The 87,864-nt window shown below is 39.7% G+C and carries 76 protein-coding genes, 2 tRNA genes, 3 rRNA genes and 2 pseudogenes (1 of these 83 cut by a window edge); 32 read left to right on the forward strand and 51 right to left on the reverse strand.

Annotated features, from left to right (window positions below; translation table 11 throughout):
* Positions 1 to 358 carry the 5' end (the start) of a CoA-acylating methylmalonate-semialdehyde dehydrogenase gene (locus tag MKL36_RS18465; RefSeq protein ID WP_147506175.1) on the reverse strand. Its footprint begins 1,160 nt before the window's first position, so 358 of the gene's 1,518 nt are visible here — the first part of the coding sequence; its start codon is at positions 356 to 358; its stop codon lies beyond the left edge, outside the window.
* A gap of 165 nt (positions 359 to 523) precedes the next feature.
* Here MKL36_RS18465 and MKL36_RS18470 point away from each other — a divergent pair, with 165 nt between their 5' ends.
* Positions 524 to 1,405, forward strand: a complete 882-nt coding sequence (locus tag MKL36_RS18470) for a LysR family transcriptional regulator (protein WP_000861801.1) — start codon at positions 524 to 526, stop codon at positions 1,403 to 1,405.
* A 57-nt stretch (positions 1,406 to 1,462) separates the two neighbouring features.
* Here the strand turns inward: MKL36_RS18470 and MKL36_RS18475 are convergent, their stop codons facing one another.
* From MKL36_RS18475 to MKL36_RS18490, 4 genes are all read right to left on the reverse strand, one after another.
* Positions 1,463 to 2,893 (reverse strand): amino acid permease, encoded by a 1,431-nt coding sequence (locus MKL36_RS18475; protein ID WP_004740960.1) that lies wholly within the window; start codon positions 2,891 to 2,893, stop codon positions 1,463 to 1,465.
* Between the two features lie 162 nt (positions 2,894 to 3,055).
* Positions 3,056 to 3,415, reverse strand: a complete 360-nt coding sequence (locus MKL36_RS18480; RefSeq protein WP_000071347.1) for a RidA family protein — start codon at positions 3,413 to 3,415, stop codon at positions 3,056 to 3,058.
* Between the two features lie 10 nt (positions 3,416 to 3,425).
* Positions 3,426 to 4,529 (reverse strand): alanine racemase, encoded by a 1,104-nt coding sequence (gene alr / locus MKL36_RS18485; protein WP_004740962.1) that lies wholly within the window; start codon positions 4,527 to 4,529, stop codon positions 3,426 to 3,428.
* Positions 4,530 to 4,549: 20 nt separating this feature from the next.
* A complete protein-coding gene (locus MKL36_RS18490) occupies positions 4,550 to 5,815 on the reverse strand; it encodes a D-amino acid dehydrogenase (protein ID WP_001263981.1) in 1,266 nt (421 codons plus the stop codon).
* Between the two features lie 136 nt (positions 5,816 to 5,951).
* On the opposite strand from MKL36_RS18490, the gene MKL36_RS18495 reads away from it, so the two are divergent.
* Positions 5,952 to 6,419 (forward strand): Lrp/AsnC ligand binding domain-containing protein, encoded by a 468-nt coding sequence (locus MKL36_RS18495; RefSeq protein ID WP_032067842.1) that lies wholly within the window; start codon positions 5,952 to 5,954, stop codon positions 6,417 to 6,419.
* 40 nt (positions 6,420 to 6,459) lie between these two features.
* Here MKL36_RS18495 and MKL36_RS18500 read toward each other — a convergent pair whose 3' ends face one another.
* Positions 6,460 to 7,605, reverse strand: coding sequence for a DUF1624 domain-containing protein (locus tag MKL36_RS18500; RefSeq protein WP_032067844.1), 1,146 nt, complete (start codon positions 7,603 to 7,605; stop codon positions 6,460 to 6,462).
* A 75-nt stretch (positions 7,606 to 7,680) separates the two neighbouring features.
* Between MKL36_RS18500 and MKL36_RS18505 the strand changes: the two genes are divergently transcribed.
* Positions 7,681 to 9,780, forward strand: coding sequence for a TonB-dependent receptor (locus tag MKL36_RS18505; protein ID WP_215903929.1), 2,100 nt, complete (start codon positions 7,681 to 7,683; stop codon positions 9,778 to 9,780).
* A 44-nt stretch (positions 9,781 to 9,824) separates the two neighbouring features.
* Here MKL36_RS18505 and MKL36_RS18510 read toward each other — a convergent pair whose 3' ends face one another.
* The 4 genes and pseudogenes from MKL36_RS18510 to MKL36_RS18525 form a co-directional block, all read right to left on the reverse strand.
* Positions 9,825 to 10,205, reverse strand: coding sequence for a nuclear transport factor 2 family protein (locus MKL36_RS18510; RefSeq protein ID WP_000059268.1), 381 nt, complete (start codon positions 10,203 to 10,205; stop codon positions 9,825 to 9,827).
* A 28-nt stretch (positions 10,206 to 10,233) separates the two neighbouring features.
* Entirely contained in the window at positions 10,234 to 10,608 is a 375-nt protein-coding gene (locus tag MKL36_RS18515; RefSeq protein WP_001078193.1) for a ribonuclease E inhibitor RraB, read from the reverse strand.
* A 110-nt stretch (positions 10,609 to 10,718) separates the two neighbouring features.
* The gene (locus tag MKL36_RS18520) at positions 10,719 to 11,384 is read right to left on the reverse strand and encodes an RluA family pseudouridine synthase (RefSeq protein WP_002123285.1); all 666 of its coding nucleotides are present in this window, start codon (positions 11,382 to 11,384) and stop codon (positions 10,719 to 10,721) included.
* Between the two features lie 110 nt (positions 11,385 to 11,494).
* A pseudogene (locus MKL36_RS18525) lies at positions 11,495 to 12,195 on the reverse strand (DUF1003 domain-containing protein).
* Positions 12,196 to 12,996: 801 nt separating this feature from the next.
* Here MKL36_RS18525 and MKL36_RS18530 point away from each other — a divergent pair.
* Positions 12,997 to 13,692 (forward strand): SDR family NAD(P)-dependent oxidoreductase, encoded by a 696-nt coding sequence (locus MKL36_RS18530; protein WP_002123302.1) that lies wholly within the window; start codon positions 12,997 to 12,999, stop codon positions 13,690 to 13,692.
* A 121-nt stretch (positions 13,693 to 13,813) separates the two neighbouring features.
* Here MKL36_RS18530 and MKL36_RS18535 read toward each other — a convergent pair whose 3' ends face one another.
* The 7 genes from MKL36_RS18535 to MKL36_RS18565 all read right to left on the reverse strand — a co-directional run bounded on the left by MKL36_RS18535 (position 13,814) and on the right by MKL36_RS18565 (position 21,440).
* Positions 13,814 to 14,389, reverse strand: coding sequence for a DUF4126 domain-containing protein (locus tag MKL36_RS18535; protein ID WP_002123319.1), 576 nt, complete (start codon positions 14,387 to 14,389; stop codon positions 13,814 to 13,816).
* Positions 14,390 to 14,512: 123 nt separating this feature from the next.
* Positions 14,513 to 14,647 (reverse strand): zinc ribbon-containing protein, encoded by a 135-nt coding sequence (locus MKL36_RS18540; RefSeq protein WP_001983336.1) that lies wholly within the window; start codon positions 14,645 to 14,647, stop codon positions 14,513 to 14,515.
* Between the two features lie 327 nt (positions 14,648 to 14,974).
* Positions 14,975 to 15,694 carry a hypothetical protein gene (locus MKL36_RS18545; RefSeq protein ID WP_002123357.1) on the reverse strand — a complete coding sequence of 240 codons (720 nt, stop codon included), beginning with the start codon at positions 15,692 to 15,694 and terminating at the stop codon, positions 14,975 to 14,977.
* Between the two features lie 125 nt (positions 15,695 to 15,819).
* Complete coding sequence (gene acnD, locus MKL36_RS18550; protein WP_147506176.1) at positions 15,820 to 18,426, reverse strand: Fe/S-dependent 2-methylisocitrate dehydratase AcnD; 2,607 nt, start codon at positions 18,424 to 18,426, stop codon at positions 15,820 to 15,822.
* Positions 18,426 to 19,583, reverse strand: coding sequence for a bifunctional 2-methylcitrate synthase/citrate synthase (gene prpC / locus MKL36_RS18555; protein WP_000097515.1), 1,158 nt, complete (start codon positions 19,581 to 19,583; stop codon positions 18,426 to 18,428). Before prpC ends, acnD begins: the two co-directional genes overlap by 1 nt.
* Positions 19,584 to 19,852: 269 nt before the next feature.
* Entirely contained in the window at positions 19,853 to 20,737 is an 885-nt protein-coding gene (prpB, locus tag MKL36_RS18560; RefSeq protein ID WP_001118924.1) for a methylisocitrate lyase, read from the reverse strand.
* Entirely contained in the window at positions 20,730 to 21,440 is a 711-nt protein-coding gene (locus MKL36_RS18565; RefSeq protein ID WP_001153625.1) for a GntR family transcriptional regulator, read from the reverse strand. Before MKL36_RS18565 ends, prpB begins: the two co-directional genes overlap by 8 nt.
* A gap of 45 nt (positions 21,441 to 21,485) precedes the next feature.
* On the opposite strand from MKL36_RS18565, the pseudogene MKL36_RS18570 reads away from it, so the two are divergent.
* Positions 21,486 to 21,620 (forward strand): annotated as a pseudogene (locus MKL36_RS18570) (hypothetical protein).
* 335 nt (positions 21,621 to 21,955) lie between these two features.
* Entirely contained in the window at positions 21,956 to 23,170 is a 1,215-nt protein-coding gene (locus tag MKL36_RS18575) for an amino acid aminotransferase (RefSeq protein WP_000486246.1), read from the forward strand.
* A gap of 48 nt (positions 23,171 to 23,218) precedes the next feature.
* Here the strand turns inward: MKL36_RS18575 and dld are convergent, their stop codons facing one another.
* From dld to lldP, 4 genes are all read right to left on the reverse strand, one after another.
* Entirely contained in the window at positions 23,219 to 24,925 is a 1,707-nt protein-coding gene (gene dld / locus MKL36_RS18580; protein WP_039249201.1) for a D-lactate dehydrogenase, read from the reverse strand.
* Positions 24,926 to 25,216: 291 nt separating this feature from the next.
* Positions 25,217 to 26,368, reverse strand: a complete 1,152-nt coding sequence (gene lldD / locus MKL36_RS18585) for an FMN-dependent L-lactate dehydrogenase LldD (protein ID WP_000587282.1) — start codon at positions 26,366 to 26,368, stop codon at positions 25,217 to 25,219.
* A complete protein-coding gene (gene lldR / locus MKL36_RS18590) occupies positions 26,365 to 27,117 on the reverse strand; it encodes a transcriptional regulator LldR (protein WP_038343236.1) in 753 nt (250 codons plus the stop codon). The genes lldD and lldR overlap by 4 nt, the downstream gene beginning before the upstream one ends.
* Before the next feature lie 19 nt (positions 27,118 to 27,136).
* Positions 27,137 to 28,804: an L-lactate permease gene (gene lldP / locus MKL36_RS18595; RefSeq protein ID WP_011857993.1), complete on the reverse strand. Its 1,668-nt coding sequence runs from the start codon at positions 28,802 to 28,804 to the stop codon at positions 27,137 to 27,139.
* Between the two features lie 367 nt (positions 28,805 to 29,171).
* Between lldP and MKL36_RS18600 the strand changes: the two genes are divergently transcribed.
* Positions 29,172 to 30,542: a phosphomannomutase/phosphoglucomutase gene (locus tag MKL36_RS18600; RefSeq protein WP_000209952.1), complete on the forward strand. Its 1,371-nt coding sequence runs from the start codon at positions 29,172 to 29,174 to the stop codon at positions 30,540 to 30,542.
* Between the two features lie 26 nt (positions 30,543 to 30,568).
* Here the strand turns inward: MKL36_RS18600 and MKL36_RS18605 are convergent, their stop codons facing one another.
* From MKL36_RS18605 to tviB, 13 genes are all read right to left on the reverse strand, one after another.
* Complete coding sequence (locus MKL36_RS18605; protein WP_147506180.1) at positions 30,569 to 32,230, reverse strand: LTA synthase family protein; 1,662 nt, start codon at positions 32,228 to 32,230, stop codon at positions 30,569 to 30,571.
* A 316-nt stretch (positions 32,231 to 32,546) separates the two neighbouring features.
* Positions 32,547 to 33,566, reverse strand: coding sequence for a UDP-glucose 4-epimerase GalE (gene galE / locus MKL36_RS18610; protein ID WP_147506177.1), 1,020 nt, complete (start codon positions 33,564 to 33,566; stop codon positions 32,547 to 32,549).
* The gene (gene pgi, locus MKL36_RS18615) at positions 33,559 to 35,229 is read right to left on the reverse strand and encodes a glucose-6-phosphate isomerase (protein WP_083040543.1); all 1,671 of its coding nucleotides are present in this window, start codon (positions 35,227 to 35,229) and stop codon (positions 33,559 to 33,561) included. Before pgi ends, galE begins: the two co-directional genes overlap by 8 nt.
* Positions 35,226 to 36,488: a nucleotide sugar dehydrogenase gene (locus MKL36_RS18620; RefSeq protein ID WP_000686131.1), complete on the reverse strand. Its 1,263-nt coding sequence runs from the start codon at positions 36,486 to 36,488 to the stop codon at positions 35,226 to 35,228. Before MKL36_RS18620 ends, pgi begins: the two co-directional genes overlap by 4 nt.
* A 115-nt stretch (positions 36,489 to 36,603) precedes the next feature.
* Positions 36,604 to 37,479 carry a UTP--glucose-1-phosphate uridylyltransferase GalU gene (gene galU, locus MKL36_RS18625; protein ID WP_083040540.1) on the reverse strand — a complete coding sequence of 292 codons (876 nt, stop codon included), beginning with the start codon at positions 37,477 to 37,479 and terminating at the stop codon, positions 36,604 to 36,606.
* Between the two features lie 24 nt (positions 37,480 to 37,503).
* The gene (locus MKL36_RS18630) at positions 37,504 to 38,124 is read right to left on the reverse strand and encodes a sugar transferase (protein ID WP_004735659.1); all 621 of its coding nucleotides are present in this window, start codon (positions 38,122 to 38,124) and stop codon (positions 37,504 to 37,506) included.
* Between the two features lie 4 nt (positions 38,125 to 38,128).
* Entirely contained in the window at positions 38,129 to 38,965 is an 837-nt protein-coding gene (locus MKL36_RS18635) for a glycosyltransferase (protein WP_097355171.1), read from the reverse strand.
* A 5-nt stretch (positions 38,966 to 38,970) separates the two neighbouring features.
* A complete protein-coding gene (locus MKL36_RS18640) occupies positions 38,971 to 40,005 on the reverse strand; it encodes a glycosyltransferase family 4 protein (RefSeq protein ID WP_097355170.1) in 1,035 nt (344 codons plus the stop codon).
* 5 nt (positions 40,006 to 40,010) lie between these two features.
* The gene (locus tag MKL36_RS18645) at positions 40,011 to 40,952 is read right to left on the reverse strand and encodes a glycosyltransferase family 2 protein (protein ID WP_071212457.1); all 942 of its coding nucleotides are present in this window, start codon (positions 40,950 to 40,952) and stop codon (positions 40,011 to 40,013) included.
* Between the two features lie 4 nt (positions 40,953 to 40,956).
* Positions 40,957 to 42,339, reverse strand: coding sequence for an O-antigen polysaccharide polymerase Wzy (wzy, locus tag MKL36_RS18650; protein WP_071212458.1), 1,383 nt, complete (start codon positions 42,337 to 42,339; stop codon positions 40,957 to 40,959).
* Positions 42,340 to 42,345: 6 nt separating this feature from the next.
* On the reverse strand, positions 42,346 to 43,293 hold the full coding sequence (locus MKL36_RS18655; protein ID WP_071212459.1) for a glycosyltransferase family 2 protein: 948 nt from the start codon (positions 43,291 to 43,293) through the stop codon (positions 42,346 to 42,348).
* Positions 43,293 to 44,582, reverse strand: coding sequence for an oligosaccharide flippase family protein (locus tag MKL36_RS18660; protein ID WP_147506178.1), 1,290 nt, complete (start codon positions 44,580 to 44,582; stop codon positions 43,293 to 43,295). Before MKL36_RS18660 ends, MKL36_RS18655 begins: the two co-directional genes overlap by 1 nt.
* 2 nt (positions 44,583 to 44,584) lie before the next feature.
* Positions 44,585 to 45,862, reverse strand: coding sequence for a Vi polysaccharide biosynthesis UDP-N-acetylglucosamine C-6 dehydrogenase TviB (gene tviB, locus MKL36_RS18665; protein WP_046889914.1), 1,278 nt, complete (start codon positions 45,860 to 45,862; stop codon positions 44,585 to 44,587).
* A gap of 162 nt (positions 45,863 to 46,024) precedes the next feature.
* On the opposite strand from tviB, the gene MKL36_RS18670 reads away from it, so the two are divergent.
* From MKL36_RS18670 to MKL36_RS18690, 5 genes are all read left to right on the forward strand, one after another.
* Entirely contained in the window at positions 46,025 to 47,167 is a 1,143-nt protein-coding gene (locus MKL36_RS18670) for a polysaccharide biosynthesis/export family protein (RefSeq protein ID WP_001190673.1), read from the forward strand.
* A 1-nt stretch (position 47,168) separates the two neighbouring features.
* Entirely contained in the window at positions 47,169 to 47,597 is a 429-nt protein-coding gene (locus MKL36_RS18675) for a low molecular weight protein-tyrosine-phosphatase (protein ID WP_002050525.1), read from the forward strand.
* A 21-nt stretch (positions 47,598 to 47,618) separates the two neighbouring features.
* Complete coding sequence (locus MKL36_RS18680; RefSeq protein WP_004735643.1) at positions 47,619 to 49,814, forward strand: polysaccharide biosynthesis tyrosine autokinase; 2,196 nt, start codon at positions 47,619 to 47,621, stop codon at positions 49,812 to 49,814.
* Positions 49,815 to 50,007: 193 nt separating this feature from the next.
* The gene (locus MKL36_RS18685) at positions 50,008 to 50,730 is read left to right on the forward strand and encodes an FKBP-type peptidyl-prolyl cis-trans isomerase (protein ID WP_000030410.1); all 723 of its coding nucleotides are present in this window, start codon (positions 50,008 to 50,010) and stop codon (positions 50,728 to 50,730) included.
* Between the two features lie 49 nt (positions 50,731 to 50,779).
* Positions 50,780 to 51,475 carry an FKBP-type peptidyl-prolyl cis-trans isomerase gene (locus tag MKL36_RS18690; RefSeq protein WP_000724220.1) on the forward strand — a complete coding sequence of 232 codons (696 nt, stop codon included), beginning with the start codon at positions 50,780 to 50,782 and terminating at the stop codon, positions 51,473 to 51,475.
* Between the two features lie 45 nt (positions 51,476 to 51,520).
* Here the strand turns inward: MKL36_RS18690 and murJ are convergent, their stop codons facing one another.
* Complete coding sequence (gene murJ, locus MKL36_RS18695; protein WP_169538965.1) at positions 51,521 to 53,071, reverse strand: murein biosynthesis integral membrane protein MurJ; 1,551 nt, start codon at positions 53,069 to 53,071, stop codon at positions 51,521 to 51,523.
* A 72-nt stretch (positions 53,072 to 53,143) separates the two neighbouring features.
* A complete protein-coding gene (gene ampD, locus MKL36_RS18700; RefSeq protein WP_000810005.1) occupies positions 53,144 to 53,713 on the reverse strand; it encodes a 1,6-anhydro-N-acetylmuramyl-L-alanine amidase AmpD in 570 nt (189 codons plus the stop codon).
* 171 nt (positions 53,714 to 53,884) lie between these two features.
* On the opposite strand from ampD, the gene nadC reads away from it, so the two are divergent.
* Positions 53,885 to 54,730 carry a carboxylating nicotinate-nucleotide diphosphorylase gene (nadC, locus tag MKL36_RS18705; protein WP_000026927.1) on the forward strand — a complete coding sequence of 282 codons (846 nt, stop codon included), beginning with the start codon at positions 53,885 to 53,887 and terminating at the stop codon, positions 54,728 to 54,730.
* Here the strand turns inward: nadC and MKL36_RS18710 are convergent.
* From MKL36_RS18710 to MKL36_RS18735, 6 genes are all read right to left on the reverse strand, one after another.
* Positions 54,727 to 54,894, reverse strand: a complete 168-nt coding sequence (locus tag MKL36_RS18710) for an ABZJ_00068 family colistin stress protein (protein ID WP_000938939.1) — start codon at positions 54,892 to 54,894, stop codon at positions 54,727 to 54,729. The genes nadC and MKL36_RS18710 overlap by 4 nt on opposite strands.
* Before the next feature lie 403 nt (positions 54,895 to 55,297).
* Complete coding sequence (locus tag MKL36_RS18715; protein WP_001081736.1) at positions 55,298 to 57,466, reverse strand: phosphocholine-specific phospholipase C; 2,169 nt, start codon at positions 57,464 to 57,466, stop codon at positions 55,298 to 55,300.
* Between the two features lie 20 nt (positions 57,467 to 57,486).
* Entirely contained in the window at positions 57,487 to 57,621 is a 135-nt protein-coding gene (locus tag MKL36_RS18720) for a hypothetical protein (RefSeq protein WP_255787789.1), read from the reverse strand.
* Between the two features lie 133 nt (positions 57,622 to 57,754).
* Positions 57,755 to 58,471 (reverse strand): ribonuclease PH, encoded by a 717-nt coding sequence (rph, locus tag MKL36_RS18725; RefSeq protein WP_001217232.1) that lies wholly within the window; start codon positions 58,469 to 58,471, stop codon positions 57,755 to 57,757.
* 158 nt (positions 58,472 to 58,629) lie between these two features.
* Positions 58,630 to 59,772: a fatty acid desaturase family protein gene (locus MKL36_RS18730; RefSeq protein WP_147506181.1), complete on the reverse strand. Its 1,143-nt coding sequence runs from the start codon at positions 59,770 to 59,772 to the stop codon at positions 58,630 to 58,632.
* Between the two features lie 30 nt (positions 59,773 to 59,802).
* Complete coding sequence (locus MKL36_RS18735; protein WP_002123339.1) at positions 59,803 to 60,828, reverse strand: ferredoxin reductase; 1,026 nt, start codon at positions 60,826 to 60,828, stop codon at positions 59,803 to 59,805.
* A gap of 173 nt (positions 60,829 to 61,001) precedes the next feature.
* On the opposite strand from MKL36_RS18735, the gene MKL36_RS18740 reads away from it, so the two are divergent.
* Both MKL36_RS18740 and MKL36_RS18745 read left to right on the forward strand, forming a co-directional pair.
* Complete coding sequence (locus MKL36_RS18740) at positions 61,002 to 61,640, forward strand: TetR family transcriptional regulator (RefSeq protein WP_000027529.1); 639 nt, start codon at positions 61,002 to 61,004, stop codon at positions 61,638 to 61,640.
* Between the two features lie 136 nt (positions 61,641 to 61,776).
* Positions 61,777 to 62,424 carry a TetR/AcrR family transcriptional regulator gene (locus MKL36_RS18745; RefSeq protein WP_001047027.1) on the forward strand — a complete coding sequence of 216 codons (648 nt, stop codon included), beginning with the start codon at positions 61,777 to 61,779 and terminating at the stop codon, positions 62,422 to 62,424.
* 89 nt (positions 62,425 to 62,513) lie between these two features.
* Here the strand turns inward: MKL36_RS18745 and MKL36_RS18750 are convergent, their stop codons facing one another.
* Positions 62,514 to 63,131: a thiol:disulfide interchange protein DsbA/DsbL gene (locus MKL36_RS18750; RefSeq protein WP_002120747.1), complete on the reverse strand. Its 618-nt coding sequence runs from the start codon at positions 63,129 to 63,131 to the stop codon at positions 62,514 to 62,516.
* A 179-nt stretch (positions 63,132 to 63,310) separates the two neighbouring features.
* On the opposite strand from MKL36_RS18750, the gene ubiG reads away from it, so the two are divergent.
* From ubiG to MKL36_RS18810, 12 genes are all read left to right on the forward strand, one after another.
* Complete coding sequence (gene ubiG / locus MKL36_RS18755; RefSeq protein WP_000080759.1) at positions 63,311 to 64,024, forward strand: bifunctional 2-polyprenyl-6-hydroxyphenol methylase/3-demethylubiquinol 3-O-methyltransferase UbiG; 714 nt, start codon at positions 63,311 to 63,313, stop codon at positions 64,022 to 64,024.
* A complete protein-coding gene (locus MKL36_RS18760; protein WP_000973871.1) occupies positions 64,021 to 64,722 on the forward strand; it encodes an HAD family hydrolase in 702 nt (233 codons plus the stop codon). Before ubiG ends, MKL36_RS18760 begins: the two co-directional genes overlap by 4 nt.
* A gap of 65 nt (positions 64,723 to 64,787) precedes the next feature.
* Positions 64,788 to 65,534 (forward strand): YciK family oxidoreductase, encoded by a 747-nt coding sequence (locus MKL36_RS18765; protein WP_000877608.1) that lies wholly within the window; start codon positions 64,788 to 64,790, stop codon positions 65,532 to 65,534.
* Positions 65,535 to 65,751: 217 nt separating this feature from the next.
* Positions 65,752 to 66,162 (forward strand): RcnB family protein, encoded by a 411-nt coding sequence (locus MKL36_RS18770; protein ID WP_000732887.1) that lies wholly within the window; start codon positions 65,752 to 65,754, stop codon positions 66,160 to 66,162.
* Positions 66,163 to 66,384: 222 nt separating this feature from the next.
* Entirely contained in the window at positions 66,385 to 66,705 is a 321-nt protein-coding gene (locus tag MKL36_RS18775) for an RcnB family protein (RefSeq protein WP_071217740.1), read from the forward strand.
* Positions 66,706 to 66,825: 120 nt separating this feature from the next.
* Positions 66,826 to 68,181 (forward strand): amino-acid N-acetyltransferase, encoded by a 1,356-nt coding sequence (gene argA / locus MKL36_RS18780; RefSeq protein ID WP_086374040.1) that lies wholly within the window; start codon positions 66,826 to 66,828, stop codon positions 68,179 to 68,181.
* Positions 68,182 to 68,514: 333 nt separating this feature from the next.
* Positions 68,515 to 69,483 (forward strand): sulfonate ABC transporter substrate-binding protein, encoded by a 969-nt coding sequence (locus MKL36_RS18785; RefSeq protein WP_001173275.1) that lies wholly within the window; start codon positions 68,515 to 68,517, stop codon positions 69,481 to 69,483.
* 71 nt (positions 69,484 to 69,554) lie between these two features.
* Positions 69,555 to 70,538, forward strand: a complete 984-nt coding sequence (locus tag MKL36_RS18790; RefSeq protein ID WP_001164677.1) for a sulfonate ABC transporter substrate-binding protein — start codon at positions 69,555 to 69,557, stop codon at positions 70,536 to 70,538.
* A gap of 26 nt (positions 70,539 to 70,564) precedes the next feature.
* Entirely contained in the window at positions 70,565 to 71,740 is a 1,176-nt protein-coding gene (gene ssuD / locus MKL36_RS18795) for an FMNH2-dependent alkanesulfonate monooxygenase (protein WP_000689552.1), read from the forward strand.
* The gene (ssuC, locus tag MKL36_RS18800; protein WP_000031022.1) at positions 71,737 to 72,534 is read left to right on the forward strand and encodes an aliphatic sulfonate ABC transporter permease SsuC; all 798 of its coding nucleotides are present in this window, start codon (positions 71,737 to 71,739) and stop codon (positions 72,532 to 72,534) included. Before ssuD ends, ssuC begins: the two co-directional genes overlap by 4 nt.
* A gap of 13 nt (positions 72,535 to 72,547) precedes the next feature.
* Complete coding sequence (locus MKL36_RS18805; RefSeq protein ID WP_000183283.1) at positions 72,548 to 73,348, forward strand: ABC transporter ATP-binding protein; 801 nt, start codon at positions 72,548 to 72,550, stop codon at positions 73,346 to 73,348.
* Positions 73,349 to 73,608: 260 nt separating this feature from the next.
* The gene (locus MKL36_RS18810; RefSeq protein WP_001186827.1) at positions 73,609 to 74,229 is read left to right on the forward strand and encodes a TetR/AcrR family transcriptional regulator; all 621 of its coding nucleotides are present in this window, start codon (positions 73,609 to 73,611) and stop codon (positions 74,227 to 74,229) included.
* A 34-nt stretch (positions 74,230 to 74,263) separates the two neighbouring features.
* Here the strand turns inward: MKL36_RS18810 and MKL36_RS18815 are convergent, their stop codons facing one another.
* Positions 74,264 to 74,830 carry a 5'-methylthioadenosine/S-adenosylhomocysteine nucleosidase family protein gene (locus MKL36_RS18815; RefSeq protein WP_021510357.1) on the reverse strand — a complete coding sequence of 189 codons (567 nt, stop codon included), beginning with the start codon at positions 74,828 to 74,830 and terminating at the stop codon, positions 74,264 to 74,266.
* 80 nt (positions 74,831 to 74,910) lie between these two features.
* A complete protein-coding gene (locus tag MKL36_RS18820) occupies positions 74,911 to 76,044 on the reverse strand; it encodes a TDT family transporter (RefSeq protein WP_000828368.1) in 1,134 nt (377 codons plus the stop codon).
* Positions 76,045 to 76,252: 208 nt separating this feature from the next.
* Between MKL36_RS18820 and ribF the strand changes: the two genes are divergently transcribed.
* The 5 genes from ribF to MKL36_RS18845 all read left to right on the forward strand — a co-directional run bounded on the left by ribF (position 76,253) and on the right by MKL36_RS18845 (position 81,837).
* Complete coding sequence (gene ribF / locus MKL36_RS18825; RefSeq protein WP_000771825.1) at positions 76,253 to 77,254, forward strand: bifunctional riboflavin kinase/FAD synthetase; 1,002 nt, start codon at positions 76,253 to 76,255, stop codon at positions 77,252 to 77,254.
* Positions 77,255 to 77,315: 61 nt separating this feature from the next.
* Positions 77,316 to 80,153: an isoleucine--tRNA ligase gene (ileS, locus tag MKL36_RS18830; RefSeq protein WP_021510356.1), complete on the forward strand. Its 2,838-nt coding sequence runs from the start codon at positions 77,316 to 77,318 to the stop codon at positions 80,151 to 80,153.
* Positions 80,146 to 80,676 (forward strand): signal peptidase II, encoded by a 531-nt coding sequence (gene lspA / locus MKL36_RS18835; protein ID WP_001133879.1) that lies wholly within the window; start codon positions 80,146 to 80,148, stop codon positions 80,674 to 80,676. The genes ileS and lspA overlap by 8 nt, the downstream gene beginning before the upstream one ends.
* Position 80,677: 1 nt before the next feature.
* Positions 80,678 to 81,160 carry an FKBP-type peptidyl-prolyl cis-trans isomerase gene (locus MKL36_RS18840; protein WP_000136002.1) on the forward strand — a complete coding sequence of 161 codons (483 nt, stop codon included), beginning with the start codon at positions 80,678 to 80,680 and terminating at the stop codon, positions 81,158 to 81,160.
* 134 nt (positions 81,161 to 81,294) lie between these two features.
* Positions 81,295 to 81,837 carry an NADPH-dependent FMN reductase gene (locus MKL36_RS18845; protein ID WP_000964180.1) on the forward strand — a complete coding sequence of 181 codons (543 nt, stop codon included), beginning with the start codon at positions 81,295 to 81,297 and terminating at the stop codon, positions 81,835 to 81,837.
* Positions 81,838 to 81,882: 45 nt separating this feature from the next.
* On the opposite strand, the gene MKL36_RS18850 is transcribed toward MKL36_RS18845, so the two are convergent.
* The 6 genes from MKL36_RS18850 to MKL36_RS18875 form a co-directional block, all read right to left on the reverse strand.
* On the reverse strand, positions 81,883 to 82,233 hold the full coding sequence (locus MKL36_RS18850) for an ankyrin repeat domain-containing protein (RefSeq protein ID WP_000353866.1): 351 nt from the start codon (positions 82,231 to 82,233) through the stop codon (positions 81,883 to 81,885).
* A 121-nt stretch (positions 82,234 to 82,354) separates the two neighbouring features.
* Positions 82,355 to 82,469, reverse strand: a 5S ribosomal RNA gene (rrf, locus tag MKL36_RS18855).
* 184 nt (positions 82,470 to 82,653) lie between these two features.
* Positions 82,654 to 85,546 (reverse strand): 23S ribosomal RNA (locus MKL36_RS18860).
* A 340-nt stretch (positions 85,547 to 85,886) separates the two neighbouring features.
* A tRNA-Ala gene (locus MKL36_RS18865) sits at positions 85,887 to 85,962 on the reverse strand.
* A 55-nt stretch (positions 85,963 to 86,017) separates the two neighbouring features.
* A tRNA-Ile gene (locus MKL36_RS18870) sits at positions 86,018 to 86,094 on the reverse strand.
* 59 nt (positions 86,095 to 86,153) lie between these two features.
* Positions 86,154 to 87,690: ribosomal RNA gene (locus tag MKL36_RS18875) — 16S ribosomal RNA — on the reverse strand.
* The 16S, 23S and 5S rRNA genes sit together here with 2 tRNA genes alongside, the layout of an rRNA operon.
* Positions 87,691 to 87,864 lie beyond the last annotated feature (174 nt).

Below are 87,864 nucleotides of genomic sequence, written 5' to 3' on the forward strand. Positions count from 1 at the left end.
CATGTTCAACCACTTCTAGACCACGTTGAATATCACCTTCGGCATCTGCCAAAGTTTTACCTTGTTCAGCCGTCAATACTTGTGCGATTTCTTTCATGTTGGCACGGATCAAGTCTTGTAACTTGAGCATGATGCGCATACGTGCCTGAATTGGGGTCTGGCGCCACGAAGCAAAAGCATCTTGTGCAGCCTGAATAGCAGCGTCGACTTCTTCAACCGTTGCAAAAGGCACGCGGCCAATCACTTCCTGAGTTGCAGGGTTAACAATGTCTTGCCATTCTTGTGTTTTAGATTCGATAAACTGTCCGTTAATAAGTAATTTAGCGGTGTCCAATTCGATTTTCTGGATTGTGTTCATAACCTCTCCGTAGGTCATATTTTTATTGTGTTCAGTTATTAGAAAATACTTTTCTATGTATTTTCTTTATTCAGGTTTTATTTGAGACTAACAAAGAAATCTTTGACCACCAACGCAAATTCATGCACGATTGTTGTGCAAATATGCACAGGGACAATAACAAAAATGAAAGTGGATTGGGATCATCTACAGTTTTTTCTGGTTTTAGCACGCACTAAAACTCTAACCAATGCTGCACGTATTATCGGTGTCGAGCACAGTACGGTGGCTAGACGGATTCAGGCTCTAGAACTTGCTTTGGGTACCACGCTATTTAAGCGTGAAGCAACGGGCTATGAGTTAACTCTCGAAGGGATGGCACTTGTCCCTCGAGTTGAACAAATGGAACAAGCTTTCTTACAAATTGAAAAACCACATCAACCTTTGCAAGGTCGTGTGCGAATTGGCACACCTGAGGGTTTTGGAACTGCATTTTTAGCCCGCTTACTGGCTGAGTTCTCCATACAGTATCCTCTGCTTACCATCGACCTGATACCCGTACCAAAAATGATTAAGCTCTCGCACCGTGAAGCAGATATTGTGGTGTCGATTGAACGCCCAACCTCAGGGCCTTATATCATTACGCGCTTGTCTGATTACTGTTTAAAAATTTACGGTAGCCAAAACTATCTAGCGCAAAACCCACCAATTCGCCGTCTGGAAGATTTAACCCAGCACCGCTTTGTGAACTATATTGATGATCTGGTGTATAGCCCCGAGCTGTATTGTCTAGAACGCTTACCTTTAAAGCTTAACGCGAACTTTCGCAGTAGCAGCATTTTGGCACAACAAATTGCGGTCAGCGCAGGCGCAGGTCTTGCAATTTTGCCCAAGTTTTTGGCAGATGATAAGCCTGAGCTTGAAGAGGTGTTAGAACAACAAGTTCGTTTTACCCATACCTTCTGGATGCTGACCTTCGTTGATTTACAGCATGAGCCGCGCATTAAACTGGTTTGGGATTACTTGCGTAAACAGGCCGATAAATACCAACATTTACTGGTTGATTAAATAATAAATAAAAAGCCAATCATATGATTGGCTTTCTGGTAAATCGAGACAGGTTAATTAAAAGATTTCTTGACCTAATTTTCTCATACGCGGCTTATAGAACGCATAATAGGTCACACTTAAAACTACTAACCATACTGGGCTAACGTATAACGCTTTTAAGGTATCTGGCTCTAATGCCAAAATCACCAAGGTAAACAAGAAGAATGCAATAACGGCATAAGCCATCAACACACCGCCCGGCATTTTAAAGGTAGATGCTGCATGTAACTCTGGGCGAATTTTACGATAGCGTAAATAACACGCCATGATTAAAATCCACACGCTAATGAATAAAATCACACAGAGCGAACTTGCCAAAGTAAATGCTTCCATTGTGTTTGGAACAAAGTACTGAAGCACCGCTCCGCCCATAATGAAAATACATGAGAAGATTAAGCCATTTGACGGTACAGCACGTTTTGATAAACGTCCCAAGACACTCGGTGCCTGACCATCTTTTGATAAACCAAATAACATACGGCTCGTTGAAAACACGCCACTGTTCATCGAAGACATGACCGAAGACAGCACAACCAAGTTCATGATAATTGCTGAAATCGGAATACCTGCATTTAAGAACAATTCAACAAACGGGCTTTTATCTGCACGGATATGATTCCAAGGCGTCACTGACATCACGACAAAAAGTGCTAGCACATAAAACAGAATAATACGTACCGGAATCGCGTTAATTGCTTTTGGTAAGTTAGTTTGCGGATCTTTCGTTTCAGCCGCTGTGGTACCGATCAACTCAACACCAATAAAGGCAAATACGGCAATCTGGAATCCGGCTAAAAATCCACTTACACCTTTTGGAAACAGACCACCATGCGACCAGACATTACTGATGCTGACAACGTCACCATGAGGAGCTTGGAAATGAGTGAGAATCATATAGCCACCCACACCAATTAAGCCAATAATTGCCAAAATCTTAATGAGTGCGAACCAGAATTCTACTTCACCAAACAACTTGACCGTAAGCAAATTAAGTCCTAACACGAATAGTACACAGCCTGCACTAATCATGGCCTGCTGTATTGGTGAGAAGCTTGCACCATCGGGTAGCCAGAAGCTCAAATAGTTAATAACTGCTGAAAGGTCCGCAATACCGACCAGCACCCAACCTAACCAATAGGTCCAACCCAAATAGTAACCAGCCCAAGGACCAATCAGGTCATGAGCCATATCAACAAAAGATTTGTAATGCAGATTTGCAAGGAGTAGTTCACCCATTGCACGCATTAAGAAAAAGAACATTCCTCCAATAATCATATAAATAAAGAGAATTGAAGGACCTGCGAGGGAGATGGTTTTACCCGAGCCCATAAATAGGCCAGTTCCAATTGCACCGCCAATTGCAATCAGTTGTAAATGACGGTTAGACAGTTTTCGTTGCAGATGATCGGGAGAATTTTCCGTATCTGAATGACGAGCCGTTGTCATATTAAAATTCCTTTTTGAATTCCTTTTTTAAGATCAGCAACCTATGGCGAAAATTGAACCGTATGCCATAGGTCACTGAATCTGTTCACCAAAAAACGACTGGTTAAACCGTATCTATCTTCCTTCTGTTAGATACATCATCGTTTTTGGAGTAAAGCCGAATTACTTTTGTGCTGCCGTCACGGCAATTTCAATTAACCAATCTGGATTGACCAAATCGGCCTGAATTGTGGCACGCGATGGAGCAACACACCCTTTTAACCAGTCAACCCAAATTGCATTTACGGTTGAAAAGTCAGAAAGATTTTTCAAATAGAGCTGCGCAGAGAGCAAGCGAGATTTATCGGTATTGGCTAATGCCAAAAGTTCATCAATTGTTGCAAGAATTTCACGGGTTTGTCCTGCCACGTCTTGCTCGGTATTTTTAGGCACCTGACCTGACAAATAAACCACTTTGTTAAAAACAGTCACGGCGCTCATGACTTCGTTAGTGTTAATCTTTTGTATATCTGAATTAGACATTCGGATTTCCTTATACCTGATTAATAAATTGAACACGGGCGGTAACGGCACACATCAGTTCATAACCCACCGTACCGGATGAAACTGCAACATCGTCAATAGATAGAACGACGCCTGTACTTGACTGACCCCAGAGCACCACTTCACTACCAACTTTGGCACTCTCAATACCCGTTAAATCGACTGCCAACATATCCATACTGACGCGGCCAACTGTACGCGTGCGTACTGAGTCCACTAAAACTGGAGTACCTGTTGGCGAAATACGTTGATAACCATCGGCATAGCCGCAAGCCACAATCCCAATCGTCATGGGTTGCTCTGCGACAAAGTTTGAGCCATAACCTACGCTTTCATTCGGCTCCAAATGCTGAACGGAAATAATTTCACTACGTAAGCTCATGGTCGGCTGCAAGCCCCAATCCGCAATACTATGGGTTGGGTAATCTGGGGAGCTGCCATAAAGCATGATGCCGCTACGGACATAATCTGATTTGAGCTGGTCTTGATAACGCAGAATTGCCGCACTATTACTTACCGATCTTTCACCCGGTAAATCCTTCACAATTTCTTCAAAGGCAGTAATTTGATAATCAATACCTTGCTGACCGAAACGATCACCATCTGCATCCGAAAAATGCATCATGTGGGTAATCTTGGCGACATTTGCCAAATTATTTAAACGTTCCCAAGCCTGCACATAATGCTGTGGTTTAAAACCAAGACGGTTCATACCACTGTTCATTTTCAAAAAAACATCAAATTGAGCCGGATAAGGATGCTGTTCTACCCACTCAATTTGCGCTTCACTATGAATGGTGAAACTGAGTTGATATTGCACACAATCAAATAAATCTTGAGGAGAAAAAATCCCTTCGAGCAACAAAATCGGACCCGTCCAACCTAGAGCACGAATTCGTTTTGCTTCATCAAGATCAAGTAAGGCAAAGCCATCTGCTGCTTTAAATGCTTCATAAACACGTTCAATTCCATGTCCATAAGCATTGGCTTTTACAACGGCAAAGACCTTACTGTTTGGCATAGCCTTGCGCACCACCGCCAAGTTATTTTGTAAGGCTTGACGGTGGATCACTGCGGTAATAGGACGAGGCATGATTACTTTCCTAACGTCCGTTAAGCCGCATGTGCGTGTGAATAACGCTGAATTGAAAGGCCATCGGTACTGATATCCGTCTTATGATTCAATACGATGTCACTGATTAATTTTCCTGAACCGCACGCCATGGTCCAACCTAAAGTGCCATGACCTGTATTCAAGAACAGATTTTTAAAGCGAGTCGCACCAATAATTGGAGTACTGTCTGGTGTCATTGGACGTAAACCTGTCCAAAAAGATGCTTGTTCCATATCACCACCCGGGAACAAGTCTTGAGTCACCATTTGCAAGGTTGCACGGCGGTCTTCGTTTAGACCTAAATTGAAACCACTTAGCTCAGCCATACCACCTACGCGAATACGTTGGTCAAAACGAGTAATCGCGATTTTGTAAGTTTCATCCAACACGGTAGATTGTGGAGCAAAAGCAGGATCGACAATAGGAATCGTCAACGAGTAACCTTTTACAGGATATACAGGTAACTGTAGATCAAGCGGTTTCAAGAAATCACGTGAATAGCTACCAAACGCTAGAACATAACGATCTGCAGTTAAAACCTTGCCATTTACCTGTACGCCTTTAATTTGATCGCCTTCGACAATCAATTTTTCTACGTTCTGATTAAACTGGAAATTAACGCCTAGCTCTTTAGCAATTTGAGCTAAAGCATTGGTAAATAAATAGCAGTCGCCTGTTTCATCATTTGGTAAGTGTAAACCACCCACAAGTTTATCTTGTGCATTGGCCAACGCTGGTTCTACACGACCAAGTTCGTTGCCATTTAATAATTCGTAACTTACGCCGCACTCTTCAAGCACGCTAATGTCGCGTTGAACCGCTTCCATTTGTGCTTCTTTACGGAATAACTGCAACGTACCTTTAGCGCGGTTTTCGTAGTGAATACCCGTGTCTTTTCTAAGTTCACGTAAGCAGTCACGGCTATATTCAGCCACACGCATCATACGTTCTTTGTTCACAGCATAACTTTGCGGATTACAGTTTTTCAGCATTTGCGCCATCCACTGTAATTGCCACATGCTGCCATCTAAATTAATCGCAAGCGGTGCATGGTGTTGGAACATCCATTTCACAGCTTTAAAAGGAATTCCTGGTGCTGCCCAAGGGGTCGAATACCCAGGCGAAATTTGACCTGCATTACCAAAACTTGTTTCTTCAGCAGGACCTGACTGGCGATCGAGAACAGTAACCTCGGCCCCTTGTCGAGCCAGATAATAGGCACTTGCCACTCCAATAACGCCGCTACCTAGTACAATTACGCGCATTTCCATTCCCTCACGCACACCAGTTTATTTCACTAGTATATTTCTGCTTCAATAGTTTATTTCACTGTTTTTCAGGCTATAATCTAGGTAAATTTATGTTTTTCTCGCGAGAATTTTAAAAAAAGAGGAAATATCTATGCGCCCCTTAGATCGTATAGATCGCATGATTCTGGATATTTTGCAGCGTGAAGGACGAATTGCGATTAGTGAATTAGCATCAAGAGTCAATCTCTCTACCACCCCCTGTTCAGAGCGTGTAAAGCGCTTTGAGCGCGATGGCATTATCATGGGTTATTACGCACGCCTAAACCCAGCCTACGTTGACCGTAACCTGCTTGTCTTTTTAGAAATTAAGTTATCTGCCAAATCTGGCGATGTATTTGATCAGGTGGCTAGAGACTTAGTTGAGATTCCTGAAGTACTCGAATGTCACCTTATTTCTGGCGAATTTGACTACCTTGTAAAAGCCCGTTTAAAAGAAATGAGCGCATACCGCCGCTTATTGGGAGATCTATTAAAGAAACTTCCCGCTTCAGCATCGTCACACAGTTATGTGGTCATGGAAGAAGTGAAAGAAACTCTGTATTTAGATGTAAGCAAGTAAAGCGAGCATTACTGAACTCGCTTTACTCACCTTTTGGAAATTAGAAATATTTTAAAATCGAAATATGCTTGTTTTGATGCTTAAACTTCGAGAACCACTTAACCGCTGGATAGAGTGCAAAAGACAGTACAATCGTAATTAGCCACAACATCCATACATGGTTGACCGACAAATAGTTTCCGTAGTTAGCCCCCCACACCCATAGTGCCAACACAAACATCAGTTTCAACACATATAAGTGCAATAAATAAAAGAACATAGGTACCGAACCAAACACGACCAATGGTTTTAGAAATGAATATTGCTGCATATGTTCAAAAGCAACGAGCACAAGCAAGCCAATTCCAACATTTAGCAAAATAAATAATAAAGACGGTGGATACTTGGTGAGGTTAAAAAAGCTCATGAGACTCAGTTGTAATGACTCAAAATGTTGCCACGGCTGGTCACCATAGACATTGATAAAACGCAGTAAAACAAATAACCCGATACTTACTAAACCAAGGCTGAGTAAAGTGCGGCTTCTTTGCTTTGCTGTATATTTTGAACTAAAGAACTGACCTAAAACGTAGCCTAATAAAATCACCCCAATCCAAGGTAAAACCGGATAACTTGTACGAAGCTTGATGCCTGCAATCTCAATCCAACCACGTTCGTGTAAAACGAACCATATATTCTGTAGGATGCCTTGTGAGAAGTGCACAGAATCTAATAAGTTGTGCCCAAAAATAATCACCAACGCTACACCTGCAAGAACAGGCAAAGGCAAACTTACACAACAAGCTAGCACCACCATGCTAATACCAATCGCCCAAATCACCTGTAAGTAAATGACTTCGGGTGGAAAAGTCGCTGTCCATGCAAAATTCACGAGGGTAAGCTCTAACACAATTAAAAATAAGCCACGTTTCAATAGAAAGGCACGTGTTTGCTGTAAGTCCTGTTTTTTTGATTGAAATAAAAATGCAGAAATACCGGTTAAAAGTACAAAAACCGGAGCACAAATATGGGCCAATAATCGACTGCCAAATAAAGCTGGTTCTGTTACTGTTACGTCCATTGGGTCGGTAACCTGTTTATGTAAATAGAAAGTTTCTCTTACATGGTCGAGCAACATAATGATGATCACCAAACCACGCAATGCATCAATCGACTGTAAACGTTCAATATTCTTTTCTAAAGACATAGCAGTAATCAACAAAATAATGTAACGTTATACTATTACATTTAATTCCTTTTGTCTTTTTATGGCTGATTATTTATGCGACACAAATTAGGATTGTTGTCTTCGTTAGGTCTATCATTTATATCGACACTCACTTGGGGAGAGGAAACGTCAACGGTACTTGAAACCATACGTGTTCAGGCCGAAAGTACTCGAGAAGATGTGAGCCAAAATAGCTCGGCAACTAAATTTACTCACGATGTTTTAGATGTCCCTTTTAACCGTGCTTATCTTTCTAAACAAATAATGGAACAGCAAGACGTGCAACGGATTGATGACGCATTAACTTTAGTCAGTGGGGTTTTTCATCAAAATAGCTTTGGTGGTGGTTTTTGGGATAACTACTCATTTCGTGGCTTTAGTACCGACCCTAATTTAGGTGCGGCTATGATCCGTAACGGTTTGAGTGTTAACCGAGGAATTAATGCTCCAAAAGATGTAGTAAATATTGAATCTTTAGAATTTTTAAAAGGACCAATCGCGGCGCTATATGGTCGCGGCGAAACAGGAGGTTTACTGAACCTCAACAGTAAAAAACCACAGTGGGAAAGCGAAAGTGAACTTAACCTACGTGCCAATACCCAAGAACAATATCGCATAAGTCTGGAGCATACTGCCCCTATTAACGATGAACTGGCCTATCGTTTAGCAGTGGCTCACGAAGATAATCAAAGCTTCCGTGATCATGTCAGCAGTGAACACTGGTTCTTTTCACCGCAGCTCACATGGAAAATTTCAGACCAAACGCAACTCGACTTTGATAGTGAATTTACAGAACATAAAGGAACCTTTGACCGCGGTGTCAGCACAGTCAATCACCAGTTTGTGATGGACCCGAAAACCTTTACAGGTGAGCCTGACGATGGTGATCTGAAAATAAAAGATTACTTTTACCAATTACGTCTGAGTCACGAGTTTAACCCTGACTGGAAACTAAATAGTGCGGTCAGTTATAAAGATGCACAAATGGTCGGCTTTGCAACCGAACCTCGTCGTATGCAAGCCGATGGCCGTACTTTAGAGCGCCAACGCCGCTATCGTGATTATACAAGTGAAGATGTGCTGGCTCAGACTGAGTTACTTGGCAAGATTGATACCTCATGGGCTCGTCATGAAATTTTACTTTCAACCGAGCTTGGTCAACTCGACTACAAACAAAACCAGCTTCGTCGCAACCATGATTCAAACTCATCTACTACAGTAAACACAATTGATATTTTCCAACCTGAATATGGCAAATATTTACCGAATCTCACTCCGTTTACCGACACCAAAGAGCGCCAGCGTTACTTCGCGCTTAATGTACAAGATCAGATCTTTTTCAATGACCAGTGGAGTGTGCTATTTGGTAACCGTTTTGATCAAGTCGAACAAGACTTTAAAAATCACCTGACTCAAACTGAAAGCAACCAGACACTTCACCAGAATAGTCCACGTTTCGGAGTAAATTTTAAAGCCTCTGAGCAATGGGCGTTTTATAGCAACTATGGCCGCTCATTTGCCATGAATAGTAGTATGAACCGAAATGGACAGACCTTCGCTCCTGAAAAAGGCGAAAGCTATGAAGTCGGTACCAAATATAAAATAAACGACCAAAGTGTGCTGAGCCTCGCTTTGTTTGAAATGAAAAAACGAAATGTACTCACAACTGACCCAATCGACAGTAACTTTCAAACCGCCGCAGGCGAAGTGAGTAGTAAAGGAGTTGAATTTGACTTAAATAGCCAGATCAATGACCGCTGGTTCGTTAATGCCAACTATAGTTATACCGATGCTCAAATTGAAAAAGACCAAGACTTGGCAAAAGGCGCTCGTCTAAGCAATGTTCCAAAACACCAAGGCTCCGTAAGCACCAATTATGAGTTTCTACAAGACGGTGCAAGAAAAGCGGGTGTAGGTGCCAACCTTACCTATGTCGGTGAGCGCAGCGGACATAATCTTGATAATGGCTTTAACTTACCGAGTTATACGCTGGTCAATTTAAATGGCTACTATGCACCATCTGAACGTTTACGCTATCAGCTGAATGTAAATAACCTATTTGATAAGACCTACTATGTCTCAAGCTATAGCGATTTATGGGTTCAACCGGGTGAACCATTGAACACCTCAATTTCGGCACAGTGGAAGTTTTAATTTATCTATAAAATAAAAAAGCCCGAATAGTTTCGGGCTTTTCACTAAAACATACCATTTTCATTAACGAGTGGATCGGGCTGTATTTGCCCAATATCCCAAAACTCCGCAATTTTTCCATTTTCAAAACGGCATATATGAACCACAGCTAAAATTGTTAGCTTGTCATTCATTTGCATTTCCAGTTTCGAATGTACTGCAACTAAAGCACCATCCTCAATGACATGCTGAACTTCAAGAACTTTGTTTGGAGTTTCAATTGCACTTTCACGCATCCCTTCCTTCAAAGAAGTCTTATCACCAGCATAATAAGGATTGTGATGCTTAAAGTTTGGGGCGGTGTAATTGCCGTAGGCTTCATCGACCTCGCCAGCGGCAGCAAGCTCTAAAAAACGTACCGCAATTTCTTTTTGAGATAAGCTCATTGTAGAACCTCCCGGCTATATTTAGGCTTTACTGTAAAATGTCATCTTCTTCTTCGTCGAAGACATAAGCCATGCAGCCCCACCCATCATATTCGCCGTTAAATTGCTCAGCGATTGTCGAAAACCACTGCTCCAGATCAACAATATCTGAATACTCTGGTTCCATCGTAACAAAGATGGTAATGATCCATTCATTCGGTTCAACGGAATCATCTTGGAAAAGAGAAATTTTTTGCTCTTGATAGAGTAAATGCATCGCGCATTGCTCTGCATTTTGTTGATCTTGAAATGCAATTGAAAATTCAATTTCATGAAGCTCGGTTAAATCATCCCCGTCTTCAACCATTTGCCAAAGTACATTGCCGTTATCATCATCTGGAAATTGTTCGTAATCGCGGTTCATTAGATTGTCCTTGTTGTTGCTCTATTTGTATTATTCGGCATTAAGAATAACCGACTTTTATTGCAGTTTGGATATGTATTCAGTTGCGAATTGCATCAAATTTTAATTTTTTAAAAAGGCACTTGTGACTCAATCACCACATCTGTTCCCTTCAAAGGATGTTGAAAAGCAAGATATGCAGCGTGTAAAGCCATACGATTCAAATGAAATCGTTTAGGTTCAGGATGATATAACTTGTCCCCCATAATCGGATGCCCAATATGCATCATATGTACACGTAACTGGTGCGAACGCCCTGTCACAGGTTCCAGCAACACACGACTTTGATCTGTTGTTTCATCATAAACCAATGGTTGAAACAACGTTTTAGCATGTTTGCCTAATTCAAAATGTACCATTTGTCTTGGGCGATTTTCCCAGTCAGTAATGAGTGGAGCTTCAACACTGCCCTCTTGTTTTACTTGGCCTTGTACCAAAGCAATATAATGTTTTTTGACTGTTCTAGCCTGAAACATTTTACTTACCGCAACTTCTGCATCGCGATGCTTGGCAAACATAAGTAAACCTGAGGTTGCCATATCTAAACGGTGCGTAACCTTTGCTAAAGGGAACTTTTCTAGCACCCTTAAATACGCACTGTCATGATGTTCAGGTAACCGGCCCATGACCGACAACAAACCCGCAGGTTTATCAACCACAATTAAATCGTCATCTTCAAATAAAATTGAAAGCGGATCTTGTGGTGGAACGTAAACAAAGTTGTCGTTTAAAGGCATAGTCGTGAAACAGCAAGGGAGCATGGCGGCAAATCATAAAGAAATTTCAGACCTACCGCAAAATAATCTATAGCGCCCTACTTATGTTCCACGTGAAACTCAGAAAATCTTTATCGTTTTTTATTCATTTCAGCTAAAAGATCGAGCTGAATTTCTTGAATATGTGCAAGTCTTTCCCACTGATGCGATAAAAGATGGTCCATTTTTTCATGCAAATGGCGAATCTCAAGCTCGGCTTTTAAATTAATTTGATAGTCATGTTGCGAGCGTAAACGGTCTTTTGCTTCTTGACGGTTTTGACTCATCATAATAATAGGTGCTTGAATTGCAGCTAAACATGACAACACTAAATTCAGCAAAATAAAAGGATAAGGGTCGACGGGACGGACCACCATCACAACCGTATTTAAAACAATCCACCCCGTTAAAAATAAAGCAAAACAAATAAGAAAAGCCCAGCTACCACCAAATGATGCGATTTTATCTGCCAGTTTTTCTCCAAACGTCCAGTTTTGATCAAAACTGACTCTGTATTTCGGCTAATTAATTCATGCCGTTGCATATTGCCAATTACTTCATTTTCTAGGTTAGATAACTCACCCTTTTCCGAACGTAATAGCGACTGCACATATTTAATTCGATAATCTGCCAGATCGGCCCGACAAATAAAGCTTGAGTAACTCCAATCTGGATGGTCTTTTAAAATTTCATCACTAATCACGTTACGGATGACTTCACCAGATACTAAATCTTTTAAAGGAAAGCTCTTTCCACATACGGCGCATTGGCGACACTGATTTTTATTCTCCATATTATCCAGCTCGCAATTGATCATAAGATTAGTATATAAACGATTTTGGTTGATCACATCGTAAATAAAAATAGCGCTCTAACCTAAAATCTGTAAAGTCGCTGAAACTATTTTTCGGTGGGCAGAAATCACAGGCTTCATATAATGAGATTTAAATGTCAGGAGTAGCGCAGAAAGATTAGGCTTATTCATAAATTATATTCTTGTAAAATATCATTTTTATTATTGAGAATTTTTTAGGGTGTCAAGGGAAAACATCTATGGTTTACTTCAACAATCATAACTTTGTAAGTTATAACCTTGTGCCTATAAACTTTTGATCTATAGCGTCCTAAGCCGAATCGAGACCTTTTGGGTGAGTACACACTAACGTTATACATTTCGGTGCATGCTACTCTTTTCGATCCCTATCACACCCTTGAGATATAGTTTAGCCAGCAGCCTGCGGGATTGTTTTTCTAAGAAAAGCGAATTTTTATTATTTTTGGGAATTTTTACGCCATTATGCAAATTTAAAAGAATATATTCCCATTTACCTATAATTAATTAAATTTAAATTCCACTTTATTTGTATTTTTCGGTTTATTTTACCAGTAAAAAAATTTGTAGACCAAATTGGGAACTCTTTCATCAGTCTATGTTTAGCCGAATAAATCATGTAAAGCCGACTTCTTAATCCCGCTTTTAAGTATTTTTATTCTTTGCGTACTATTCTTAGAGATAACTTTTGCGCTTGAATACATTATAAAAACATATTATAAATTATTTCTAACCAAATGATTGGTTTTTTGGAACTTTATAATGAACAACAATATTATAATTTTTGGTTATGGAACAGGTATTTCCAAAGCCGTAGCACATAAGTTTGGTAAAGAAGGCTATAAAATCGGGTTAGTGGCACGAAACGCCCAAAAACTTGAAAAGGCTATTCTAGAACTTAAGGCACAAGGTATTGAAGCTTACGCTTTTGCATGTGATTTAGCTGTTCTTGAAGATATACCAAATCTTATTAAACGTATTAAAGATCAATTAGGAGAGATTAAAAATATTCATTGGAATGCTTTCCATGATATTGAAGGCAATATTTTAGAAACCCCTCCACTAGAACTTACCAAAAGTTTTCATATTCGCGTGTCGAGCTATATTGCGACGGTACAGGCTTGTCTAGGTGATTTAGAGAAAAACCACGGTAGCATTTTATCGACAAACGGAATTTTTGCTTTCGATGCAGTGGGCATCGACTTGGTTGCCAAAGAGTATTCATTGTTAGCAACTACTGCTGCCGCTCAATACAAAACCACCAACTTGCTTGCCCATAGTCTTGCTGACTCAAATATTTATGTGAGCCAAGTGATTGTAAATGGTTTCGTAGATGGCAGACCTGAAGCCAAAGATAAAACCTACACGGTACACCCAGAAACAGTTGCGGAGCAGTTCTGGTACTTACACCAGAACTCATACAGGAACAGGATGTTCCGGAACATAAAACAACAATAATACGTTCAAGCACCAGGAGCGTGAGATACGACAGGAGTCATATCTAATCACCAAATACAAGAAAGCCCGACAGGATGTCGGGCTTTTTTTATGGTCATTTAAAAATGATATTTACACTCACCTATAGCGGGGTATGTGCCTGTTCTTGCTTTTTAAGGCGAATCCAACGCACCACCCAAATAACCGCAATCAGTACCACTATTGCAACAAGCGCAGGCACCAACATAGCTGAAACTGAAAGTAAGATTGCTCCAATCCACTCCCCTGTTGCAACGATAAAATTACCCAAGCCACCCGTGGTTGCAGTTGAAACACCACGTGCAGCAACGGTACTCATTTGCACCACACCTGCCGTACCACCACCAACAATAATGGCTGCTGCCCAACTGGCAAACTGAGACATTTCTCCACTACTGACCGCCATTGTCGCTAACGTACCCGCGATCATCGCCGCAGGGGTTGCGACTGTGTCTAAGGCATTATCGACCCACGGGATATAGTAAGCTGCGACTTCACACACCGTTGCCACACCTAAAGCCAAACACACCGATGGCAGAGCTAACCACTCAAAGCCTTTTGATGGCTCAAACCAGCCCATCATGGTGGCAATGCTCAGAACCAATAGCGGTACAAACACGCGAAAACCGCAGGCAGCGCTCAGGCCCACACCAATACATAAACCCAATATCGTTTCCATAACGGTTTCCTTCTTTATGCCCATCACGGGTCTTGTTATGTAAGTCTTATTTTTAAATTAACAAAAAGCCCCATCTGGTGACAGGGCTTTTTGTTAAATGCAAACGCAAATATTATTTCATTCTTAACGTTTAAATTGCGTGCAGTAGCATTTTGTGCAAGGTGGTAAAGGGTCGGTATTAATTTCTAAAAACACTCTATGTCCGCACTGAGCACAGAAATAGAAGCCTGTTCCAGGTTTTTCGCCAGCTGTTACCATGATTACATTCCTATAATCGTATATATATTAAACAGGAATATAACCCAGTTAGAGTGAATGTCAATTGTCCATTTCGCCCGATGATGATGGCATAAATGCAAAAAATGTTATTTGTACGATTTATCTTACACAGATTTAGGGATTTAGCGGATTGGCTACCCTCTGCTTTTTTTCTAATATGAACTCATACAGGAACAGGATGTTCCGGAACATAAAACAACAATAATAGGTTCATGCATCAGGATCGTGAGATACGACAGGAGTCATATCTAGCAACCAAATACGAAAAAGCCCGACAGGATGTCGGGCTTTTTTTTATGTAATAACTTATGTATTCGCTGAATCTATAAGACCAATTTTCTTTAGCATCATTTTACCAAGTGGTGTGACAAATCTATAAGAAACCTCAGGTACTCCCTGATGATTAAATTTCGGTAAACCAGTATTCTTATCAATTCGATAATTTGATCGAATAAGTCCTAATCTCTCTAAATGTGATTTATAGCTCTCCTGAATATCCTTTTTCTCTAATATATTTTCATCTGCACCTATATAAGTTGCTATTGGTTCTATAACATTTTGATGTTGTTGACGAAATTCTTCATCACCATCAAAGGTGGGATGTAAAAAAAAGCGCAGCCAAATCACTTCTTGATCGTTAAGCTCACCTAATAATTTTAAAATATACTTACTATCTGCATAATTTTTTTCTTCATCTGATATACCATTTGCTACTACGTTTGCAATATATTCTCTTCTTTCGTTAGAGAGTGATCTCGATGCCTGAACAAATCCCTCTTCAATCAGATCTATAGCCAATTCATTCTGTTTAGCAATTTCTAATAAATCAGAATTAATTTTCTGAACCTTTGTATCCAATATTTTTATATATTTTACTAATCTATCCATTCGTTGATCAGGAATAATAGCTCCTACAACCTCTGAAAGGATCGAACCAAATCCTGGTATCAAACCTGCAATAGCCTTATAAGTTGCAACTCTATGATCTAAAAAACTTGCATTTAAATTATTATCTTTTTCTGTCATGTTCATCCCTCAATATACCCACTTCTAATTATTTATGCCTTTTAAGGTTTACTAGTTCCCATAAAAAACCCCATCATCAAGATAAGGCTTTTTAGAATAAATTTCAATCAATTACAGACTAAATGTTAAGCCACCTGACCTTCTAAAAAGTCTTGTGCAAAACGCTGTAATACACCACCCGCTTCATATACAGAAACTTCTTCTTCTGTATCTAAACGGCAAGTCACAGGTACTTCAAGAATCTCTTCTTTACCATCCGCTGTGGCACGTTCAATCACTAAAGTTAAAGTCGAACGCGGCGCAATATTACCAATCACGCTATAAAGCTCTATACCATCTAGCTTCAAAGTTTTGCGGTTTACACCCGGTTTAAACTCAAGTGGTAACACGCCCATACCCACCAAGTTAGTACGGTGAATACGCTCAAAACCTTCTGCCACAATCGCTTCAACACCTGCAAGGCGCACACCTTTTGCAGCCCAGTCACGGCTTGAACCCTGACCGTAGTCAGCACCAGCAATAATAATTAACGGTTGCTTACGGTTCATGTAGGTTTCAATTGCTTCCCACATGCGCATCACTTCGCCTTCTGGCTCTACACGCGCTTTTGAACCTTGCTTAATGGTACCGTCTGAACGGCGAACCATTTCGTTATAGAGTTTCGGGTTTGCAAATGTTGCACGTTGTGCAGTCAAGTGGTCACCACGGTGCGTTGCGTATGAGTTGAAGTCTTCTTCTGGTACGCCCATTTTGTGAAGGTATTCACCCGCAGCCGAGTCCATCAAAATCGCGTTTGAAGGCGACAAGTGGTCGGTAGTGATGTTATCGCCCAAAATCGCAAGCGGACGCATGTTCGCCAAAGTACGTGGTGCAGCCAACGCCCCTTCCCAATATGGTGGACGGCGGATGTAAGTACTTTGCGGACGCCAGTCGTAAAGTGGGCTTTTCGCTTGCTCCACTTCGCCCAAGTCAAACATTGGAATGTAGACTTTGCGGAACTGTTCAGGCTTCACGGCTTGCTTAACTAACGCATCAATTTCAGCATCAGATGGCCAGATGTCTTTGAGGTAAATCGGGTTACCTTCTTTGTCATAACCTAACGCATCTTTTTCGATGTCAAAACGGATCGTACCTGCAATTGCATAGGCCACAACAAGCGGTGGAGATGCTAAGAACGCTTGTTTTGCATATGGATGGATACGGCCATCAAAGTTACGGTTACCAGAGAGTACCGCGGTTGCGTACAAGTCACGGTCAATAATTTCTTGCTGGATAGCAGGATCTAACGCACCAGACATACCGTTACACGTCGTACAAGCGTAAGCCACAATACCAAAACCAAGTTTCTCTAAGTCTTTTAGAACACCTGCTTCTTCAAGGTAAAGTGCAGCCGCTTTTGAACCCGGTGCAAATGATGATTTCACCCAAGGTTTACGAACCAAACCAAGTTCATTTGCCTTACGTGCCAGCAAACCTGCCGCCACGGTGTTACGTGGGTTAGAGGTATTAGTACATGAAGTAATTGCAGCAATAATGATTGCGCCATCTGGCATTAAGCCATCAGAACGGTTTTCAACAACTCCCGCAATACCTTTTTCTTTTAAGTCCGCAGTTGAAACACGTGCATGTGGATTTGATGGACCAGCAATGTTACGTGTGACTGTTGACAGATCAAAACGTAGTACACGTGGGTACTCTGCTTTGGTCATTTCAGATGCCCAAAGGCCAATTTCTTTTGCGTACTGTTCAACCAATGCCACTTGAGCATCTTCACGGCCTGTTAGGCGTAAGTAGTCGATTGTGTTTTGGTCGATGTAGAACATCGCAGCCGTAGCGCCATATTCTGGTGTCATGTTCGAAATGGTTGCACGGTCGCCCACAGACATACTGTCAGCACCTTCACCAAAGAACTCAAGGTAAGCACCAACCACACGCTCTTTACGCAAGAATTCAGTTAGAGCAAGTACGATATCTGTTGCAGTAATGCCTGCCTGACGCTGACCAACCAACTCAACACCAATAATATCTGGCAGACGCATCCAAGATGCACGGCCCAACATTACGTTTTCAGCTTCTAAGCCACCTACACCCACAGAAATTACGCCCAAAGCGTCTGTATGTGGTGTGTGTGAGTCTGTACCGACACATGTGTCTGGGAATGCTACGCCATCACGCGCCTGAATCACCGGAGACATTTTCTCTAGGTTAATCTGGTGCATAATACCGTTCCCCGCAGGGATCACATCGACATTTTTAAATGCAGTTTTGGTCCACTCAATAAAGTGGAAACGGTCTTCGTTACGGCGGTCTTCAACAGCACGGTTTTTTGCAAAAGCGTCTGGGTCAGCACCACCATATTCCACTGCTAAAGAGTGGTCAACAATGAGCTGTGTTGGTACAACTGGGTTAACCTTAGATGGGTCGCCGCCCTTCTCAGCAATCGCATCACGCAAACCTGCAAGGTCAACCAATGCAGTTTGTCCCAAAATGTCATGACACACCACGCGTGCAGGATACCAAGGAAAGTCCAAGTCCTGACGGCGTTCAATCAACTGCATTAAATAAGCAGTTAAGTTCTCGGCATCGGCACGGCGTACCAATTGCTCTGCGAGTACTTTAGAGGTGTAAGGCAGTTTTTCGTATGCGCCTGGCTGAATATCTTCAACGGCTTGAGACACATCGTAGTATTCAAGCTGGGTACCTGCCAGCGGTTTACGGTATTTTGTGTTCATTAACCACGCTCCGCCAATGGTTTAAATTCGAGGTTTTCAGGGCCTGTGTAGTTCGCGCTTGGACGAATGATTTTGCCGTCTTGACGTTGTTCAATCACGTGTGCTGACCAACCTGCTGTACGTGCAATCACGAATAACGGTGTAAACATGGCAGTTGGTACACCCATTAAGTGATAGCTCACCGCACTGAACCAGTCGAGGTTCGGGAACATGTTTTTCACTTCTTTCATCACTGCTTCTAAACGCTCAGCGATGAGGTACATTTTGGTGTTCTCTTGTGCTTGCGCTAAGTCATGCGCCACTTTCTTGATCACTTCGTTACGTGGGTCAGAAACTGTATATACAGGGTGACCAAATCCGATTACGACTTCTTTATTTTCAACACGTTTACGGATGTCAGCTTCTGCTTCGTCTGGATTGTCGTAACGTTGTTGAATCACGAATGCAACTTCGTTTGCACCACCGTGCTTAGGTCCGCGAAGTGCACCAATACCGCCTGTAATTGCCGAGTACATGTCAGAACCTGTACCTGCAACCACGCGTGAGGTAAATGTAGATGCGTTGAACTCATGCTCAGCATACAAAATAAGTGATGTATGCATCGCTTGAATCCACTCTTCACATGGTTTTTCGCCATGAAGTAAGTGCAAGAAATGCGCTGCAATTGAGTCGTCATCTGTTTCAACTTCAATGCGACGACCGTTGTTGCTGAAGTGGTACCAATAAAGCAGCATTGAACCTAAGCTTGCCATTAATTTGTCAGCAATGTCTTTTGCGCCAGCTTCGTTGTGATCTTCATGTTCTGGAGTTAAACAACCTAGTACTGATACGCCTGTACGCATCACGTCCATTGGGTGTGCAGACGGTGGTAATTGCTCAAGTGCAGTTTTAAGTGCTGCCGGTAAGCCACGAAGCGCTTTTAATTTTGCTTTATATGCTTTGAGTTCAGCTTTGTTTGGTAATTTGCCATGTACGAGCAAGTGAGCAACTTCTTCAAACTCGCTACCTGCCGCAAGGTCAAGAATGTCATAGCCACGATAGTGCAAGTCGTTACCGCTACGTCCTACGGTACAAAGTGCTGTGTTGCCTGCAACTTGTCCGCTAAGTGCAACTGATTTTTTTGGTTTGAAGCCTGTTGTTGTTTCATTTGAGCTCATAAGATTGTCCTTTCCTATCTATCTGAATTTATTTATTAAGCACGACGGAGTCGTACCATTTTCACTTCTTATTTCAGGATTAACCTTCGGTTCGACCTACTTTTCTTTCGGGAAAAGTAGGCAAAACCATTGTCATCTGCAAAACTCGTCCACAACCATCGAATATCCTATCTATCGCAGAACCATTTTTAAAAAATGTAGTCCTGTCTCAAACAGTTGCAGATGACGCCTCCGAGTATCAGATTCCAATTAATCAACTTTTTAATTTATTACTTCTTTTTAGCAAATGCGTTGTCTAAGTAGTCTTCAAACGCGTAGTAGTTAATGCGTTCATATAACTCTTTACGCGTTTGCATAATATCAACCACGTTCTTTTGTGTACCTTCTTTACGTAAGGTTTCATACACAGTTTCGGCTGCCTTGTTCATGGCACGGAAAGCAGAAAGCGGATAAAGCGCAAGGCTTACATCGGCAGATGCTAACTCTTCAGTAGTAAACAATGGTGTAGAACCAAACTCGGTAATGTTTGCCAAAATTGGTACGCCTGTCTTTTGAGCAAATTGCTTGTACATATCAAGCTCGGTAATTGCTTCAGGGAACAACATATCTGCACCTGCCTCAATGTAGGCACCCGCACGGTCAATTGCAGCTTGTAAGCCTTCAACCGCTAACGCATCGGTACGCGCCATAATCACGAAGCTGTCATCACCACGCGCATCGACCGCAGCTTTAATACGGTCAACCATTTCTTCTTGAGTCACAATGGCTTTATTCGGACGGTGACCACAACGTTTTGCACCCACTTGGTCTTCAATATGCATTGCCGCAGCACCAAACTTGATCAGTGATTTTGTAGTACGTGCAATGTTAAATGCAGAAGCACCAAAGCCTGTGTCCGCATCGACCAATAATGGAAGATCACATACATCGGTAATACGGCGTACGTCTGTCAACACATCATCAAGGTTACTGATTCCCAAATCAGGTAAGCCTAAAGAACCAGCTGCTACACCACCACCTGATAAGTAAATCGCTTTATAACCTGCACGTTTTGCCAAAAGTGCATGATTGGCATTGATGGTTCCAACCACTTGTAATGGCTTTTCTTGGGCTACGGCATCGCGAAATAGCTGACCTGCGGATTGTTTAGCCATTGTTATGTTCTCCTTGTGCTTGTAGCAGTGTTTGCTCAATAATTTTGTAAGAAGCATTGATATGTCGATGCATGAGCAGCTCGGCAAGTTCACCATCGCCTTCTGCAATTGCATCTAAAATACGGATATGTTCGTCCCAAGCTTTGCTCGGTCGATCGGGTGTGTTTGAAAACTGAATTCGGTACATACGGATGAGGTGATAAAGCTCATCACATAGCATTTTTTCTAGGGTTTTATTGCCACTACTTTTGATAATGCAATAGTGAAAATCGTCCTGCCCTTCTTGCAAGTAATATCCTTTACCTGCTTTAAAGTTTTCATCTTCAGCATGCATACGCAAAACATCACGTAGCGCCAAAATTTGCTTTTTATCAATATGCTGTGCAGCAAGTTTGCAAGCCAACCCCTCTAAAGAAGCTCGAATTTGGTAAAGCTCTTTGAACTGTTGCAGTGAGAGCGAAACCACGCGCGCTCCCACATGTGCAGTACGCTCAACCAAACGTTGACCTTCAAGGCGATGAATTGCTTCACGCAACGGCCCACGGCTAATACCATAAGTACGTGCCAGTTCAGGCTCGGAAATTTTGCTACCTGCCGGAATTTGACCCAAAACAATCGCCGTCTGTATTTGCTTAAATACATGCTCGGTCAGTGTTCTTCCCTGACTTTGTAATGGCTCTGGTGCGAAGGTCAAATCTTGCATATTGTCGACAATTTTTAATCAATTATGAGTTTTATAGCGGTATGAATGAAAAAAATCAAGGTGATTGTTGACACTTTTCAGAACGCATCAGGTCAATTTTTATAGCCTGACCGCTTATATCACCTTATATTTAAACAATTAAACCACTTGACAATTAATATATATAAAACAGTTACTTAATATTAATTTGCTTATAGATTTATGGCACTTTTTTAGTTGCTTTTCGGCCTCTAATCTTTTGTTTCAAACTTTAGTCTACAACCAATGTATTACAGCAAGATTGTAGACAATCTGCTTGAATGAAAGCATGAGTTAGAAATTAGTTTCTATTTACCGTAATTTCTTTTAAATCTTTTTATCATTTTCATCCAGAAAATATCGATATTAGTGAAATTATCAGGTGCTTCACGGTAGCTTTATTGATACATTATTGAGCATCGACATAGTTGTAGCGTATTTTTCGAGACAGAAAAAACCTAGCACTATGCATATTGTTGAATGAAAGGACTTTTTTGATGTTTCAACATATCCCCCCATACGCAGGCGATCCAATTCTCTCTTTAATGGAACAGTTCAATGCTGATACTCGTTCTGAAAAAGTAAACTTGAGTATTGGTCTTTATTATAACGAAGACAGCATTGTTCCTCAGTTAGAGACCATTATCGAGGCACAAAAGCGTATTGAGCCTAAGAACGGTAAAACCAAACTTTATTTGCCAATGGAAGGCTTCAAACCTTACCGTGAAGCAATTCAAGCACTTTTATTTGGTGCAAACAGCCCAGCAGTTAAAGCTGGCCGTGCTGTAACCATCCAAACACTTGGTGGTTCAGGTGCATTGAAAGTTGGTGCGGATTTCTTAAAAACTTATTTCCCAAATTCAGACGTTTGGGTGAGCCAACCAACTTGGGATAACCACGTTGCGATTTTCAATGGCGCTGGCATTAAGACTCATTTCTACCCATATTTCGATGCAGAAACGCGTGGTGTAGATTTTGACGGTATGCTTTCTACACTTAAAACTTTGCCTGAGCAAAGCATTGTGTTGTTGCACCCATGCTGCCATAACCCAACGGGTGCTGATTTAAACCCAGCGCAATGGGACCAAGTAATTGCAGTATTAAAAGACCGTAACCTTATTCCATTCCTAGACATCGCTTACCAAGGTTTTGGTGACGGTATGGAAGAAGATGCGTATGCAATCCGTGCTTTAGACCAAGCGGGTCTAAACTTCATTGTGAGCAACTCGTTCTCTAAAATCTTCTCTTTATATGGCGAGCGTGTTGGCGGCTTAACTTTCGTATGTGACGATGCAGAAGCTGCTCAGTGCACATTCGGTCAGTTAAAAGCGACTGTACGCCGTATTTACTCTAGCCCTCCTACAACAGGTGCTTGGTTAGTTGATGAAGTGTTAAATGACGCTGAACTTAACCAACAATGGCAAGGTGAAGTGAAAGAGATGCGTGAGCGTATTATCAAAATGCGTAGCATCTTGAAAGATGAGCTCACTAAAGCGTTACCAGACCGTGACTTTAGCTACCTTGTAAACCAAAAAGGTATGTTCAGCTACACAGGTTTAACTGCTGAGCAAGTAGATATCTTGCGTGAAGAATATGCAATCTACTTAGTACGTAGTGGCCGTATTTGTGTAGCAGGTTTAAACATGAACAATGTTTACACTGTTGCTAAAGCGATGGCTGAAGTGCTTGCTAAATCAGTAGAAGCAGCATAAGACATCTATTAAAAAAGGCGCTTCGGCGCCTTTTTTTATGTCTCGATATTACGATTTAGCCTTACCCCAATATTTCAGTTTTGAGGTATGGCCAATACCCACATTAAAACTGTTGGTTGGGTCGAGTTTTTGATAAAAGTTGGCTAAGGCAGGCTTGGCAATATAAAGATGCCCGACATTATGCTCTGCCGGATATTCAGCACGGCGCGCATCGAGTAATTTCCACATTTGATGTTCCATTTCTAAAGGGTCATTGCCCTTTTTAAGAATATAGTCCTGATGGAACACATGACAAAAGAAATGCCCATAATAGAGTTTATGGATGATTTTCTTTTCCATCTCGGCTGGTAGTTGCTCTACCCATTCACGGTCATTACGACGTAGCGCAATATCAAGCGCTACAATATCTTCAACTTCACTACGGTGCGTATCACGATAACGAATTGCCGCCCCTGCAATCGCAAAACGGTGTAAGAACGCCTTTCGACCTTCCTCTTCACTACATACGAAATAGTTACCTGACTGATGCACTGCAAAATATTCTTTTAAAAACTGCTCAGTTTGTGCTTTCGAATTATTTTCAACACGTAGCACTAAATGGTGCTCATAACGATCTCGATATTCGGTCATACGCTTCGGTAAATGACTCGGTAAAAAGAACGTAATCGCCTGTAAAATATGGTCTGTTAAGCCTTTAATTTTAAATCGTTCTAAAAAGCCATCAACTTTATCTTTCATCGCAAAAGCTTTGGGAACATTGGCTGTACCAAACTTTTCAATAAATAAGAATGTGTCTTTTCCGTACTTTTCACCAATCAAGTAAGCATCACGGTGAATATATTCGCCTGCAATCGGTAGACTTGGCAGTGAAGTGAGTAAATAACGGCGAATCGCCGTTAAATCATCAGCATCATTAGTACCAATATAAAAGACATTACTTTCTACTTTTTCATAAGTATCAAGACGTACCGCAAACACACAAACTTTACCTGCCGAACCCGAAGCCTCAAACAAACGTGACGGGTCTGCATTAAAACGAGCAGGCGTATCTTCATCAACTTGCGTCACATCATGCGCATAGCGATGATCCGATGCCTGTTTTTCACTGTCATCTAAAATATCAACGGCTTGATATTGCTGCTTCTCTAAACGCGTCAAAATCTCTTCGGGAGTCGAGCCTAAATTTACGCCTAAATGGTTCACCAATTCTAATTGACCAGCGGCATTCACCTGAGCATATAACGCCAGTTCAGTATACGCAGGACCACGGCGCACCAAAGCACCCCCTGAGTTATTACACACCCCGCCAAGTACCGATGCACCAATACACGATGAACCAATCACCGAATGTGGTTCACGATTATAGCCTTTTAAAATTTGCTCTAAATTATCTAAGGTCGCACCCGGTAAGCAGATCACTTGCTTGCCATCATGGATGACTTGAATACCCTTTAATCGGCGTGTACTCATGACCAAAACAGGACGATCATAGTCATCGCCATACGGAGTTGAACCACCGGTGAGTCCTGTATTTGCTGCCTGCATAATCACAATACAGTCCGCCTCAATTGCAGCCTGCAACACTTGCCATTGCTCTAGCAATGTGCCCGGCACCACCACAGCCAGCACTTTCCCCTCACCAAAACGGCGACCTTGGCGGTACTGACGCGTACTTTGGTCATCGGTCAAAACATAAGAACGCCCTACAATATTTTGTAAGCGTTCGATCACTGCTTGAGGAGAAAATGTTTGCATGATGGTTTCCTTTTGGTCATCCATTTATCAAATTAGACCAACACGACGGGATCTTACCGTTTGTAATTTATAATTTAATTAGCTCATTCTCTAATGTGAATCAGCCCTATATTTACTATCGTGGTGGCGGCATGGATGCCGCCTGTTGAGCAACCGTACAAGGAAGTACGGTTTGCTCAACAAAAGGTTTTTGGTTACTTTTGACCTTTCAAAAGTGACAAATGCCTATACGTAAAACATCAGCAAATCACCAAATTTTGAGGCTGTGCTTATTGCTTTACTTACCATGTCTTAAAGTCCTTGTTTAATCGCCTGTACTAAACAATCCGCATTAATATCCGAAATCGACTTAGCACCCGTGAGCGTCATCGCAACACGCATTTCCTTATCAATTAAATCAAGTAAGTTCGACACACCTTGTCCACCTGCTGCTGCCAAGGCATAAACAAACGCACGGCCAAGTAAAACCGTATCCGCACCAAGCGCCAACATGCGCACCACGTCTAAACCATTACGAATACCTGAGTCAGCCAAAATTGCTAAGTCACCTTTGACTGCATCAGCAATTGCAGGCAATGCACGAGCAGAAGACATCACGCCATCTAACTGACGACCACCGTGATTCGATACCACAATGCCATCTGCACCAAAACGCACAGCATCTTTGGCATCTTCAGGATCTAAAATACCTTTAATCACCATTGGGCCATCCCAAAACTCACGAATCCACTCAAGGTCTTTCCATGAAATGGATGGGTCAAAGTTCGAGCCTAACCAACCAATATAATCTTCAAGCCCAGTCGGCTTACCTAAATATTTAGAGATATTTCCCAAATCGTGCGGACGACCCATTAAGCCCACATTCCATGACCAGTGCGGATGAAACACTGACTGCATATAACGGCGCATCGCAGCATTTGGCCCACTCATACCCGAATGGGCATCACGATAACGTGCACCCGGTACAGGCATATCTACGGTAAACACCAGTGTTGAACAACCTGCCGCTTTTGCACGTTCCAAAGCATTACGCATAAAACCGCGGTCACGTAATACATAAAGCTGGAACCACATCGGACGGTTAATTGCAGGTGCAACTTCCTCAATCGGGCAAACAGAAACCGTTGAAAGCGTAAATGGAATACCTTTTTTATCGGCTGCCATTGCGGCTTGTACTTCACCACGGCGTGCATACATACCTGTTAAACCCACAGGAGCCAAGGCAACTGGCATCGACAGCGTTTCATTAAACAGTTTTGTCTCTAAACTCAACGCGGACATGTCATTCAGCACACGCTGACGCAATGCAATTTCTGACAAATCTTGTACGTTACGCTTTAAGGTATATTCCGCATACGCTCCACCATCAATATAGTGAAATAAAAATGGGGGTAAGCGACGTTGTGCCGCAGCACGATAATCATTGCCAGAAGAAATAATCATTTTGAATCAACTCTATTTAAACGGTTTGCACGTTTCTGGCGAGCTTCATCTTCATCCAGAGAACGCACATGATTAATCACAAATTCAATATGACCGCAGACAGCTTGGCGTGCGGCCTCGGGATCTTTACGATCAATAGCATCTATCACCTGAAAATGCTGCTCGCTGAGCAAGTCACCATTTACGGGGTCGTTATAAACTTTCTTACGCCCTAACAAGACGTTGTATTGCAGCAAATCAAATAAGCTACGCATCATTTGAATCAGCACCACATTGTGGGATGCTTCAGCAATCGCTAAGTGGAATTCAGCATCCGCGACCGCAGCCTGTGCTGAGTCACCCGCATTTTGGTGGCGGCTAATTTCATTAAAATAATGATGAATTTTGGCACGATCTTCGGGGGTCGAACGTAACGCGGCATACCATGCAGTTCCCCCTTCGAGCACCAAACGCGCCTCTTGCACATCAAAACGGTATAACGGATCTTCTTCAATCAGGTTACTGATTGAATTCACAATCAGTTGCTGTGGCCATTGTTCAGGTAATTGCTGAATATAAGTTCCATCGCCACGGCGACTAATCAGTACACCTTGACTATTGAGCTGTTGAATTGCTTCACGCAAAGACGGACGAGAAACCCCTAAGCTAGTTGCAAGCTGCCGCTCGGCAGGCAAACGATCACCTTTTTTCATGTGACGCTCTTCAATTAATGCCTGCAATTTCATGACCACTTGATCGGAGATTCTCATCGCGTTTCCTTCACTGGAGTTATGGAATCATCCACGGAACCAGATAAGCCTGAACCGTAATAATGATGCCAACAAAGACAGTGAATATGATGCTATGTTTTACCGTGAAACGGAACAAGTCAGACTCTTTTCCAACTAAGCCTACTGCGGCACAAGCAATCGCAATCGACTGTGGCGAAATCATCTTACCTGTCACACCACCGCTGGTATTAGCAGCGACCAATAACACTTCCGGAATACCAATTTGCTGAGCGGTGGTTGCCTGTAATGCCGAGAACAAAGCATTTGAAGAAGTGTCTGAACCAGTAAGGAACACACCAAGCCAGCCCAAAAATGGCGAGAAGAAAGTAAACGCATGACCGGTATGCGATAGAGCCAGAGCCAAAGTTGCAGATAAACCTGAATAGTTCGCAATAAAAGCAAACGCCAACACCATACCAATTGAGTAAATCGGTGTTTTCAACTCATTGAGTGTTTCACCGAATGTTGTTACTGCCTCACTTGCTTTCATTTTTAAGAAAATAACCGTGATGATTGCAGCAATAAAAATTGCAGTACCTGTTGCAGAGAACCAGTCAAACTTATAAATCGCTTCGTATGGTTTCATCTCGGACACAATCGGTGGCATTTTCTCGACCAATTTGTGTAAATACGGCACTTCAAGTTTAAAAATCCAGTGTTCAAGAGCACCATCTTTTGCAAATAATGCTTTAAATGGCTTAACGCTCCAGATGGTGACCATTACCGTTAAAATAGCAAATGGAGACCATGCCTTTGCAATTTTCCCAATGCTATAACGTTGAACTGTTGTAGGTTGCTGAGTCAAAGTCTGACCCGCTTCAGGTTCAAAACGGAAAATATGTTTTGGTTTCCAAACACGGAATAACAACGTCAGGCTGACCAATGAAGCAATTGCTGCGGTAATGTCTGGTAACTCAGGGCCAATAAAGTTAGAGGTGAGATACTGAGCAATCGCAAAAGCACCACCACCGACCAATACCGCAGGCCAAGTTTCCTTAACACCACGCCAGCCATCCATAATCGCCATAATCCAGAACAGCACAATAATGGTTAAAAATGGCAACTGACGACCCACCATCTGGCTAATTTCCATAGTGTCTACACCGGAAACCTGCCCCGCCACAATAATTGGAATACCCATTGCACCGAATGCAACTGGTGCTGTATTTACGATCAAACATAAACCAGCAGCGTAAAGTGGCTTAAACCCTAAGCCGACAAGTAGTGCTGCGGTAATTGCGACAGGAGCACCAAAGCCCGCAGCTCCTTCAAGGAAAGTACCAAATGCGAAACCAACGAGTAACATTTGCAAACGTTGGTCTTCGGTGATAGATAGAATGCTTGAGCGGATAACTTCAAACTGGCCTGTTTTTACCGAAATCTTGTATAGAAAAACTGCCCCGATAATGATCCATGAAATCGGCCATAGACCGTAGAAGAAACCGTAAATGATTGATGCAAAGGCCATTTGACCCGGCATTTGATAGAAAAATAGCGCAATCAGTAATGCAATAATAACTGTGCCCGTACCCGCGATACTGCCTTTTAAACGAAAAACAGCCAAGGCCAAAAAGAAGAAAATAATCGGGATTAATGCAACCGCACTAGACAGCCAAATATTATTTAAAGGGTCATAAAGTTGTTGCCACATATTGAGCATTGTCATCTCCTTGAAATGCCGGGGCGAATTTTTGTACCTTAAAATTTCAACATTTAACACAAATTGGTATGACCAATTAAAATTTAAGTGCAAATGTTTTCCTTAAACCACAATGCGCATCATAAACACAGTTATTGGTAAGATCAATGATTAAATAATTATTAAAATTGGTATGACCAATAGAGACAAGAAAAATCAAGCCATTTCTCATCTATAATTTTTTTTATTCGACTAAAGTCGTAAAAAGCTTCCTTATAAACTTAAATATGACCGACAGAAATGAAGTATTTGAATATAAAAACTATAAACGTACCAATTTGATGATCTATGTATAATGTGCACACAACTCAAACCACATGTATTGAATTGAATAATGACTACTTTAACGTGTTTTAAAGCTTATGATATCCGAGGCAAACTCGGCACCGAATTGAATGAAGAAATCGCCTATAAAATTGGCCGCGCTTACGGACAAATCTATAAACCAAAAACTGTGGTTGTAGGTTGTGATATTCGTCTAAGCAGTGAGGCTTTAAAACAAGCGACCATCCGCGGTTTAAATGATGCGGGTGTGAATGTGCTTGATTTAGGCATGACGGGTACTGAAGAAGTGTACTTTGCCGCTTTTCATTTAGACGTACAAGGTGGTATAGAAGTAACTGCGAGTCATAACCCAATGGACTATAACGGTATGAAATTGGTTCGAGAAAATGCTCGTCCAATTAGTGCCGATACTGGTTTAAAAGAAATTCAGGCTTTAGCAGAGACCAATAACTTTGAAGAAGTTAGCCAAAAAGGTACAACCCAAAGCTATAACATTTTGCCTGAGTTCGTTGACCATCTACTGACTTATATTGAACCTGCAAAAATCCGTCCATTAAAGTTAGTGGTAAACGCGGGTAATGGTGCAGCTGGTCATGTGATTGATGCCATTGAAGAAAAATTTAAAGCGCTTAATGTACCGGTTGAATTTATTAAAATTCATCATGAAGCAGATGGTACTTTCCCAAATGGCATCCCTAACCCAATTTTAATTGAAAACCGTGACAGTACCCGAAATGCTGTTCTTGAGCATAAAGCAGATATGGGTATTGCATGGGACGGCGACTTTGACCGCTGTTTCTTGTTCGATGAAAAAGGACAATTCATTGAGGGCTACTATATTGTCGGCCTATTGGCTCAAGCTTTCTTAATCAAACAGTCAGGCGAAAAAATAGTGCATGATCCACGTTTAGTGTGGAACACATTTGATATCGTCGACGAATATAAAGGTGTTGCTGTACAGTCGAAATCGGGGCATGCATTTATTAAAGATGTTATGCGTGAACACAATGCCGTATACGGCGGTGAAATGAGTGCCCATCACTATTTCCGTGATTTTGCTTACTGTGACAGCGGTATGATTCCTTGGTTACTCACCATTGCTCTACTCTCTGAAACAGGACAATCACTTTCAACACTCGTTGAAAATATGATTGCCAAGTTCCCTTGTAGTGGTGAAATCAACTTTAAAGTAGCCGATACGCAAACTACGATTCAAAAGATTTTCGACTTCTATGCCGATCAAAATCCACAAATTGACCGTACCGATGGTGTAAGCCTCGACTTTGGCGCATGGCGTTTTAATGTCCGTGCTTCAAACACCGAGCCTTTACTACGTCTCAACATTGAAAGCCGTGCAGACCGCCAAGCTCAGCCAATGCAACATTATGTAGATGAGTTGACGGGCTTAATTCAGTCTTAATAATTCCTATATAATAGAGATGGAAATTACTTTTCCATCTCTATTTGAGTATTTTGCATAATCTTATAAGTATGATTATGCCCATCTAAAACATCCTTATTTAGATTTTCATAATCTTTTAACAATACTTTTTTATCAAAATTACACGTTGGATTTTCATTAATAAATTTTTGATGAATGGCGCTATAACAACTCGAGACATCATCAACAAATTGATAGTAATCTGACAAAGGCAACCCTGCCAGCTTTAATAATTTTGGAGCAACGAAACTTGCAGCAATATAAGGTTGCTTCAAAGGCTTCTTATCTAATTTATAATTGCTCCATACCACAAACGGTGTCTGGTAATTTTTTAAGCTAGTTCGCTCAGGATCATCTTTAAAAAATCCATAACTCTCATAAACTTCTTGTAGATTCGGCAAATGATCGCCAAAGGCCACTAAAATTGTTGGTCGATCTACTGTCTTTAAATATTCAGCGAGCTCTTTTAGCTTTTGGTTAGCACGTGCAGTTCCAGCAGTATAAGTACTTAATTTTTGCTTTTCGGTGTCAGATAATTCTTTGTTAAATTTATAATTTTGTTTACCAAAACGATCATCGTTATACATTGGATGATTTTCGACAGTAATCGCATAAATAAACTTTGGCTGCTGCTCATTTTCTTTTAAAGTAGACTTAATCGAATCAAAAATAAGATCATCTGTGGCCCAGCCCCCTTGATTAAATATGTTACTCCGATCTTTTTGGGCGATCATATTTTCAAGTGATATAAATTTCTCAAATCCTAACTCTGGATATACCTTATTACGATTATAGTAATAACTATAGTTATTATGCATTGCAACTGTTTGATAACCAATTGATTTTAAATAATAAGGTAAAGCATAAATTGGTTTTTTTAGTTTAGAGACATATAACAATTCATTTGGAAAAAAAGTCGTATTCAGGCTCGTAAGCACTTCAAACTCGACATTGGCTGTACCTCCACCAAATGAAGGCGACAATAAATTAGAAACTTGATTTTGGTGAACAAAAGATAATAAATCTTTAGGTAATCCACTTTCTAAATGATGAGAGTCCCAAAAAGACTCCTCCATAACAATAATAATATTCGGATATTCTTTCTCATTCTTTTCTAAAGGTTGAACAAAGTGATGTTGCTGCAAAATTTGCTGTATGTCTTGCTCAGATACTTTACGACTAGGTAACAATACGCTGGTTACATTATCCAATACTTTAGAAACGTAAAAAGTCACAAACCCATAATCTTGAATTTTTCGGTAATCACCGATCCAGTCATTTCTGGTATTCGGGAATTCCTGCAAGCTAGCACAAATCATAGGTTTATTTTCGGAAAAACAAGCGCCTGTAGGGTTCCTAATAAAATTTAAGTAAATTAAACCACTACTGATTAGTCCAAAGATAATAATATTAGGGACATAAGTATGAAAAGTCGCTTTACTTTCTTTGCGTACAGCAATGAGGAGTATGATAAGAAAGAAAATAATGAGGGTAAAAAAGATAAGTTGTAAGTGCCAAGGGGTGGCCTTCATTGCTTCTGGAAGTAAGAAAATATCTTCTGGACTTAAATTACTAAATAAATATTGTTGCTTCTTTTTATTAATAAAATTTAAAAATATAACAAATAATTGGCTTAAACATAGTGCAGTGTATTTACGTCCAAGTATAATAAAAAATAGCTGAATGACTGCATAGTTAAAAAGAATTGAAAAAATAGCCTTTTCTGAAATCAAATAGGTATAAAACTTATGCCAAGTTAGATTCATATCCCATGCAACATATACACCTACACAGGTAGATAAAAAGGCAATAAAGATAAATAACAGTTGTTGACGTAGAAAAACCATGACTGCAAAAAAAGGCTAACGTAATAGTGGCGAATACTAGCATGAAAGTAGTCACGACAACCGCAGCCTCTTTTAGAAAACACACATTCTATTAACCAACAACTGCTATATATTTGAATTTAGAAAATTTAAATAATTAGCTTTTATAACCCGTCGGATTGTGTTTTTGCCAATTCCAGCTATCCTTAAGCATATCTTCTAAACCGTATTGAGGTTTCCAGTCCAACTCAGCAACTGCACGAGCATTGTCAGCAAAAGAAGTCGCAACATCCCCTGCTCTACGTGGAGCGAACTCAAAAGCAACAGGTACACCATTCACTTGTTCAAAGGTATTTTTTACTTGTAAAACAGATGAACCATTACCTGTACCAATGTTCCATGCACGGCAACCTTGCGCCTGTAAGCGGTTATTTAAAGCGCATAAATGTGCATTCGCCAAGTCAACAACATGGATATAATCTCGCACACCTGTACCATCTATTGTATCGTAATCATTACCATAAATAGATAGTTTCTCACGGCGACCCACAGCAACTTGAGTCACATAAGGCATTAAATTATTTGGAATACCTTGCGGGTCTTCACCAATACGCCCACTCTTATGTGCACCTACTGGGTTAAAATAACGTAGTATGGCAATAGACCATTTAGAGTCAGCTACTGAAAGTTTTTGTAATAATTGCTCAACAATTAGTTTTGTATATCCATAGTTATTACTTGGCATACCTGTTGGCATTTCTTCATTTAAAGGAGAGGTATTTGCTTCATCATATACTGTCGCAGAAGAGCTAAATACAAGTGTATAGACACCTGCCTTTTCCATCGATTTAACCAGTTGAATACTGCCCGCAATATTATTATCAAAATAAATAAGCGGTTTTTCCTGGCTTTCACCTACTGCTTTTAAACCTGCAAAATGAATAACCGCATCAATTGCGTGCTCTTGAAACACTTGGTCAAGCTCACCAGAATTACGAATATCACCCTCTACAAAAGTTAAACTTTTTTGTGTGATCTCTTGAACTCTATTTAAAGATTCTTTTGAGCTATTTGAAAGGTTATCAAATACAATAACTTCATGGCCTGCTTCTAAAAGCTCTACACAAGTGTGTGAACCAATATAACCTGCACCACCTGTAACTAAAATTTTAGCCATCGACTTTTCCTAATAAAATTTTAATCAAACCACGTGTTGAAGCATCAAGTGTTGAAAGATCATTTTGAGCACCATTTAAAATTGGAAGTAACTGATCAGCAATCTGCTTACCTTTTTCAACACCCCATTGATCAAACGGATTAATATTCCAAATTACCGACTGAACAAATACCTTATGTTCATATAAAGCAATTAACATCCCTAAACTATATGGATTTAGTTCTTTTAAAAGTAATGTCGAACTCGGCTGATTACCTTCATATTGTTTATAAATTGGTAAATTCTTTAGTTCAGCTGAATCCAAAGCTTCATTACCAAAAGCCAATAAACGTGATTGCGCCAAACAATTTGATAATGCGAGGTGATGTTGTTCAATCAATGCCTCAGCATTCTCCACATACGTAAAGTGATCTGCATTATAACGTTGGATCGGTGCAATGAAATCACAGCTTACTGCCTGTGTTCCTTGATGAAGTAGCTGATAAAATGCATGTTGGGCATTTGGACCAACCTCACCCCATACAATCGGACAAGTATCTAATTCAACTTTTTGGCCATCACGTTGTACCGACTTACCATTAGACTCCATTTCAAGCTGCTGCAAATAGGCAGCAAAATACTTTAATCTTCCGTCATAAGGTAATACCGCATGGGTTTGAATATTTAAAAAATTATTATTCCAGATACCGAGTAATGCCATGAGAACCGGTATATTTTGCTCAAAGTTTGTATTTTGAAAGTGTTCATCAACAGCATGTGCGCCAGCCAAAAGCTGTTGAAAGCCATCTATACCAATCGTTAGGGCTATAGGGAAACCAATACAAGACCAAAGAGAATAACGTCCACCTACCCAGTCCCAAAGCAACAACTGATTTTCAGGAGCAATCCCCCACTCAGTCATTTTTTCAGCTTTTGTAGATACACCAATGAAGTGACTTTTTACAACGCGATCATGTTTTCCTAACGCTTTTTCAAGCCACTGACGAACTGTCTGTGCATTTGATAAGGTATCAATGGTACCAAATGACTTTGAAGAAATAATAAATAAAGTTGTTTCCGGACGCAATTGATGGAGTAGGTCTGATAACTGGCTACCATCCATAGTCGAAACAAAGTGTACATTAAGTGGTTTGGCAGTTTTTACTTTAAAATCGCATAGTGCATGGGTCACCATTTGAGGCCCTAAATCGGAACCACCTACACCAATATTAACGACATCCTGAATCACTTCACCTGTAGCACCACGGTATTGCCCAGCATGGATTTTTTCAACCAAAGCGTACATACGCTGTAATTGAGTATGAACCTGTATTGTGAGTTCAGGAAATTTAGAATATTCCGATGGTAAACGCAAAGCCCAGTGCATAGCTGCACGCTGCTCAGTACAGTTGACTTTGTCTTGGGAAAATAAGCGCTCAATCCAGTGAGACAATTGTTTCGTCTTTGCTAAAGCAAACAATTGTTCTAAAACACTTTTAGTTATACGGTGTTTACTATAATCAAAAACCAATTGATCGAACTTTACCGAATAGTTTTGAAAGCGGTCTTGCTCGGCTGCAAATAATTCTTTGATATGTAATTTTGAATTCTTCTCAACTAATGAATGAAGCTGTGCTATAGGCGAGACTAACTCTTTAGGAAACTTCTCGATAGATTTACTCATAATCGACCTACTCCTTCATAAGCGAAACCTTTTGCTTTCACATATGCCGGATCATAAATATTACGCCCATCCAAAATAAGAGGATGCTGCATTACTTGTTGTAACTGTTTAAAATCAGGGCTCCAATATTGTTTCCATGCTGTCACTAAGCATAAAGCATGAGCTCCCTGTGCAGCTTCATATTGGTCAGCACATAAAACTAGATCTTCGCGATCTCCATAAGTTGTTGCAATCTCATCTAAGGCTTGCGGGTCATGCAAACGCACTTTTACCCCTTGTGCCCATAATGCAGCTAACAAAATATGAATAGGTGAGTTATGAGTACTAGAGGTGTTTTCCTTAAATGAAGCCCCCCAGATCGCAACAGTTTTACCGCTCAAATCACAGTGATAATAATTCCATAATTTACGGAATAAAATTTCTTTTTGTTGCTCATTAATCGCCCACACTTGCTCTAGCAACTGACTTTTAGCCCCTGTTCCAGATACAGTACTCGAAAGCGTTAAAATATCATGTGAAAAGTTTTCACCACCAAATCCAACACCTGCCGACAAATAGGCTGCACCAATACGTGTATCTGCAGCAATACCATGTTTTACATTAGCAATATCAATACCGAGTTTTTCGGCCACCATCGCCAAATCATTCATGTAGCTAATACGGGTTGCCAACATTCCCGAAATGCTGAGCTTTGTAAATTCAGCATCTAAAATTGGCATAAATAAATATTGATAGCTAAAACGGAAAAAAGGACGTAACAGCTCTTGCATAGTGTCCTGAGCATAACTCGATTCAACACCAACAATTACATGTTTTACGTTCAGCACGCTATTAATCGCATTTCCTTCTTGAATCACATCAGGAAAATAAACCCACTCATCTTTTGGCAAATGTTGTTTTAATTGATTCGTACCATGTAGACCAAAAGTAGAGCCATTGATCATTAAACGTGGATGAACTATCGGGCGCTCACTCAACTTTTCAACTGTTTTTAAAGCAAGCTCGATTTGTGTTGGGCTAAAACAAAATAAATAAACTTCAATATCTAAAGGAATTTCAGAAAAAGGACTTTCTTTTAAAAAACCTGCTTTTCTCTGTTTATTTAAATAATGATTAACTTCTTGATCTTGATAAGAAAGTATAGAAATGTTTTCTTCACAGGTGACACTTGTACACCAATAGATCTGATTGCCATATTCAGCTAATAATGCTGCCATTACACCAGCATGTAAGGTGGTTCCAAATACCGCGATTTTCATTGTACACCTGATTTTAATATTCTATAAAATTCTCTTCCCTCTCCAAGAAGAGAATATATTGCTCTGTTCATATATTTATTCGTTTTTACAAATAGTTAAGCAAAGCTACAAAATTTTATAATTTAAGTTCCTGAATTAACTGTTTAAAATCATTTCCTAACTTAGGGTGTTCAACTCCATAGTGTAGTACAGCTTTTAAATAGCCAATCTTACTACCACAATCAAACGTTTGACCTTGCATACGATAGGCTTCCACTACATCAGTTTGTTGCAGCATCGCAATTGCATCTGTTAACTGAATTTCATTACCCGCACCCTTCGGTGTATTTTCGAGTAATTGCATAATTTTTGCAGGCAAAACATAACGACCAACAACAGATAAATTGGACGGTGCAGAACCCACTGCAGGTTTTTCAATAATGCCCTGCATAGCGATGCTTTCGCCTTCATTTGGACTTTGTGCAACATCAACAATACCGTATTGATCTACTAAGTGATTAGGAACTGCTTCTACCATAATTTGTGCCGCCTGACATTCATTATAACGAGAAATCATACGCGACAAATCATTCTGCCCTGAGCTATCTTTCACCAATACATCTGGTAATAACACAGCAAAATCATCTTGCCCTACTACACTTTTCGCACATAAAACCGCATGCCCTAAACCTAAAGGTTGAGGTTGTCTTACGCTTACCACACTCACATGAGCAGGAACGATTTGGGTAATCTCTGCAAGTAAATCAAATTTTTTCTTTTGCTCTAGAGTAGTCTCCAACTCAAAGTTCCGATCAAAATAGTTTTCAATCGATGCTTTTGAAGAGTGAGTTACCAAAATAATTTGTTCAACTCCAGCTTCCACCGCTTCACGAACGACATATTCAATGGCTGGGCGGTCAACTACCGTAACCATTTCTTTTGGGATTGACTTACTTGCGGGTAAAAAACGTGTACCTAAACCAGCTACTGGTAAAACTGCTTTTTTGATCATAAGAAATATTTCAAGATATAAAATTTACTTTACAGATGAGTCGACATTTTCTTGGACGTCATTACCTTTAAATAAAGATGGTCCTACATGCCCTGGTGCATTAATACCTTCGCGTCTTAACATCACTTTGACTGTTTTAAACATGATTTTAAAATCAACCCAAACACTATGATTGTCTACATACCAAACGTCACATTTAAACCGTTCTTCATAATCCAGTTCATTACGTCCACTGACCTGAGCTAAACCAGTCATTCCAGGACGTACTTCTAAGCGACGTGCTTGTTCTGGTGAATATAATGCAACAAAGTCTTTAAGCATTGGACGAGGACCCACCACACTCATATCACCTTTTAAGACATTAATAAGCTGTGGCATTTCATCTAAGCTAGTAGAACGCAACTTCTGCCCAAATGGAGTAATACGAGCCTCATCTGGCAATGGATTCCCCTGCGCGTCAAAGGCATCCTTCATCGAACGGAACTTAATCATTTTAAATAATTTTCCGTCCTTCCCAGGTCTTTCTTGATAAAAGAATATGGGTGAGCCTAAATTTTTACGGACCTTATAAGCAACTATCAGAAATATTGGCGACAGTACGGTTAGAGCTATTAAAGAAATGACTATGTCTACTAAGCGTTTCATATTTTCATTCACTCATTTTTTTAATATCTTTACGAAGAAAGGTATTATAAATTTTACCTAGCATATTTGCTGGCAACAGTCTAAAGGCAGACCGTATCAGAAACAGCATATTAGCATATACAGGATTTTGTAACTTTAGTTGTTTTTTTAAATCTAGTAACTGTTTTTCACTTTTAATATATTGGAAACCTTTACGACGACCATGCATACCGTTATCAATTCTTGCATAGACCAAAACATCAGCTAAGTTCTGAATTTTATAGCCTTTAGCAATTACTCTTAAAAAGAGATTATAGTCTTCCATCCATAAATGATGCTGATAGCCTCCTACTTCAAGAATATGTGATTTTCGATACGTAATAGTCATATTGTTAAAGGGGCTTTGCTTCTTTGCGTAATTTTTTAAGTCTTCATTTGATAAAGGAACTTTCCGCATCCCTATAGGTGTATGAATATCCTCTACAAATTCGAGAATCTGTCCACCTATAATTGAAACCTCAGGATTGTTCTTTAAAAATTCAATTTGCTTCTCGAATCTCTCCGATACATAAATATCATCTGTATCTACAATACATACAATGTCATATGTACATTCTTGCAAACCAATATTTTTGGCCTTACCTGTACCTACATTTTTCTCAAGTTTCTTAACACGTAAAATATTGCCAAGTTTTTCTTGCCATTTTGCAATTACCTCATCAAGTTCAGGTGTTAAAGGCCCATCCTCAACTAAAATAATTTCTGTAGGTTTTAAAGTTTGATTATCCCAAATACTTTCCATACAAGCATTAAAGTGTGATGGATGCTCTTTGTGATAAATAGAACTTAATACAGAAAACATAAAAATTATCCTTTCAAAACCCTTTCAATCCAAATTTTTAAAATTTGTTCAGGTTGATATTTTTTAGCATTTAATAAAGATTCTTGTGAAAAACGATCTAATAAATTTGGAGATGAGGCTAGTTTTAAAATGGCTTCTGCCAATTTATCAATATTTTGATCTTCCACTAATAAACCATTTTGATTTTCTTGAATGACATCACTTGGGCCATATGGACAATTATATGAAACAATAGGTAAACCAAAGCTCTGAGCTTCTATTAACACCATTGGGAGACCTTCATATTTAGATGACATTACAAAAAAACTAGATCGTTCATAAACTTCTTTTACATTTGAAGTACTACCCTTCAAACTCACATTTTTAAGAAAGCGCTGGCTGATATAATTTTGTAGCATCTCTTTGTGCTCACCTTCGCCATAGATATTGAGTTGCCAATCAGGAATAGATTGATATATTTTCTCCCAAGCTTGAAGTAAATGGATATAGTTTTTCTGATCAGTTAAACGACCAATCGTTACAATTTGTTTATTATTATTTTGCGGTTGAGAAGCGATAGGAAAAGGAGAAAAATTAGGAATGACTAAAACATTTGAATGAAACTTATCAAATTGCACTTTATCATTTTGGGTCAGTGTTACCACTTGATCAATTTTTCGATATAGTAATTTGCTCAAAATTTGTATTTTTTGAGGCCGGCTGACAAAAGAAACATGTTCTAGAGAAACCAATTTCGTTACATTTGGGATAAAAGCACATAAAAGTGACAGTTTCCCCATATTATGGACAATTACTATATCGTAAGCAGAAGCAGAAATATGCATCTTGAGTTTTTTGTAAAACTGAAATAAGTTACCAGTCAAAGCTATAACATCTACATTCTCAGCAGTTGGATAAGCGGTATAATTTTTAACCGACTCTCTATTTAAAAGAGTAATATCATAATCAGGACTTACCGCCATCTTGTTCGCTAACTCAATAGCCACACGCTCAGAACCAGATTTATTTTTTAAAGAGTTAATTATAAAAAGAACTTTCATGAAAATTATCCCTTTAAAAGTAATTTAGAAATTATTCGTTTATATAAATATTGAGTTTGAAATCTAGACTTACAAACCGACATAATTAAAAATATAAACATTTTAAAAAACTTTTTATGTCCTTTAGCCATAAAAGCTTTTTGCAAAAGTATATTTGATTTATCAAAGTTTTCTTTATATCCAGAATACTTTTTTAAATACTCTTGTACATTAAGTGTGCTGAAATTATCTTGACCTGTGATTACTCTCATTTTATAAAGATCAACTACGTAATTTGACATTAATCTTTGATTAAAACCAATTGTAGATGTCGTATTTCCATCACGAATACGTACAGAATATTCGAAACTATTCAAATTAGTAAAAAGTAAGCCTAAGGAATGCATTCTTAATAAAAAATCATAATCTTCAGCACCAGGAATCTCTCGATAGCCATTCAGTTGATTATAAACTTCACGTTTAGCTAACCAAATATGAAGAACTGGAGAAGCATACTTAATTGTCTTATTAATTATTTCATCTTTAATAGGCATTTCTTGTCTGCCAATAACATTATTATTAGAATCTATAGTATTTACATGGCTACCAACTAAAAAGTATTGAGGATTTTTTATTAAAAAATCTAATTGTTTTTCCAATCTTTCTGGAGCACTAATGTCATCACCATCCATTCTAGCGACAAAGTCTCCAGTTGCTTGTTCTAATGCAAAATTTAATGTTTTTACTATTTTTGAATTTTTACTATTTTTATAAAGTTTGATTCTTGAATCAATACTGGCCAAATTAGCAACTAAATTATATGTATTATCAGTGGAACAGTCATCAACTACAATTATCTCAAGATTTTTATATGTCTGATTACAAATTGAAAGAACAGCTTCATTAACAAAAGCCTCTACATTGTAAACTGGAATCAAAACACTTATTAAAGGCTGCTCAAAAGTCATTTAACTATCTCTTTTTAATAACAATAACAAAAATAAAAATAAGGAGGAAACAGACAAATGAATAAATTAAACCAGAACTAATAGAATACATCAAACTCCGTGGTGCGAACATAAAAGTAGGAAGCGAAGACAATAATATGTATAAAAACAATACATTTTTTTTAGATTTTTCTATTAAATAACAAAAAACTAATCCTAATATAAAAGAAAAAAAACTTAATAACAAATAATTACGTCCACTTAAAATATACAAGTCTAAAAAAACAGACCACCCTAAACCAAACCCATTATCAAATAAAGAGTTATTTAATGTATAAGCAAAAAAAGCGCCTGAATTATAATTTTGGCTTCCTGTCACTAAACCTAACGATGAAAACAAACCAGCTACAGGAAAAAACATTGTTACATAAGTCAATGGAGGCCATTCTGCATGTAAACTATTTACTATTGATGGCAATATATAAGTTAGACTTTGTACATAAATAAATTTTGATAGAGGATTTTCTAAACCAAAGTCGCTTCGACCTCCTCTAAAGCTTTCTAAAAATTGTGCAAAAATCATTAAAGAAATACCCAGTAATGAAATTTTAAAAAAAGGTAAATCTCTTTTTGTTATTAAATTATACATCCATAAACAAATTAATACCCAAACAAATAAAAGTGCTCTTTGACCAACAAATAGATTTACTAATATATATAAAAACAGAATAAATAAAGAAAAATATAAACTTCTTTTATTATTGCATAAAACACCGGTTGCTACCATTATAGGGAGAAGTAAACTTGCTATACGTTGAGCACCAAAACTATAATCCGCCTGACCTGTATACAACCCTTCATAACCAGCTACCATAAACATTGAAATCATTTCATAGGATATTGGAAACCATAAAATAAAAAGTATAGTTGCACTTAAAAAGTTTAAAATATAAAATGTTTTTTTATAATTCAAATTGCTTAATTGTATATTAAACTCTAACCGAGTAGAAAAAATCAAGCTACCTAATATAAAAGAAGATAACGATAATTGCCAAAATATTAAACTCTCAAAAAAATCTAAATTATTAAAATAAAAAAGCTGCCCCCAATACAATTCATAGTAATCTCGATATAAACCAAAAAAACTTAAAAAAACTCTACCTAAAGCAAACAAACAACTTGATATATAAAACAAGCCTTGAGGAGAAAATATTTTCACCCTATAAATATAAAACAAAAAGGGGATTAGGGCAAAGTTTAATATATATAAAAATTCACAAAACTTATGATAGAAGCTATCACTTAAGTCATTAAAAATTCCAAAAAAGTAAAATAAAATACAAACAATATTAAATGTTAAAAAAATTACAGTTGCTATTATTTTATTATTTTTAAAAACCATATCCATATTCTTTCACACCCATTTCTTTTTTAACTTTAATAACACTAGATAGATAAAAGGAAAATACTTTAACAAAAAAATCTTATAACTAACTCTATAATTTAACTTAATATTCGCCTCCTCACTAATAACAAATGAATAGACTGTAGACAAACTTTGCCCTCTATCTATCATTATTGATATTTTTTGAGATAAAAATTGATTATAAATAATAGAATAAAGAGGATATTTATTTGTTGGTATAAATTTCTTTATCCCTAAGTCAATTCCATTTAGAAGAGGTGCTGGATACCCACTTCTAATTGAACTACCCTCTCTATGTCTGTAGCAAATAAGTTCTTTTTGCAATTCAAAAATTTCTAGACCATTTGCAAAGTAATAAATTTTTGGAAAATACAGCTTATCTTCCATATACACATTAATATCAAAAGCGAATTTACTTAGAAGGTCTTTTTTGATAACTCTTAACCAAGGATACCAATAAGACTGTAAAAACAACTTTTCTCTGTAGGATTCATCATTTATTGAAATTTTACTATGTGTAACAAAACAAATATTCTCAACATAACCTTTATCTGTATCATATTGTTTAGCATTAAAATGAATTATTTCTACTTTTTTCTCATTTATAACTTTTATTAATTCATAAAAATAGTTTGGTAATAAATAATCGTCTGAATCCAAAAATCCAACATACTCACCCTTTGCTATTTTTAATGCATTATTTCTAGCAACGCTTTGTCCTTGGTTTTTTTGATCAATAAAAACAAATTGTTTTTCAAAATGAGGATATTTCTGAGCAATATAATTACGTGCTAAAGCCATAGATCTATCAGGCGTACCATCATTAATCAAAATAATCTCTACGCCACTGATCAATTGATTACATATACTCTCAATACACTCAACAATATATTCTTCTACTTTATATATAGGAACAATTATACTTAAAATTATCATTAGTTGTACTCTTTTCTATAAGTGGAAGGTAAAAAAATTCTCTTTTGAACATCGAGTATGATTCTATCTTTATAAAAATAGTTAAATATAGAAAATGACATAATTTCTGTAGTTAAAATGGCAAAAACTGCACCATTTAAACCCCAAAAATGAACAAAAAAAGCTGTTAGTATGATATTAAAGACAACTAAATAAAGTGTTTTTTTCTTCAAATAGTCATATGCATTAAATTTCAACAAATACTTCTCCGCAATTGTGGAAAGCCCTGAAAATAACGTAACAAATACTGTAAATATTAGAATATTATTTACACTTGTATATTGCTTGCCATATAACCATTCAATAATATAATGTCCTGTTAAAGAAAAAATAACCATTACTAACAGACAGATTAAAATGATAACCAAACTTAGCTTAGCAACCATATTTTGGCTTTTTTCAAAATCCTTCTCAACATAAACTTGTGTAAAATATGAAGAAATTATTGCAACCAAAACAAAATAGAAACTATTCCCCAATGTCATTGCTACAGTATAAATACCCAAATCATATTGGGACTTAATACCTAGAAATAACTGCGATGTTTTTGTAAAAATTGCAACTGAAAGTGAGTAGAAAGCAAGTTTACGCCCCACACCCAACATAAATTTTCGATAACGCTTAATTTTTTCTACTACAATATCACTTTCACTCACTTTTTTCCGTGCATACAAATATTTTCTAATAAAAAAAGGTACTAAGGTAATCATTATTATCGGAACACATAATAACTCTACTGCTAGCTGAAATTTTGCAATGCAATATCTTATAATTAATGAAATAATTAAAGCTAAAATATTACAATATGCATTTATTTTAGATTGCAAAATTGCATTAAAATATATTAAATATACATCGTGAACAGCAAAATAAATCGCCACACTTGTCGCAAGTGAAAATACAAAAGTTAGATAATCAGTAGCATAATAAATATAAAACAATGTAAGCGACGAAAAACTGAGATACAGAATATCTCTAATTATTTTTGTGGAATCAATTATATATTCACCTATTTTTTTGTTTTTAGAGGTTTTTTGAAAAATAATATTTTCCGATCCAAACATTGCAATTGTTTGAATGATCGCAAAAATTGAACTTGCAAAGGTTAGCTTTCCAAAGTTTTCAGGACCTATATACTTTGCAACAAATGAGGTAACAAAGATTAAACCAAAAATTGAAATTAGTTTTTCAGACATCATCCAAACAGAATTGGCAAATACTTTGTTCTTTAACTTCCCGATTAATACCATTGCTATAGTCTTAAATCTGCATCTACTTTATTAAGAACATGCTTTAAATCATAAAGGACATGCTTTTTTTTACCTAAAGAATGAAAGTCTTCAGTACTCATTACCTTAAACTGATCATGTGCAACTGCAATTACGATAGCGTCATACCGACCTTGTTTTAATTCCATGATTGGAGCTAACCCATACTCTGCTTCAACCTCAGCACTATCTACCCAAGGATCATAGATATCAAGATCTAAATCGTATTCTTTTAGTGCTTTAACCATATCTACAATCTTAGTATTTCGTATATCTGGGCAGTTCTCTTTAAAACTCAAACCTAAAATTAATATACGAGCACCAACAACTTGGATACGTTTCTTTACCATTTCTTTGATCAATTGGGTTGCAACATATTCACCCATACGATCATTTAAGCGACGAGCTGCCAAAATAATTTCTGGATGTAAACCAATTGACTCTGCTTTATGCGTTAAATAATACGGATCAACACCAATACAATGACCACCAACTAAACCAGGTCTAAAGTTTAAAAAATTCCATTTTGTACCTGCTGCCTTGAGTACATCTTCTGTATCGATACCCATTTTATTAAAAATCAGAGCCAACTCATTGATTAAAGCGATATTCACATCTCTTTGTGTATTTTCAATGACTTTAGCAGCCTCAGCGACTTTGATACTCGGGGCCTTATGTGTACCCGCCTCAATAATTAAATTATATACTTGATCAACATAGTCAGCGACCTCTGGAGTCGAACCTGAGGTAATTTTTAAAATATTAGTGACACGTCGTTGTTTATCACCAGGATTAATACGTTCTGGACTATATCCCACAAAGAAATCTTTATTAAAATTTAAACCGGAATGTTTTTCTAATTCGGGTATACAAACCTCTTCTGTCGCACCAGGATAAACCGTTGACTCATAAACAACGATATCGCCTTTTTTTAGAACTTTAGCAATGCTTTGGGATGCTTTTATGAGAGGGGTCAAGTCAGGTTGTTTAAAATCGTCAATGGGTGTTGGCACAGTGACAATGAAAAAGTTTATATTCTGTAAGTCTTGAATATGTGCTGTATACGACAAATGCTGTACGTGTTTTAACTCATCAGAAGTCACTTCTAATGTATGGTCATATCCGTTTTTTAACTCTAATATCCGATTTTCATTTATATCAAATCCGATTGTAGGTTTATGTTTACCAAATTCAACTGCCAAAGGTAATCCAACATACCCTAAGCCGATAATTGCTATTTTTAGTTGCTCAAGTTGAAACATATATAAAACCTAACCATTTAATTTTAAATGGAGAAACATCATGGATACGACCTACTACGTTAATATAGCAGACTTTAAACAAAATTTTCTCGAAATATACAATCACTGCTTGGCAAATAAAGTATGATTTGGGTTAATTATAGACTACAATCCAATGTCTTCATGCAAAGTATCATTGGATTACAAACAATAAAGGGTTTGAATGTGAAGCACCAAAGCACATTATTATTTTTAGCCATTTCACTTTCGTTTACAGGATGTGCAGTCACCTCAGGCTTACAAACTTACGACTTACCTGAACAAGGTACTTTTAAAACAGAACAAGGCGCAGAGGTTTCTGTTGTTCAACTCACCCAAAACAATATTCCAAAGATTAGTTCTGAGGCTTTGCGTCCACAAGGAAATATAAGCGCCTTATTTAATACTCCTTTTTATCAATACCGCTTAAGTGCTGGGGATGTTTTATCTATTCAGCTTTGGGCTTATCCTGAAATTACTCCTCCTATTCAAGGTGCCTCTACTGATATTAAAGCATTTGGATACCCTATTGATTCTGCAGGAAATGTACAGTTACCACTTGTAGGCCAAGTTCACATTGCAGGGAAAACACTGGCTGAGACCAATAAATATTTACGAAGTCAATTTGCTAAGTATTTAAAAACACCTGATGTTGTAGTTCGCGTGTTGTCATATCAAGCTAAACGCTATTTTGTTAATGGTCAGGTTATGAAAAGTGGACAATACACTTTAGATGATCAACCAATTAGTATTTATACAGCCTTAAGTATGGCTGGAGGTGTAAATCAAGAGTCTGGTGATAATACTGATATTCAACTCATTCGTAATGGCGAAGTTTATAATTTAAATGTCGTTGCACTTGAGAAACAAGGTTATTCACTACACAAATTATTAGTCCAACCCAATGATACAATTTATGTAAATACTAAACAAAATCAAAAACTCTATGTTATGGGTGAGTCTAATAAAAGTTCAGCAATTCCATTACGAGATCAGGGAATGACCCTAAGTGATGTATTGGGCGAGAGTGAAGGTGTTAATCCATACTCGGCAAGTGCAGCTCGTATTTATGTCATGCGTACAGATTTACAAACAAAAAGATCAACAATCTATCAGCTCAATTTGAGTAGTATTGGTAACCTTGCATTATCTAATCAATTCCAAATGCAAAAAAATGATATTGTTTATATTGATGCAACTGGTTTAACACGCTGGCAGCGTATTATGAACCAGATTGTACCATTCTCAAGTGCACTCTATACATTTGATCAATTGGGTAAAAACTAGAATGCAGTTACAAAATATCTTAGTAGTCTGTGTAGGTAATATTTGCCGCAGTCCAATGGCAGAATACTTTTTAAAGGCCCAACATCCTACATTAAATATCTCATCTGCTGGTATTTCAGCCCTAGTAGGTCATACTGCAGATGACAAAGCGATTCATTGTATGGATCAGTTGAATATTGATATGAGACCACACGTGGCTCGCCAGCTCAGTGCTGAATTGATCAAACAAAATGATTTGATTTTAGTAATGAGCAATAATCAGCAAAAGCATATTGAACAAACTTGGCCATTTGCTAAGGGTAAAATTTTTAGGCTTGGCCATTGGCAAGGGCAAAATATACCTGACCCCTATCAGCATGACCAAGCTTTTTTTGATCAGACTTGCCGCAACATTCAAAGCTATGTGCAAGATTGGCGCACTCAATTATAATTGTATATTAGTTGTAAATTTATGAACCAAAACTCTAAAACTAGCGAAGATAGCATCGATTTAAAAGAGTTATTCTTTTCATTGATTGCACAGTGGAAAATCATAGCATGCTGCGTGGTCTTAAGTTTAATTTGTGCCTTGCTATACTTACGGATAACGCCAGATACTTATTCTGTAGATGCAATGGTACAAGTTGAGGACAGTAAAGGCGCTGCCTCTGCTGCTTTGCTTGGTGACCTTTCTAAAGTCAGTGGAGGTCTATCTCAAAAATCACCAGCTGATCCAGAAATAGAGATTCTTCGTTCTAGAATGGTTTTAGGACAAGTCATTCAGAATCTTAATCTTGATATTAACGTCAAAGATAACCAATCAGGATTGATCGACAAGTTAATTTCACAAGATAAGAGTAGACTTGAGTATCGTCATGAATCTGTACTGTACAGTAATCAAAATAATAATTTGATCATACGAGAACTTAAAGTACCTGAATATTATTTAGATAAACCCTTAAAGTTAGAGTTCAAAGGTGCAAATCAATTCACTTTAACATACAAAGATCAAGTTGTATTTAATGGTCAATTAAACAAAAAAAATATACTAAATACAAATAGAGGTCTTTGGCAGGTACAACTTAATGCTCAAGGTAACCTGAAAGAACAAAGCTATACTTTAACTAAACTCGCTCTACCAACAGCCGTTAAAAATTTTAATGATATCTATAGTGTTGCTGAAAAAGGTAAAGTGACTGGTGTTATTGGTTTAAATTATCTAGGTCAAGATCCTGAGCACATTACACAAGTACTAAATAATGTTCTAACTGTTTATCACCAACAAAACATTGAGCGAAAGTCTTTAGAATCTAAACAAACTTTAGCTTTTCTTGAGAAACAATTACCAGAGCTTCGAAAGCAGCTAGAAGATTCTGAGATCAAGTTTAACCAATTTCGTGAAAAGTATAAAACAGTCGATGTAAATGCTGAGTCGGAGCTATTACTTAAGCAAAATATTGATTTAGAAAAGCTTAAAATCGAGCTACAACAGAAACAAGCTGAGCTTTCTGCTAAATATACCAATGATCATCCATTAATCCGTCAAATCGATGCACAAATTACAGAGATTAATAAAAAGATTGCTGATCTTAATAATCGTTTAACTCAACTTCCTGAAACACAACGTTTATATTTACAACTATATCGTGATGTAAAAGTAAACACAGAGCTCTATACGTCGTTACTAAACAGTTATCAACAGCTTAAAATTGCTAATGCAGGTGAGATTGGTAATGTTCGCATTATTGATACTGCTGTAGAACCTGTTAAACCTATTAAACCTAAGAAATTAATTGTTCTAATACTTTCTATTTTTGTTGGTGGTTTTATCGGTGTATTAATTGCATTATTACGTAATATGATGCGTAGCGGAGTTAATGATTCAACTCAAATTGAAAATGAATTAGATTTACCAGTTTATGCAACTGTACCTCGTTCTCCAATTCAAGAAAGCCGTATCAAGATTTTAAAGAAGAAGAAGAGTATTCCTATTCTTGCGGTTAAAAATAGTGATGATATTGCCATTGAGAGCTTACGCAGTATCCGTACAGCTATTCACTTTGCATTAGCAAATGCAAAAAATAATATTATTATGATTGCTGGCCCGTCTCCAGAAGTCGGTAAATCATTTATTTCAACTAACTTAGCGACTATTTTCGCACAAGGGAATAAACGTGTATTACTGATTGATGCTGATATGCGTCGTGGTTATATGCATAAATACTTCGATGTTGACGTGAAACCTGGTCTTTCTGAATTACTAAGTGGCCAAGCTGACTTGACACAAGTTTTACATAAAACGCAAGTTGCGAATCTCGACGTGATTACCCGTGGTAAGAGTCCAACCAACCCTTCAGAAATGTTGAGCTCTACCCAGTTCAAAGACTTACTAGAGAAGTTCCAAACTCAATATGACCATATCATTATTGATACTCCACCAGTGCTTGCAGTAACTGATGGTATTATTATTTCTCAGTACACTGGCGTGAACTTAATTGTTGCTCGTTATGCTAAGTCTCATATGAAAGAGCTTGAATTAACAGTTAACCGCTTTGAACAAGCTGGTGTTAAAGTGAATGGCTTTATCCTTAATGATATTCAACGCTCTGGCGGCGGTGGTTATGGCTATAACTATGCTTATGCATATAAAGCACAAAAAGAAGATTAATTAAGAGTTTTCTTAAAAAGCCGGATCAAATGATCCGGTTTTTTTATTTGCTTTTTAAGTTTTGCCACATTAAAACTAACTAAAATATATAAAAAACCACTCGTTTTTTTTGTTAAACATTCTATGCTTAAGTCGAAGCATGCTAAGATCGAAGCAGCCTTTTAGACTCAAATGATTATTTTTGGAACCTTTTATGAGTAAAGCCTTACCCATTGCTGTCGCTGTAGTTTTAGGCGGTGCTGCACTTGTACCTGTATATTATGCAACTCAACATCCGACCACAGAAGTCGGACGTAAAGCAGACAAAAATGCTTCTCCAATTCAAAAAATCAGTTATGTTCTTGGGTATGAAGTTGCTCAGCAAACTCCTCCTGAACTGGATACGAAAGCATTTGTTCAAGGGATCCATGATGCGCGTAATAAGCAGCCTAGTGCTTATACTCAAGAAGATTTAAAAGCTGCCGTTGCTGCTTATGAAAAAGAGTTACAACAAAAAATGCAGCATCAAGACAAACCTGAGCAAGCGGGTACAACTGCTGACTCTGCAGATGCTCAGTTCCTTGCAGAAAACAAAACGAAAGCTGGCGTAAAAACTACTGCATCAGGTTTGCAATATATCATTACTAAAGAAGGTACTGGTAAACAGCCAACTGCTCAGTCTATTGTTAAAGTACATTATGAAGGCCGCTTAATTAATGGACAGGTTTTCGATAGTTCTTATAAGCGTGGTCAACCAGTAGAATTCCCGCTTAACCAGGTCATTCCGGGTTGGACTGAAGGTCTTCAACTCATGAAAGAAGGTGGAAAAGCGACTTTCTTCATACCATCAAATCTTGCATATGGCCCACAAGAGCTTCCTGGAATTCCAGCAAACAGTACACTGATTTTTGATGTAGAACTCATTTCAGTGAAATAATAACAATCCAGGAGAGTCGTTATACTCTCCTGTTTTTTTGGAAAAAGACATGAAAAAAATCAGTTTGGTTATTGCAGCGTCAACGATGAGCTTATCTGTTTTTGCTGCTGCACCGATAACAAATAAAAGCCCGGCAAAAGATCAATTTAGTTATAGTTATGGTTATTTAATGGGCCGTAATAATACTGATGCGTTAACAGATTTAAATCTTGATATTTTTTACCAAGGTTTACAAGAAGGTGCTCAAAATAAGACAGCACGCCTAACTGATGAAGAAATGGCGAAAGCAATTAATGATTATAAGAAAACATTAGAAGCTAAACAGCTAGTCGAATTTCAAAAACAAGGTCAACAAAACGCTCAGGCTGGTGCAGCTTTTCTGGCAGAAAATGCTAAAAAATCTGGTGTGATTACGACTAAATCAGGTCTGCAATATCAGGTATTAAAAGAAGGCACTGGTAAAACACCTAAAGCCACCTCTCGTGTAAAAGTAAACTATGAAGGACGTTTACTCGACGGAACTGTATTTGATAGCTCAATTGCACGTAATCACCCTGTTGATTTCCAGTTAAATCAAGTGATCGCTGGATGGACCGAAGGCTTACAAACTATGAAAGAGGGCGGTAAAACCCGTTTCTTCATTCCAGCAAAACTTGCTTATGGTGAAGTTGGCGCTGGGGATAGTATCGGTCCAAATAGTACTTTAATTTTTGATATTGAGTTGCTACAAGTTTTGCCAAAATAATTTTCGAAGATAAAAAAAGCGATCTAAATTGATCGCTTTTTTATTTTAGTGTTTTAAATCTCTCGGTCTAAAGCCTGTCAGTAATAAGCCAATTAAGTAAGCGATCACCCCTACAACGCATAAACCGACTACCTCTGCAACACGAATCCATTGAGAGAGTTCACCGTTATACCAATTTAACCCGAACCAAAGTGCTGCAATCATCGCAAGGTTAGCCAAACCATATTGAAGTGCCAGTTTTTTCCAATGTGCACCAAATCGGAAAATATTACGCTTATGTAGATAAAAATAGAGCAAACCTGCATTTACTAAAGCTGAACCAGAAGAGGCTAATGCAAGCGCCATATGCTCTGCATGCCAATTGATTAGTTTAAAAAATCCAATAAATACAACGTTTAAAATCGCATTGGCAGCAACCGACATTAAACCCACACGGACCGGTGTTTTTGTATCTTGCTGCGCATAGAAACCTGGTGCAAATACTTTAATTAACATAAAGGAAATTACGCCTGCACTCATACATTGCAATGCAAGTGCTGTCATTTGTGTATCGCGTAAATCAAACTCACCACGTTGGAACAATGCCTGAATAATCGGTGTAGAAAGCATAAATAAAGCAATACTTGCTGGCAAACCAACCAACACAATCACTTTTGCTGCCCAATCGATCATACTGCGAAACTTCGCTTGGTCTTGTTCAGCATGACGTGCTGACAGTGAGGGTAAAATCACTGTACCAATCGCAACACCGATTAATCCTAAAGGTAACTCAGTCATACGTTCGGCACTGTAGAGCCAAGATACTGAACCATCTTGCATAAAAGATGCCCAAATCGTATTTAGCAATAGGTTAATCTGAGTCACAGATACACCAAATAATGCTGGAAGCATTAATTTTAAAATACGTTCTACACCTTCATGTTTAAAATCAACTTTCGGTGGAATCAGTAAGTTTTTACGCCATAACTCAGGAATTTGTATCGCTAACTGTAAAATACCAGCCGCAACAACTGACCAACCTAAAGCTTTGATTGGCTCAGCCATATACGGTGTAAGCCACCAAGCACCTGCAATCATTGCTACGTTCAGTAAAACAGGTGAAAAAGCTGGCGAGGCAAACGAGCCATAACTGTTTAAGATGCTGCTGGCAAAAGCCGTAAGCGACATAAACATTAAATAGGGAATGGTCAGACGGAACATACTGACCGCTAAATCAAACTTTTCAGGGTCATTATGGAAGCCCGGCGCATACATATAGATAATTGCTGGAGCTAAAACCATAGCCACAAAAGTCAGTAACGTCATGACTGTCAGCAAACAACCAAATACTCGACTAATTAAGATCTGCACTTCTGCATGCGCACGACCTGTTTTATATTCGGTCAATACCGGAATAAAAGCCTGTGAAAAAGCCCCTTCGGCAAACAACCGTCGAAAGAAGTTGGGAATACGAAAAGCCACAACGAAGGTATCGAAATCTTTACCCGCACCAAACACGTTGAGCAATACGACATCTCGTACTAAGCCCAATACCCGTGACAACATCGTCATCGCACTGACAATAAAAGTCGATCGCCATAATGCCATCGTACTCACCTACAGCTATATTCGAAAGTCGCTATTGTAATGAAACTAGAAAATCTTTTCGTTGTGAAATGATGAATGAACTCAAGTTTTTTTCTGTGCTAACAACTGCCTAAAGTGCTGCCATTTAAAATAAGGTCCCGGATCGGTTTTTCGGCCCGGTGCAATGTCTGAATGCCCTGCAATATGGTTTTTAATTTCAGGATAGGCCTGACGAATAGCAGTAACAACGTCAGTTAGCACTTCATATTGTACGTCTTCAAAAGGTAAATCATCACTTCCTTCAAGCTCAATACCAATTGAATAATCATTGCATTCAACTTTGGCTAAGTAGCTTGAACGCCCTGCATGCCATGCACGATCATTAAAGTTAACAAACTGTAGGACTTCACCTGTTCGTAAAATTAACAGGTGTGTAGAGACTTGCATACCTTCAATAGTCTGAAAATAGGGATGAACGGACCAATCTAATTTATTCTGGAAAAACTGTTCAATATAGCCTCCCCCAAACTGAGAAGGCGGCAAGCTAATATTATGAACCACAATCATTTGTATTTCGGTACCAGCGGGACGCTGGTTAAAATTTGGAGAAGGTACTTGTCTCGCGCCTTTTAATTGTCCATCTATAACTTCATACGGTGTGATTTGCTTCATTGAGATGCCAATAAATTGCTTGCCAATTGTTTTAGTTTAAAACAGTTAATTGCTTTTCAGAGTAGTCAGCATGATTGTTTATCGCGATTAATCTGATAAAACAGCTTATTTTTAAAGTCGACGGTGCTAATATATCGCAAGTTTTAGGGTCATCGACAAAATGGAAACCGTATGAGCATACCTCAGTCTTTGCTTGAACAGTCAATTCAAATCAATATTCAACAAGCATTACAAGAAGATATTGGGGACGGTGACATTACCGCCATGCTCACACCTGAAGATGAACAGGCTACCGCAACTATTATTAGCCGTGAAGATATGGTTTTAGCTGGACAGCCTTGGGTGAATGCGCTCATCTCAGCTTATGACAACACTGTACAGGTGACTTGGTTAAAACAAGAAGGTGACCGTGTTGCTGCAAATGAAGCCTTTTTAAAGCTTGCTGGTTCTGCACGTAGCTTACTGACTGTAGAGCGCCCTGCTTTAAACTTTATTCAAACATTATCAGCTGTTGCAACAAAAACTGCTGAATATGTTCAGCATCTTGAAGGTTTAAATACCAAACTTCTCGATACACGTAAAACTTTACCGGGCTTACGTATTGCACAAAAATATGCCGTAACCGTCGGTGGCGGACAAAATCACCGCCTCGGTTTATTTGATGCATTCTTAATTAAAGAAAATCATATTATGGCAGCGGGCGGTATTGCCCAAGCGATTGCAAAAGCACATCAAATTGCGCCTGGTAAACCTGTTGAAGTCGAAGTTGAAACTTGGGATGAGCTAAACCAAGCGCTTGAAGCAGGTGCGGACATTGTCATGCTCGACAACTTTAGCCAACAACAAATGATTGATGCTGTAAAACACGTGGCGGGTCGCTGTAAACTCGAAGCTTCGGGCAATATCACTATTGAAAACTTACGCGAAGTAGCGACTACTGGTGTCGACTATATTTCTATGGGCGTGTTGACTAAAGATGTCAAAGCCGTTGATTTATCAATGCGTTTTAATGCCTAAATAAAATCAGCATCATTATTGGTATTTTTTTGCGACTTGGTCATGTCTGCCGCTTGTGTTTTTTGCCATGCTGACTGAGTCGCTTGTGCCCCACTATCCCGTGGATCGGCAGCCATTAAAACAAATGTAACTACTGCTAATAATACAATAAAACCTTGTAGCATAAATTTTCCCCATCACTTTAAAAAATTAGGGTTTCAAGGTAAAAGATAAATATGACCAGGCTTAGGAGATTCTGTTACAAAAGGTAAGCCTTTATTTTTATTATTCATCTATACGACAAGTTATTGCCTCTCTTCATTTATATTTCCCAACATTAGATTGTGTGAGATGTCATCTACAACCTGCCCAAAATCTATAAATATATTGTTTTTGCAATAAATCAGATATATGCAGAAAGAGAACAGGTTTTGTAGATGACAAATGCATTTGGTTACTTTGGGCGAAACCAAAGTAACGAATTAGCTACTTCCACTGGATGAATAAACGATAAGACTCCGTCGTGCTAACTAATTTAAAATAATTATTAACTAAGACTTCAGCTTAATATTCATGCATTACAGCAACTTAAGACTCTAAATATCCCATATATGGATCAGAAATTGAATCTTCTTGAGTTTCTATACGTCCTGCAAAACGGCGACTAAACGTCGCATCTTCCGCTAATGTCACCGTAAAATCATACCAACCACCAAATTCAGACATATCCCAAACCAGTTCTTTTTCAGAACTATTGGTTTCTATCGCCCATGTCTTGTTTGGCAGATAAGCATTTGCCTTGACAGTGAGCTTGACTGACTTATTACCATCATGACGCACTTTTAAATATAAATTCGCATCACACTCTTCCACACATACTCTAATTTCCGGTAATGCTTGAGTCTGATTAGCTTGACTTAAATTACCTTTAAACGCACGGTGAAAACCATTTGGTCCAAGTACCCATAAATCATACTGTCCATTGATAGTATTCCACACGTCATCAAGCTGTTTGCCCGCCTCAACCATATAACGGCGTGGAATTGCCGTAAGATCTAATCGGTTATAGACATGGAAAACGGCTGCCTGTTTACCCGTATTGGAGAACATCAGTTTAACCGTTTTTTGAGTGGCATCGACTTTGGCACTGGTGTGCAAAATATAAGGTAAAGCACGCGATGGTCGAATTCCCATTTCCTGCTGAGGAAATTGTTGCTGGCTCGGAACAGGAACTTGGGGCAATAAAGCTTGAGCGACACGAATCGCATCGGCTTCGGCTTTGGTTTTCTTCCCATCTAGTTCAGCAACAGGCAAAAGATTCGGTGTTTTAAAATTAAATGCCGTTGTTAAATCACCACATACAGCACGGCGGTATGGGCTAATGTTAGGTTCTTGCACACCAAAACGTTTTTCTAAGAATTGTAAAATAGAAGTATGATCAAAGACTTGAGAATTTACCCATCCTCCACGGCTCCACGGCGAAATCACATACATTGGAACGCGTACACCCGGACCATACACTCGACCATCTGGCTTAGGTTGAGATTTTGAAGTCGCTACTGCTGGATGGTTAAAGTACTCATAAGACACTTGTTGGTCCGTTAAAGTGGTTTTTCCATATACAACACCGTTTATATCTTTAGAAGGTGCACTTGGTGAAGGAACATGGTCAAAGAAACCGTCATTTTCATCGAAGTTCACCAATAAAACGGTTTGGCTCCACACTTGAGGGTTTTCAGTTAATGCATTTAATACTTCCTGAATATACCAAGCGCCTTGTACAGGACTAGATGGCCCTGGATGTTCACTGTAAGTTGCCGGAGCAACTAACCAACTCACTTGCGGTAATTTACCCTGCGCAATATCAGCTTTAAAAGTTCCTAAAAAACCACCGTCCGGCATGGTATTGGCAATACCTTTGTAAAGTGGTTGAGTCGCATCAATCTTTTCATCATATGCTGGACACGTTAGTGTGTCGTTACTGACAGGTTGACCAGATTGCTCATTTGCACGGCGATATTGCTTGAAACCAGCTAAAGGGTTATCGGTAAAGTTATCTGGCATATTTTGATAAACTTTCCATGTCACGCCAGCCTGCAGTAAACGCTCAGGATACGTCGTCCATTCATAACCTTCTGTTGATGGTCCAATTCCATCAAATTCATTTACCACACTCGCAACACCTGCACCTGTAGGGCCATTGGTTCCCGTCCAGATAAATTTACGGTTCGGGTTAGTTCCTGCATGCATGGCACAGTGGTAGGCATCACAAATCGTAAAAGCATTCGCTAAGGCAAATTGATATTCAACTTCTTGCTTTTTGTAATAGCCCATCGACTGCGGTTTTTTATATGCCACCCAATCACTCATACGACCGTTGTCCCAAGCTGCTTGTCCATCAGACCAAGAGTGAGGTGTACCTGAAACACGCTGAGCATTTCCTAAACGGCTGTCGAGATGGTATGGCAATACTTTCTTTTTATTCGCATCATATTGTTCCCAAACCTTTCGGCCTTCTGTCATAGGAATGGTAAAACGGTCACCGAAACCACGTACACCTTTGAGTGTTCCAAAATAATTATCAAATGAACGGTTTTCCTGAGTCAAAATCACAATGTGTTTAACATCTTGAATAGTTCCACTTTCAACTTTGGCGTCAATTGCTAACGCTTTTTGAATACTCAGCGGGAAACTCGCCAGAGCAGCGGTCCCAAACATTGTTTTTGTAGAATTTAAAAGAAATTCGCGACGATTCATTAGTTCTATCCTGAGTTTTATTATGGTGCACAGTGCATTTTGCAATTACTGGTAGGCGGTGTTGTTGGCGATGAATTATCTGAGTCATTATCATCGTTACAAGCACTGAGCATGAGTGCTAAAGATGTAATTAATAAAAGTGAAAGTTTTCGCATTAGTTCTTTCCAAACGTTTTAAATGCGAACTACTAATAAAGCGTAAAAGTGACAGACAAGTGATGTTTTTATGTCGATTTGATGAAGGCATAAAAAAACGCATCCGAAGATGCGTTTTTTAGAAAGATTAAAATTACCAACCTAAAGCTTCTTGTTGCTTTTTAATAAGCTCGGCAATTCCTTTTTCGGCCATTTCTAACATGGCATTGCTTTGAGCACGGGTAAAAGGTTTGTCTTCGGCAGTACCTTGAATTTCAATAAACTCACCTGCTTGTGTCATCACGACATTTAAGTCAGTTTGACAGTTCGAGTCTTCTTCATAACAAAGATCAAGTAATACTTCATCTTGATACATGCCTACAGAAATTGCAGCAACTAAGCCTTTAAGCGGATCTTGCTTAATTTTTTTCTGTGCAAGTAAAACATTCATCGCATCAACCAATGCTACAGCAGCACCAGTGATTGAAGCAGTACGTGTACCACCATCAGCCTGAATGACATCGCAGTCGATCGTAATCGTGTTTTCACCAAGCTTTTTCAAATCAACCATCGCACGTAGGCTACGGCCAATCAGACGTTGGATCTCTTGAGTACGACCAGTTTGTTTGCCACGAGCAGCTTCACGATCACAACGTGAGTGTGTTGAGCGCGGTAACATGCCATATTCTGCTGTTACCCAGCCTTGACCTTGGCCTTTTAGAAAGCGTGGCACTGAGTTATCAATGCTTGCAGTACAAAGGACTTTGGTGTGACCAAATTCGACCAGCACAGAACCTTCAGCATAACGGGTGTAGTTTCGTGTAATTTTCACTTCACGTAATTGGTCTAATGCACGTTGGTCAATACGCATAATCCTTCCTAAATTCTCTTAAATACAAACTTGGGCATAGTATAGCAAAGGATTTTGACAGGTTGAGTTTATTCCCTACTTTCAAATGTAAGTCTGCACTTTTCATGACTTAAAAATAAAAATAGCCCCTTTTTAGGAGCTATTTATTGGTCTATCTATTAGGCAAATTTGAATTTTGCTTTTAATTTTTCTAATGTCTGCATCACTTTTGCAGTGGTGTGGTTTGGTAATGAGCATTTTGCTAAACGCACCCATACACTCCAGAACTGACGCATGAAATTAGCTTCATTGTAGTTAATGCCGTATTCTGCACAGAGTGCCTTAATTTTCGGTGCTACTTCTTTATAGCGGTTGGCAGGCATATCTGGAAATAAATGGTGTTCGATTTGATGGCTTAAATTACCACTCATAAAATGAAGCCATTCTGTACCACTAAAATTACTTGAACCACGAATCTGACGTAAATACCACTCTGCCTTAGTTTCAGTATCGGTATTATCCGGCTCAAACGTTTCTGCATCTTCAGTAAAATGACCATTAAAAATCACAGCAGATGACCACAAGTTACGAATAATATTAGCAACTACATTGCCTGCAAAAACCGGTAAAAACATAGGACCAGAGATCACAGGAAAAAACACATAATCCTTTAAAACTTGGCGTGTTGCTTTTTTACGGACCTTAGCCGCATCTTCCCACACCTGTTTCCAGCTTTTGGTTTTATAAACTAATGCATCTTCAAGATGTAGATTTTGTACACCTACATACCATTCAAAGAAAAACATTAACTGTAGAGCCAGAGGAATATTAAATAGGTGACGAGGTTCCCACTTCTGTTGATCACTTACTCGCAAAATACCATATCCGACATCATGGTCTTTACCGACAATATTGGTATAGGTGTGGTGTACATAGTTGTGTGTTTCACGCCAGTCATCACCAGAGGCAATGGTATCCCAATCATAGGTATTACCATTCAGACTTGGTTCATTTAACCAGTCAAACTGACCGTGCATAACGTTATGACCAAGTTCCATGTTTTCTATAATTTTAGAAATACCCAGTAAACCTGTACCCAATAACCAGACAGGAGGAATCCAGCCACCAAACATCAACATGCCACGTGATGCGATTTCGGTATAGCGAACGAAGTTACGGACTTTATAGATATATTTTGCATCTTGCTCACCAAGGCTTTGCATAACATCTTGACGAATCTGTTCAACACGGCGGCCAAATTCTTCAATTTGCTCAGGTGTTAAATGAGCAGATTTAGAAACGGTAGAAAATTCTAATGCCATATTCATAGGGTTAATCCTCTTTAATTCTTTTTATAGATCAATCGTGACGGGGCTTAATGCCTGACTCACGCATAGTTTAATTGGACGGTTTGGTTGGTCTTCAATTTCACCTGTTAACAGGTTTTGAGTGACTCCGCTCACTTTGGTACAACTGCATTTATTACAAACACCCATACGGCAGCCATGTTGCGGGCGTAGTCCCGCCTGCTCTGCACTGCTCAGTAAATTTGTTTCAGCTAAAAATTCGTGTTGAGCACAGCGGAAAATAACAGGCTGTGCTGCATGTGTACCAGTCACTTGAAGTGGTTGGAAATATTCTTGGTGAAGTTGAGACTGAGCACCTTTTTGCGTATAAATTTCATTCGCCTGCTGCATCATGCCGTGGTGCCCACATATATAGGTCGCAGTCTGCGCAAAATCTGGAACCAGCTTTTGCAGTAAGCTTTCAGTTAAATGCTGCTTTTGCTCGGTGGTATTAAAAAAATGATATTGAAGCTGTGGGTGCTGTTCTGCCAAAGCTTTTAATTCGGCATGAAAAATTTCTGCACGATTAAAATAAATGACATGGATTTGTTCAAGCTGCTGTTTCAAAGCTTGCTGCAAGAGTGAATAAAGTGCAGTAATACCGCTTCCTGAGGCAATTAAAATTGCAGGCTGCTGACCTTGATGCAAAGTAAAATCACCTTGTGGCTGTGAAATCTCAACACACTCGCCTACATGTAATAGTTGAGCTGCACGAGACACTAAGCCTTGTACTTTAATACCTAAAGCGATTTCACCTTGAGTGGTTACTTCAATAATCGAATAGCTACGTTGTTGGTAAACGCCATCGATAAGCAACGTCAATAGAATGCTATGTCCCGCACAAACCTGTTCGAAATTAAAATTACGATTTGGTTTAAGTTTGATCAGCACCATATCGGTATGAAGCGGCTGAACAGCGGTAACTTCTGCAAGTACCCTTTTCCAAGCCCAAGTTGCGTTAATTTTCTGCAAAACAAAATCAACGAAATCTTCTCGAACCCAATGTGGTTGATAGTTAAGTGTTGCGTTCATACGTTCCTCTTTTGTTTCTGGCTATTTATTTGAGTGAACACATGTTCGTATAGTGAACATATGTACACTATATTTATAAGTGTTCACTCAGTCAACACTTGTTCACTATTTTTTTTATGAAAGTTTGCTCTTTTTTGTTAGACTTTGGCTCACGGTTTAAATAGGTTTTTTTAATGTCGATACGGGATGAACGAAAACAGCAAAGTCGTCAGGCACTTCTCGATGCAGCCTTGCATCTGAGCACGTCTGGGCGTTCGTTCAGTAGTATCAGTTTGCGTGAAGTTGCACGTGAAGTGGGTTTAGTGCCAACAGCGTTCTATCGTCATTTTCAAGACATGGATGAACTCGGGAAAGAGTTAGTTGACCAAGTTGCCCTACATTTAAAAAGCGTTTTACATCAACTTGGCCAGAGTTATTTACAGCACAAGTCTGCAAAAACCCAAACCAGTATTGAACTATTTGTGCAGGCAGTGAACCATAGCCCTAAACAGTGGCAATTTATGATTGCTGAACGTTGGGGTGGTTCAGAAACGGTCCGTGCAGCAATTGCTAGAGAAATTGAATTTTTGATTGAAGATCTCACAACAGATCTGACTAAACTCGAAAATTTTAAACATATTCAAAATCCTCAAGACTTAAATGTCTTATCTACCATTTTGACCAATATGTCATTTACATGGGCAATGACGTGGCTCAACCTCGCCAAACAATATCAAGGTGAGCAACTTAAACAGCAACAAACTGCATTTATCGAAAATGCGTCTACACAAGTTCGCTTACTGTTTAGAGGCATTGCTAACTGGGAACGGTAAAACTGGCAAATGACAAAAAACAGGTTATGTGTTAATACGTAAAGAGTGAAAGAAAAAGGCGAAAATTTCGAGAAAAGTCTTTTTCTTTTTACAGGAAGTAAACTATTCGTTAGGCCAAACTGGTGTGGGAATACCTATGAATCTTGATCGTCATACACAGTTTTTGATGCGCAAAGAAAAAATTCTAAGCGTTGCAGAAAAATTGTTACTAGAAAACAATCAGGAAATTACTCTAGATGAATTAGTGGCCGAGCTAGATATTGCAAAAGGTACGCTTTATAAGCACTTTAGAAGTAAAAATGAACTTCTGCTTGAATTGATTATTCAAAATGAAAAACAAATTTTAGAAATTTCTCAAAAATATAATACTGATTTTAAAGAGTATGCACCACGGTACATGCTCCACCATTTGCTCACACCGGGAAAAACGATTTTATTGCATCAACTTGAAGAAAATCTGACGATGACAGAGTCTAAGTTGAAGCATCTTTTTGAAGAGCTTTATGAAGTTCGTCAACAACGTATTCTAGCGATTAAAGATATTACAGAAAGTTATTTAAAATCATTAAATTATGACATGTCGATTCGTGACTATTTATCTTATATCTGGTCACTCACTTACGGTGCATCGTTGCTTTTAAACTCAACTTATTATCAGCGTTCGATTGGTTCTCGCCAAAAATTAATTAATTTATATATTAATCAAGCATTATCACTACCTACCCAAACTACCAATTTTGATGCGCTAAATTTTCAGATTGAAGACGAGAATTCTCAAAATTAATTGAATTATTTCGTGATTATTAACGATAAATTAAATATAAAAATGGGCTTCACATGAAGCCCATTTTTTTGAAGTAAAGCCTAAACAACTTATTTTGCTTTACGTTCTTTCTCAATTAAATAATTAAGAACTTGAGTGACCTTACCATCTTCACCCTGCACAACATATTTACCATTCACGACAACTGCAGGTACGCCTGTTAATTGGTATTGTTGAGCAAGTTTATTTGACTCGGCAACTTTCGCAGTTACTGCAAACGAGTTGTAAGTACTATTAAATTTCTGCTCAGGTACGCCATAACGGGTAAAGAATTTCGCAGCAGAAGCCTGATCAAAAATTTGTTGACCGTTCACTTGAATCGCATGGAACAGTGGTAAATGCGTGCGTTTACGTACACCTAATGCCTCAGATGTATAATACGTACGCGCCCCTTGTTCCCACATTTTATTCATTGCAGCAGGTGTACGAACAAAACGTACATCTTTAGGAATCTGCTTTAACCACGTTTGCATATGCGGTTCAAGTTTGAAACAGTGTGGACATCCATACCAAAAGAACTCTCGAACTTCGATTTTCCCCGGAACTTCCACTTTGCCTGGATTGGCAATCACGGTGTAGTCTTTACCAGCAACAAAATCTGCTGCCATTGCACTACCCGATACGGCCATAATTGCTGCACTCAAACCACCCAAAACCAATTTTTTCATTGTTACAGCTTTTCCTCTAAGTTGTTATGCATTAGCTTATGCCCTAAATATAAAACAAATATGCTAAATTCGTTTTGCTTCTGTGAAGTTTTTTATTGGGTTTATCGCTTTTTTCCCAATAATCGCTACACTAACGGCGAACTACATCAAAAAGATAACCCAAGTTTAGAGGTGACACCATGTCGCAATTGAATGTTGATTTACAAGAAATCGCAAAATTTGAAGCACTTGCTGCCAAATGGTGGGATCAACATTCTGAATTTCGCCCACTTCATCAAATCAATCCTTTACGCTTAAACTGGATTGATGAACGTGCAGGTGGCCTTGCCGGTAAAAAAGTACTTGATGTCGGCTGTGGCGGCGGGATTTTGGCTGAAAGCATGGCACGTCGTGGAGCAGATGTACTGGGCATTGATATGGGTGAAGCGCCTTTAGCTGTAGGCCGTTTGCATGCTCAACAAGAAAATGTTCAAAATATTGAATATCGTCAAATTCCAGTTGAAGAGTTGGCGCAAGAACAAGCAGGCCAATATGATGTGGTCACTTGCATGGAAATGATGGAACACGTTCCAGACCCGGCATCCATTGTAAAAGCATGTCAGACTTTGGTTAAACCCGGTGGCCATGTGTTCTTCTCGACCATCAACCGTAACCCGAAATCTTATTTATTCGCCATTATTGGTGCTGAATATGTGCTGCGCATGCTGCCAAAAGGTACGCATGATTATCACAAGTTTATTCGCCCATCTGAAATGGCACATGATATTCGTAATGCAGGCTTAACGTTAAAAGAAATGACGGGCTTACACTACAACCCAATTACGAAGCGTTATTGGTTAGCGCCAAATGTTGATGTTAACTATATGGTTCATACAGTAAAGACAGGTGCATGATGAAGGCTGTTTTATTTGATTTAGACGGCACGCTCATCGATACGGCTGCCGACTTTATTCGTATTATTCAACAAATGTGCCGTGATGCAAGACGCCCTGTTGTAGAAGCCGATCTTATTCGTACACAAGTGTCTGAAGGTGCCCGTGCGATGGTCAAATTGGTCTACCCAGAGCTGGATGTGACCAATCCAATTTTCTTGGCACATCGACAAAATTTTTTAGATTTGTATGGCAATAATATTGTTGTCGATACTGACCTGTTTGAAGGGATGTATCCACTTTTAGAAGAGTTAGAAGCTCAGCAAATTCCGTGGGGTATTGTCACCAATAAACCACGTGGTTTAAGTGAATCTCTTCTAGAAAAGTTAAACCTGACAGAACGCTGTGCGGTTTTGGTATGTCCTGAAGATGTTTCTAAAACCAAGCCAGACCCGGAACCAATGTATTTGGCTGCAAAGCAGTTAAATATCCCGGCAAATGAAATCATCTATGTGGGGGATCACCCACGTGATATCGATGCAGGCCGCAATGCTGATATGTATACCATCTTGGCAGCTTATGGCTATTTACCTATCGAACATCGGGATGATTTAAACGCTTGGCAAGCCGATTCGATTGTAAATACGGTGACAGAATTACACGAGTTGTTACGTCAAAAGCTTCCTGCTCTACAGGAAAATCAGCGTATGATAAGTTAACACAAGAGTTTTATAAGCTTTTTTAACGGTTACTTATATCAATATAAAAAGAAGGAGGTTTACCAATGAAATATTCAGAATATCAACCTCGTCCGGATCTACTCAAAGATCGAATTATTTTAATCACTGGTGCTGGTGATGGAATTGGGCGAGCTGCGGCCCTCAGTTATGCTTTACATGGTGCAACTGTCGTCTTGCATGGTAGAACCTTAAATAAACTTGAAGTAATTTATGATGAAATTGAAGGTTTAGGCGCACCTCAACCTGCTATTTTACCCCTCCAGCTTTCGAGTGCTTCCGATCGCGATTATGACTTTTTAGTAAGTACACTAGAAAAACAATTTGGTCGTCTGGATGGCATTTTGCATAATGCGGGTATTTTGGGTGAGCGGGTAGAACTTGCACATTATCCAGCAGAAGTATGGGATGATGTGATGGCAGTCAATTTACGTGCACCATTTGCTTTAACCCAAGCTTTATTACCGCTATTACAAAAGTCAGAAAACGCTTCTGTCGTATTTACCAGCTCAGGTGTAGGCCGTGAGGCACGCGCGCTCTGGGGTGCGTATTCTGTCTCGAAAGTCGCGATTGAAGCGGTGAGCAAGATTTTTGCGGCTGAGCATACTTATCCAAATATTCGCTTTAATTGTATTAACCCAGGAGCTACACGTACTGCCATGCGTGCTAAAGCTTATCCTGAAGAAGATCCGAAAACATTACCAACACCGGAGTCCATCATGCCGGCTTATCTTTATTTAATGGGTGAAGATAGCTTAACGCTCAATGGACAAAGTATTGATGCACAGGATTAAATAATTACAGATGAAAAGCTAAAATAATTTATAGCCGATCATCACATCTGGCTTGGCTATACCTGAAAAGATATATACAAGCCTTTTTTATTATTGAGAAAAACGCTGGATTTATCCGTAATTTTAATTGAAGCATTAAATGATCTTCACAGTTTCTCTGCATTTTGCGCGTACAGTATTCAACATGAGAGACATCAGATGTAAACGAGGATGCATCATGAAAAAGTTGTTCACCATCTTAGCCCTTTGCATCACTGTACTGACCACCAGTATGGCAAGCTTTGCTGATCCTCCTTTTGACCGAGGACATGGCCCGAAAGGTCCTAAAGGCGGACCTCGTGGTGAATGGAATGATCGTGGGCATAAATTTGACCGTGACGATAATGGTGATCGTGTTCGCGATGAACGCCGTATGCGTGAGGAACGTGGCTTTGAGCGTCTGAAACAACATCGTTGGCAGCCAGGTTATGTGATGCCACAGCACTATCGTGGTAATGGTTATAAAGTCGACTATAAAGACAATAACTTACCTAAACCCGATCGTAACCAGCAGTGGTACAAAATTAACAATGACTATATTTTAGTCGACACGGACTCTAACAGTATTGTGAGTATTCGCGGTTTCTAAGATAGATAGCTCCTCACTATCGCTTAGTAGGAAAGGATGAAGCTGATCGGCTTTATCCTTTTTTTATTTTTATATCAATATGATATAAAAATTTAAATCTTCTAAATTTCTTCTTATTTCATAGAAAATTTTCACATTTATTATTCTTCGCCTTCACGATTTATCTGTAATTTTTCACTAATCTTCAATTATCGAAATTTAATAGATCATTCGAGGTTTACGATGAAAAAGATAACAACAGCAATTATTCTTTCAATGAGTGGTTTAATCGCAACAACAGCAATGGCTGCGCCTCACGACCATTATCACCACCAAGGATATGAGACAAAAACCGTTAAAGTCATTCATAAAGATGACCATGCGAATATCTGGCGTGCAGGCCAAGTCGTACCGCAACAATACCAACATCCACGTTATGTCATTGACTACCGTTCACACCAGAAATTGTCTAAGCCAGGTCGTTATCAAAAATGGTATAAGGTGAACGGAAATTATGTACTCGTAAATGAGCAAAGCCATAAAATTATTAAAGTAATTCGTTAAGTTCATAAAACATCTAACACCCAAAGCTAATTTGGGTGTTTTTTTATCTAAAACATGCGACTTTGAGCTTTTTTGTTTAGAATCCTCTTTATATCTTTTTGCTGTTGATTCGAGATCGGTATGCCAACTAAGTCTTTAGAGAAATCACATAATAATACCCAGCATTATGTACATTGGTTCCGACATTCAGCACCCTACATCAATGCGCATCGTGATAAAACTTTTGTTTTAATGTTTGGCGGTGAAGCAGTCCGCGATCCTAATTTCGAACATATTATTCACGATATTGCCTTATTACATTCTCTTGGCATCCGTTTAATCTTAGTGCATGGCGCACGTCCACAAATTAATCACAACCTTAAAGAAAAAGGGATTGAAACCCCTTTTTATGATAACTGCCGTATTACTACACGCGAATCTTTAAGCTGTGTCATGAGTGCTGTAGGGTCTATTCGATTAGAAATCGAAGCATTGTTATCTATGGGTTTAGCTAACTCTCCAATGTATGGCGCTCGAATAGATGTCGTATCAGGTAATTTTGTAACCGCTAAACCTTATGGTATTCGTGAAGGAATGGATTTTCAGCTTACAGGCGAAGTTCGTTCAATAGATACAGACGCTATTGAACGTCATCTTGATAACAATAATATTGTTTTACTTGGCCCAACGGGCTATTCAACCACAGGTGAAGTATTTAATTTAAGAGCTGAAGAAGTGGCAACCAAAACTTCGACTTATTTAAAGGCAGATAAATTAATCTTTTTAGGTGAGCAACAAGGTTTACCTAACGAAGATGGGCAATTACTGCGTGAATTAAGCCCACACCAGCTTGATTACTATATTCAACAATACCAAACCACACACCCAACCCTAACCCTACATTTGCAAGAAGCAAAAAAAGCATCTTTATCGGGTGTACATCGTGTCCATCTAATTTCTTATTCTTATGATGGCGCGCTTATTGAAGAACTCTTTACGCGTGATGGTGTGGGTACCATGATTACCGATGCGCATTATGAAGAAGTTCGTATGGCGCATATTCAAGATGTCGGCGGATTAATGAACCTTTTACGCCCATTAGAAGAAGAAGGCATTTTGGTGTATCGCTCACGTGAGCGTTTAGAACAAGAAATTAACCAGTTCGCTGTCATTGAACGAGACGGTATGATTTTGGCTTGCGCTGCCCTTTATCCAATTCCGACTGAGTTTAATGAAACACGTTCAGCAGAAATTGCTTGTGTGGCAGTACACCCAAGTTATCGTAAATCGAACCGTGGCAGCCAAATTCTGCAATTTCTAGAAGAAAAGGCCAAACAACAAGGCATTCGTCAATTGTTCGTTTTAACCACCCGTACCGCGCACTGGTTCTTAGAGCACGGTTTCCATCAGGTGAGTGTGGATGACTTACCAAATGCCCGTCAGGCACTTTATAACTATCAAAGAAATTCTTTAGTCTTTAAAAAATTGCTTCCCTAGACTATGCATTTTTTAAGATATTCTTATTTCAGATAAGCTTAGTCTAAAAAGTACAACCATAAAGGTAATTAATGTATGGTTGTACTTTTTTTAAATCTTTAAATTTTGCTATTTTAATAATTTTTATTTTATTTACATATACTTAAATATCTTTTTATAAATATTATTCTGTTCAATAAATCATTTTTTTGCATAAGTTTATCGCCGAAAGTTTTTAGCTTTTTTTTGCATAAATAAAGACTGAATATTTATTTTTTACGAAATAAAAATCCCTTTAGGGTATCTGCTCATCCAATTATTTTTCTTTTTCTCTTTCGGGGAGCACGAAACCACATGGCACTTTTTAATTCCACTTCATGGGCAAAATATTCAGTCATTGCTGCCAGCCTTGCGGGAGTGATGATGCTAGGTGGTTGTGCCAAAAAAGAGGAGCACACCACGACAACTTTAAATATCGGCTATCAGAAATATGGCATCCTTCCTATTCTAAAAGCACGTGGTGACTTGGAAAAAGCACTCAAAGATCAAGGCGTACAAGTGAAATGGGTCGAGTTTCCTGCGGGACCTCAATTACTTGAAGGCCTAAATGTAGGAAGTGTTTCGTTAGGCGAAGCAGGTGAAGCACCACCTATTTTTGCTCAAGCAGCCAATCCAAATTTAGTCTATGTCGCAAATCAACCTGCTGCACCAAAAGCAGAAGCGTTATTAGTACAAAAAGATTCTCCAATCCAGTCTATTAAAGACTTAAAAGGAAAACGTGTCGCACTGAATAAAGGTTCGAATGTTCACTACCTTTTATTAAAAGTCTTAGAAGCAAATCACTTGAGCTTAAGTGATATTCAACCTGTTTATTTACCACCATCAGATGCGCGTGCAGCCTTTGAAAAAGGAGCTGTCGACGCATGGGTGATTTGGGATCCGTTCTTTGCAGCAGCTGAACATCAAATTCAGGCCCGCGTTCTGGCAACAGGTGAAAACTTGGTAAGCAATCATCAGTTCTACTTAGCTGATCGTAAATTTGCAGAAAATAATCCAAAAGTTCTGAACACGGTTGTACAAACGCTAAACCAGACAACTGAATGGGTCAGCACACACCAAGATGAGGCTGCCAAGTTACTCGAAAAACCTACGGCACTTGAGTTTGATGTACTCAAAACATCCATTTCACGTATGGGTTTTGGAGTTCAGCCAATATCTGACAAGGTAGCTCAAGAACAACAATATGTAGCTGATGCCTTCTACGCGCAAAAGCTCATTCCCAACAAGCTCACCATTCAAGAAGCCATTTTAAAACTGAAATAAACCCAGCTTGGGCACAGCTTAAATAACGATATAAATGCTGTGCCTTGTGTTAAGGGAACAAGGATATCAATATGCAACATCAGTCATTATTTAATAAGAGTCAGTGGACTCAGTTAGTTAAGCGCTTTAGCGCGGTCGCTGTATTAGGTTTAACAATCGCAGCACCTGCTTGGGCAATTGACCCAACAGTGAAAGAACTTCGTATTGGTTTTCAAAAAAGTTCGATTAACTTCGCGATTGCCAAACAGCAGAAACTATTTGAACAAGAATTTCCAAATGCCAAAATCACTTGGAATGAGTTCCCCGCTGGCCCTCAAATTTTAGAAGCCTTAGCTGTTGGCTCACTCGATGTTGGCGTTACTGGAGACACGCCCCCGGTCTACGCTCAAGCCGCTGGCAAGCCTTTATATTACATTGCTTATGAAGCAGCCAAACCATTGGCCTCAGCAATTTTAGTTCCCAAAAACTCACAACTAAAACAGCTTAAGGACCTAAAAGGTAAACGTATTGCGCTACAGAAAGGTTCTAGCTCACATTACCTACTTGTACAGGCCGTACGTAAAGCAGGCTTAAAATGGAGCGACATTACCCCAATTTGGCTCACACCTGCCGATGCTCGCGCTGCATTCCAAAAGGGTGCTGTTGATGCATGGGCAATATGGGATCCGTACTACGCTTCAGCACAACTAGAAGACCAAGCTCGTGTTCTTGCATCTGGTAAAGGCCTAAGCCCGAACTATACCTTTTACTTAGCCGCTCCAAATTTTGTTAAGCAATATCCAAAAGCTGTTCCAGGACTCATCAAACAGATCAATCAAGCTGACAAATGGGTTCAAAGCCATCAAGCAGAAACTGCAAGTGCGATTGGCCAAAGTACAGGCCTAAAACCTGCGACCAGTGACTTATTTATTAAACGCCGTCCACGTCCATCATCGGCAGCTCCACTTAACAGCAAAGTCATTGCTGAACAACAGCAGCTTGCAGACATCTTTACTCAACAAGGCATCATCCCTAAACCAATCAGCATTAAACAAGCTGTTTGGGGTGCCAAGTAATTTCAATAGATATATAGGTAATGCACATGAAAATTTTCTGGTTTATTCCTACCCACGGTGATAGTCGCTATTTAGGTACAAGTAAAGGCGCTCGTCAGGTTGACCATGCCTATATGAAGCAAATTGCTGTGGCAGTAGATAACTTGGGTTACGAAGGTGTACTTATTCCAACGGGCCGTTCATGTGAAGACCCATGGATTACGGCGGCAAGCCTAATTGATGCAACTCAACACCTTAAGTTTTTAGTTGCATTACGTCCAGGGGTAACAACACCAGCGTTGGCAGCTCGTATGGCTGCAACATTTGACCGCTTGTCGAATGGTCGTGTTCTACTCAACTTAGTGACTGGTGGTGATGAAGCAGAACTACGTGGGGATGGTTTATATGAAGATCACTCAACGCGTTATCAAACAGCCAATGAATACGTAAAAATCTGGCGTGAAATTTTGACGCGTTCACATACGGGTGAAGCTTTTACATTCCACGGTGAACGCTTACAAGTAGATGATGCAAAGCTACTTTATCCACCTGTTCAAAAGCCTTATCCACCTCTTTGGTTCGGTGGTTCTTCAGATGTTGCTGTTGAACTCGCGGCTGAGCAAGTCGATACCTACCTGACTTGGGGTGAACCACCAGCAGCCGTGAAAGAAAAGATCGAACATGTTCGTGCTAAAGCGGAGGCTAAGGGCCGTAAATTAACTTATGGCATTCGTTTGCATGTCATTGTTCGTGAAACCAATGAACAAGCATGGGCAGCAGCTAACGAGCTTATCCAATATCTGGATGATGCAACTATTGCTGCAGCACAGAAAAAATTTGCACAAATGGACTCAGTGGGTCAGCAACGTATGGCTGCTCTACACGGCGGTAATCGAGACAAACTTGAAGTATCCCCAAATCTTTGGGCAGGTATCGGTCTAGTCCGCGGTGGTGCAGGTACAGCACTTGTCGGCGATCCTGAAACCGTTGCTGCACGTATTCAAGAATATGCGGATTTAGGTATCGATACCTTTATTTTCTCAGGCTATCCACACCTTGAAGAGTCAATCCGTTTTGCAGAGTTAGTATTCCCATTATTACCAATCGAGACCCGAGCTAAACTTGCTCAGCCAAACTTAACTGGTCCATTCGGTGAAATCATTGCCAACAACTATGTTCCAGACGAGAAGAAACAAAATAGTTCCGTCAAGGAGCCTGCATGAGCAAAGATATAAATATTGTTTCACGTGGAACGAAGCAAGTCGGGCAGCGTCTGCTGCCTTGGATTTTCCCGATTGTTCTATTGGTTGTTTGGCAAATTGCATCGAGTTCAGGCCTTTTAGAAAATCGTATTCTGCCGGCTCCTACGGCTGTCGTTTCTGCTTTTTGGCATCTACTCATTAGCGGCGAGCTTTGGCAACACGTTAAAGTCAGTGCAGGACGAGCCTTACTCGGACTATTTATTGGTGGTGGTTTAGGTTTGCTATTGGGTCTGCTCAATGGGTCTTCACGTTTCGCCTCTACCCTGCTCGATACAACCTTGCAAATGATTCGTAACATCCCAGCATTAGCACTTATTCCACTGGTTATCTTGTGGTTCGGTATTGATGAAACAGCCAAATTATTTTTGGTGGCGGTCGGAGTCTTCTTCCCTATTTATATCAACACCTATCACGGTATCCGTTCAGTCGATCCACAATTAATTGAGATGGGTAAAAGCTATGGTCTTTCACGTTGGCAGCTTTACAAAGAAATTATTCTACCGGGTGCGATGCCCTCGATTTTAGTTGGTTTACGTTTTGCTTTAGGTCTGGTTTGGGTGCTGCTCATTGTAGCTGAGACTATTTCAGCACAAGCAGGTATTGGCTATATGACTATGAATGCACGAGAATTTTTGCAAACAGATGTAGTTCTGGTCGGTATTCTTCTTTATGCCCTATTAGGCAAATTAGCCGATGTTCTAGCGCAACTTTTAGAACGTTATTTACTACGCTGGCATGCCGGTTATCAAAAATAAAGGAGCTTAGAATATGACAAATCTGAATTTAAATATTAATCAGAATGACGTAGAGCTCATTCCAGAAAACCATCCAGAGTTACAAGAACCTGTGGTAGGCGCAGAGATTCTGATTGAACAGCTTTATAAGTTTTATGGTGAAGTTAAAGTTCTTGAAGATCTTAACCTTCATATTCAACCGGGCGAATTTTTAGCTATTGTTGGTCGTAGTGGCTGCGGTAAAAGTACTTTATTGCGCTTAATTGCCCAACTTGAAAAAGCCAGTTTTGGAGAAATCAAATTTAAATCTGCCCGACATTTGCGTGAAGGTATTACTAACGATGACATACGGGTTATGTTTCAAGACCCACGGTTACTGCCTTGGAGAAATATTCTTCAGAACGTTCAACTTGGGCTACCAAAATCGCAACATGCTTTGGCAGAAGAATTATTAGAGAAAGTAGGTTTAAAAGAAAAAGCGGGACAATGGCCTTCACAGCTCTCAGGTGGTCAACGACAACGTACAGCCCTAGCCCGTGCGTTATCTCATACTCCCCGTATTTTATTGTTAGATGAACCTTTGGGTGCATTAGACGCGTTAACTCGTCTTGAGATGCAAAGCTTGATTGAACGTTTATGGAAAGAGCAAGGTTTTACTGCCATTTTAGTCACACACGATGTAAGTGAAGCTGTGCAACTGGCTGACCGCATTATATTGTTAGATAAAGGTCAGATTGCTCAAAGTTTTCAAGTTAATTTGCCGCGTCCACGGAAAAAGAGCATTACTTTTGCTCAGCTTGAACAACAAGTACTCGATGCCGTTTTAGCCACTTAAGGTTGAGATGAGTAATGAGAACCATTCAACCGAAAAATGCCCAATTAACGAGCAATAAAACTGATGATTTATTGCTCTTTTTTAGGGCAAAGATTAAAAAATATTTTTAAGAATAACAATAAACTAGTGAATCTCTCTATTTTTTGCACAATAGTATATCTATTGCTCAAATAACTATCCGTTTTTTCACTAAAAAAGTGAGACACCTGTGCACAAATCAAACGATTTACCTTACAATGGGAATACTATCTTTTTAATTTATGCAGCAAATGGAACAAAAGAAGAGTACCCAAAAGCGCAATCAGCTTCTTGCTGCCGCCCTTGATGTGTTTTCACTATATGGGTTCAGTGGCGCAAGTCTGGATGAAATTGCCCAACTCGCTGACATGCATAAGTCGAATATTTTCTATTACTATGAAAATAAAGAGTCTTTATATGTGGAAGTGCTGACCACAGTTTTACAAAAATGGCTAGCTCCCTTACAAACCTTAGAAGCTGAGTTAGAACCAGCCGAAGCCTTGTCTCATTATTTAATTCAAAAAATCGAACTTTCTCGTAGCCAACCAAAAGCTTCGCGACTATTTGCTTTAGAAATTATTCAAGGGGCACCGCATATTTTGCCTATACTGAAAGGGCCCTTGAAAAAGCTATTTAAGCGCAAAGCTAAGGTCATTCAAACTTGGCAAGAACAAGGAAAAATTTCACCGGATATCGACCCGGAACTTTTAATTCTCAATATTTGGGGTCTTACGCAAAACTATGCCGATTTTGCAACTCAAATGGAAATGGTAACCGGGAAAACGCTTCGTAACCGCAGTATGTTCCAGCGTTCGATTGAGCATACGGTACATATGATGCTCTACGGCGTATTACCTCGCTAAAATAAAAAAGATCGGCAAATTTGCCGATCTTTTTTTAGAAATGATTTTGATAAAGTGCTAAAAGCTTTTGTGCACCCAATAATAAGTTTTCTTCCCAATCCAAATGAGCCGTATCATCTGCTCCATCAGTAATATATTTCACCGAAATTAAACGTACACCTAACTTGTGGCAAACTTTTGCTAACGCATAGCCTTCCATATCGACCACATCACAAGCGACCTTCGGCTGACCCGTTTCAAATGAGTCCCCTGTCCCACAAATTCCTTTTGGTAAATCCGCAAAATGCGTTTGGAGATGAATTTCAGCCGCCAAGTGGTCATCTAACGGCGTTACCCCAATTTCAAATCCTAAAGGTGAAACGTCCATATCACGTTGTACAAAAGTTTTTATTTCTACTAAATCGTGCCGATTAAAAGATGAACTTCCTGCTGTACCTAAGTTAATTAAAGTTTTACAGCCTGTTTTTTGAATAACTTCAAACGCTTTAAAAGCAGCGTTGATCTTACCAATCCCACTGTAATGGACTTCGATACCTGCTTGCTCGAATAAACCTTTAGATTCGTTGGGAAGTGCCATAATTAAAGCGGTATCTGTGTTCATTCAAAAAGCTCAAATCAGAATTAACAAAATTAGAAAGTAAGTATAAATCAGGTGCAAAAGCTTTTTGCACCTTTTCACCTTTACTGCATTCTTTGTTGTAAAGCCACCAAACATGGAGAGAAGAATAGCTTGCCACTGTATGCTCCGGCTAAGGTTTTCTTCATTACCACGCTCCACATCACTAATAATAAAATACTGAATGCCACAGCGACGTATTGTAAAAATACAACTTCAATCTGATGACCTAAATTAAATAAAGCCAAAATAAACACACCAAATGGGAAGGTTAAACCCCACCAACCCAAGTTAAACGGAATACCTGTCTTTGCATGACGAAGTGTTGTTAAAATCGCAAGACCAAGCCACCATAACCCAAAGCCTAAAAGTACCAGACTACCCACAACGCCCAAGGCTTGAAATACATAGGCAAACTCAGGAAAGCCAACATTTACAAATACTCTTTGTGCCTGCTCACCTAGCAATAATAGACCTAAAGCACCTGTCCCAATCGGGCCTAAAGAAAGCCAGCTAGAAATCGCGACTTCTTTTTCTGGTAACTGATGCAAAGCCATACGTAGCATTAAAATCGTTAAAATGGCAAATGCAGGTAAAACAGAGATTCCCCAAAGTACGTAACCTGCTAACAATAAATGAAAGCCATGCACATCTGCTGGTAAATGTGCAACCAACATGCCCGCAGAACTTGCTGCGACTTCACAAGCAACTACAGGTAAAAGCCAAATTGCAGTCATGGTATGTAGCTGATGATTCTGACGGCTAAACATGCAAAATGGGATGATCCACGCAATTGCTAGTGCTAAAAAAACGTCGATGTACCACAAAGCTTGGGCGATATGAACTGCCACTTCGCCGTAAAGTCCGATTCCGAAGCTTAAAAAGCCATTTAGTATGGTTGCAAGCCCCATCGGTATAGCACCTAAAAACAAGCTCATATTTGGATGATTAAATATTTGCTTCGCTTCATGCGGGAAGAGTAACCACCGCAATAAATAGAGAACTGAAAAAACACTAAATAGAACAATATTAAATTGCCATAACAGCGTAGCCAGCATAAATAAAAATGATTTGGCAAATGGAAGCTGAATTAAAATCATACTGACCACGCCAGTACCCATAGTTGCTGTAAACCAATTTGGGGTAAAATGCCGTATAACATCTTTACTTTGATTTAATTGGTAAAAGGGTCTTTTCATCTTAAGTCTCTAATCAAAGAGTGGATGAGGCTATAGTAGGATAAATTAATAATAAGAAAAATTGATTTATTTTTATTTAATTCATCATTTTTTTAGATATAAAAAGTATTCGTATTGAAAAATACCTGAGTAAAAACACAACAACAAGACGAATCTGTGAGATTATGGCAATATATAGCCCTTGCAAAAATAGCCATATTTTAAGTTCATGAAACTGCTTCGTCTTAATGCGTTATCGCCCAATTTCCAGTTACCACAAACAGCGGTAACTATTGGTAATTTTGATGGTGTCCATTTAGGTCACCAAGCGATGATTGCTCAACTCAAAAAAATTGCTGCAGCACAAGGCTTAAAAACATTGGTCATGATTTTTGAGCCCCAACCGCTTGAGTTCTTTAAAGGCTACGATGCCCCACCTCGTATTAATTCATTACGGGAAAAAGTTGAATATCTAGCTGAACTTGGGGTGGATTACATTGCGGTTGCCAAGTTTGACCAGCATTTCCGTAGCATGAGTGCTTCTGAGTTTGCAGATTTATTAAAAGACAAATTAAATGCTCAAGCTTTGGTTTTAGGAGATGACTTTCATTTCGGCAAAGACCGACAAGGCAATAGCGAATTCTTAAAGAATTACGGCTTTCAAGTCACAAATTTACATACGATTGAACTCGAAGGTGAACGCGTCAGTTCAACCCGTATTCGCCAAGTGCTTCAAGTGGGTAATCTCGCTTTAGCAGCTAAATTATTAGGCCGTCCGTACAGTATTACCGGTCGTGTTCAATATGGCGACCAAATTGGACGAACTTTAGATTTCCCAACGATTAATGTTCGTCTCAACCGTCATAAGCCTTGTTTAAATGGTATTTATGGCGTTGAAGTCATTTGCGAAACAACTTCGCTAACTCAAAAAGTGCTTCAGGATAATCCTGAAAAGCCAGGAATTGCCGGATATCATGAAAACAGCCTCTATGGTGCAGGTCATGTCGGTACTCGTCCAGCCATTCAGCAAGAACATCCAGAGTGGAGATTAGAAGTACATTTCCCTGATGTTTCTGCTAATCTGTATGGCTTATTTATGCGGGTGACTTTTCTTCACTATCTTCATGGTGAATTGAACTACCCTTCGCTTGAAGCACTTAAGGCAGGAATTGATAATGACGTGCAGCAATTACGACAATATCGTAACGACACGACACAATTTCCTTTTTAATTCGAATTTTGATTGTAAAACATGTCGGCTCCCAAGCTGATTAAACTGGAAGACAACTTGCATGAGCGATAAGCAAACTACTGAAAATGCAGTGGACTACAAAGCCACGCTAAACCTGCCGGATACTCAATTTGCAATGAAAGCAAATTTGGCAGTACGTGAAGTGAAATGGTTAGAAGAGTGGTATACCGACAACATTTATCAGCAGATTCGTGCATCGCGTATTGGTAAGAAAAAATATATTTTGCATGATGGCCCTCCATATGCGAACGGTACAATTCACTTGGGCCATGCGGTTAACAAAGTACTTAAGGATATCATCGTAAAAAGCCGTACTTTGGCAGGTTTCGATGCGCCATATGTACCAGGTTGGGACTGTCACGGTTTGCCAATCGAACTAAAAGTTGAAGAAAAAGTAGGTAAAGTGGGTGAAAAAGTTGATGCAGCCACTTTCCGTAAACACTGCCGTGAATATGCGCTAAAACAAATTGATTTGCAGCGTACAGACTTTAAACGTCTTGGTATTTTAGGTGACTGGGATAATCCTTACCTCACCATGAACTACAAACAAGAAGCCGATATCGTTCGTGCTCTAGGTTTAATCCAAAAAAATGGCCATATCCAGCCGGGCTTAAAGCCAGTGAACTGGTGTATGGACTGTGGCTCAGCACTTGCTGAAGCTGAAGTTGAATACGAAGATAAAAAATCAGACGCAATTGACGTTGGTTTTGGCGTTGTAGATTTAAAAGATTTAAGCGCTCGTGTAAATGTAGACGTTCAAGATCCAACGGATATCGTGATCTGGACCACTACTCCTTGGACATTACCCGCGAACCAAGCAGTTGCATTGCATGCCGAAATTGAATATCAATTGGTACAAGTGACTACTGAACGTGGTAAGCAAAACTTTATTCTTGCTAAAGACTTAGTTGCTTCTGCAATTGAGCGTTACAAGCTTGAAAACCCAATTGTTTTAGCTGACTTTACTGGTTCAGCTCTTGAGAACCTTACCCTACAACATCCTTTACTTATTGATCGTCAAGTTCCGGTTATTTTAGGTGAACACGTTATCGCAACAAGCGGTACAGGTGCTGTACACACTGCTCCTGGCCACGGTGCAGATGACTATAAAGTAGGTCTTCAATACAACCTTAAAGTTGAAAACCCAGTGGGTGGTAACGGTGTTTACTTACCAACCGCACCAATCTTTGCTGGCGAGCACATCTATAAAGCCAATCCAAAGATTATTGAGGCTTTAGGTGCTGTAGGTCGCTTATGGGCTCATCAACCGATTAAACACAGCTACCCACACTGCTGGCGTCACAAGACTCCGATTATTTTCCGTGCTACACCACAATGGTTTATCAGCATGGATCAAAAAGGTTTACGTGACGGTGCGCTTAATGCCATTGAAAACGATATCGAGTTTGTACCGAACTGGGGTAAAAACCGTATTGAATCAATGATCGAAGGCCGTCCGGACTGGTGTATCTCACGTCAACGTACTTGGGGTGTACCAATTCCTTTCTTCGTTCATAAAGATACGAACGAATTGCACCCTCGTACGCCTGAGCTCATCGAAGAAGTTGCCAAACTTATCGAGAAAGAAGGTATTGATGCATGGTTTAACCGTGATGCGAAAGACTTCATTGGTGAAGATGCTGAACAGTACAATGCTGTTCGCGATACACTTGATGTATGGTTTGACTCTGGTACAACGCATTACGCTGTACTTGAGCAACGCGACGAATTAGAAAGTCCTGCTGACTTATATTTAGAAGGTTCAGACCAACACCGTGGTTGGTTCCAATCTTCTTTATTAACGTCTATGGCAATTCACAATCGTGCGCCATATAAAGCCTTGTTAACTCATGGTTTTACAGTTGATGAGAATGGCCGTAAATTATCAAAATCTTTAGGCAACTATATTCCGCTTGAAGAAATCATCAAACAACTTGGTGCCGATGGTTTACGTTTATATGTAGCATCTAGCGACTATCGCTATGAAATTGCAGCATCGAAAGAAATCTTTAGCCGTGTAAGTGATAGCTACCGTCGTATTCGTAATACGCTACGCTTCTTACTTGCAAACTTAAATGGTTTCAAACCAAGTACGGATGCTCTGGCAGTAGATGATCTTATTGCTCTTGATCAATACATCTTGCAACGTGCTAATGAAGTACAACAGACCATTATCGCGGCCTATGAAGAAATGAACTTCCACGTCGTGTGTAGTGCGTTAACAAGCTTCTGTATTAATGACTTAGGTGGTTTCTATCTAGACATCATCAAAGACCGTCAATACACCACTAAGGCTGACTCACAAGCACGTCGTTCCGCACAAACAGCGCTTTACCATATCGTACAAGCATTTGTTCGCTGGATGAGCCCGATTCTAAGCTTCACAGCTCAAGAAGCGTGGCCACTTATTCCTGAACAAACTGAGAAGTATGTATTTACAGCTGAATGGTATGACTTACCTGTTTCATCAAAAGCAAACTTGCTTTCCGAAGCAGATTGGCAAACATTGATTAGCGTAAAATCTGCAGTAAATAAACAGATTGAAGCAGCTCGTAACGCTAAACTTGTCGGTAGTAATCTTTCAGCCAAAGTTGAACTTTGGGCAAATGAATCATTACAAACAGTTTTAAACCAACTGGCTGATGAACTCCGTTTTGTTCTTATTACTTCGCAAGTAGTAGTACATCCATTTGCTGAACAAGGTGAAGCAACTGAAATGGAAGGCTTACGTGTACAAGTATCTGCAGCTGAAGGCGAAAAATGTGCACGTTGCTGGCATGTCCTTCCGGATGTAAATACACATGCCGATCATCCTGGTTTATGTGGTCGTTGTATTGTGAACGTCACTGGTCGTGGCGAAGTGAGAAAATATGCCTAATTCTCAAGCTAAAAAAGGCTTATTCCAGTTTTATCCTCACAACCTCATTTGGCTTGGACTTTCTGTCCTTGCGATTGTGTTGGATCAATGGACAAAATGGATTGCAAGTACACATCTGAACTACGCAGATCCTGTACCTGTGCTTCCATTTTTAAACTGGACACTATTACATAACTATGGTGCAGCTTTTAGCTTTTTATCTGATGCTGGAGGATGGCAACGCTATTTCTTCACATCTTTGGCAGGCTTAGTTTCAATACTTTTTGTATTTTGGTTGCTACGTATGCCTAAAAAAATGGTGGTGCTACCTGTAGCTATCGCTTTAATTTTAGGTGGAGCACTTGGTAATCTAATTGACCGTATTACTTTAGGGTATGTGGTCGATTTTATTCATGTTTATTACCAAAATCATCACTTTCCAGCTTTTAATATTGCGGACAGTGCCATTACTCTAGGTACCATTTTGCTACTCATCGATACATTCTTCCTTGAGAAGCAAAGACCTAAAAATTCGGATGCATAATATGACCGAAATTATTCAACCTAATGAAGAAATTCGTATTACTGACGGTTCTAAAGTTGACCTACACTTTTCTGTTGCTATTGAAAATGGTGTAGAAATTGACAATACACGTAGCCGTGAAGAACCTGTTAGCTTAACTATTGGCGACGGTAACTTGTTACCAGGTTTTGAGAAAGCGCTTCTTGGCTTACGTGCAGGCGATCGACGTACAGTACATCTACCACCAGAAGATGCTTTTGGTCCGTGGAATCCTGAAAATATACAAACTTTTGATACAGTTAAATTCGAACAACGACCTATTCCTGGTCACATGATCGAGTTTGAAGATAAAGCAAAAGCAACTTTATTTGGTGTTGTGAAGTCAGTAAATGATGATATTACTGAAATTGATTTCAACCATCCTCTAGCCGGCAAAAATATTACTTTTGAAGTAGAGATATTTAAAGTGACTCCAGCTGGTCAGCAAGGCATTAAGATCATGTAAAAAAAAGCCCTCGATTGAGGGCTTTTTTATTATTTAACTTTTATTGATGACATAAGAATCCTTACAAATTCTATATTCTCACGCACCTATATAATGAATTAAGTTATAAAGATAAAAATCCTTAGGAAAAACATATGCTGGTCTATATTATCGTCGGAAGTGTTCGCGAAGGGCGCACAGCTATTAAAATTGCCAATTGGTTAGAAACAACAATACCAACATTTAATCTAAAAGATTTTCAAACTGAAGTAATTGATTTAAAAGAATGGAATCTACCCTTATTTTCAGGTTCTCACCCACCTGCTACAGGTATTTATGATCAACCTAAACAACAAGAATGGGCTGATAAAATTGCCCAAGCTGATGCATTTATCTTTATTAGCCCAGAATATAACCACGGTTATAGCCCAGCTTTAAAAAATGCACTGGACTATGTTGGTAAGGAATGGAGCGGCAAACCAGCCGCATTTATAGGTTATGGCTCAACAAATGGTTCTCGTTCTATTAGCCAAATACGCCAAGTCACTTCAAGTTTAAGTATTGTTGACCCAAATGCTGTGATCGAAATACGAGATATCTTCAAACGCAATAAAGATGAAAAGTTTGAAGCCAATGAATTTGAAGTAAAAGGACTTCAATCAATTGTTGAGAAACTACAGAAATATCATTTGTCTTAAATTGAACAAAAAGCCTCTTTTTCAAATAAAAGGGGCTTTTTAATTTTATAAACTTTTTAAATAATTCACTATGTCAGTATTACCCGCCATTTCTGCAAGCTGTAGTGCTGTATATTCGCTTTTATAAGTGACATGCGCCCCTTTTTCAACTAAGAGCTTCACTATCTCTAAATGATCATTCTCAGCCGCTGCTTGCAAAGCACTATACCCTTCATCATCAGTCTGATTAGGGTCTTCTCCATCTATTAATAATTGTTTTACTTGCTCTAGATCACCTAAAGATGCCCAATAAATCAGTTCTGGAAGAGAGAGTTCTTCATCATCTTCAGGTATGGGAGAGAAAGAATTAATTTTCACGGGGACACCAAAAATAAAAAACTTCCTCATTATATCCATAGAACCGAGTAAGCATCCAAAAATGATTTGTAGTTCTATATTTAAATAATTCTTTATTGATTGATTTTTTGATATAAAAAACACCCCAACCTCTTTTGAGATTGGGGTGTTTAGAATAATGAGCTGGCGATGACTTACTCTCACATGGGTAATCCCACACTACCATCAGCGCTAAGAGGTTTCACTTCTGAGTTCGGGAAGGGATCAGGTGGTTCACTCTTGCTATGGTCGCCAGCACAACTGTTTATGGATACTTGCTTGGGTCTTATTTGATGCCGAAGCGTTTTCCAAATCTGTAACAGACTGGGCTGATTGAATCTTACTTTACTTGTTCATTTTAGCTAGAGGTATAACTAAATCAAGTTGTCTTGCATATTTAAGAATCGATTGATGCTTCATATACAACTGCTTGGGTGTTGTATAGTCAAGCCTCACGAGCAATTAGTATTGGTCAGCTTCACATATCACTATGCTTCCACATCCAACCTATCAACGTCCTAGTCTCGAACGGCTCTTTAGAGGACATAAAGTCCTAGGGAAATCTTATCTTGAGGTAGGCTTCCCGCTTAGATGCTTTCAGCGGTTATCCCTTCCGAACATAGCTACCCGGCGATGCGACTGGCGTCACAACCGGTACACCAGAGGTTCGTCCACTCTGGTCCTCTCGTACTAGGAGCAGATCCTCTCAAATTTCCAGCGCCCACGGTAGATAGGGACCGAACTGTCTCACGACGTTCTAAACCCAGCTCGCGTACCTCTTTAAATGGCGAACAGCCATACCCTTGGGACCTGCTTCAGCCCCAGGATGAGATGAGCCGACATCGAGGTGCCAAACACCGCCGTCGATATGAACTCTTGGGCGGTATCAGCCTGTTATCCCCAGAGTACCTTTTATCCGTTGAGCGATGGCCCTTCCATACAGAACCACCGGATCACTAAGACCTACTTTCGTACCTGCTCGACTTGTGGGTCTCGCAGTTAAGCGCGCTTTTGCCTTTATACTCTACGCGTGATTTCCGACCACGCTGAGCGCACCTTCGTACTCCTCCGTTACTCTTTAGGAGGAGACCGCCCCAGTCAAACTACCCACCAGACACGGTCCTCGTCCCGGATCACGGGACAGAGTTAGAACCTCAACATTACCAGGGTGGTATTTCAAGGACGGCTCCACTGGAACTAGCGTTCCAGCTTCAAAGCCTCCCACCTATCCTACACAAGTAAGGTCAAAGTTCAGTGTCAAGCTGCAGTAAAGGTTCACGGGGTCTTTCCGTCTAGCCGCGGGTACACTGCATCTTCACAGCGATTTCGATTTCACTGAGCCTCTGCTGGAGACAGCGCCGCCATCATTATGCCATTCGTGCAGGTCGGAACTTACCCGACAAGGAATTTCGCTACCTTAGGACCGTTATAGTTACGGCCGCCGTTTACTGGGGCTTCGATCAAGAGCTTCGCTTACGCTAACCCCATCAATTAACCTTCCAGCACCGGGCAGGCATCACACCCTATACGTCCACTTTCGTGTTTGCAGAGTGCTATGTTTTTAATAAACAGTTGCAGCGGCCTGGTTTCTGCGGCTGTCGTCAGCTCAGGAAGCGAGTTCCATCACCAACAACAGCGTACCTTCTCCCGAAGTTACGGTACCATTTTGCCTAGTTCCTTCAGCAGAGTTCTCTCAAGCGCCTTGGTCTACTCGACCTGACCACCTGTGTCGGTTTCGGGTACGATTCCTGTGTAACTGAAGCTTAGAGACTTTTCCTGGAAGCATGGCATCAACCACTTCGCTGTACAAGTACAGCTTGCTATCAGATCTCAGCATAGAGTACCCCGGATTTGCCTAAGATACATGCCTACATCCTTTCACCTGGACAACCAACGCCAGGCTGATTTAGCCTTCTCCGTCCTCTCATCGCATTACACAGAAGTAATGGAATATTAACCATTTTCCCATCGACTACGCCTTTCGGCCTCGCCTTAGGGGTCGACTCACCCAGCCCCGATTAACGTTGGACTGGAACCCTTGGTCTTTCGGCGAACGGGTTTTTCACCCGTTTTGTCGTTACTCACGTCAGCATTCGCACTTCTGATACCTCCAGCATGCTTCTCAACACACCTTCATCGGCTTACAGAACGCTCCCCTACCACGTATACAAAGTATACATCCGCAGCTTCGGCACATAGTTTTAGCCCCGTTACATCTTCCGCGCAGGCCGACTCGACTAGTGAGCTATTACGCTTTCTTTAAAGGGTGGCTGCTTCTAAGCCAACCTCCTAGCTGTCTATGCCTTCCCACATCGTTTCCCACTTAACTATGATTTTGGGGCCTTAGCTGGCGGTCTGGATTGTTTTCCTCTTGACTACGGACGTTAGCACCCGCAGTCTGTCTCCCGGATAGTACTCATAGGTATTCGGAGTTTGCATCGGTTTGGTAAGTCGGGATGACCCCCTAGCCGAAACAGTGCTCTACCCCCTATGGTATTCGTCCGAGGCGCTACCTAAATAGCTTTCGGGGAGAACCAGCTATCACCAGGCTTGATTAGCCTTTCACCCCTATCCACAAGTCATCCCCTGGCTTTTCAACGACAGTGGGTTCGGTCCTCCAGTTAGTGTTACCCAACCTTCAACCTGCTCATGGATAGATCGCCTGGTTTCGGGTCTATACCCAGCAACTAAACGCCCTATTAAGACTCGATTTCTCTACGGCTCCCCTATACGGTTAACCTCGCTACTGAATATAAGTCGCTGACCCATTATACAAAAGGTACGCAGTCACACCACGAAGGTGCTCCCACTGCTTGTATGCATGCGGTTTCAGGATCTATTTCACTCCCCTCACAGGGGTTCTTTTCGCCTTTCCCTCACGGTACTGGTTCACTATCGGTCAGTCAGGAGTATTTAGCCTTGGAGGATGGTCCCCCCATATTCAGACAAGGTTTCACGTGCCTCGCCCTACTCGTCATCATTATGTGTGCCCTTTCGTGTACGGGAATATCACCCTCTACGTTCGCACTTCCCAGAGCGTTCCACTAAAACACACATAACTTAATGGGCTGATCCCCGTTCGCTCGCCGCTACTGAGGGAATCTCAATTGATTTCTTTTCCTAAGGGTACTGAGATGTTTCACTTCCCCTCGTTCGCCTTGCAACACTATGTATTCATGTTGCAATACCTACCTTAAAGTAGGTGGGTTCCCCCATTCAGACATCTCCGGATCAAAGGATATTTGCCGCCTCCCCGGAGCTTTTCGCAGGCTATCACGTCTTTCATCGCCTCTGACTGCCAAGGCATCCACCACATGCACTTAATTACTTGACTATACAACCCCAAACAGTCGATGTTACCTACAAGTTAGTAACTTCAACATTTCAGTTTAGAGCACTGTGCACTTAAGCACCGTACAGCTTCAATCTAAATTCACATACCAAAACGCTTGATTCAGTTAATTTGCTAGTTCTCAATTCATCTAGATTAATTGCTTAACCTAAACTCTTGAGTGAACAATTTATTTCAGACTCAATTTTGCCAATCTGTTAATGAGTTAATGTGTCTTCGTCAGATCACACTAATTACCGTGATAATGAAATCACAGAAGTTAATAAACCAAGATCTCAATCTTTATTTACTAATTTCTGTAATCCGAACTTATCTTAAGTTCTGGTGGAGACTAGGAGAGTCGAACTCCTGACCTCCTGCGTGCAAAGCAGGCGCTCTACCAACTAAGCTAAGTCCCCAGCTTACATCATCAATCATGTATCTTTTATCTATAACTTCAACCAGTCAAAGTCATGGTGGGTCTGACAAGACTTGAACTTGTGACCCCACGCTTATCAAGCGTGTGCTCTAACCAACTGAGCTACAGACCCTCAGATACATCTATGAAGAACAACTTGTTGTGGATTCTTACCAATCGTCAATCTTTCGTTAAGGAGGTGATCCAGCCGCAGGTTCCCCTACGGCTACCTTGTTACGACTTCACCCCAGTCATCGGCCACACCGTGGTAACCGCCCTCTTTGCAGTTAGGCTAGCTACTTCTGGTGCAACAAACTCCCATGGTGTGACGGGCGGTGTGTACAAGGCCCGGGAACGTATTCACCGCGGCATTCTGATCCGCGATTACTAGCGATTCCGACTTCATGGAGTCGAGTTGCAGACTCCAATCCGGACTACGATCGGCTTTTTGAGATTAGCATCACATCGCTGTGTAGCAACCCTTTGTACCGACCATTGTAGCACGTGTGTAGCCCTGGCCGTAAGGGCCATGATGACTTGACGTCGTCCCCGCCTTCCTCCAGTTTGTCACTGGCAGTATCCTTAAAGTTCCCATCCGAAATGCTGGCAAGTAAGGAAAAGGGTTGCGCTCGTTGCGGGACTTAACCCAACATCTCACGACACGAGCTGACGACAGCCATGCAGCACCTGTATCTAGATTCCCGAAGGCACCAATCCATCTCTGGAAAGTTTCTAGTATGTCAAGGCCAGGTAAGGTTCTTCGCGTTGCATCGAATTAAACCACATGCTCCACCGCTTGTGCGGGCCCCCGTCAATTCATTTGAGTTTTAGTCTTGCGACCGTACTCCCCAGGCGGTCTACTTATCGCGTTAGCTGCGCCACTAAAGCCTCAAAGGCCCCAACGGCTAGTAGACATCGTTTACGGCATGGACTACCAGGGTATCTAATCCTGTTTGCTCCCCATGCTTTCGTACCTCAGCGTCAGTATTAGGCCAGATGGCTGCCTTCGCCATCGGTATTCCTCCAGATCTCTACGCATTTCACCGCTACACCTGGAATTCTACCATCCTCTCCCATACTCTAGCTCACCAGTATCGAATGCAATTCCCAAGTTAAGCTCGGGGATTTCACATCCGACTTAATAAGCCGCCTACGCACGCTTTACGCCCAGTAAATCCGATTAACGCTCGCACCCTCTGTATTACCGCGGCTGCTGGCACAGAGTTAGCCGGTGCTTATTCTGCGAGTAACGTCCACTATCCCTAGGTATTAACTAGAGTAGCCTCCTCCTCGCTTAAAGTGCTTTACAACCATAAGGCCTTCTTCACACACGCGGCATGGCTGGATCAGGGTTCCCCCCATTGTCCAATATTCCCCACTGCTGCCTCCCGTAGGAGTCTGGGCCGTGTCTCAGTCCCAGTGTGGCGGATCATCCTCTCAGACCCGCTACAGATCGTCGCCTTGGTAGGCCTTTACCCCACCAACTAGCTAATCCGACTTAGGCTCATCTATTAGCGCAAGGTCCGAAGATCCCCTGCTTTCTCCCGTAGGACGTATGCGGTATTAGCATCCCTTTCGAGATGTTGTCCCCCACTAATAGGCAGATTCCTAAGCATTACTCACCCGTCCGCCGCTAGGTCCAGTAGCAAGCTACCTTCCCCCGCTCGACTTGCATGTGTTAAGCCTGCCGCCAGCGTTCAATCTGAGCCATGATCAAACTCTTCAGTTAAAATCATTTTGCACCTTATTTATAGACAAGGTGCCAATTCTGGCTCATCAATTACTGACTTAAATTTCGCTCAAATAAACTTCGAGTAATTTAAACCAATCAATCAATGAAAATTATTTCGATTAATCAATCAGTAAAAATCCACACAAGTTGTTCTTCAATTCTCTTAATGAT

This window comes from Acinetobacter sp. AOR12_HL (genome assembly GCF_027855275.1).
In the GTDB taxonomy this organism is placed as follows: domain Bacteria; phylum Pseudomonadota; class Gammaproteobacteria; order Pseudomonadales; family Moraxellaceae; genus Acinetobacter; species Acinetobacter baumannii.

What these genes read in the sequence shown, in the direction of transcription:
- MKL36_RS18470 (WP_000861801.1), top strand. Translation starts at nt 524, where the DNA reads ATGAAAGTGGATTGGGATCATCTACAGTTTTTTCTGGTTTTAGCACGC.
- MKL36_RS18475 (WP_004740960.1), bottom strand. Translation starts at nt 2,893, where the DNA reads ATGACAACGGCTCGTCATTCAGATACGGAAAATTCTCCCGATCATCTG.
- MKL36_RS18480 (WP_000071347.1), bottom strand. Translation starts at nt 3,415, where the DNA reads ATGTCTAATTCAGATATACAAAAGATTAACACTAACGAAGTCATGAGC.
- alr (WP_004740962.1), bottom strand. Translation starts at nt 4,529, where the DNA reads ATGCCTCGTCCTATTACCGCAGTGATCCACCGTCAAGCCTTACAAAAT.
- MKL36_RS18490 (WP_001263981.1), bottom strand. Translation starts at nt 5,815, where the DNA reads ATGCGCGTAATTGTACTAGGTAGCGGCGTTATTGGAGTGGCAAGTGCC.
- MKL36_RS18495 (WP_032067842.1), top strand. Translation starts at nt 5,952, where the DNA reads ATGCGCCCCTTAGATCGTATAGATCGCATGATTCTGGATATTTTGCAG.
- MKL36_RS18500 (WP_032067844.1), bottom strand. Translation starts at nt 7,605, where the DNA reads ATGTCTTTAGAAAAGAATATTGAACGTTTACAGTCGATTGATGCATTG.
- MKL36_RS18505 (WP_215903929.1), top strand. Translation starts at nt 7,681, where the DNA reads ATGCGACACAAATTAGGATTGTTGTCTTCGTTAGGTCTATCATTTATA.
- MKL36_RS18510 (WP_000059268.1), bottom strand. Translation starts at nt 10,205, where the DNA reads ATGAGCTTATCTCAAAAAGAAATTGCGGTACGTTTTTTAGAGCTTGCT.
- MKL36_RS18515 (WP_001078193.1), bottom strand. Translation starts at nt 10,608, where the DNA reads ATGAACCGCGATTACGAACAATTTCCAGATGATGATAACGGCAATGTA.
- MKL36_RS18520 (WP_002123285.1), bottom strand. Translation starts at nt 11,384, where the DNA reads ATGCCTTTAAACGACAACTTTGTTTACGTTCCACCACAAGATCCGCTT.
- MKL36_RS18530 (WP_002123302.1), top strand. Translation starts at nt 12,997, where the DNA reads ATGAACAACAATATTATAATTTTTGGTTATGGAACAGGTATTTCCAAA.
- MKL36_RS18535 (WP_002123319.1), bottom strand. Translation starts at nt 14,389, where the DNA reads ATGGAAACGATATTGGGTTTATGTATTGGTGTGGGCCTGAGCGCTGCC.
- MKL36_RS18540 (WP_001983336.1), bottom strand. Translation starts at nt 14,647, where the DNA reads ATGGTAACAGCTGGCGAAAAACCTGGAACAGGCTTCTATTTCTGTGCT.
- MKL36_RS18545 (WP_002123357.1), bottom strand. Translation starts at nt 15,694, where the DNA reads ATGACAGAAAAAGATAATAATTTAAATGCAAGTTTTTTAGATCATAGA.
- acnD (WP_147506176.1), bottom strand. Translation starts at nt 18,426, where the DNA reads ATGAACACAAAATACCGTAAACCGCTGGCAGGTACCCAGCTTGAATAC.
- prpC (WP_000097515.1), bottom strand. Translation starts at nt 19,583, where the DNA reads ATGAGCTCAAATGAAACAACAACAGGCTTCAAACCAAAAAAATCAGTT.
- prpB (WP_001118924.1), bottom strand. Translation starts at nt 20,737, where the DNA reads ATGGCTAAACAATCCGCAGGTCAGCTATTTCGCGATGCCGTAGCCCAA.
- MKL36_RS18565 (WP_001153625.1), bottom strand. Translation starts at nt 21,440, where the DNA reads ATGCAAGATTTGACCTTCGCACCAGAGCCATTACAAAGTCAGGGAAGA.
- MKL36_RS18575 (WP_000486246.1), top strand. Translation starts at nt 21,956, where the DNA reads ATGTTTCAACATATCCCCCCATACGCAGGCGATCCAATTCTCTCTTTA.
- dld (WP_039249201.1), bottom strand. Translation starts at nt 24,925, where the DNA reads ATGCAAACATTTTCTCCTCAAGCAGTGATCGAACGCTTACAAAATATT.
- lldD (WP_000587282.1), bottom strand. Translation starts at nt 26,368, where the DNA reads ATGATTATTTCTTCTGGCAATGATTATCGTGCTGCGGCACAACGTCGC.
- lldR (WP_038343236.1), bottom strand. Translation starts at nt 27,117, where the DNA reads ATGAGAATCTCCGATCAAGTGGTCATGAAATTGCAGGCATTAATTGAA.
- lldP (WP_011857993.1), bottom strand. Translation starts at nt 28,804, where the DNA reads ATGACAATGCTCAATATGTGGCAACAACTTTATGACCCTTTAAATAAT.
- MKL36_RS18600 (WP_000209952.1), top strand. Translation starts at nt 29,172, where the DNA reads ATGACTACTTTAACGTGTTTTAAAGCTTATGATATCCGAGGCAAACTC.
- galE (WP_147506177.1), bottom strand. Translation starts at nt 33,566, where the DNA reads ATGGCTAAAATTTTAGTTACAGGTGGTGCAGGTTATATTGGTTCACAC.
- pgi (WP_083040543.1), bottom strand. Translation starts at nt 35,229, where the DNA reads ATGAGTAAATCTATCGAGAAGTTTCCTAAAGAGTTAGTCTCGCCTATA.
- MKL36_RS18620 (WP_000686131.1), bottom strand. Translation starts at nt 36,488, where the DNA reads ATGAAAATCGCGGTATTTGGAACCACCTTACATGCTGGTGTAATGGCA.
- galU (WP_083040540.1), bottom strand. Translation starts at nt 37,479, where the DNA reads ATGATCAAAAAAGCAGTTTTACCAGTAGCTGGTTTAGGTACACGTTTT.
- MKL36_RS18630 (WP_004735659.1), bottom strand. Translation starts at nt 38,124, where the DNA reads ATGAAACGCTTAGTAGACATAGTCATTTCTTTAATAGCTCTAACCGTA.
- MKL36_RS18635 (WP_097355171.1), bottom strand. Translation starts at nt 38,965, where the DNA reads ATGTTTTCTGTATTAAGTTCTATTTATCACAAAGAGCATCCATCACAC.
- MKL36_RS18640 (WP_097355170.1), bottom strand. Translation starts at nt 40,005, where the DNA reads ATGAAAGTTCTTTTTATAATTAACTCTTTAAAAAATAAATCTGGTTCT.
- MKL36_RS18645 (WP_071212457.1), bottom strand. Translation starts at nt 40,952, where the DNA reads ATGACTTTTGAGCAGCCTTTAATAAGTGTTTTGATTCCAGTTTACAAT.
- wzy (WP_071212458.1), bottom strand. Translation starts at nt 42,339, where the DNA reads ATGGATATGGTTTTTAAAAATAATAAAATAATAGCAACTGTAATTTTT.
- MKL36_RS18655 (WP_071212459.1), bottom strand. Translation starts at nt 43,293, where the DNA reads ATGATAATTTTAAGTATAATTGTTCCTATATATAAAGTAGAAGAATAT.
- MKL36_RS18660 (WP_147506178.1), bottom strand. Translation starts at nt 44,582, where the DNA reads ATGGTATTAATCGGGAAGTTAAAGAACAAAGTATTTGCCAATTCTGTT.
- tviB (WP_046889914.1), bottom strand. Translation starts at nt 45,862, where the DNA reads ATGTTTCAACTTGAGCAACTAAAAATAGCAATTATCGGCTTAGGGTAT.
- MKL36_RS18670 (WP_001190673.1), top strand. Translation starts at nt 46,025, where the DNA reads ATGCAAAGTATCATTGGATTACAAACAATAAAGGGTTTGAATGTGAAG.
- MKL36_RS18675 (WP_002050525.1), top strand. Translation starts at nt 47,169, where the DNA reads ATGCAGTTACAAAATATCTTAGTAGTCTGTGTAGGTAATATTTGCCGC.
- MKL36_RS18680 (WP_004735643.1), top strand. Translation starts at nt 47,619, where the DNA reads ATGAACCAAAACTCTAAAACTAGCGAAGATAGCATCGATTTAAAAGAG.
- MKL36_RS18685 (WP_000030410.1), top strand. Translation starts at nt 50,008, where the DNA reads ATGAGTAAAGCCTTACCCATTGCTGTCGCTGTAGTTTTAGGCGGTGCT.
- MKL36_RS18690 (WP_000724220.1), top strand. Translation starts at nt 50,780, where the DNA reads ATGAAAAAAATCAGTTTGGTTATTGCAGCGTCAACGATGAGCTTATCT.
- ampD (WP_000810005.1), bottom strand. Translation starts at nt 53,713, where the DNA reads ATGAAGCAAATCACACCGTATGAAGTTATAGATGGACAATTAAAAGGC.
- nadC (WP_000026927.1), top strand. Translation starts at nt 53,885, where the DNA reads ATGAGCATACCTCAGTCTTTGCTTGAACAGTCAATTCAAATCAATATT.
- MKL36_RS18710 (WP_000938939.1), bottom strand. Translation starts at nt 54,894, where the DNA reads ATGCTACAAGGTTTTATTGTATTATTAGCAGTAGTTACATTTGTTTTA.
- MKL36_RS18715 (WP_001081736.1), bottom strand. Translation starts at nt 57,466, where the DNA reads ATGAATCGTCGCGAATTTCTTTTAAATTCTACAAAAACAATGTTTGGG.
- MKL36_RS18720 (WP_255787789.1), bottom strand. Translation starts at nt 57,621, where the DNA reads ATGCGAAAACTTTCACTTTTATTAATTACATCTTTAGCACTCATGCTC.
- rph (WP_001217232.1), bottom strand. Translation starts at nt 58,471, where the DNA reads ATGCGTATTGACCAACGTGCATTAGACCAATTACGTGAAGTGAAAATT.
- MKL36_RS18730 (WP_147506181.1), bottom strand. Translation starts at nt 59,772, where the DNA reads ATGGCATTAGAATTTTCTACCGTTTCTAAATCTGCTCATTTAACACCT.
- MKL36_RS18735 (WP_002123339.1), bottom strand. Translation starts at nt 60,828, where the DNA reads ATGAACGCAACACTTAACTATCAACCACATTGGGTTCGAGAAGATTTC.
- MKL36_RS18740 (WP_000027529.1), top strand. Translation starts at nt 61,002, where the DNA reads ATGTCGATACGGGATGAACGAAAACAGCAAAGTCGTCAGGCACTTCTC.
- MKL36_RS18745 (WP_001047027.1), top strand. Translation starts at nt 61,777, where the DNA reads ATGAATCTTGATCGTCATACACAGTTTTTGATGCGCAAAGAAAAAATT.
- MKL36_RS18750 (WP_002120747.1), bottom strand. Translation starts at nt 63,131, where the DNA reads ATGAAAAAATTGGTTTTGGGTGGTTTGAGTGCAGCAATTATGGCCGTA.
- ubiG (WP_000080759.1), top strand. Translation starts at nt 63,311, where the DNA reads ATGTCGCAATTGAATGTTGATTTACAAGAAATCGCAAAATTTGAAGCA.
- MKL36_RS18760 (WP_000973871.1), top strand. Translation starts at nt 64,021, where the DNA reads ATGATGAAGGCTGTTTTATTTGATTTAGACGGCACGCTCATCGATACG.
- MKL36_RS18765 (WP_000877608.1), top strand. Translation starts at nt 64,788, where the DNA reads ATGAAATATTCAGAATATCAACCTCGTCCGGATCTACTCAAAGATCGA.
- MKL36_RS18770 (WP_000732887.1), top strand. Translation starts at nt 65,752, where the DNA reads ATGAAAAAGTTGTTCACCATCTTAGCCCTTTGCATCACTGTACTGACC.
- MKL36_RS18775 (WP_071217740.1), top strand. Translation starts at nt 66,385, where the DNA reads ATGAAAAAGATAACAACAGCAATTATTCTTTCAATGAGTGGTTTAATC.
- argA (WP_086374040.1), top strand. Translation starts at nt 66,826, where the DNA reads ATGCCAACTAAGTCTTTAGAGAAATCACATAATAATACCCAGCATTAT.
- MKL36_RS18785 (WP_001173275.1), top strand. Translation starts at nt 68,515, where the DNA reads ATGGCACTTTTTAATTCCACTTCATGGGCAAAATATTCAGTCATTGCT.
- MKL36_RS18790 (WP_001164677.1), top strand. Translation starts at nt 69,555, where the DNA reads ATGCAACATCAGTCATTATTTAATAAGAGTCAGTGGACTCAGTTAGTT.
- ssuD (WP_000689552.1), top strand. Translation starts at nt 70,565, where the DNA reads ATGAAAATTTTCTGGTTTATTCCTACCCACGGTGATAGTCGCTATTTA.
- ssuC (WP_000031022.1), top strand. Translation starts at nt 71,737, where the DNA reads ATGAGCAAAGATATAAATATTGTTTCACGTGGAACGAAGCAAGTCGGG.
- MKL36_RS18805 (WP_000183283.1), top strand. Translation starts at nt 72,548, where the DNA reads ATGACAAATCTGAATTTAAATATTAATCAGAATGACGTAGAGCTCATT.
- MKL36_RS18810 (WP_001186827.1), top strand. Translation starts at nt 73,609, where the DNA reads ATGCAGCAAATGGAACAAAAGAAGAGTACCCAAAAGCGCAATCAGCTT.
- MKL36_RS18815 (WP_021510357.1), bottom strand. Translation starts at nt 74,830, where the DNA reads ATGAACACAGATACCGCTTTAATTATGGCACTTCCCAACGAATCTAAA.
- MKL36_RS18820 (WP_000828368.1), bottom strand. Translation starts at nt 76,044, where the DNA reads ATGAAAAGACCCTTTTACCAATTAAATCAAAGTAAAGATGTTATACGG.
- ribF (WP_000771825.1), top strand. Translation starts at nt 76,253, where the DNA reads ATGAAACTGCTTCGTCTTAATGCGTTATCGCCCAATTTCCAGTTACCA.
- ileS (WP_021510356.1), top strand. Translation starts at nt 77,316, where the DNA reads ATGAGCGATAAGCAAACTACTGAAAATGCAGTGGACTACAAAGCCACG.
- lspA (WP_001133879.1), top strand. Translation starts at nt 80,146, where the DNA reads ATGCCTAATTCTCAAGCTAAAAAAGGCTTATTCCAGTTTTATCCTCAC.
- MKL36_RS18840 (WP_000136002.1), top strand. Translation starts at nt 80,678, where the DNA reads ATGACCGAAATTATTCAACCTAATGAAGAAATTCGTATTACTGACGGT.
- MKL36_RS18845 (WP_000964180.1), top strand. Translation starts at nt 81,295, where the DNA reads ATGCTGGTCTATATTATCGTCGGAAGTGTTCGCGAAGGGCGCACAGCT.
- MKL36_RS18850 (WP_000353866.1), bottom strand. Translation starts at nt 82,233, where the DNA reads ATGGATATAATGAGGAAGTTTTTTATTTTTGGTGTCCCCGTGAAAATT.